At 45.0% G+C, this 115,343-nt stretch carries 113 protein-coding genes and 1 other annotated feature (1 of these 114 only partly in view); of the genes, 7 read left to right on the forward strand and 106 right to left on the reverse strand.

Translation table 11 applies throughout. The features are described 5' to 3' along the window. Positions 1-15: 15 nt before the first annotated feature. The 32 genes from V6669_RS18970 to mtrB form a co-directional block, all read right to left on the reverse strand. On the reverse strand, positions 16-1,761 hold the full coding sequence (locus V6669_RS18970) for a cellulase family glycosylhydrolase (protein WP_338587574.1): 1,746 nt from the start codon (positions 1,759-1,761) through the stop codon (positions 16-18). A 247-nt stretch (positions 1,762-2,008) separates the two neighbouring features. Continuing rightward, positions 2,009-2,635, reverse strand: coding sequence for a DUF1405 domain-containing protein (locus V6669_RS18975; RefSeq protein ID WP_338587575.1), 627 nt, complete (start codon positions 2,633-2,635; stop codon positions 2,009-2,011). 111 nt (positions 2,636-2,746) lie between these two features. After that, positions 2,747-3,631, reverse strand: a complete 885-nt coding sequence (locus tag V6669_RS18980) for a menaquinol-cytochrome c reductase cytochrome b/c subunit (RefSeq protein ID WP_036607643.1) — start codon at positions 3,629-3,631, stop codon at positions 2,747-2,749. Positions 3,632-3,652: 21 nt separating this feature from the next. Next, on the reverse strand, positions 3,653-4,324 hold the full coding sequence (locus V6669_RS18985) for a cytochrome b6 (protein WP_017687726.1): 672 nt from the start codon (positions 4,322-4,324) through the stop codon (positions 3,653-3,655). A gap of 15 nt (positions 4,325-4,339) precedes the next feature. After that, the gene (locus tag V6669_RS18990) at positions 4,340-4,882 is read right to left on the reverse strand and encodes a ubiquinol-cytochrome c reductase iron-sulfur subunit (protein ID WP_017687725.1); all 543 of its coding nucleotides are present in this window, start codon (positions 4,880-4,882) and stop codon (positions 4,340-4,342) included. Between the two features lie 192 nt (positions 4,883-5,074). Next, positions 5,075-5,497: a DUF2487 family protein gene (locus V6669_RS18995; protein ID WP_338587577.1), complete on the reverse strand. Its 423-nt coding sequence runs from the start codon at positions 5,495-5,497 to the stop codon at positions 5,075-5,077. A 153-nt stretch (positions 5,498-5,650) separates the two neighbouring features. Further along, entirely contained in the window at positions 5,651-5,830 is a 180-nt protein-coding gene (locus V6669_RS19000) for an IDEAL domain-containing protein (protein ID WP_017687723.1), read from the reverse strand. Between the two features lie 23 nt (positions 5,831-5,853). Next, positions 5,854-6,360, reverse strand: coding sequence for a gamma carbonic anhydrase family protein (locus V6669_RS19005; protein WP_338587578.1), 507 nt, complete (start codon positions 6,358-6,360; stop codon positions 5,854-5,856). A 44-nt stretch (positions 6,361-6,404) separates the two neighbouring features. After that, positions 6,405-7,523, reverse strand: coding sequence for a hypothetical protein (locus V6669_RS19010; RefSeq protein ID WP_338587579.1), 1,119 nt, complete (start codon positions 7,521-7,523; stop codon positions 6,405-6,407). Between the two features lie 233 nt (positions 7,524-7,756). Further along, positions 7,757-8,356 (reverse strand): histidine phosphatase family protein, encoded by a 600-nt coding sequence (locus V6669_RS19015; RefSeq protein ID WP_338587581.1) that lies wholly within the window; start codon positions 8,354-8,356, stop codon positions 7,757-7,759. Between the two features lie 43 nt (positions 8,357-8,399). Further along, entirely contained in the window at positions 8,400-9,035 is a 636-nt protein-coding gene (locus V6669_RS19020; protein ID WP_338587582.1) for a hypothetical protein, read from the reverse strand. Continuing rightward, positions 9,032-9,625, reverse strand: a complete 594-nt coding sequence (locus V6669_RS19025) for a sigma-70 family RNA polymerase sigma factor (protein ID WP_062835180.1) — start codon at positions 9,623-9,625, stop codon at positions 9,032-9,034. Before V6669_RS19025 ends, V6669_RS19020 begins: the two co-directional genes overlap by 4 nt. A 738-nt stretch (positions 9,626-10,363) precedes the next feature. Then, entirely contained in the window at positions 10,364-11,458 is a 1,095-nt protein-coding gene (locus V6669_RS19030) for a prephenate dehydrogenase (RefSeq protein ID WP_074095636.1), read from the reverse strand. A 26-nt stretch (positions 11,459-11,484) separates the two neighbouring features. Beyond that, positions 11,485-12,585 (reverse strand): histidinol-phosphate transaminase, encoded by a 1,101-nt coding sequence (gene hisC, locus V6669_RS19035; protein WP_307534835.1) that lies wholly within the window; start codon positions 12,583-12,585, stop codon positions 11,485-11,487. Positions 12,586-12,671: 86 nt separating this feature from the next. Beyond that, a complete protein-coding gene (gene trpA / locus V6669_RS19040) occupies positions 12,672-13,478 on the reverse strand; it encodes a tryptophan synthase subunit alpha (protein WP_338587584.1) in 807 nt (268 codons plus the stop codon). Further along, on the reverse strand, positions 13,475-14,674 hold the full coding sequence (gene trpB / locus V6669_RS19045; RefSeq protein WP_338587585.1) for a tryptophan synthase subunit beta: 1,200 nt from the start codon (positions 14,672-14,674) through the stop codon (positions 13,475-13,477). Before trpB ends, trpA begins: the two co-directional genes overlap by 4 nt. Next, on the reverse strand, positions 14,671-15,372 hold the full coding sequence (locus tag V6669_RS19050) for a phosphoribosylanthranilate isomerase (protein ID WP_338587586.1): 702 nt from the start codon (positions 15,370-15,372) through the stop codon (positions 14,671-14,673). Before V6669_RS19050 ends, trpB begins: the two co-directional genes overlap by 4 nt. Positions 15,373-15,404: 32 nt before the next feature. Continuing rightward, positions 15,405-16,196 carry an indole-3-glycerol phosphate synthase TrpC gene (gene trpC / locus V6669_RS19055; protein ID WP_338587588.1) on the reverse strand — a complete coding sequence of 264 codons (792 nt, stop codon included), beginning with the start codon at positions 16,194-16,196 and terminating at the stop codon, positions 15,405-15,407. Next, positions 16,186-17,226, reverse strand: coding sequence for an anthranilate phosphoribosyltransferase (trpD, locus tag V6669_RS19060; protein WP_253442664.1), 1,041 nt, complete (start codon positions 17,224-17,226; stop codon positions 16,186-16,188). Before trpD ends, trpC begins: the two co-directional genes overlap by 11 nt. A 68-nt stretch (positions 17,227-17,294) precedes the next feature. Continuing rightward, on the reverse strand, positions 17,295-18,863 hold the full coding sequence (gene trpE / locus V6669_RS19065) for an anthranilate synthase component I (RefSeq protein ID WP_338587590.1): 1,569 nt from the start codon (positions 18,861-18,863) through the stop codon (positions 17,295-17,297). A gap of 727 nt (positions 18,864-19,590) precedes the next feature. Continuing rightward, on the reverse strand, positions 19,591-19,968 hold the full coding sequence (gene aroH, locus V6669_RS19070; RefSeq protein ID WP_338587591.1) for a chorismate mutase: 378 nt from the start codon (positions 19,966-19,968) through the stop codon (positions 19,591-19,593). 5 nt (positions 19,969-19,973) lie between these two features. Then, positions 19,974-21,068: a 3-dehydroquinate synthase gene (gene aroB, locus V6669_RS19075; protein WP_338587592.1), complete on the reverse strand. Its 1,095-nt coding sequence runs from the start codon at positions 21,066-21,068 to the stop codon at positions 19,974-19,976. Position 21,069: 1 nt separating this feature from the next. Beyond that, complete coding sequence (aroC, locus tag V6669_RS19080) at positions 21,070-22,239, reverse strand: chorismate synthase (protein ID WP_017687707.1); 1,170 nt, start codon at positions 22,237-22,239, stop codon at positions 21,070-21,072. Between the two features lie 178 nt (positions 22,240-22,417). After that, a complete protein-coding gene (locus V6669_RS19085) occupies positions 22,418-23,212 on the reverse strand; it encodes a protein-glutamate O-methyltransferase CheR (protein WP_047843560.1) in 795 nt (264 codons plus the stop codon). Positions 23,213-23,237: 25 nt separating this feature from the next. Then, positions 23,238-23,681, reverse strand: coding sequence for a nucleoside-diphosphate kinase (gene ndk, locus V6669_RS19090; protein WP_017687704.1), 444 nt, complete (start codon positions 23,679-23,681; stop codon positions 23,238-23,240). Between the two features lie 154 nt (positions 23,682-23,835). Continuing rightward, positions 23,836-24,810, reverse strand: a complete 975-nt coding sequence (locus V6669_RS19095) for a polyprenyl synthetase family protein (RefSeq protein WP_017687703.1) — start codon at positions 24,808-24,810, stop codon at positions 23,836-23,838. Between the two features lie 343 nt (positions 24,811-25,153). Further along, positions 25,154-25,774 carry a flavin prenyltransferase UbiX gene (locus V6669_RS19100; protein WP_338587594.1) on the reverse strand — a complete coding sequence of 207 codons (621 nt, stop codon included), beginning with the start codon at positions 25,772-25,774 and terminating at the stop codon, positions 25,154-25,156. Continuing rightward, entirely contained in the window at positions 25,775-26,641 is an 867-nt protein-coding gene (locus tag V6669_RS19105; RefSeq protein ID WP_338587595.1) for a UbiA-like polyprenyltransferase, read from the reverse strand. Continuing rightward, the gene (locus V6669_RS19110; protein ID WP_036607690.1) at positions 26,634-27,362 is read right to left on the reverse strand and encodes a demethylmenaquinone methyltransferase; all 729 of its coding nucleotides are present in this window, start codon (positions 27,360-27,362) and stop codon (positions 26,634-26,636) included. The genes V6669_RS19105 and V6669_RS19110 overlap by 8 nt, the downstream gene beginning before the upstream one ends. A 15-nt stretch (positions 27,363-27,377) precedes the next feature. Next, the gene (locus V6669_RS19115) at positions 27,378-28,241 is read right to left on the reverse strand and encodes a heptaprenyl diphosphate synthase component 1 (RefSeq protein WP_338587597.1); all 864 of its coding nucleotides are present in this window, start codon (positions 28,239-28,241) and stop codon (positions 27,378-27,380) included. A gap of 101 nt (positions 28,242-28,342) precedes the next feature. Continuing rightward, positions 28,343-28,894 (reverse strand): hypothetical protein, encoded by a 552-nt coding sequence (locus V6669_RS19120; RefSeq protein WP_074095645.1) that lies wholly within the window; start codon positions 28,892-28,894, stop codon positions 28,343-28,345. Positions 28,895-29,015: 121 nt separating this feature from the next. Then, positions 29,016-29,237, reverse strand: a complete 222-nt coding sequence (mtrB, locus tag V6669_RS19125; protein WP_017687697.1) for a trp RNA-binding attenuation protein MtrB — start codon at positions 29,235-29,237, stop codon at positions 29,016-29,018. Positions 29,238-29,384: 147 nt separating this feature from the next. On the opposite strand from mtrB, the gene V6669_RS19130 reads away from it, so the two are divergent. Then, on the forward strand, positions 29,385-29,546 hold the full coding sequence (locus V6669_RS19130) for a hypothetical protein (RefSeq protein ID WP_338587599.1): 162 nt from the start codon (positions 29,385-29,387) through the stop codon (positions 29,544-29,546). Positions 29,547-29,612: 66 nt separating this feature from the next. Here the strand turns inward: V6669_RS19130 and V6669_RS19135 are convergent, their stop codons facing one another. The 23 genes from V6669_RS19135 to V6669_RS19245 all read right to left on the reverse strand — a co-directional run bounded on the left by V6669_RS19135 (position 29,613) and on the right by V6669_RS19245 (position 49,255). Then, complete coding sequence (locus V6669_RS19135) at positions 29,613-29,885, reverse strand: HU family DNA-binding protein (RefSeq protein ID WP_024630670.1); 273 nt, start codon at positions 29,883-29,885, stop codon at positions 29,613-29,615. Between the two features lie 217 nt (positions 29,886-30,102). Beyond that, positions 30,103-31,089 (reverse strand): ABC transporter permease, encoded by a 987-nt coding sequence (locus V6669_RS19140; protein WP_017687695.1) that lies wholly within the window; start codon positions 31,087-31,089, stop codon positions 30,103-30,105. Then, the gene (locus V6669_RS19145) at positions 31,086-32,603 is read right to left on the reverse strand and encodes a sugar ABC transporter ATP-binding protein (protein ID WP_338587600.1); all 1,518 of its coding nucleotides are present in this window, start codon (positions 32,601-32,603) and stop codon (positions 31,086-31,088) included. Before V6669_RS19145 ends, V6669_RS19140 begins: the two co-directional genes overlap by 4 nt. A gap of 113 nt (positions 32,604-32,716) precedes the next feature. Beyond that, positions 32,717-33,814 (reverse strand): sugar ABC transporter substrate-binding protein, encoded by a 1,098-nt coding sequence (locus V6669_RS19150; protein ID WP_133385344.1) that lies wholly within the window; start codon positions 33,812-33,814, stop codon positions 32,717-32,719. A gap of 217 nt (positions 33,815-34,031) precedes the next feature. After that, the gene (gene spoIVA, locus V6669_RS19155; protein WP_036607700.1) at positions 34,032-35,510 is read right to left on the reverse strand and encodes a stage IV sporulation protein A; all 1,479 of its coding nucleotides are present in this window, start codon (positions 35,508-35,510) and stop codon (positions 34,032-34,034) included. A 455-nt stretch (positions 35,511-35,965) separates the two neighbouring features. After that, positions 35,966-36,745, reverse strand: coding sequence for a hypothetical protein (locus tag V6669_RS19160; RefSeq protein ID WP_338587604.1), 780 nt, complete (start codon positions 36,743-36,745; stop codon positions 35,966-35,968). Between the two features lie 46 nt (positions 36,746-36,791). Next, positions 36,792-37,142 carry a 2Fe-2S iron-sulfur cluster-binding protein gene (locus V6669_RS19165; RefSeq protein WP_091028919.1) on the reverse strand — a complete coding sequence of 117 codons (351 nt, stop codon included), beginning with the start codon at positions 37,140-37,142 and terminating at the stop codon, positions 36,792-36,794. A 17-nt stretch (positions 37,143-37,159) separates the two neighbouring features. Then, the gene (locus V6669_RS19170; protein WP_338587605.1) at positions 37,160-37,777 is read right to left on the reverse strand and encodes a hypothetical protein; all 618 of its coding nucleotides are present in this window, start codon (positions 37,775-37,777) and stop codon (positions 37,160-37,162) included. Positions 37,778-37,860: 83 nt separating this feature from the next. Next, positions 37,861-38,040 (reverse strand): DUF2768 family protein, encoded by a 180-nt coding sequence (locus V6669_RS19175; protein ID WP_017687688.1) that lies wholly within the window; start codon positions 38,038-38,040, stop codon positions 37,861-37,863. A gap of 173 nt (positions 38,041-38,213) precedes the next feature. Beyond that, on the reverse strand, positions 38,214-38,489 hold the full coding sequence (locus V6669_RS19180) for a stage VI sporulation protein F (protein ID WP_017687687.1): 276 nt from the start codon (positions 38,487-38,489) through the stop codon (positions 38,214-38,216). Positions 38,490-38,592: 103 nt separating this feature from the next. Beyond that, the gene (locus V6669_RS19185; RefSeq protein ID WP_338587607.1) at positions 38,593-39,633 is read right to left on the reverse strand and encodes an NAD(P)H-dependent glycerol-3-phosphate dehydrogenase; all 1,041 of its coding nucleotides are present in this window, start codon (positions 39,631-39,633) and stop codon (positions 38,593-38,595) included. Next, positions 39,626-40,249 carry a glycerol-3-phosphate 1-O-acyltransferase PlsY gene (plsY, locus tag V6669_RS19190; protein WP_253501402.1) on the reverse strand — a complete coding sequence of 208 codons (624 nt, stop codon included), beginning with the start codon at positions 40,247-40,249 and terminating at the stop codon, positions 39,626-39,628. Before plsY ends, V6669_RS19185 begins: the two co-directional genes overlap by 8 nt. Positions 40,250-40,260: 11 nt before the next feature. Further along, positions 40,261-41,583: a ribosome biogenesis GTPase Der gene (gene der / locus V6669_RS19195; RefSeq protein WP_076209907.1), complete on the reverse strand. Its 1,323-nt coding sequence runs from the start codon at positions 41,581-41,583 to the stop codon at positions 40,261-40,263. A 185-nt stretch (positions 41,584-41,768) separates the two neighbouring features. Beyond that, complete coding sequence (rpsA, locus tag V6669_RS19200) at positions 41,769-42,983, reverse strand: 30S ribosomal protein S1 (RefSeq protein ID WP_062835205.1); 1,215 nt, start codon at positions 42,981-42,983, stop codon at positions 41,769-41,771. Between the two features lie 142 nt (positions 42,984-43,125). Further along, positions 43,126-43,713: a lysophospholipid acyltransferase family protein gene (locus V6669_RS19205; protein ID WP_091018056.1), complete on the reverse strand. Its 588-nt coding sequence runs from the start codon at positions 43,711-43,713 to the stop codon at positions 43,126-43,128. Further along, the gene (gene cmk, locus V6669_RS19210) at positions 43,710-44,414 is read right to left on the reverse strand and encodes a (d)CMP kinase (protein ID WP_315936052.1); all 705 of its coding nucleotides are present in this window, start codon (positions 44,412-44,414) and stop codon (positions 43,710-43,712) included. The genes V6669_RS19205 and cmk overlap by 4 nt, the downstream gene beginning before the upstream one ends. Positions 44,415-44,517: 103 nt before the next feature. Next, positions 44,518-44,742 (reverse strand): hypothetical protein, encoded by a 225-nt coding sequence (locus tag V6669_RS19215; RefSeq protein WP_338587609.1) that lies wholly within the window; start codon positions 44,740-44,742, stop codon positions 44,518-44,520. A gap of 63 nt (positions 44,743-44,805) precedes the next feature. Beyond that, on the reverse strand, positions 44,806-45,459 hold the full coding sequence (locus tag V6669_RS19220) for a flagellar brake domain-containing protein (protein WP_338587610.1): 654 nt from the start codon (positions 45,457-45,459) through the stop codon (positions 44,806-44,808). A gap of 148 nt (positions 45,460-45,607) precedes the next feature. After that, on the reverse strand, positions 45,608-46,954 hold the full coding sequence (ypeB, locus tag V6669_RS19225; RefSeq protein ID WP_338587611.1) for a germination protein YpeB: 1,347 nt from the start codon (positions 46,952-46,954) through the stop codon (positions 45,608-45,610). A gap of 121 nt (positions 46,955-47,075) precedes the next feature. Further along, entirely contained in the window at positions 47,076-47,246 is a 171-nt protein-coding gene (locus tag V6669_RS19230; RefSeq protein ID WP_167350887.1) for a hypothetical protein, read from the reverse strand. A 114-nt stretch (positions 47,247-47,360) separates the two neighbouring features. Beyond that, complete coding sequence (gene prsW / locus V6669_RS19235) at positions 47,361-48,056, reverse strand: glutamic-type intramembrane protease PrsW (RefSeq protein ID WP_062835211.1); 696 nt, start codon at positions 48,054-48,056, stop codon at positions 47,361-47,363. Between the two features lie 43 nt (positions 48,057-48,099). After that, positions 48,100-48,714 carry a genetic competence negative regulator gene (locus V6669_RS19240; protein WP_338587613.1) on the reverse strand — a complete coding sequence of 205 codons (615 nt, stop codon included), beginning with the start codon at positions 48,712-48,714 and terminating at the stop codon, positions 48,100-48,102. Positions 48,715-48,901: 187 nt separating this feature from the next. Then, on the reverse strand, positions 48,902-49,255 hold the full coding sequence (locus V6669_RS19245) for a hypothetical protein (protein WP_338587614.1): 354 nt from the start codon (positions 49,253-49,255) through the stop codon (positions 48,902-48,904). A gap of 94 nt (positions 49,256-49,349) precedes the next feature. Between V6669_RS19245 and V6669_RS19250 the strand changes: the two genes are divergently transcribed. Further along, positions 49,350-50,246 carry a polysaccharide deacetylase family protein gene (locus V6669_RS19250; RefSeq protein WP_338587616.1) on the forward strand — a complete coding sequence of 299 codons (897 nt, stop codon included), beginning with the start codon at positions 49,350-49,352 and terminating at the stop codon, positions 50,244-50,246. A 45-nt stretch (positions 50,247-50,291) separates the two neighbouring features. On the opposite strand, the gene V6669_RS19255 is transcribed toward V6669_RS19250, so the two are convergent. The 3 genes from V6669_RS19255 to V6669_RS19265 are packed head-to-tail and all read right to left on the reverse strand — an operon-like array spanning position 50,292 to position 52,161. Further along, positions 50,292-51,092 (reverse strand): metallophosphoesterase, encoded by an 801-nt coding sequence (locus V6669_RS19255; RefSeq protein WP_338587618.1) that lies wholly within the window; start codon positions 51,090-51,092, stop codon positions 50,292-50,294. Between the two features lie 26 nt (positions 51,093-51,118). Continuing rightward, the gene (locus tag V6669_RS19260; RefSeq protein ID WP_338587619.1) at positions 51,119-51,571 is read right to left on the reverse strand and encodes a hypothetical protein; all 453 of its coding nucleotides are present in this window, start codon (positions 51,569-51,571) and stop codon (positions 51,119-51,121) included. Then, a complete protein-coding gene (locus V6669_RS19265) occupies positions 51,568-52,161 on the reverse strand; it encodes a type II CAAX endopeptidase family protein (RefSeq protein WP_338587620.1) in 594 nt (197 codons plus the stop codon). The genes V6669_RS19260 and V6669_RS19265 overlap by 4 nt, the downstream gene beginning before the upstream one ends. Before the next feature lie 335 nt (positions 52,162-52,496). Then, positions 52,497-52,727, forward strand: a binding site (T-box leader). A 199-nt stretch (positions 52,728-52,926) separates the two neighbouring features. Here V6669_RS19265 and serA point away from each other — a divergent pair. Further along, positions 52,927-54,522 (forward strand): phosphoglycerate dehydrogenase, encoded by a 1,596-nt coding sequence (gene serA / locus V6669_RS19270; RefSeq protein ID WP_076209897.1) that lies wholly within the window; start codon positions 52,927-52,929, stop codon positions 54,520-54,522. A gap of 193 nt (positions 54,523-54,715) precedes the next feature. On the opposite strand, the gene V6669_RS19275 is transcribed toward serA, so the two are convergent. The 45 genes from V6669_RS19275 to V6669_RS19495 all read right to left on the reverse strand — a co-directional run bounded on the left by V6669_RS19275 (position 54,716) and on the right by V6669_RS19495 (position 111,741). Further along, positions 54,716-59,782, reverse strand: coding sequence for a collagen-like repeat preface domain-containing protein (locus V6669_RS19275; RefSeq protein ID WP_338587621.1), 5,067 nt, complete (start codon positions 59,780-59,782; stop codon positions 54,716-54,718). A 194-nt stretch (positions 59,783-59,976) separates the two neighbouring features. Next, positions 59,977-61,374, reverse strand: a complete 1,398-nt coding sequence (locus V6669_RS19280; protein WP_253501426.1) for an ATP-binding protein — start codon at positions 61,372-61,374, stop codon at positions 59,977-59,979. A 55-nt stretch (positions 61,375-61,429) separates the two neighbouring features. Further along, the gene (locus V6669_RS19285; RefSeq protein WP_036607918.1) at positions 61,430-62,146 is read right to left on the reverse strand and encodes a response regulator transcription factor; all 717 of its coding nucleotides are present in this window, start codon (positions 62,144-62,146) and stop codon (positions 61,430-61,432) included. 139 nt (positions 62,147-62,285) lie between these two features. After that, complete coding sequence (gene ccsA / locus V6669_RS19290) at positions 62,286-63,548, reverse strand: cytochrome c biogenesis protein CcsA (RefSeq protein WP_338587622.1); 1,263 nt, start codon at positions 63,546-63,548, stop codon at positions 62,286-62,288. Continuing rightward, entirely contained in the window at positions 63,545-65,218 is a 1,674-nt protein-coding gene (locus tag V6669_RS19295; protein ID WP_338587625.1) for a cytochrome c biogenesis protein ResB, read from the reverse strand. The genes ccsA and V6669_RS19295 overlap by 4 nt, the downstream gene beginning before the upstream one ends. Before the next feature lie 14 nt (positions 65,219-65,232). Further along, a complete protein-coding gene (locus tag V6669_RS19300; protein ID WP_017687661.1) occupies positions 65,233-65,760 on the reverse strand; it encodes a redoxin family protein in 528 nt (175 codons plus the stop codon). A gap of 134 nt (positions 65,761-65,894) precedes the next feature. Then, complete coding sequence (locus V6669_RS19305; protein ID WP_062835222.1) at positions 65,895-66,644, reverse strand: pseudouridine synthase; 750 nt, start codon at positions 66,642-66,644, stop codon at positions 65,895-65,897. Between the two features lie 196 nt (positions 66,645-66,840). Next, entirely contained in the window at positions 66,841-67,659 is an 819-nt protein-coding gene (locus V6669_RS19310; RefSeq protein WP_338587628.1) for a serine protease, read from the reverse strand. 63 nt (positions 67,660-67,722) lie between these two features. Further along, positions 67,723-68,256 (reverse strand): spore maturation protein, encoded by a 534-nt coding sequence (locus V6669_RS19315; protein WP_017687658.1) that lies wholly within the window; start codon positions 68,254-68,256, stop codon positions 67,723-67,725. A gap of 6 nt (positions 68,257-68,262) precedes the next feature. Continuing rightward, the gene (locus V6669_RS19320; protein WP_017687657.1) at positions 68,263-68,889 is read right to left on the reverse strand and encodes a nucleoside recognition domain-containing protein; all 627 of its coding nucleotides are present in this window, start codon (positions 68,887-68,889) and stop codon (positions 68,263-68,265) included. A gap of 31 nt (positions 68,890-68,920) precedes the next feature. After that, positions 68,921-70,114 carry a D-alanyl-D-alanine carboxypeptidase family protein gene (locus V6669_RS19325; RefSeq protein ID WP_133385356.1) on the reverse strand — a complete coding sequence of 398 codons (1,194 nt, stop codon included), beginning with the start codon at positions 70,112-70,114 and terminating at the stop codon, positions 68,921-68,923. A 162-nt stretch (positions 70,115-70,276) separates the two neighbouring features. Next, positions 70,277-71,080, reverse strand: a complete 804-nt coding sequence (locus V6669_RS19330) for a sigma-70 family RNA polymerase sigma factor (RefSeq protein ID WP_253501438.1) — start codon at positions 71,078-71,080, stop codon at positions 70,277-70,279. 66 nt (positions 71,081-71,146) lie between these two features. Next, positions 71,147-71,869, reverse strand: coding sequence for a transglycosylase SLT domain-containing protein (locus tag V6669_RS19335; protein ID WP_338587630.1), 723 nt, complete (start codon positions 71,867-71,869; stop codon positions 71,147-71,149). Positions 71,870-71,932: 63 nt separating this feature from the next. Then, a complete protein-coding gene (locus tag V6669_RS19340; protein ID WP_338587631.1) occupies positions 71,933-72,148 on the reverse strand; it encodes a hypothetical protein in 216 nt (71 codons plus the stop codon). Continuing rightward, positions 72,145-72,519 (reverse strand): hypothetical protein, encoded by a 375-nt coding sequence (locus V6669_RS19345; protein WP_338587633.1) that lies wholly within the window; start codon positions 72,517-72,519, stop codon positions 72,145-72,147. The genes V6669_RS19340 and V6669_RS19345 overlap by 4 nt, the downstream gene beginning before the upstream one ends. 79 nt (positions 72,520-72,598) lie before the next feature. Next, on the reverse strand, positions 72,599-72,985 hold the full coding sequence (locus tag V6669_RS19350; protein WP_338587635.1) for a hypothetical protein: 387 nt from the start codon (positions 72,983-72,985) through the stop codon (positions 72,599-72,601). Positions 72,986-73,120: 135 nt separating this feature from the next. After that, positions 73,121-73,687, reverse strand: coding sequence for a sigma-70 family RNA polymerase sigma factor (locus V6669_RS19355; RefSeq protein WP_083679489.1), 567 nt, complete (start codon positions 73,685-73,687; stop codon positions 73,121-73,123). 595 nt (positions 73,688-74,282) lie between these two features. After that, on the reverse strand, positions 74,283-74,699 hold the full coding sequence (locus V6669_RS19360; RefSeq protein WP_338587638.1) for a Na-translocating system protein MpsC family protein: 417 nt from the start codon (positions 74,697-74,699) through the stop codon (positions 74,283-74,285). Between the two features lie 234 nt (positions 74,700-74,933). After that, the gene (locus V6669_RS19365) at positions 74,934-75,131 is read right to left on the reverse strand and encodes a hypothetical protein (RefSeq protein WP_338587640.1); all 198 of its coding nucleotides are present in this window, start codon (positions 75,129-75,131) and stop codon (positions 74,934-74,936) included. Further along, the gene (locus tag V6669_RS19370) at positions 75,100-75,423 is read right to left on the reverse strand and encodes a hypothetical protein (RefSeq protein WP_338587642.1); all 324 of its coding nucleotides are present in this window, start codon (positions 75,421-75,423) and stop codon (positions 75,100-75,102) included. The genes V6669_RS19365 and V6669_RS19370 overlap by 32 nt, the downstream gene beginning before the upstream one ends. A 156-nt stretch (positions 75,424-75,579) precedes the next feature. Next, positions 75,580-76,485 carry a hypothetical protein gene (locus V6669_RS19375; protein ID WP_338587643.1) on the reverse strand — a complete coding sequence of 302 codons (906 nt, stop codon included), beginning with the start codon at positions 76,483-76,485 and terminating at the stop codon, positions 75,580-75,582. Between the two features lie 12 nt (positions 76,486-76,497). Further along, entirely contained in the window at positions 76,498-76,899 is a 402-nt protein-coding gene (locus V6669_RS19380) for a hypothetical protein (protein ID WP_338587644.1), read from the reverse strand. Then, positions 76,896-77,732 carry a hypothetical protein gene (locus tag V6669_RS19385; RefSeq protein WP_338587645.1) on the reverse strand — a complete coding sequence of 279 codons (837 nt, stop codon included), beginning with the start codon at positions 77,730-77,732 and terminating at the stop codon, positions 76,896-76,898. Before V6669_RS19385 ends, V6669_RS19380 begins: the two co-directional genes overlap by 4 nt. A 12-nt stretch (positions 77,733-77,744) precedes the next feature. Next, the gene (locus tag V6669_RS19390) at positions 77,745-78,536 is read right to left on the reverse strand and encodes a hypothetical protein (protein ID WP_338587646.1); all 792 of its coding nucleotides are present in this window, start codon (positions 78,534-78,536) and stop codon (positions 77,745-77,747) included. A 15-nt stretch (positions 78,537-78,551) separates the two neighbouring features. Beyond that, complete coding sequence (locus V6669_RS19395; protein ID WP_338587647.1) at positions 78,552-79,493, reverse strand: hypothetical protein; 942 nt, start codon at positions 79,491-79,493, stop codon at positions 78,552-78,554. Beyond that, the gene (locus V6669_RS19400) at positions 79,493-80,548 is read right to left on the reverse strand and encodes a hypothetical protein (protein WP_338587648.1); all 1,056 of its coding nucleotides are present in this window, start codon (positions 80,546-80,548) and stop codon (positions 79,493-79,495) included. Before V6669_RS19400 ends, V6669_RS19395 begins: the two co-directional genes overlap by 1 nt. A 12-nt stretch (positions 80,549-80,560) precedes the next feature. Next, entirely contained in the window at positions 80,561-80,890 is a 330-nt protein-coding gene (locus V6669_RS19405; RefSeq protein WP_338587649.1) for a hypothetical protein, read from the reverse strand. A gap of 22 nt (positions 80,891-80,912) precedes the next feature. Further along, entirely contained in the window at positions 80,913-82,685 is a 1,773-nt protein-coding gene (locus tag V6669_RS19410) for a hypothetical protein (RefSeq protein WP_338587650.1), read from the reverse strand. A 62-nt stretch (positions 82,686-82,747) separates the two neighbouring features. After that, complete coding sequence (locus V6669_RS19415) at positions 82,748-83,884, reverse strand: hypothetical protein (RefSeq protein ID WP_338587651.1); 1,137 nt, start codon at positions 83,882-83,884, stop codon at positions 82,748-82,750. Positions 83,885-83,909: 25 nt separating this feature from the next. Continuing rightward, a complete protein-coding gene (locus V6669_RS19420) occupies positions 83,910-88,559 on the reverse strand; it encodes a hypothetical protein (protein WP_338587652.1) in 4,650 nt (1,549 codons plus the stop codon). Between the two features lie 44 nt (positions 88,560-88,603). Next, positions 88,604-94,189 carry a hypothetical protein gene (locus V6669_RS19425; protein WP_338587654.1) on the reverse strand — a complete coding sequence of 1,862 codons (5,586 nt, stop codon included), beginning with the start codon at positions 94,187-94,189 and terminating at the stop codon, positions 88,604-88,606. Between the two features lie 78 nt (positions 94,190-94,267). Further along, the gene (locus V6669_RS19430) at positions 94,268-95,413 is read right to left on the reverse strand and encodes a hypothetical protein (RefSeq protein ID WP_169482058.1); all 1,146 of its coding nucleotides are present in this window, start codon (positions 95,411-95,413) and stop codon (positions 94,268-94,270) included. 16 nt (positions 95,414-95,429) lie between these two features. Continuing rightward, on the reverse strand, positions 95,430-97,325 hold the full coding sequence (locus V6669_RS19435) for a hypothetical protein (RefSeq protein WP_338587655.1): 1,896 nt from the start codon (positions 97,323-97,325) through the stop codon (positions 95,430-95,432). Positions 97,326-97,336: 11 nt separating this feature from the next. Continuing rightward, positions 97,337-97,747: a hypothetical protein gene (locus V6669_RS19440; protein WP_133385376.1), complete on the reverse strand. Its 411-nt coding sequence runs from the start codon at positions 97,745-97,747 to the stop codon at positions 97,337-97,339. A gap of 18 nt (positions 97,748-97,765) precedes the next feature. Beyond that, positions 97,766-98,182 (reverse strand): hypothetical protein, encoded by a 417-nt coding sequence (locus V6669_RS19445; RefSeq protein WP_338587657.1) that lies wholly within the window; start codon positions 98,180-98,182, stop codon positions 97,766-97,768. Continuing rightward, positions 98,182-101,322, reverse strand: coding sequence for a M23 family metallopeptidase (locus tag V6669_RS19450; protein ID WP_338587658.1), 3,141 nt, complete (start codon positions 101,320-101,322; stop codon positions 98,182-98,184). The genes V6669_RS19445 and V6669_RS19450 overlap by 1 nt, the downstream gene beginning before the upstream one ends. Positions 101,323-101,337: 15 nt before the next feature. Beyond that, on the reverse strand, positions 101,338-102,675 hold the full coding sequence (locus tag V6669_RS19455; RefSeq protein WP_338587659.1) for a hypothetical protein: 1,338 nt from the start codon (positions 102,673-102,675) through the stop codon (positions 101,338-101,340). A gap of 115 nt (positions 102,676-102,790) precedes the next feature. Beyond that, positions 102,791-103,441 carry an S-layer homology domain-containing protein gene (locus V6669_RS19460; protein WP_338587660.1) on the reverse strand — a complete coding sequence of 217 codons (651 nt, stop codon included), beginning with the start codon at positions 103,439-103,441 and terminating at the stop codon, positions 102,791-102,793. A 23-nt stretch (positions 103,442-103,464) separates the two neighbouring features. After that, positions 103,465-107,286 (reverse strand): hypothetical protein, encoded by a 3,822-nt coding sequence (locus tag V6669_RS19465; RefSeq protein WP_338587662.1) that lies wholly within the window; start codon positions 107,284-107,286, stop codon positions 103,465-103,467. A gap of 67 nt (positions 107,287-107,353) precedes the next feature. Then, on the reverse strand, positions 107,354-107,686 hold the full coding sequence (locus V6669_RS19470) for a hypothetical protein (protein ID WP_223199730.1): 333 nt from the start codon (positions 107,684-107,686) through the stop codon (positions 107,354-107,356). Positions 107,687-107,706: 20 nt separating this feature from the next. Then, the gene (locus V6669_RS19475) at positions 107,707-108,186 is read right to left on the reverse strand and encodes a hypothetical protein (protein WP_278294327.1); all 480 of its coding nucleotides are present in this window, start codon (positions 108,184-108,186) and stop codon (positions 107,707-107,709) included. A 129-nt stretch (positions 108,187-108,315) separates the two neighbouring features. Next, positions 108,316-109,137 carry a hypothetical protein gene (locus V6669_RS19480; RefSeq protein WP_338587665.1) on the reverse strand — a complete coding sequence of 274 codons (822 nt, stop codon included), beginning with the start codon at positions 109,135-109,137 and terminating at the stop codon, positions 108,316-108,318. A gap of 253 nt (positions 109,138-109,390) precedes the next feature. Next, positions 109,391-110,029 carry a hypothetical protein gene (locus tag V6669_RS19485; RefSeq protein WP_338587666.1) on the reverse strand — a complete coding sequence of 213 codons (639 nt, stop codon included), beginning with the start codon at positions 110,027-110,029 and terminating at the stop codon, positions 109,391-109,393. Then, positions 110,013-111,104 carry a glycosyltransferase gene (locus V6669_RS19490; protein ID WP_338587669.1) on the reverse strand — a complete coding sequence of 364 codons (1,092 nt, stop codon included), beginning with the start codon at positions 111,102-111,104 and terminating at the stop codon, positions 110,013-110,015. The genes V6669_RS19485 and V6669_RS19490 overlap by 17 nt, the downstream gene beginning before the upstream one ends. Next, the gene (locus tag V6669_RS19495) at positions 111,082-111,741 is read right to left on the reverse strand and encodes a hypothetical protein (RefSeq protein ID WP_338587671.1); all 660 of its coding nucleotides are present in this window, start codon (positions 111,739-111,741) and stop codon (positions 111,082-111,084) included. Before V6669_RS19495 ends, V6669_RS19490 begins: the two co-directional genes overlap by 23 nt. 190 nt (positions 111,742-111,931) lie before the next feature. Here V6669_RS19495 and V6669_RS19500 point away from each other — a divergent pair, with 190 nt between their 5' ends. The 4 genes from V6669_RS19500 to V6669_RS19515 all read left to right on the forward strand — a co-directional run bounded on the left by V6669_RS19500 (position 111,932) and on the right by V6669_RS19515 (position 113,904). Continuing rightward, complete coding sequence (locus V6669_RS19500) at positions 111,932-112,672, forward strand: GT-D fold domain-containing glycosyltransferase (protein ID WP_338587675.1); 741 nt, start codon at positions 111,932-111,934, stop codon at positions 112,670-112,672. A gap of 183 nt (positions 112,673-112,855) precedes the next feature. After that, positions 112,856-113,125 (forward strand): hypothetical protein, encoded by a 270-nt coding sequence (locus V6669_RS19505; RefSeq protein ID WP_133385387.1) that lies wholly within the window; start codon positions 112,856-112,858, stop codon positions 113,123-113,125. A gap of 175 nt (positions 113,126-113,300) precedes the next feature. Continuing rightward, complete coding sequence (locus tag V6669_RS19510; RefSeq protein ID WP_338587677.1) at positions 113,301-113,528, forward strand: hypothetical protein; 228 nt, start codon at positions 113,301-113,303, stop codon at positions 113,526-113,528. Between the two features lie 187 nt (positions 113,529-113,715). Then, positions 113,716-113,904, forward strand: a complete 189-nt coding sequence (locus V6669_RS19515; RefSeq protein ID WP_338587679.1) for a hypothetical protein — start codon at positions 113,716-113,718, stop codon at positions 113,902-113,904. A gap of 24 nt (positions 113,905-113,928) precedes the next feature. Here the strand turns inward: V6669_RS19515 and V6669_RS19520 are convergent, their stop codons facing one another. The 3 genes from V6669_RS19520 to ytfJ all read right to left on the reverse strand — a co-directional run. After that, entirely contained in the window at positions 113,929-114,696 is a 768-nt protein-coding gene (locus V6669_RS19520; protein WP_338587681.1) for an N-acetylmuramoyl-L-alanine amidase, read from the reverse strand. Beyond that, positions 114,696-115,118 carry a phage holin family protein gene (locus V6669_RS19525; RefSeq protein ID WP_338587683.1) on the reverse strand — a complete coding sequence of 141 codons (423 nt, stop codon included), beginning with the start codon at positions 115,116-115,118 and terminating at the stop codon, positions 114,696-114,698. The genes V6669_RS19520 and V6669_RS19525 overlap by 1 nt, the downstream gene beginning before the upstream one ends. Positions 115,119-115,280: 162 nt before the next feature. Then, a protein-coding gene (ytfJ, locus tag V6669_RS19530; RefSeq protein WP_338587685.1) for a GerW family sporulation protein crosses the window boundary here: on the reverse strand, positions 115,281-115,343 show its 3' portion. Its footprint extends 420 nt past the window's final position; the window shows 63 of its 483 coding nt (coding positions 421-483); the start codon falls outside the window, past its right edge; the stop codon is at positions 115,281-115,283.

Below are 115,343 nucleotides of genomic sequence, written 5' to 3' on the forward strand. Positions count from 1 at the left end.
CTTATGACACTTCATTTAGAAAACGATACCTAAACCTGTTACATTATTTCCGCTTTTCTGAATGGAATAGTTCATAATCTGGCCATCGTAAAATTCGATCCTGACCTTCAGTTTTCCATCCGGAACCGAGCTGTCAAACGCATCTTTCAAAAGGGTGAATGTTCCATCCGTATAGTCAGCTGTAAAATCACTGCCAAACTTCATATATTGAAACCAGGAATTGCCGCCTATTCGGTTACCAGATTCATCGAGAAGTGAGGCCCGTCTTACGTTGGTCCCGTTATATTGGACCGGAATGACGATTCCTTCGGTTATTGTGCCTGCGGTCATTTCAAACACAGGCATTGAATGTTTGATAATAAGCTGATGCCATTCTGCGCCTTTCGAGAATTCAAAAACCAAATCAGCAATAATGCCGTTAGAAGCCTGATTGAATTTCTCGTTTATAAATTCTCTAGAGATCGTAAGTGTTGAGGTAGCTTCATCCAATGAGTAATAATTTTTATGGACTCCCTTAATGTGCTTAAAGCTGTTTCCATTCAGAGTAAGCGGAATTTGGATATCGTTTGCAGCTTGCTGATTAACATAGATTTCATTTAGACCTGTGGAATAGGAAGAACGCTGTTTCATATTAGCTGCTTGAATGGTAGTTCCATATTCATCATGCCAGTCAAAAGGTGGAACCCTCCAAAACGCACCTGGCCATATCATAGAGCTAACTCCATATTGCGATGCCTTGTAGTTCAGATATTCAAGATATTTCCGTTTTTCACCTGACTGCATTTTCGCCGCGCCATCATCAGGGGATAACCAGCCATATTCACCAATAACAACTCCAATCCCCTTGGAAATTAAGGCATGATTTAATGTGTTAAACATCTGGTCTATATTACTTCTTGGCGTATCTTGAACTCCATCGTAAAGCTTTTCATCAAAGCCCGTTCTACCCAAGTTGCCGCTGAAGACCCAGTCACTATAAAAATGCACAGTGGCGATCAAGTTTGGATCGTTCAGCCCCGCAATAAAATGATAGGCTGCGTTGGCTTTATCCATATCTGCGCTTGTAGAATACGTTGGAATAACAATCATTCTTGTGGCATTATTTCCACCAGAGCTGCGGATAACATCATATGCAGCCTGATTGATCATATCCAATTTATCCTGTTTGGTGATGGTTCCTGTATCATTTTCAAAATAAGGTTCATTCATTGTCTCAAACATGACCTGCTCAGGTTCATTCTTAAAATGATTAGCAAGCTGCCTCCAGAGATCTACATACCTTTTATACTCCTCTGACGCCTTATTTCCATCCCAATTGGAAAGCCATGTCCAGGAATCGTGATGAAGGTTGATCATCACATACAGGTCTGCATCAACGGCCCAATCAACCACTTGCTTATATTTGGCCAACCATTCGGAATGGATCACATAGTGTCCATCTGCACCTAGTGTATACCTTGTATAGGCAGTCATTGGAATCCGAATACTATCAAAGCCTTTTGCTTTGGCTGATAATATTAATTCTTGGGTTACTTGTGGCTGCCCCCAGGAGGTTTCGTCAGACAGGGCGAGATCGTCGGTTCTAAAACTGTCATAGGTGTTGAATACGTTCCAGCCTTTGCCCATTTTCTGTACATATGCCTGAGATGGAGTTTGTGGATCGGCATTGGCTTGAGAATTCCCATCATCAACTTGATATGAAATGGATAGCGCTATCAAAAATACAATTAATAGTTTTACTATTCTTGTTCTCTTCATCATACATGTCACCTTCCCTCTCCGGATTAACTTACAAAGCTGATCACAACTCGTCACCTCTTTCAATATTAAGTAATTATGGAAAATAATTTCAAAATCCAGTTTCAATTTTATTATAAGGTGCGGAACGGAGATAGCCTTGATTTTCAAGCCATGAAATAGCACAATATGGACACATTTTGGACACAAAAAAAGCCGCTAAAATAGCGACTCTTCATGAGACGTGTTATTATCTCTCCAAAGTATGAGATCAGGTACGTCTTGCCTGTCTTAAGGCCAGCCACGCGCACAGAATGCTCACCAGTGTCAGTCCGAATGTAAAATTACGCACACCATCTACATGATCATAGAGGGAAGCGGGTAACCAAGGGTAAATATCATATGTATAATCCATCGTATCGTTCAACAGCGTCCAGAGACCTGCAACAACAAGGGCAGCCCAGCGGAAGCCGAAAAAGCTTACATATATAAGAGCTTCAATGGCCATCGCACTATGCGAAGCAATCAACATCCAGTCTTGCCAGTGCTGTGTACCGCCTTGCATCCAGCCAGCGAAAATAATGGATACGGCCCACACGCCATATTTCACAGATGTGACCACGGCAAGCGCCTGAATCACATGTCCGATCCGTTTGATAATGATGGACCGTGGTGGGTACAAGATCCATAACAACGCTAAAGTAAAAAACAAACTCGCTGTTGGACTATCCGGCACAAATACGATCTGCCACACCGGCTGCTCAGCCAGCGTCAATTTCATTTGCTCTCCGTACCAGATGTATCCGTATACCGTTCCTACCGCATTACACCAAAATAATAGCCACAGGAAATAACGATTGGTCAGAAATTCCCTACTCCAGAAATACGATAAAGCCACATTCCCTGCCCCTTCCTTCATCATATATTGTGCACGATACAGTGCTGTCCAAAAAACACTTCAAAAAAACCTGACCGCATAAACGATCAGGTTTCATTGGTTATTTTGATTTTACTGTTCTGCTTTCTGTTTCGCAAGCCATTCGGTCAGATGAGTAATCTCTTCATCCGTGACGCCTTGAGCAATAGCATTATTGTACTGAGGCTGCATTGCATTGTAGCCTTCTTTGATAATGGTCAGAATCTCTTCCTGGCTGTGCTTGTCACCTATGCCTCGAAGCGAAGGTCCAGTTGCGCCCTTCATATCAGCCGCATGACAACCAATACATCCAGCCTTTTTGTACGTTTCCATTGCAGGATCATCCTGTTCCACGATCGCAACTTCTTCTTGCTGTCCAGGTGCATTGGAAACGGGTGGAAGCCCCTGCTCACGCCTCTCCAGCGCTTCTTCTTCACGTTGAATATGTTCAGGCTTCTGTCCACTTGCTTCCAACTCATGCTCGTAGTGCGTCCACGCTACATTTGTCAGGTAAAATACAGAAATGACCGACAAAATCATCAGTGATGAAGCAATTGGGCGTTTATAGAAACGCCGCTCCTTGCCTGTATCCAGGAATGGTGCCAGCAGCAACGCTCCAAAAGCGACTCCGCTGACCCCCAGTACCCCGAGCAAAACGTAATCGCCCGATGCATATGGATACTTCAAGTACTGATACAGAAAGAGGAAGTACCAGTCCGGCATAGGAATTACGGATGCGCTCGGATTGGCCGGATAGCCTAAAGGTGCAGGTTCTGAGATCGTGAGAACCAGAATCCCCACCAATACAACGACACCAACCATCCATTCTTTCAGCAGGAAGTTGGGAATAAAGGCTTCTGATTTGCCGGGATACGCCGTGTAATCAGGAGGGGTAATAAATCCCGCCCCTTTACGGACCCGTGAATCACCGACAAAGATAACCTTTTCCTCATCATCCTTCTTATGTCCGTGAGCCATTGCGATTCCTCCCTTCTCAGTTTATAGTGGTCCCGAAATGCCCTGTCTGCGGATCATGATAAAGTGTCCGACCAGAAGCACCAGAAGCACAGCGGGGAGGAAGAATACATGCAGGGCAAAGAATCGGGTTAGTGTCTGTGCACCGACAATCGTACCGCCTTGCAGGAATTCTTTAATAATCGGTCCCAACCAAGGAACCGTATTGGCAATCTCCAGTGTTACTTTTGTTGCAAAATAGGCTTTGTTATCCCATGGCAACAAGTACCCTGTCAGCCCCAGGCCCAACATGACGAAAAAGATCAGCATGCCGACAACCCAGTTCATTTCACGCGGTGCCTTGTAAGAGCCTGTAAAGAACACACGCATCGTATGTAAGAACATCATTACGATAACCAGACTGGCTCCCCAGTGGTGCATGCCGCGAACAATTTGGCCGAAAGCTACTTTGGTCTGCAGGTACTCCACACTTGCGTAGGCATTGATAATATCAGGTACGTAATACATGGTCAGGAACATGCCTGACAGAATCTGAATAACAGTAATAAAGAACGTCAATCCACCAAAGCAGTACACGAATGCGGAAAAGTGATGAGCCGGATTTACATGCTCTGGAACTTCATGATCCGCAACGTCCCGCCAGATTGGCGTGATGTCAAGACGCTCGTCAATCCAGTCATAGACATTTTTAAACATCTGCGTTCACGCCTCCTAATTCACTCGGGTGTTCGGAACAATGTCGCCCAGATATACCCAACCCTGCTCTTCCTTGACTACGTACTCATCCAGCGGTTTGGGGGCTACGGCAAGATTCTTCCCTTCCTTGTCATAGTGCGCGCCATGGCAGGGGCAATGATACTCGTCAGGGTATTGCTTGTCACTATTCCAGCCTACTGTACATCCCAGATGTTTACAGATAGGTGAGAGTGCATAAATTTTGCCCTGCTCGTCTTTGCGAATCCACGCCACTAACGATGCATTACTCAGATACCAACCATCCTGTTGTTTAAGTTCAAAGGTGAATTCTTGAGGCTCATTCGTAATTTTGCTGATTTCAGCTACTTTGACAGAGGTGCCTTCTCCCTTATGTTGCAAAATCGGGTCCACCGCAAAACGGACCATAGGAAGGATTGCACCGGCGGCCATGTAGGCTGTAGCTCCACCAAGCGTGTACGTCAAAAACTGCCTGCGTGACATCTCCATGCGGCTTGGCAATTTCAATGAAGCTTCGTGGTGGTCATGCTCACTGCTCATACTGTCTCCAACCCCCTTTTTCAGCCAACTCTCTCAAACGTTTTCATTTTCATAAATTCCACGACTTACTAGAACATACATAATCATATAGTAGCCCTAGAACACCGTCAAGAATTTGTCACACATTTTTAAGGTTCAATTGTAAGCGTTATTAAAAAATTGTTGGTAAATTGTCACATTTGTCGTTAAAAACTATTTTTTCCACAACTCTCGTATCTTTTCCCCTATAAATCTCGCAATCCCCTCTTCTCCGACCTCATGAGTTAAGACGGACCGACTCAAAACCAGATCAGCAGCTGGAATGTCCACGCCATCCAAATGACCATCTGATGACATAATAACCACATATTTGAATCCTGAGGATTTAAGCTGTGCAGACAAGGAATTTAATGTCATTGACAATTCCGAATTAGCATAATGAAAGGCTGGATAAGTCATGATTCTCCCTTTGAAAGGAATTTCGACCAGATCCAGAAAATCTCTCAGCCGCTCCAACGCCTCGGTAGCTTCAACTGGCGACTGCTCACCGCTAAGAGCTGTGTATGGAATAAGGCATGTATCCAGATAGAGTTGCAGTTCAGCCCAGCTGTCTTGAGTCATCTCACTGAATTTCAATTCCCTATATCCCCTTTCTATCCATTTTATTCCCATATTATATATGACTATATCTTATAAATCCAGACATTCATTTCGGAATTACACATATCAAAAAAAGGAAACACGCATCTGCGCATTCCCTTTTATCTCAGAAAGGAACTATTTTGCTAATCAGTTTATGGTCCTCAGTTCATCCGTCAGACTCCGGAAAGCTACTTCGTCTCCGGTAGCTAACGCTTTATCGATTTCCAAATAGAGCTTCTCGCTGCGCTGTTTGCGAAGCGCTTCGTCCCACACCATCTCAGCTGCCAGCCCCAACATGACTTCATACGTAACTTTCATTTTATCCAATAGGATGCACCTCCAAAACGGATTTAAGAGCTCCTATATTCTTTTCCTTTGGTAACATAACCCAGTGAAGTTCTGGACATCCGCTCCAGATCGGCATCAGTCAGCTCACGTATCACTTTGGCAGGTGTCCCCAAAGCAAGAGTATAGGGCGGAATTTTACTATTCTCAGTAACAACAGAACCGGCTCCAATCAGCGTATATTCGCCAATATCGGCTCCATTCAGCAGAATGGCTCCCATGCCGATTAATGATCCTGTTCCAATACGACAACCATGAATGATCGCTGTATGTCCTACTGAGACATCATCTTCCACAATCAAAGGTTGATCAGTATTGACATGCCCAACAACGTTATCTTGAATATTACAGCGCTTTCCAATGATAATAGGAGCCAAATCAGCCCGCAGGACTGCATTGAACCAGACGGAAGACTCTTCTCCCATTCTCAAATCACCGATCAGTTTTGCACCTTCAGCCATATATACCGAAGGGTGTAACTGAGGTTGTAGACCTTTGTATGGAATTATCATTATTATCACTCCTTAATTTGGGAGTGATTTTAACAACTTGTCCTTCACTTGTCAAACATAATAGGCGTAATGTCTCCTGAGATGGAGCGACAGGATGCAGCAAGACGTGTGCCCCAGGCTGTCATTTGTATCGTCCGGCCTTCCTCATGTTCCCCAATACGGACCATGCCAAGATGCAACATCATTTTAACAATTCTGTTATCATAGATGGCCTCAACCGTATCATAATAGAACGGCTGAATGAATGGACCGATCTGACGAAACAGCGACTCGGCGGTTGACCATTCTTGGGCACATTCGCCTGTCCAGTACACAATAGAGGACAGATTGGGAATAGCACCTTTATACAATCTTAACCAAAACCTAAATAGCTGTATCATTTCGGCTGTTTTCTCTGCCCCCAGCTTGTCTTCTCCAGCTGGTGACAACTTCAGCGTGCCTTGCTCCTCACGAACCAGCCGATGGTGAAATGCATAGTCGTAGAGAAGTGCAAAACGATCCGGGTAATCCTTGAAGGAACGGCCATATCCGAATCTCCATCCACCTTTGCCCACCAATTCCTCACTAATGTGCAGATGCTCCATAATCTGCTGTTGAGAGCGACGGTACATCATGCCTTCAGCGTTAAGGGTAATTTCGTGCTGCTGGACAAACTGCAGGAACAACTTGAGATCATCCGCTAAGAGATGATATTCATCCCGATACATGGGTGGTTCCGTTGTTTTGGTAATGCCTGCTCGCAGATGTGTGGATAACACATCCCTGAATCTTAATTTCAGATCCTGGGGTACCTGATACAAATACCTGGTCTGCTGCGTTGTCCCATTGAACAACCATCCACTCTTATTAAAGCGAACGATGAGATCACGTGGACTCGCGCCAGCCTCACTCTCCTTTTTGTCCATAGATTGACGGGCTATGGCAATGAGTTCTTCCATACCATAATACTGGCGAGGATCAAACAACAAGTTGTTCAAAAAGCGCTGATCTGCTTGATTCAGTTGACGTACCTGCTGCTCAAAAAAGGGTCTGCTGCCCAATGTAGTGAGAATACTCTGGATGAGTTCATGTTTGGAATTGGGCTTGCATTCACATTGGTAATAGTCTGCTATTCGATTAAGCTGGCCAATATCGGCAAAAGTAAGCATATCCGCTAGATTCATGGGTCCATCGCCTCGCCCGTTAACTACTTCGACTGCTGATTAGGAGCCTGAAATAGTTTGGTTTTGTAAACATCGTTGACGGAATTCCCATAATCTAAACCTCTTTTTGGAAATCTTTTATGTTTTAAACCATACTATGCCCCAAGTTGGTCAATCAGAAGAAAAATGAGAGGTTTGAAATCATATAAAGTCTTTATTTCCCCATAAAACGCAAAAAAACAACCCAAGTTAGATTACTCAGGTTGTTTCGCTGTGTCCAAAGACAGATGTCGTGTGCAATTATATAACAGCGGACTCCAGTCATCACGTTCCTTTTCCAGGATCGTCAATGACAGGTTTCCAATCCGTTCTGTGTACCGATCTTTAAACAAGGCTGTTAACAGGTTGGCCAGAAAAGCTCCGTGAGTGACAATGAGCACGTTTTGGTCCGAATAGGCAGACCATAGATCTTCCAGAAACGCCAGTGCACGAATCTGGATATCCGCTATCTGCTCCTGTCCCAAGTCCAATGTCTCCCAGGATTTTCCCCAACGGGCAACCCGTTCTTCTGAAGTCAGACCTTCAATCTGACCAAAAGCCCTTTCTTTCAACCGTGCGTCCGGCTCAAGCAAAGGTACATTCAACAGTTTAGAGATAATCTCCCCTGTTTCCTGAGCACGCGATAATCCACTTGTGATGATATAGTCCCATTGGTATTCTTCCGTCAGCAGACGTCTTCCCAGGCGCTCTGCCTGTTCACGACCTTCTCCATTCAGAGGAATATCCGTCTGACCCTGTATACGGCCCGCCGCATTCCAGTCTGTAAGACCGTGACGAATAAGCCCGATTCGCACTTACATCCCTCATTTCTCCACACGGCGAACGAAAGGTTATTACCTATGCACTCGCACCTTGTTTGCGTTTATTCGTTGTTCGATGCATACGTCCAAGAGAAAATAACGCCATTCCTATTGCAAGTAAAGAAAGTGCCATCCAATACTGCGGATAAGCAGGTCCCATGCTCACAACAAAAGGTTCCATGATACTTCCTCTGTCCGCTCCAGTCATGTTGTACTGATACATTCCAGAGGACGATGGTCCGCTTCCGGCAACCCCTGTCTCCAGGATACCTGTAGCAACAACCTTGGTTTGCTCAGCTTCTGATACGTCTGGCTTAAACATTGCCATATACAGAAAGCTGCATAAAAAAATAGCCAGGAACGCGGCGATCCACAAAGACATATGCTTACGGATCACAGCAGAGAAACGATTAACCTTTGCCTCTTCCGGCAATAACCATGGAGACTCCGCATAGATCCGGTCCATAACGTTACGGTTCACTCTCTCTGCCTGTTGTTCTGTCACTGGAACCGGGATGCTGTGCAGCAAGATCTGGGCTTCTTCCCAGACCTCAAACTGCTCGGAGCACTCTTCACAACCAGCGAGATGAGCATGAAATGCAATCCGCTGAGGATGATTTTCCGGCAAGTCCCAGACCAGTGCAAACAGTTCCTGGGCTTCATTGCAATTCATCGGTTCTTCATCCCTTCATATGGCTCGTACACCGGTTCGAAGAAATAAGGTTCCAATTGAGTTTTTACGCTTGATCTTGCTCTGAATAATAGCGATTTCACAGAACTGACGCTCTGCCCAAGAATATTCGCAATCTCTTGGTAGTCTAGTTGATCATACTCGCGGAGTATAATCGCAGAACGCTGCTTCTCCGGCAAATTGTTAATCGCATCCCTAACCAGCATCACCCGCTCGCTGCGTAGTACAGCATACTCCGGTGCATTCTCCGAAGGAGCAACGGGGACAATCCCGCTCTCTTCAAGTGGGACATTTCCGCTGCGCTGTTTGCGAAGCTCACTCAGTACCGTATTTCTCGCAATGGTATATAACCAGGTTGAGAATGAGGCATCCACCTCACGGAAAGAGTGCAGACTGCGGAACGCCTTATAGAAAGTCTCAGAACAGAGATCTTCCGCAAGCAGCTCCATATTGGAACTTTTCAACATATGATATACGAAAGCCAGTATTTTACGCTGATAACGACTCATCAGCTCGGAATATAACTCCAGGTTACCTTCCTTGATCTCTCGAATCAACTGGGAATCCGTCATTTGAGTGCGACCCCTCCTCGCCCATCCATGTGCTTCTCCCCGTTCGACTCTATCCATGTATTACCGAACAGGCACAAAAAAGTTGCGGTTCTCACCGCATATAAACAGCGTTCAGCGCCATAACTGGCCTTCCCGCCAAATTCCCCTATGTAATGGCAATTTCCCCAACGTTTCTACATTAACAGTATTTATTGTACAACGGTCTGCATCATCCTGGCAAATCCATTGGTATCCACAGAACCCGACCTGTCATTCATATGCGGTCATTTTCACGTTCATGACTTCATTTTGAGCCTTTTTGGTAACCCTTGCTTATATAGACGGACGACATACCAAAAAGGTTACAAAAATGTGATATTTATTTGATCTTAGGTATCCTAACAGATTAAGGAGGGAGATGTAAATAGAGGATGTAAGTTTAAGGTTAAGTGTAACTATAAACATATCGTGCCTTTCTCATAACTTTTTAAGACAAAAAAAAAAAAAAAAGACCGCTTACATAAGCGGCCATTGCTCACGTGGAGCAATACAGTTATTGGATAGGAGTGGAGAGAAACCATACTGTACCCTTATTATATGTATACGTTTTCATTTTGTCAACACTTTCAATAAAATTGTTTGAATTAATTATATCTTTCGGTAAATCAGGATAATACATCCTTTTTTTCGTGACTGAAAATCAAATAACAAATTCAATATAACCTCACAAAAAAGAGGGCTTTCGCCCTCTTTCTCGTCTTATATCCACACTTGATAGCCCAAGGAATCCAATAACGTCTTGGCTCGTTCCATATCTTCTTCCTGACGGAAAGACAGACGCATAATGCCCGGCACATCCACCCGGTTCTCGATAATCTCCAAGTTGCTCAAGTTGATGTCATTCGCCCCAAGCTCAGTTGCGATCTTACCGATCATGCCTGGTGCATCCTGGACATCAGTATACAGATCAAATAACGGCGAAATCATGCCTTTGCGTCGTTCTGGTAATATACTGCGGAACTCGCGGGCCTGACGGAATGCCTCCTCTATGCCTTCACCGTTCTTATGCTCCAGCATATCCGTAAAGGCCGTCATCTGGCTATTCCAGTCCTTAAGCAAGCCCAGCAGTACATCACGGTTGCTAAGCAAGATATCTCTCCACACAATCGCATCACTGGACGCAATCCGGGTAATATCCCGGAAACCACCTGCAGCCAGCATTTTATACAGTGGATTCGACTCATTATATTCACGCACCTGATTCACCAGCGCAACAGCAATAACATGTGGCAGATGACTAATCGCCCCCACGATGTCATCGTGCAGCAGAGGCTCCACACGCACGATCTGTGCCCGCGTATACGCAAGCAGCTCAGACAGCCTGCTGTAGGCTTCCTCAGGTACATGTTCTGAAGGGGTTAAGACATAGTATGCATTCTCAAACAACACGGCTGAGGCCGCATCTACGCCTGCACGCTCCGACCCTGCCATAGGATGACCACCAATGAAGTAAGCGTCAGTCAACCGCACATGCTCGGCACAAGCGGCAATGGAAGCTTTAGTGCTTCCTACGTCCGTGATGATACATCCTTTTTTCAATGGCAGCTTGGAGAGCTTTTCGAAATAGGATTCTAGCAAACCTACGGGAACGCACAAAAAAATAAAGTCGGCATCCTCTACCGCTTCTTCCAGAGAGAGCGTAGCATCATCCACTACACCGCTCGCTATGTACTTGTCCTTCAGTTCATCCAAGTGGGCGTAGCCCATCACGGTTACACCTGGCTTGCCTTTGAAGCAGAGCGCAAGTGAACCGCCGATGAGTCCTACACCAATCATTGCAATTTTTAGTTTCATGGGTCCTCACTCTTTCATCGCCAGTATTAAGGGCGTGCTACCGCCTTCTCAGCCAGCGTGTTCTCCAGTGCCGTGACAAATGCACGGTTCTGTTCTGATGTTCCGACGGACACACGAATGTAAGTTGGGTATACGTGGAATCCTGGGCGAACGATAATGCCTTGTTTGAGCAAGGATTGGAACGCAATTGCTGAAGGCATATCCAGATCAACCATAATGAAATTACCCTGTGAAGGGAAATACGACAATCCGAGCCGTGTAAATTCATTTTGCAGGTAATCCCGATCCGTTGCATTCCGCTTCGAGCACTCTTGAACAAAATCCTGATCCAGAAGTGCAGCAGTTGCCGCAACCTGTCCAAAACGGGAGGTGTTAAACGGTTCACGTACACGGTTAATCAAATCAATTATTTCGGGACGTGCAATGCCGTAACCGATCCGGAGCGAAGCCAAACCGTAGATTTTGGAGAATGTCCGCAGTATGACCAAGTTCGGATACCGTTCGATCAATGGTACGCTTTGCGGGTATGCTTCATCGGTTACGAATTCATAATAAGCTTCGTCCAGTATGACCATCACATGAGCAGGCACACGGTCCATAAAGGCTGTAAGTTCCTGCTCGGAGATAATCGTACCTGTTGGATTATTGGGATTACACACCCATACTGCTTTGGTTTTGTCGTTAATTTGTGCGAGCATCGCGCTCAGATCATGCGTGCCATCTTTCAGAGGCACTTCGATGGTCACGGCACCCTCAATATCTGCATTGCTTTTATATACGGAGAATGTCTGATCTGCCATGATGGTCTCGTCGCCCGGCAAGAAGAAAGCTCTTGTGATCAAAGCAATAATCTCATCGGAACCACAACCAAATATTAAGTTGTTCCGTTCAACGCCAAGATGCTTGGCAAGAACTCCCGTCAGCTCAACCGAGCTACCGTCTGGGTATATGCTTATATTCGTCATTTCTCTCGTAATGGCTTCCAGGGCGGCAGGAGAACTGCCGTACGGGTTTTCGTTGGAGGCCAGCTTGATGACTTGTTCAAGGCCCAGTTCACGTTTCACTTCTTCAATCGGTTTGCCCGGCTGGTACACAGGCAGATTGACAATCTGGGATTTCGGTTTCAACCCGACCGCCTCCTGTTATTGAAATAATGTTAGACACGAATCAGCGTGCACCTTACGTGTCCAAAAGATGTCCTTTCAGGACATCCCTATCCCTTTAATTGTGCCACAAAGTTGCGAATTTGCAACAGTCCCGCTGCACGCGTATCCGGATTTTCAAGCAGAGGAATTGCATCTTCCACCTGACGAACAATGGCACTACCTACAACAACGCCATCGCAGATGCGGGAGAAATGTGCCACCTGCTCATGACTGGAGATACCAAAACCTACCGCTACAGGAAGGTCTGTCAGACTTTTCACCGTCTCAATGAAGCTCTCTACGCCATCAAAGAAAGAAGCTCTCTCTCCGGTTACCCCAAGGGAAGATACACAATAGATAAAGCCGCTGGCTCCCTTCACAATCCGCTCAATCCGTGCATTAGACGTGGGTGCAACAAGCGGCACCAGATGTACACCCGCACGATTCGCGCGTTCACGCATCTCTTCCGCTTCCTCAAGCGGCAGGTCCGGAATGATCATGCCACTAATATCGTGTTTGACCAATTCATCAAAGAATACATCCAATCCTGTCTGCAATACCGGATTATAATAGGTGAACAGTACAAACGGCAGTTTCACACCTGCCTTACGAGCTTTTTCAGCAGTTTCCATAACAGTACGAATGGTAATCTGGCTTTTCAGCGCACGTTCGGAAGCACGCTGAATGACTGGGCCATCTGCAAGCGGATCGGAATAGGGAACACCCAGTTCCAAAATGTCCGCTCCGGCCTGTTCAAGCTCCTTGATGATATCGATCGTTGTATCCACATCCGGGTCTCCCACGGTTAAAAATGGAATAAGTGCCGTGCGATTCTGTTGCTTCAATTGCTGGAAGGTCTGGTCCATCAGATTCATCCCAAGTCACCTCCCGTGTATTTCATGATCGATTCAACATCCTTGTCTCCACGTCCCGACAGACAAATGACTACAATATCATCTGCTGTAAGTTCAGGCGCCAGTTTGACAACTTGGGCTACCGCATGTGCAGACTCCAGAGCAGGAATGATTCCTTCCGTCCGACATAGGAGTTGCAGGGCATCCAGTGCTTCCTGATCCGTGATCGGTACATATTTTGCCCGTTCAATATCCTTGAGATAGGAATGCTCCGGACCAACACCCGGATAATCAAGTCCGGCCGAGATGGAATGTGCTGGCTGAACCTGTCCATACTCATCCTGCAACAGGTAACTCATAGATCCCTGGAATACACCATGCGTACCTTTGGTCATCGTCGCAGCATGATACTCGGTATCTACCCCTCTGCCTGCGGCTTCAACGCCAATAAGCTTCACATCCTGATCACCGATAAATGGATAGAACATACCGATCGCATTACTTCCTCCACCCACGGCTGCTACAATCACATCTGGCAAACGCCCTTCGATTTCCTGAATCTGACGACGGGTCTCATCACCAATCACACGTTGGAAATTCCGCACCATCATTGGATATGGATGAGGCCCAACCACTGATCCAAGCACATAGAACGTATCCTCTACATTGCTAACCCAGTAGCGAAGTGATTCATTACCAGCATCCTTCAGTGTCCGTGTTCCAGACGTAACTGGAATCACTTCTGCTCCAAGCAGCTTCATCCGAAATACGTTTAACTGCTGACGCTCTGTATCTTCTTCGCCCATAAATACTTTGCATTCCAGTCCAAGTAATGCGGCTACGGTTGCCGTTGCAACGCCATGTTGACCTGCACCCGTTTCGGCAATCACTTTCTTTTTGCCCATCCGTTTGGCAAGCAAACCTTGTCCAATGGCGTTATTGATTTTGTGAGCGCCTGTATGATTGAGATCTTCACGTTTCAGATAAATTTTCGGTCCGCCCAATCGGCGTGACAATTGCTCTGCATGATATAATGGCGTTTCACGTCCAGAATACTCGCTTAGCAGATAATTCAGTTCCTTGTTGAATTCCTCATCTTCAGAGAAGTGGCTATATGCCTCCTCCAACTCAATAAGTGCGTTCATTAGTGTCTCAGGTACAAATTGGCCTCCGAAGTGACCGAAACGCCCGTTTTGATCCGGCAATTGATGTGTCATGCCTGCTTCACCCTTTCTACGAATGCTGTAATTTTTGCCATATCCTTCACACCTTCAGTCTCAACGCCGCTGGATACATCAACGCCGAAAGGTGCATATGTCTGTATTAGTTCTTGTACATTGTCCGGCTGCAAACCTCCTGCAACGAACAGAGAAATTCCACGCCTTTTCGCCCATTCAGCATAGGCAGGGATTCGCTCCCAGGCAAACGTTTTCCCGGAGCCCCCTCCATATAGAGGATCATGGGTATCAAGCAATATCGCATCCACGAATTTATCGTAACTATCAAGAGCCCTTATGGCTGCATCATCAGCTTCCGGTCCCATTTCATCTTTGGGAAAAGAAAAAACTTTGAACACTTTGGCATTCCACCGCTGCTTCACCTGCTGGCAAAATTCCGCAGACTCCTGTCCATGCAGCTGAATAACATCCAAGTGAGCAATCTCCATAATGTGTTCCAGCTCTTCGATCGTAGGATTCACAAATACACCCGCAAGCTTCGGCCGATCATAGGTAGACCATTCGAACAACACCATTCTTAATGCAGCAGCCTGCTCGGGTTCGATTCGGCGGCGTGATTTGGCAAAAACAACACCAATGTAATCCACAGGCAAGTTTATCATCGATTTTAGCACTTCAACGTCCTGAAGTCCACATATTTTTACGGCCGCTGGCAGCGGGTTTCTCAGTTCTGACATACTGTCGCCTGTGCCATCGTGTATGGAAGTATTCACCATTTGGGTCCCATCAGATCATATACAGCCGCCTCGACATCATCCTTGCGCATGAGATGCTCACCTACGAGAATACCATGAACACCGGCCTGGATCAGAGGTACGGTTGATTCTGGTCCGTCAATACCACTTTCGCTAATCAAGGTAACGCCACTCGGAATCAATTCCATCAAATCCAGTGTCGTGTTCAGACTGGTTTCGAATGTTTTCAAATTACGATTGTTGATGCCCACAAGTGTTGCCTGCGGAATGTCCAATACCTGCTCCAGTTCTGTTCGATCGTGAACTTCAATCAAGGCATCCAGCCCCAAACTTTTGGCAAATTCCAGATATTGACGAATCTGTTCAGGTGTCAGAATACTGGCAATCAGCAATATCGCATCCGCACCCAGCAATCTTGCCTCGGCAATCTGTCGTTCATCTATAATAAAATCCTTGCGTAACAGCGGAATGTTCACCGCCTGATGAATCGCCTGCAAGTACTCGTTGCTGCCTTGAAAATACGACACATCCGTTAATACGGAGATGCAGTCTGCACCCGCTCGCTCATAAGCAGCAGCAATCTCTACCGGATGAAAATCCGGACGAATTAACCCTTTGGATGGCGAAGCTTTCTTCACTTCAGCAATAAGGCCGAGTTTGCGATTGCGTCCGCTCGATAGTGCTTGTTCAAACCCCCGGGTTGCGGGTAGTTGTTCGATTTTTTGGATAGCTTCATCCATTCGAAATGTCTGTGCCAGAACTTCAACTTCTTTATGTTTGGTTGCAACGATTCGATCAAGATACATGACTGTACGCCTCCGTTGTATGAATTAACTGTTCAAGCTTCCCGGCAGCTTTGCCCGAATCTACTGCTTCTGCGGCAAGTGTTACCCCTTCCGCAATGCTATCTGCAAGACCGGATACATAGATGCACGCTCCGGCGTTCAACAGAACGACATCACGGTAGGCACTCTGCTCACCCTGGAAGATCCTCTTAATAATTTCGGCATTCTGTGCCGCATCTCCTCCAAGTACCGCTTCGAGCGGATGCAGAGACAACCCCATATCACGTGGATCGATATCGTAGGTGTGCACTTCCCCATTGCGTAGTTCAGATACCTGAGTTGGCGCCGAGATGCTGATTTCATCCAGACCATCATGGCTGGCCACAACCAACGCTCTTTTGAGACCAAGACGATTCAGTACTTCAGCAATCATCGGCGTCCGGGAACGATCATACAGACCAAGCAATTGGCGATCTGCTCCCGCCGGATTGGTTAATGGTCCGAGCATATTAAAAATGGTCCGAACACCCAGCTCTTTTCTTGGTCCTGCCGCATGTCGCATGGATGGGTGATATACCTGGGCAAAACAGAAGCAGATTCCGATATCATCCAGACATTGTCTGGCCTGCTCTCCGTTCAGATGGATATTTACACCGAGTGCTTCTAATACATCTGCACTTCCCGCTTTGCCTGAAGCTGAACGGTTGCCATGTTTGGCGACCCGAACCGAGACGGCAGAAGCAATGATTGCGGATGCTGTGGAAATGTTGAATTTGTGAATACCCGATCCACCTGTTCCACACGTGTCCAGCAAGCCGCTGCCATCCGTTAGAATTCGTCCTCCCTGACCACGCATGGCTTCAGCAAAACCAGTGATCTCATCCACCGTTTCCCCCTTCATCCGCAGCGCCATCAGCAAACCTCCGATTTGAGCCGGTGTTGCCTCACCTCTCATAATGGAGTACATCAAATCTCGTGCTTCGGCTTGCTCCAGATGGCTGCCCTCCAAAATCTTCGCCAAACCATTCTTCATGCCATCCTCGCGTGTAATCTCAGCAATCGGAGTTACAGGGTTCTCATTCATTATCGGGTTTATGTTCATCTCCGGTCTCTCCTCTCTCAGTTCTTAGCGGCCGCTGGTGTGACAAAGTAGTCTGCATTCGCCAGTCTCAACGTACTGTCCTTTTCTTTGGCAGGAAACATGGCTTCTGCTGTTCGAATCGCCTTGAGCAATGCTTTAGCTTTGTTAACCGTTTCCTCATATTCCTTCTCAGGTACAGAATCCCATACGATTCCCGCTCCGGCCTGTACATATGCTTTTCCTTTTTTGAAAATAATCGTACGAATTGTAATACAGGAGTCCATGTTACCCGAGAAACCAAGGTATCCGATTGCTCCTGCATAAGCACCCCGTGCCTCTTTCTCCAGTTCTGCGATAATCTCCATTGCTCGCAGTTTCGGTGCACCGGATACGGTACCTGCTGGCAAGCATGAGAGGAACGCATCGAAGAAATCCTTGTCTTCTCTAAGTTCGCCCGTAACGTTGGAGACCATGTGCATAACGTGAGAATACCGTTCAATCTCCATGAACATGTCACACTTCACACTACCGAAGCTGGATACCCGGCCCAGATCGTTACGACCCAGATCAACCAGCATCAGATGCTCCGCGCGTTCTTTCTCATCCTGGAGTAGATCAGCAGCAAGTGCACGATCTTCCGCCTCTGTTGCTCCCCTTGGACGTGTGCCAGCAATCGGACGTGTCTCCACACGATTCCCGTCCACCTTGACCAGCGCTTCAGGGGAAGTACCCACGATAATCTCATCATCCATTTTGAGATAGTACATATAAGGTGAAGGATTCAGGGTCCGAAGCACACGATACACGTGAAGCGGAGAAACTTCCGTATCAATGTGGAAACGCTGGGACAATACCACTTGAAAAATATCACCTGCGCGAATGTAATCTTTGGCTTGCTCCACATTACCGATAAATTGCTCCTTCGTGAGGTTGGAGCGAATATCCCCCAGTTCCACGTCTCCCGGAATGGAACGCGGATTCAAGTTCTCCCCTGGTCCTTGCTGCTGCAAACGTTCTGCGGCCTGCTCCAGCTTCTCCGAAGTCACTGCATACGCTTGACGTATCTCGTCATCCGTTGCACCGTCCTTGACGTGTACATTACCAACGAGCAGCATCTGCTGCTTCACATGGTCAAACACGATAATCTGGTCACAGAACATAAAACGAATGTCATCCATATTCAGGTCATCCAGCGCGTGAGCTGGAAGTTTCTCATAATAGGAGAGCAGATCATATCCGAAGAAACCAATTGCCCCTCCTGTGAATGGTGGCAGTTCATCATCTTTTGGACTGCGATACTTACGCAGCAGTGCTTTCAGTTCTTCGATCGGTTTGCCTGGCAATTCACGTGTTTTCCCTGCTTCTTCTACAACGATCCGACCCTTCTTGGCCGAAATCATCAGGAACGGATCTGTGCCGATGAACGAGTATCTCGCCCATTGGATCCCCCCCTCTACACTTTCCAACAGGAATGCCCGGTCGTTGTCAGCATAACGGCGGAATATTCGAATCGGAGTCTCCATATCTGCCAGAATCCGTTTGACTACCGGAATCAGATTATACTCATTCGACATTTTCAGTACTTGATTAACGTTTGGCGTTATCATCAGATCACGTCCTTTCAGATTTAGGTAAGTTCAACTAAAGATTGTTTACACTGAGCACTTCGATGACAGAACAACCTTCCGATCACTGTTATCCCCAGATTTTTTCGATCCCTTTCTAAAGGGGAAATCCGGTGATAGCGTATGCTTCCGATGTAGCTTTCTTTCAGAAAGCTTTTAGGCGAACGCTTCGCTTCTTCACGTTATTTCTGTCCTCTGCGTTTTTGTGTAAAAGTTTAGTTGAACTTATAGGGGTAGACGAAAAGGTTATATGTACAAAAAAACCTCTACCATCAGGTAGAGGTTTGGTTATAAGCTGTATTTAACAGGGTGATGCTTCATAAATAACAAGTCCCTATACTTCGCTGTCGGATTATTCACAGGTCGCTGAATTGATGCATCTCACATCATCCAAATCGGGAAAATATATCAGTTATAACACTTCAACTCTCATTCCAATATTTCGTAAAATATAGGAGAGTCATTGATTGTGTTTATACCAAAATATATCAAAACAAAATGTCCTATGACACGTTTGTTTTTCCCTATTCCTGTTACCTATTCCGTAGCACGACGTACCGTGAATCAGTTGACCGGTTTCTGTTGCCCCGGTTACCACCCACTGGACTCTGCTATATACTCCACTAGCTCAGCTGCTCTCAGCTCAATCTCAACTCTACTCAACTGGTTCTCACTATACATCATTATGATCGGTTTGACAACCCACTACTTAAGAGCCAGAAGGTGCTGCCAAATCCGGACGTAATGCCTGTGCACCGTTCAGATACACATGGTTGATTTCATTCTGCGATTTATTCGTATTCACATGAACCATGAAACGAATGCATTGCGCCAAGGCACCTTGAACCGGAACCTCCAGTGCACACATTAGTGGTACGAGTTCCCAGCCATCCAGTTGGCGAATAGCTTTTGCCGGGAAAGCAGCATCCAGATCCCCAGTTAACGTAATCCACACACTGCAGATATCTTCCGGTTGAATCTCATTGCGATCCACGATTTCCTGCAACAATACAGCCGTTTCCTTCAAAATCTGTTCTTCGTTGTTCTGCGTGACTGTTGTAGCCCCGCGAATTCCCCGTGTGACCATTGCTGTTATTCTCCCTTCCTGAGCATTTCAATGACGTCCCGAACTGCCGACACCGGTACGTCCTTCACAATTCTTGCAGCCCCAATCCGATCAGGAATGATGAACACCATATGACCTTCACGGAACTTTTTGTCATGCATCATCGCTTCCATTAATGCATCCGTGTCCAGATGAGCAGGCATCGTTGTTGGAAGGCGAAGCGAACGCAGCATGCGGACCGTATCTTCATAGAGCCCTGCTGGCGCACCGAGCTTCTCACCCAGCAATGCTGAACCAGCCATACCGATGGAAATCGCTTCTCCGTGCAGGAATTCTCCGTAACCGGCAATCGCTTCAATGGCATGACCAATCGTATGTCCCAGGTTCAACAACGCACGTTCTCCATTTTCACGTTCGTCTCTGGATACAATCTCTGCCTTAATGCCACATCCACGCTCCAAGCCGTATCCAAGTGCTTCCGGATTAAGCGCAAGCAGTTCTTCCGCATGTTCCTCACACCAATGTGCAAAAGCCTCATCACGGATCAGCCCGTGCTTCAGCATCTCTGACAACCCTGCCGATACATCTCGTGGTGGCAAGGATTGAAGTGTGTCCACATCATAGAGCACTAGCTCGGGCTGGTGGAATGCACCGATCATATTTTTGGCCAGCGGATGATTGACAGCTACCTTACCGCCTACACTGCTGTCATGCGCCAAAATTGTTGTAGGCACTTGAACAAACTTCACTCCACGCATATATGTAGCGGCAACAAAGCCAGCCAGATCACCTACGACACCACCACCCAGGGCCAGAATCGCAGAACTCCGATCCAGTTTGCCTTCGATCGCAACGGTCATCATATCCTGGTACACCGAAAGGGATTTCGATGTTTCACCAGAGGGCACAACCGCCGATACGACTGTATAACCAGCCGTACGCAGCGCTTGCTCCAAACCTGACAAGTATTTGGGAGCCACATTTTCATCTGTAATGATGAGTAACGGACTTTTTTTGGTTAAGCCATATTGCTCAAAATATTGAGGGGCTTGTGCCAATAGGCCGCTACCAATCAGAATCGGATATGAGCGTTCCTCCAACTGTACCGTCAGCTGACGCATATTAGTAATTCTCCAGTTGAGCGTTATAGCTAGCAACATTGGCACGGATCTCTTCCATGGAATCCCCACCGAATTTCTCCAGGAATGCTTTGGCAATTTCCCACGCTACAACATGCTCCATAACGACACTCGCTGCTGGTACAGCACAAGCGTCCGAGCGCTCAACCTGAGCCGTAAATGCTTCTTTTGTATCAATATCGACACTTTGCAGTGGCTTATACAACGTTGGGATCGGCTTCATTACACCACGTACAACGACTGGCATGCCGTTCGTCATACCACCTTCGAATCCACCCAGACGGTTGGTTGCCCGGTGGTAGCCGCGCTCATCCGTATGCATGATTTCATCATGCACCTGTGATCCCCGAATGACTCCGGCTTCGAATCCGATACCAATCTCTACACCTTTGAATGCATTAATGGACATTACGCCTTGAGCGATTCGTGCATCCAGCTTGCGATCGTATTGAACATAACTACCAAGACCAATAGGTACACCTTCAACGATACATTCCACGATTCCTCCGATGGAATCGCCTTCTTGTTTAATCTGGTCGATGTAGGCTTCCATCTTCTTCTCTGTCTCAGCATCCGTAACACGTACAGAGGAAGCTTCTGTCACTGCGATCAATTCATCAATTGGAAGATCCTGATACGGAGCTTCGATCTCTCCAATACGAAGTACACGTCCAGCTACCTTGATTCCGAATTCAGCCAGGAATTGACGTGCAATGGCGCCACATGCCACACGTACCGTTGTCTCACGCGCACTGGAGCGCTCCAGTACGTTACGCAAGTCTTTGAGATTATACTTGAGTCCACCGTTCAAGTCAGCGTGTCCAGGACGAGGACGATGAACGCGACGTTTCTCTTCGTCACTGCCTTCAATCGGCTCAATATTCATAATATTCTGCCAATGTTTCCAGTCATTATTTTGAACAACCAGCGCTACCGGAGCACCTGTTGTATATCCGTGACGGATACCACCAACGAAATTCGCCTGATCTTTCTCGATCTGCATCCGGCGTCCACGGCCATATCCCTTTTGACGGCGGTGAAGCTGGAAATTCAGTTCTTCAAAATCAATCGTCAAATTACTTGGCAATCCTTCAATAATAGCGGTCAATTGGGGTCCGTGCGTCTCCCCTGCGGTTAAATAGCGTAAACTCATAATACGTTCCCCCTTTAAACTGTTAAACTTCACATTGCTAAAATCCCATAATTTCTTTGCTTATTATAGTATAGCTGACCGGCTTTGACAAGAAAGTCGGCTCTTTCTTGTACTTGGTATACAAATAACCGCCTGAACACATGTACATGTGCTTCAGACGGCTCAACAACCATTATCATTATTTTTTCCGATAGAAGAATGTCTCTGCTGTCTCCAGACCATATTGTCCCGGGGAGAAGATCTGCTCCGTACTGCCCACAAACAAAATACCGCCTGGACGCAAACTTGCTGCAAATTTGTGATACAACAGGTTTTTGGCTTCCTCGGTAAAATAGATCATGACATTCCGGCACACAATCAGATCGTACCCATCGTCAAAACGGTCTACGAGCAAATTTTGTTTCATGAACTTGATTGAATTTTTGAGTTGCTCATCAATACGGTATACCAAGCCATCCTGCTTGAAGTAACGGTTTGCCGTTTCCTTTGGCACATCCTTAAGCGAGCGTTCCATATAACGCCCTTCCTTGGCTTTGGCCAATGCACCTTCATCCAGATCACTTGCCGTAATAGAGCTGTCCTTCAAAATGCCCATCGTATCCAGAATCATGGCGAGTGTATAAGGTTCTTCACCTGTCGAACAGGCTGCACTCCAAACTTTAGCACGACGCTTGGACCCCAGCAGTTCAGGCAGAATCTCGTCTCGCAGCACTTCCCAACGATTGGGATTACGCCAGAATTCCGACACGTTAATCGTCATACGATCAAGGAACTCGTAAAACAATGATTTATCTTTCTGCATTGCTTCAAAAAAGTTAGAAAATGTATGAAACCCGTTTTTGTTGCGAAGTGTGGTCAGCCTTCTTTTCATCTGGCCTTCCTTGTATTGAGCAAGATCAATGCCTGTGCTCTCTTTGATTTTACGAATGAATCCGGTGTAATCCGGGTCTAGTAGTTGTTCTTGCTCCAGCATCGTGTATCACCCTTTTGGCTAATAATTACAACCAGGCTGCGATGCTCTTGTCGTATACCACCAGTTCATCTGAAGCAAAGAAATTTGCTGCTTCACGGGAAGCACTTTCCGGTGAATCTGCCCCATGAATCAGATTATGTGGTGTGTGGCTGGCGAAGTCTCCGCGAATGGTACCCGGAGCTGCTTCCTTCACATTGGTTTTTCCGATGACGATGCGCGCAAGCGCCACAATATCGTCCCCTTCCCACACCATGGCAAATACAGGCCCAGATGTGATAAAACGAACCAGATCATCGAAAAAAGGTTTGCCCTCATGTTCAGCATAATGGCGTTTTGCCTGATCCTCAGACATCTGCACCAATTTGCCTGCCACCAACTTAAATCCTTTGTCTTCCAGACGGCTAATAATTCGACCGATCAATCCACGTTGCACACCATCCGGCTTCACCATCAAAAATGTACGATCCATCAGCTCACTCCTCACTCACGGTTCAAAGTTAATCACTATGTAAACGCAATCCCTCTGATTGTAACATACATGTCCAAATCCTCCCAATGAGGAATCTCACAGTTCTGTTCATCTTTGGGTATGAGCAATCCGAGAGGCGAAGGTCATACAAAGTTTAATGCGTACGTTTTACCACAAAATGAGCGATATCACGCAGGTTTTTGGTCGTCTTGATGTTAGGTAGCTGATCGAGAGCATCGAGCGCTTTCTTCATATATCGGTCAGCAAGGGCTTCTGCTTTAGCAATTCCTTGACTTTGGCGAATCATTCCAATTGCATCCGATGCACTTGCCCGTCCTTCTTCATGCTGGACACGGGAAATTTCCTTAAGCAAAGGTTCCCGCAGATCGGATTCTTCCAGAGCATAAAGTACAGGAAGAGTGATATTCCCTTGCTTCATGTCACTGCCAGGTGGCTTGCCAAGTTGTTTCTCGGTACCTACCAGATCAAGTACATCATCTTGAATCTGGAAAGCCATCCCCACATTGTATCCGTACGTATACAGCAGGGAAGATACATGCTCAGGCGCACGTGTGGCCAATGCCCCTAACTGACAGCTAACCGCAATCAGAAGTGCTGTTTTACGGCGAATCCGCAGCAGATAGTTACGAACACTTTGCCCCGTATTGAAAAAGTCGCGAATTTGCTCCATCTCACCAATGGACATCTGTACCATGGCTTTGGCAAGGATACGATGAATAGCTGGATCGGATAATCCGGCAGTCATCTCAAGTGCCTTACCGTAGATATAGTCTCCAGTGTACATGGCAATCCGATTATCCCATTTTGACTTCACCGTGGGTTTGCCTCGGCGTGTCTCCGCATTATCAATAACATCATCGTGAACGAGGGATGCTGAATGAATGAGTTCCAGCGGAACCGCAACCAGCTTCAGACGTTCAATGTCGTATGTACCAAATTTCCCACCAAGTAACACAAAAACGGGCCGCAACCGTTTTCCTCCTGCTTTGAGCAAATGAAGTGACGTTTCACTCAGCAGCTTCTGTTCTCCTCGAACACTGCGATACAACTCTTTCTCAATGTAATCCATGTCCTTTTTTAACAACCCGAAAATATCCAATAGTTTCATTCGTTCACCCGTATCAGCGTATTGTCAGTCCATAAATTCATGCTTACCTTCCCCTCCAGCAAGTCGGGCCTGCAGGCATTACGAAAAACCCGGCTTACCGTTCTTGCTTGTGTTTTTCTATAAGGTAATCTAACGTATTTTTCTTCTCCGAATGTCATAGCCGACACCCGAAAATTAAACTCTGCGACTTGTTCTGAAACAATATACAGAAGTTGCCGGAGCATGGGTCAAGACTGTGGTTCATGAAGACTCACCATCAGTACTCACCAATACCCCGGGATTCGGGGGACAAATAAACCGAGCAACACTTTGGCAAAAAACAGCCTTGTATCGAACTCAGTCGTTATCCCCGTTCATCCGGTTCTCCCCATCTTGTAAACAGTTGATGTGGGATGCGCAAGCTATCCAGCACTTTCCCCACCAAAAACAGAATCAACTCATCCATCGTCTGAGGTTTGTAATAAAAAGCAGGCATAGCCGGTATCATTCGTACACCAAGACGAGAAAGCTTCAGCATGTTCTCCAGATGGATTGCATGAAGAGGCGTCTCACGTGGTACGAGGATCAATGTTCTTCCCTCTTTCATCATAACATCAGCTGCGCGAGACATCAGATTATCCGACGATCCCTGCGCGATGGAGGAAAGAGTTCCCATCGAACATGGCATGATAATCATGCCGTCGGCCAGATAAGAACCACTGGCAATGGAGGCCCCTATATCACTCACAGGATGATAGATCAGAGAACCGGCACGGTTGCCGAATTTTTCTTCCAGCACCGCGTCCCGATTCGTCACATCCCAGTCCAATTCTTCTTTCAGTACACGCCACCCTGCATTGGATATGACCAGATGAACGTTATATTCCAAATCAAGCAGCGTTTCAATTAATCGAACGCCATATATGCTGCCACTCGCTCCGGTAATTCCGACAACCAGTCGTTTATTGTCCGACTGCTGCACCATTTATTTCACCGCCAGATCAATCAGAGTGAACGTAAATACGATTATACTAAGCAAACTGTTCATGGTAAAAAACGCCGTTTGAACACGGCTCATATCATTAGGCGATACGATATAGTGTTGGTAGAACAGAATTCCATACGTCACCAACATACCTGCGCCATACCACCAGCTCAGATCTGTCATCAACAATAACGCAAGAAAACCGATTGCAGTAATCACATGGAAGAACTTAGCGATCTGCAAGGATTTGACCAGGCCAAAACGGGAAGGTATGGAGTGAAGACCCTCTCCCTGATCGAATTCCAGATCCTGACATGCATAGATAATATCAAAGCCCGCTGTCCAGAACACAATCGTAACGTACAGCACAATCGCTGTCCAATCCATCGTTCCTGTTACAGCTACCCAGCCACCAAGTGGTGCCAAACCAATCGTCATTCCAAGAACGACGTGGCATAACCATGTGAATCGTTTGGTGTACGAATACAGTACCAACATAAACACAGCAATAGGCAAAAGCTGCATAGATAATACATTAAGATTGGATGAGGCCCAGAATAACAATATAAATGAGATAATGACAGATATAACAACTTCCCCGTTTTTCAACAGTCCTGCCGGGATGGCTCTCATCGCGGTACGCGGGTTTTTGCCATCAATCGCTTGGTCAATAATTCGGTTCAAACCAAAAGCCGCACTACGTGCGCCGACCATCGCAAGCAATACCCACATGATCTGCATCCAGCTTGGGAAGGTATCATTCACTACCATGGAGCCCAGGATAGCCCCCATAAATGCAAAAGGTAAAGCAAAAAGCGTGTGTTCAATCTTGATCATTTCTAAAAAGATGCGAATTTTCCTAAACATGCTGATTCTCCTTGGTTCCAATATGCAGTGCCGCTATACCTCCGGTCAGAGGGTAGGCCTGCACTTGTTGTAATCCAGTTTCTGCAAAAATGTCTGCCAGTTCCTGCCTTCCCGGAAAAATGGCCAGTGAGTCCGGTAGCCATTTGTACTGCTCGAAACTTTTAGCAAACACTTTGGCAAGATTCGGTAAAACCTTCTCAAAATAAAAATAATAAATGCCTTTGAACGGCTGCCATGTTGGCTTGGACAATTCCAGGCACACCACCATACCGCCAGGTTTGACCACACGTTTCATTTCAGACAGCACTTGTCTGAGATCAGGTACATTACGCAGCCCGAACCCGATCGTCACATAATCAAATGAATTGTCTTCAAAAGGAAGTGACATGGCATTTCCCTGTGTCAGGGTAATCTGCTTTTGACGTTGCACCGCATTGATCTTTGTCTGACCGACTTCCAGCATGTTGCTGCTGAAATCAAGTCCGTGCATGTGCCCCGTTTCACTTGCCTCTGCCATAGCAAGCGTCCAGTCACATGTGCCGCAGCACAAATCAAGACCGGTATCGCCTTTGGACATATTCATCTTTTTCATGGTGAATTTACGCCAAGCCTTATGCCTGCGGAAACTTAGAATATCATTCATGACATCATATTTTCCGGCTATACTCTGAAAAACCGAATGGACATATTCTTCTTTCGGTTTGGTCTCTCCGCTCCCCATTCGTCTGTCTCCCCCTCAATCTTCCCTTACTGCCGCATGTGAAGGCTGCAAATATGCCAAGTAAGGCTCTAGAATTGCATGTATCTCATGCAAGCCCATCCGCCCTTCCTCGTCTTGCAACAACAGTTGAATGCGGTGTGTACACTCGCGAAGCTTGTCCAGCAAAACCTCGCCAACCCTATGCCTCAGCACCATAGCGTTCCATGCACGTGCATCCGGTTCAGACTGACGTAGCACACTGCGCTCATCGTCATTACCATGCTCGTATATGTGCCAGTATGCATAGCTGTGAAGATATTGTTTTGCGTCATTCATCCGCTTCAGTTCTTCCACGATCGTTTCGCAGGAGCTGAATTCGGTCAACAGGCTGTTCCATAATGTCTCTTCGTTATGTTGAATCATGCCTGTAAATGAAAGAAACAGCTGCATCCTCAGCTGTACCGTTTCACGCAAGTATTCGTCAGCCGAAACGAGAAGCTTCTTCATCCGTTCATACAGCGTCATCTTGCGTGCGTTCACTCCGGATACAGCACCACTGAGTTTGCCAATCATTTCAATTCTGCCCGCTTGGGCAAGCAATTGATAAAAACGGCTACTTAAATAATCCCCGGCGAGTACATTCAACTGGCGTGAACGCATCTCCTGCTCTCTCCGCTCACCGGAAATGGTATCGATTCGATCATGCGTATCCATGGCCAACTGAACGAGCGAAGTTGCAAGAGCATATAACTCTTGATGCACCTTTTCGTCTGTGCGGCCCACAAATACCTGCAACAGACGTGCCCGGCTATCCGGAAATGATGGGATTTCCGTATGTTGTCGAATCATGTCGTAATCCGTATATTTCTTTGCTAGTTGGGGTACGCGATATGAATTCATTCTCAGCCTCCGAGCCTTAACATTGTTAAACCATTTCTGCACTACAATCTTATATATTATAGCATATGTTGAACGGGCACGCACTGAATCCTGCTATTCTATTACCCCTGACTTGTCATTTCGAATTGCTTCTTCCAGAGTTCGGTCTCCATCAAATGAAACCAGTCCTTCAATTCATCTGAAAAGGCCGCACTTTTCCAGTTCCGTAATGTTTCAATCGCATACAGAGGCCACTCTCCACGCCGAATATCAGCAGCAAGTAACAGATGTCGTTTATGCATCCATTCATCTTCTGCCATCACACGTAGCAGCACCTGATCCACGTTATCCAGACTCCGAAAGCCCAGATCCGCCACAGCTGCCATGTTCTCATAGATTTCAGTGTAACTTGTACCCGTTCCTTTAACTTTGAGGTCCAGTGTCAAAATGGACTGTTTCCATTCCACTCTTGCAATGGGGGTAGATAGTTGCATGGAGCTTAGAACATCAACCAGATTATCATTCGTTAGCTGACCTGGATGATGTGATGCAGAGACAGGTTGTACGTTTTCCCCGCCCAATGTACGCATATGTAAGGTTTGTATCGCAACAAGCAGAAAGACCGCCGCAACCGTTGCCAGGATTGAAGCAGTAACAATCATCCGCGGTTTCATATACGCCTCCCTGCCTTTACCTGTTAGTGTAGTCTGTCCGGTAAAGGCTCATACCTCATTGTACAATGAAAAAAAGCAGGCTATGCCTGCAATCTTCATTTGATTGTATTCAATCTGTCCATTACTCCGATTCAATCTGTCCATGCTTGGTAATCAGCGTGGCTTTGCCCCGGATTTTAATAGCTGAAGTATGGGTAGTAAATTGGGCAAACATTACTTCACCTTTGTCCAATTTCTCGGTGTGGTGAAAACGTGTATCCTGACCTCGGGTTAATCCGATCACCTGGACACCATTTTCCTCTGCCTTAATTACAATATAATCATTGCCGGTTGGATGATCCATCACGCATGTCCCCTTCTTTAGTTCGATAGCGTTAATGATGATTAAGATTGATTCATTTGTCAACCTGCACCTTATACGAATGAACCGCAAGAATCGGCTACCCTCGGGTCATACTAAAGTTGTACAGCCACAGAAAGGAGAATCTGCATGAAGTACACCCCTGCCGCACTTACAGACGAGCATATTCATCAGTTAAAAGAAATCGAACAGCATCTGTCTGCAGCTGCTGGCGAAGAACTGATTCTGGTTGCTTATACCGGGCAACCGGATGATCCTGAGCACCCGCATAACCGCAAGAATCATCGTTAAAGGGCAAAAGAAAAGGCCGTGAACAAGTCACGGTCTTTTTGTCGACATATGGAATATGTAGAAATCTTATTTAATTCCGTCTTTGAGCGCTTTACCTGGTTTGAATGCAGGAATTTTGCTCGCAGGAATTTCGATTTCTTCACCTGTTTGCGGGTTGCGTCCTTTACGTGCAGAGCGCTCGCGAACTTCGAAGTTCCCAAAACCAACCAATTGTACTTTATCTCCGCTTTGAAGAGCCTCAGAGATTGCTTCGAATACGGCATCAACCGCTTTCGTTACATCTTTCTTGGACAATTCAGTCGCTTCGGATACGTGTGTAATCAAGTCTGATTTGTTCATTTGTTTTTCACCTCCTGTATCAATGTCCTGAATGTTATACTGTGTTTCCGTTTTATAGCGAAATATACGTTCATACGCAAAAAATCTACGTACATCTTGAGCGCTGAACACAAATCTCCGCCTGCGGTCAACAGTCATTTTCGGCAGAATGTCGTCTGAAACCACGGGCATTTCAGACGCCGAACAAATTTCATACTAATACAGACAGCCCACAATTTCAAGTCCGGTTGCGGTTTAAGACGTAAAATGTAACCGCCAGGGCAAGCACCAGAACCCCACCTTTTACAATATCATGTGTGAAATACTGTACGTTCATCATCGTTAAACCGTTCACAAGTACACCAATCAGAACCGAACCAATGAAGGTTCCGATGACATTGGGTTTACCCGCACCAAACACAGAGAAGCCAACAAACACTGCAGCTACGGATTCCATTAACAACGGCGATCCCGCATCAATTTGACCAGATCCTACTTTGGAAGCATAGATGATACCCCCGATTGCTGCAAACACTCCAGCGGCTACATAGGCGAGTGTACGCACCTTTTTCACCTTGATTCCGGACAAACGTGCAGCTTCCTCATTACCGCCTGTAATATACATCTGGCGACCATATTTCGTATACGTCAAAAAGATATGCACACCTATTACGGCAATAAGTAGCATGATAACCGATATAGGCATACCAAGCCATTTTCCCTGCCCTATAAGCAGGAATGTCGGGTCCATCTCTCCCGCAGCTTTGCTCCCATCAGGGAACTGCATGTGATTGTAAATGGTATATCCCTGTGCATACGTTTTGTGAATACCTCCGATGATGTACATCGTGGCAAGGGTTGCGAGCAAATCCGGAATACGCAATTTTACAATGAGCAACGCGTTCAGTAAACCAATAACAGCGCCAATGATTAGTGGCACAATAATGACAATTGCCAGTGGTTGTTGATACCAGATCATTAACGAAGCAGTAACGACGGTGGTCAATGAGACAGTCGCCCCTACCGAGAGATCAAATCCATCAACAATGAGAGATAACGTAACACCGATCGCTACAAACGTAACGATAGAGATCGAGCCCAAAATATCGGTTAAGTTACTGTACGTAAAGAAATAAGGCAATTTAATGCCAAAAAATGCGATAACACCTATGATGACTATAATCGCCCCGTAACGGAACGCAAAATCCAGTGATTTATCCTTCATGATTGCACCTCTTGTCCACCGCTTGCATAGTATAGCAGCTGTTCTTGGTTAGTCTCGCCTCGTTTGAACTCTTTTACAATAACACCCTCGCACATGACAGCGATTCGGTCACCAATTCCCATGCCTTCATCCAGTTCACAGGTGAAATAGATTACACCCTTGCCCGCCAAAGCCAGTTCATTGATGATGCGGAAAATGTCACTTTTCGCCCCAATATCTACGCCTTTGGTTGGTTCATCAAATATAAATACATCTGCATCCGCATTAAGCCATTTACCTATGGCTACCTTCTGCTGGTTACCACCGCTTAAATATTTTACTTCCTGCTTCACGGACGAAGTCTTGATTCCGAGCTGTTTCACCAATGACTCCGCATTCTGACGCTCCCGCTTGCGGCTTACGAAACCTAATGTACTGAGACGGCTTAGCAAAGGCAGGCTTAAATTTCGTTCCACGTTCTCCTGGATCAGGATTCCTTGTTTACGTCGCTCCTCCGGTACAGAAACAATCCCCAGCGCCGCCGCATCCGCAGGCTGAGACAGACGGAGATTACGGTTGTTAAGCCGGATCTCGCCTCCCTCCAGCCGATCTGCACCAATCAGCAAACGAGAGCTTTCCGTTTTACCCGCGCCTACCAGACCCACCACAGCGAGGACTTCACCTCGGCGTACAGAGAGGTTAACACCTTTGACCTTCACTCCACGACGAAGCCCACGTGCCTCCAACAGCAGTTCCCCCACGGGTGCTTCCGTCTTTGGAAATTCTTCTTCGAATGGTTTACCTAACATCTGTGTAACCAAATCGTTGATCGTAAGTCCCTTTGCTTCACCAGTAAATACGTGTTGCCCATCTCTCATAACCGTAACGCGATCACAGTGACCCGTCACTTCAGCAAGACGATGGGTAATGAAAATACAGGCTACGCCCCGATCCTTCAGGAGATGAACAATCCTGAAAAATGCATCCGTTTCTTCCTGACTCAGCGGTGCAGTCGGTTCATCAAAAATGATGACTTTGGCATCCTGAATCAAAATCCGTGCCAGCAGTATCATCTGTTTTTCTGCAAGTGTCAGATCGGCCACTTTTTGGTGAACGGATATGTCCGCCCCTAATTGCTTCAACGCTTCAATCGAGTGCTGTTGCAGTTTTCGTGGACTCTTCCACCAACCTCCAGCAGATGAAGCCAACTGATCCAACATAATGTTCTCCGCAGCCGTCAGCTGTGGCACCAGTGCAGCATCCACTTCCTGATAGACACAGTGAATCCCACTTGCCTTCGCGTCTCCCGGAGAACTTAAGTGAAGCGCTTGTCCACTCAACTGAATCGTACCCTGATCCAATGGATAGGCACCGGACAGAATTTTCATTAACGTGCTTTTACCGGCACCATTGGCACCCAGCAGCGCGTGAATTTCCCCGCCTTTTACAGAGAAATCCACATCCTTCAGTGCAGGAATACCTGAAAACTGCTTGTGGATATGTTCCATTTGAAGCAGAATCGGTGCAGTGCTCATGATGTTAACCTCCAATCGTTCCCTTCCGGGAGCATCCCTTTATTCATCCAGACCACACATATCTTCATTATGGTTGAAAAAGCGCGCCTTGCGGCGCGCTTCCCATACGCTGCTTATTTAGCAGTAATTCCGTATTCGCTCATCCAGTCCTTGATTCCTTGTGTGCTGCCACCCCAGCCTTCAACGAACTCTGACAGCTCTGAAGTGGAGATTTGTTTATCTGGCAGAGCTTCACGTTGAACATAGACCGGGTTAAGAACAACTGCATCTTCTGTCTCGTCCCCGTTCAGTTTCTGATAAGCATAACGTACTTGGACGCGACCAATATCCGTTGGATCAACAGCCGCGGAAGCAACCCAAGGATTTTTCGGGTCCTGAATCATTTGCAGATCCTCGTCACTCATATCAATACCATACACTTTGATCTCATCACGACCAGCTTGTTGAATCGCACGCGCTGCACCTTTGGCGAACTCATCCCATGCAGTCCATACAGCTGTAATCTCACCTTTTGGATATTGCTTGAGAATAGCTTCCATTTTGGCTTGAGTATCCAGCGCCGGGTTCTGTGCAGAACCGAATGTAGCTATTTCCTTGATGTCCGGATTTGCTTTCATGAATTCACCGTATGCAATCTGACGGCGTTCCATCGGTGCAAAACCAGCTACCCATACTTTTACAATATTACCTTGTCCATTGATATCTTTTTTCATTTGCTCCAGCGTCAGTTCAGCCATCTTCTGGTCATCCTGCGACAGGACTGTGGCTCCTGGAACACTGATAGCTGCGTCAAACACGACCACTGGAATATTCAGTTCTACTGCCTTCTTCACACCTGGCTCTAATAGGGAATCACCGTGATCCGTGAGAATGGCATCAAATTTCTGGTTAATAGCGCTATCAAGCAAGGATACCATCTTTGCTTTGTCATTATCGGCAACAAACGTTGTCAGTTCTCCACCGAATTTTTCGATTTCTTCTTTTACACCCTGTACATATTGCTGCGAGAAAGTACCTGTATTAAACTCCATAATAAGTGCAATCCGCTTGCCGCTTAGAGGGCCTGTAACTGCTTCCGTTTTTGGTGTATCATCTGATGCACCCGAAGCCGGAGTTGCTGCCGGTTCTTTTTTAATTCCGCAAGCGGACAGCGCCAATGTAAATACTAATAACACACTCAACCATACCCATTTTGTCTCTTTTCTTTTCATCTCTGTCTCCCCCTGTCCACTCTCTGTGATCTCGATCACAATAGTTGAATATTAATATAACGGCTAATCCCTAGTATGTAAATGGGTTTTAGCAATTTAAAGCTAAAACTCGCTAAGTTTTTTCGAAAGTACTATTCTTCCTATCCATTTCATCCAAAATAAAGAAATCATATAAAAAAGACCGCGAGGGGATGCCCCCTTACGGTCTTTTGATGTCTTACAGAATGATGGCGATCAAGCCACCTGAACCTTCGTTAATGATTCTTCCCAGCGTTTCTTGCAATTTGTATCTTGCATTATCCGGCATCATGGCAATCTTGCCCTGAATACCTTCCCGCACAATGGAGTGCAGCGAACGACCAAACATGTCTGAATCCCATACCTTGATTGGATCGTTCTCGAAGTCCTGCATCAGGTATCTCACAAGTTCCTCACTTTGTTTCTCCGTACCGATGATTGGAGCGAACTCCGATTCCACATCAACCCGGATCATATGAATGGACGGTGCCGTTGCTTTTAGGCGTACGCCAAATTTGGTGCCCTGACGAATGAGCTCAGGTTCATCCAGAGCCATCTCGGCGAGAGATGGCGCAGCAATGCCGTATCCGGTCGTTTTGACCATCTCCAGCGCTTCTGCGAAGCGGTCGTATTCTCTCTTCGCATGCGAGAATTCCTGCATCAACTGCAGCAGATGATCCTTACCGCGAATCTCGATGCCAACCACTTCCACGAGAATCTGATCATACAGTTCATCCGGCGCGTACAGGTCAATTTCGGCTACACCCTGCCCCATATTCATGCCACTCAGGCCTGCGCGATCAATGAATTCATATTCCATGAACTGAGCGACAACCCGATCCACGTCGCGAAGTCTGCGAATATCCTTGACGGTATCCCGTACGGAATTTTCGTAGTTGCTACGCAGCCAGTGAGTCTCGTTGAGCACCATAACCCAACTCGGCAAGTTTACATTCACTTCATGCACAGGGAACTCATAGAGCACTTCACGAAGTACACCCGTCACATCATCTTCCGTCATCGTGGCTGCACTGAGTGTCATCACCGGAATGTCGTATTTGGCAGCAAGCTCACTACGCAATTGCAGGGCTTCTTCACTGCGAGGACGAGTGGAGTTGATGACCAGGACAAACGGTTTACCCACTTCTTTTAATTCCGCAATGACCCGTTCTTCGGATTCCACATAGGAGCTGCGGGCAATTTCGGCGATTGTGCCGTCTGTTGTTACCACAACACCCAGTGTAGAATGCTCCTGAATGACTTTGCGAGTACCAATCTCGGCGGCTTCCTGGAATGGAATAGGCTCCTCGAACCAAGGCGTGGAGATCATGCGTGGACCATTCTCATCCTCGTATCCCTTGGCTCCTTCCACCGCGTAACCTACACAATCCACAAGGCGCACATTGACATCGAGCCCTTCTGCCACCTTGATCTGGACTGCGTTATTAGGTACGAATTTCGGTTCGGTAGTCATGATGGTTTTACCCGCTGCGCTCTGTGGAAGTTCATCCACCGCTCGACCACGATCTGCCTCGTTTGTGATGTTTGGCAATACAATGGTTTCCATGAATCGTTTGATAAATGTTGATTTTCCCGTCCGGACTGCGCCGACAACCCCGAGATAAATATCCCCTCCGGTCCGCTCAGCTATGTCCTTAAAAATGTCCACTTTCTCCAATGAAATCCCCTCCCTAAATTACTCCGAAGGAAAAATGCTAAAGAGCATCCGCTTCGTTTTTTCAATCAGAAGACTGAAATCCCTGCAACGGTAGAGCCGCCTTTGTGAGTGCCCGGAAGTCGTCCGCCGCCGAACGTTGCATTCTGATGAAACCGGCGAGAGCGGCGTTAACTCGTACATGCAATTGGACTAGTATCATCTTATGTATCCGTATGCGGCAATATGACGCGTATTTTTGTTTTTTTTATCTTATGGTGATGACATTAGGAAAATCCCCCGATCTCGGACTGCGCGTCTTTATTTCAATCTACTTTATGTGATCCGTGAAGCTTTTATGACGGTTATTGCTGATACTAACAAAAGAAAAAAGAGATATCCCTTATTTGGAATATCTCTTTTTGAACCATTAGAGCCATGGTAGTCATACAGCTAGATCAGTTGAATTGCAACCATGCTTATTTTATTGGCTGTGCAACCGGTGCATTGTTCTGCCAAGCGTAGGAAACAGATTTTACAGGTACGAAGTAGGAGTGTTCCACCAGAAAATCCCGGACATCTTCAGTCTCTGCTGGAGACACGTCAGACTTTTCCACTGCCTGCATGATGTCAAAAGCATAATCTACATAGACTTTGCCTTCGTCATCCATCATAAAAGGTAACGCCTGACCTGAATATACACTATTCAGCGTAATGGAAGGTGTGCCCGCCTGTGCAGCCTGCTCCATATCCACAGCATATAACCCCGGATACAGTTCTTCCCCGCTTGGCAGCTTATTGTTATGTACGGACTTATATTGATTAACCATTCGTTGCACCTCGTTTACTTTCTGTACAGTCAGAAGATCCATAACTTTAACGGTCGGATTCACTTCTTCGTCCTGAATAAGGAAGTAAGCGCTCCCACCACTTTCAAAAGCGGTTCCTGGTATTTCATCCAGATACCCCAGTTGTTTCAACTTGGGCAGATCCACTCTGAACTTTTCATATTTGGGCGTTTCCATATCTGCATTGATGATTGGCAAAATCCCCTCATCTTGCTGGAATGCCTCGACCGCACTCTGGATACGGCTCACGCTTTCCCGATAGGCTATCTTAGGGTCCGAATTGCTCTGGGATGGATACATACAACCACTTGCTGTAAAAGCAAACAACAGGAATAACAGCAGACCACCCGTCTGATGTTTCAGACGCTGCCGTCCGCTTCTTTCCACACATTTTGGCTTGTTCCTAATCATTCGTGTCCTCCTTGAATAACTCATTAGAGAATCAATGTTATAACGCTCAGAACCAGTCGTCTTCCTGTTGTTGACGTTCCAGTTGTTTCCGAATAGCTGCCTTCAGCGGGTCCTCTGGAACATGAACCGATAGAGATCCACACACCTTGGCCTGACAGGACAGTCGTGTACCTGCTTCCAACAGTGAACCCAGCTTGCGCTTTTCTGCATCTGTTGGTGGATACAGTTCCGCCCGATGTTCTTCATCCACGTTGACTTTGCACATCAGGCAAGCCGCTTTACCATCACATCGGGTCGTAATCTTGACTCCAGCACGTCGTGCTGCATGCAGAAGTGTTGCCCCTGGTTTGAGCGCTATCGATTTGTTCATAGGTAAAAAAGTTATCTTATAATCCATCATTTTCCTCCCTCAACCTACTGGGGCCATGCAAAGCCAACAAGCTCTTCCACTTCGGCTCTGAAGCGGGCTGTCCATACATTCTGTTGACTTAACAGCATCATTATAGGTTGATGTGCATGTGGTTGCTGACGTATCTGTGTCGCAATGGGTACATAACGATCTTCACGACCTCGCAGCAGATTAAACAACAGCTCATGCGCAAGCGGCATCAGTCGCAGGGTGTATGAACCTACTTGTGCTACTGGTGCATGTGGAGCAAGTACATGTTCAATCTCGATACGGTACCAACTTTTGCGAGCCCATATTTCGAAACCACCAACCAATTCCAGCGCACATTCACCCACTTGATAGTGGCTCAGCAGAGAAGCATACGGTCCTGTCTTGTCCACTGTAGGCTCGTCAAGCATTTCCCCCGGAGCGCTACGGTGAAGTTCTTTAGCAGCAGCAACATCCGCATAGATATCAATATCTCTTGGAGCTTGTTGCAACTCCACCCCTTGAAGCAGCAACCCACAACTTCCTCCAAGTAACCATGTCTGTGGCTGTGTGTTCCAGGCTTTGGCCGTTTCCAGCAAAGCCGCGTGTAATTCCGGATAACGCTCTGTCCGACCCTCCGTATCATGCGGCCCCATAGGCTCACACTCCCCTCATCCGTGTTCATTGTGTCAGTTCTTATGATGTGCTTATGCGGATGTTATCTTTCAGGCATGGGAAATCAGGTCAGAGAAGCGATTCCACCGAAAAAGCCAATCAGCATAATCAAAAATGCAATCAAAGAAAGAATCCCCCGTACAATCCCTTTTGTTTTGGCACGAGCAAACGTAATCAGGAATACAGATAGTCCCATAATGAGGATGGCCACCAATGACAGCCACATCTTGTCCATTGCGCTCATAATCCAGCAGTCTCCCCTTCAGTCCGATATTCATCACTGACACTGTGACAATTGCAACCATTATAACACGAAATTCAGCTCAACTTTCCAAAAAAAAGACAAAAAAGCAAGCCGGCAGAAGCCGACTCGTCTTTTTGTCTTACTGGATCACCTGCGCATGCAGGTGTGATCTATTATTTTTTCATCATCATTTTCATTAACGATTCCATACTGCTCGGATTCAATCCGCTTTTCTTGACCGCACTCACAATATCCTTAACCGTATCCTCAGATACCGGAACTTTCGCCATGGCGGATACTTGTTTGATCAATTGGCGCAACTGAGCTTCATTCTGAATCGTCGTTGGTTTCACCGTGCTTGCCAATTTCTTAACGGCACCTTCCGTTATCGTTTTACCCGTTTTCTTGTTGATTGCATTCAGTGCATCTTTGGAAATGTTGTTACCCATTCGTCTCCCCTCCTCCGGCAATACTCATGTGTATAGTATGAGTCTGCTACAGAAAAGGTGAATAAGCTTCTTATTTCACAAGGTACGTTTAGGCTGATTACAATCAGGAATGCCATTGCTCCCAGGTTTCAAGTTTCATGACTTCCATTTCAGTCTTCGGGTCACGTCCCATCAAGGCTTCAACCGCATCACGCGGCTGTCTCTCTTGGAATAAAACGTGATACAACTGATCCGCAATCGGCATTTGCACACCGTATTTTTGCGAGATGAAATAGGCAGCTTGCGTAGTTCGAATGCCTTCTACCACCATGCCCATGGACTTCAGAACATCATCCAGCTTCTGTCCCTGGCCCAACATGGAACCTGCTCTCCAGTTTCGACTGTGCTGACTTGTAGCCGTTACAACCAGATCCCCGATTCCAGCAAGTCCCGAAAACGTTAGCGGATTCGCTCCCATCTCAACACCAATACGTGTGATCTCTGCCAAACCGCGTGTTAACAACGCGGCTTTGGCATTATCACCAAATTGAAGACCATCCGACATACCTGCACCAAGAGCAATGATATTTTTGAATGCACCCGCCAGCTCAACACCGATCATATCCCGATTCGTGTAAACCCGGAAATAAGCATTCATAAACAAAGCTTGGGCAGACTCGGCAGATGCCTTATCCAGTGAAGCTACAACCACTGTCGTTGGACAACGTTTTACCACTTCTTCCGCATGGCTTGGGCCAGAAAGAACAACCACACGTCCTTCTTCACATTCAAGCTCTTCTGAAATGACTGCGGACATCCGTTTCAGGCTTTCTGTCTCGAAACCTTTGGTTGCATGAATGACTAACATCTCAGGCTTGTAATAAGCCTTAAGCTGGTTCGTAACTGCACGCATGGCTGATGAAGGCGCAACAATTAACACAGCTATAGCGCCTTCCACCGCAGCTTTCATATCAGTTGTTGCTTGAATCCGTGTTGAAAGCTCCGCATCCGGAAGATAGCGAGTATTGGTGTGCTTGTTATTAATTTCGTTAGCTTGGTCTTCACCACGTGTCCACATCATCACATTCAACTGATTGGCGGCGAGTACACTGGCCAGAGCTGTTCCCCAGCTCCCAGCGACCAGAACAGCAACTTTTTTAGACAACTCGTTTACCCCCTCCAGGGTTTTTCGATCCCAATTTATTTTCCTGTCCTTTGGCGAGCTTCGCAATATTGGTACGATGTCTCCAGAACGCAAACAGACAAATAATCAGACTCCCCCAGAAGATATTCATTGAATATCCGGGTAATACCATGATAAAGATGGGTGTAAATGCTACAAAAATCAGAGACCCCAATGAAACATAGCGTGTCAATACAATAGACAGAATGGCGATCACCCCAGCACATAACGCAGGTAGGAAAGCAAGACTCACCAGAACACCAATGGCTGTCGCAATGCCTTTTCCTCCACGAAAATGGAAGTAAAGCGGCCAGTTATGTCCTGCAATGGCTGCTATACCACTGAGTGCAGGAATCCAGGCAGAACCGTCACTCAGCCAGATTCCAATCCATACAGCTGCAACACCCTTAAGTACATCAAGTAACAGAACAGCAATTGCCGGTCCTTTACCCAAAATACGCAATGTATTGGTAGCTCCCGCGTTTCCGCTTCCGTGCTGACGAATATCGATCCCCCGTATCGCTTTGGCAAGGAGGACACTAAAGCTGATCGAACCGAGCAGATAACTCAGTACAATCGCTGCGATTTGTAAAATCACACACTTCTCCCCTAACTTTCGTCGGACTTCTTCCGAGTAAATATGCGAATTGGTGTTCCTTCGAAATCAAACGCCGCACGGATTTTATTCTCCAGATAGCGCTCGTAAGAGAAGTGCATCAACTCAGGGTCGTTCACAAAAATAACCATGGTCGGCGGTTTAACTGCAACCTGAGTCACATAGTTAATTCTCATTCTCCGACCTTTATCCGTTGGCGGAGGATTAATCGCAACCGCATCAGATACCACATCGTTAAGCAGATGTGTCTGCACACGTAACGAGTGTTGCTCTGCTACACGTTGCACAACCGGCAACAGTTTTTGTAAGCGTTGTTTTGTGAGGGCTGACAAGAATACAACCGGAGCATAAGTCATAAACAGGAAGTGATCCCGAATTTTTCTCTCAAACTCTTTCATCGTTTTGTCATGCTTCTCTACCACGTCCCATTTGTTCACAACAAACAATGACGCTTTACCAGCTTCAAATGCATATCCTGCAATATGCTTGTCCTGTTCAATAATGCCTTCTTCACCATTAATGACAATCAGAACAACATCTGCACGCTCAATCGCACGCATGGCACGCATTACACTGTATTTCTCAGTTGTTTCATATACTTTACCACGCTTACGCATACCTGCTGTATCAATCAGCACGTAACGTTGGCCGTCTTTTTCAAAAGGTGTATCAATTGCATCCCGAGTCGTTCCAGCCACATCACTTACAATGACACGCTCTTCTCCCAGAATAGCGTTCACCAGTGAAGATTTACCCACATTAGGACGTCCGATCAGAGCTACACGAATAACATCTTCATCGTAAGTCTCTTCCTCAAGTTCTGGCAACTTCTCCACAATTGCATCAAGCAAATCACCTACACCTGTACCGTGACTTCCGGATACGCCGATGGGATCACCGAAACCAAATCCATAAAACTCATAAATGAGCTCACTTCGTCCGATATTATCCACTTTGTTAACGGCTACAACAATAGGCTTGCCTGAGCGGTAGAGCATCTCTGCTACCTCTTCATCCGATTGTGTAATACCTGCTTTTGCATCACACATGAATACAATAACATCCGCTTCTTCAATAGCGAGCTCTGCTTGCATCCGAATCGATTTTAAAATTACATCTTCACCATCAATTTCGATACCACCTGTATCAATAATACTAAATGGTTTACCGTTCCATTCACCGATTCCATATATGCGGTCACGGGTAATGCCCGGCTTGTCTTCCACAATGGCCAGTCTGTCGCCGATGATCCGATTGAAAATGGTGGATTTACCCACGTTCGGTCGTCCGACAATTGCCACAACGGGTCTTGCCATACATTCCACTCCTCCTGTCCATACTTACGATACTCATCATAGCAAAAAAGATATGTCTTGGCTAACGTTTCATGCCAAATTAATCGCAATAAAAACAATCGGCGAACCCGCCTGGGGCTCGCCGATCTTGCTTTTGTTATTCAGCAAAATATGCAGTATATAACTTAGAACCATGCATTGTTAACTTATTTGAATTTGCTGAGTTTGTCACCAAACAGTTCGCCGAGCGTAGTGCTCATACCTTGATTGTTCAAGGAAACGTTTGGATTGTTGATTTCTTCACGCGGAGCGTTGTTTCTTGCAGGTCTTTCTGATTTTTGTGGTTGAGCTGGAGCTTCTTCTGTTTCTTTGATGCTCAAGCTTACACGTTGCTCAGAAGGGTTCATGTCCAAGATTTTAACTTGAACTTCCTGTCCTTCTTTCAGCACTTCATGAGGAGTGCCGATGTGTTTGTGGGAGATTTGCGAAATATGCACAAGTCCCTCAACACCAGGAGCGATTTCAACAAATGCACCGAAGTCAACCAGACGTTTTACAACACCTGTTACGATATCGCTGGAATTGAACTTTTCGCTTGCTGTTTCCCAAGGACCTGGTTGAACAGCTTTCATGCTCAGGCTGATTTTGCCTTTTTCAGGGTCAACTTTCAGCACTTTCACACTAACTTTGTCACCTTCAGACAGAACGTCGGATGGTTTTTCAACGTGTGTCCAAGCCAGCTCGGATACGTGAACCAAACCGTCAACTCCGCCCACATCAACGAATGCACCGAATTGAGTCAAACGTTGTACTGTACCTTCGATCACTTGACCTTCTTGCAAACCAGCCATTACTGTAGCTTTGTTTGCTTCGAATTCTTGCTCCAGTACGTCTTTTTGGGAAAGGATCACTTTGTTGTTCTCACGGTCGATCTCTTTCACTTTAACACGCAGTGTGCGTCCTTTGTAGTCGCTGAAGTCTTCAACGAAATGGCGTTCAACCATGGAAGCCGGGATAAATCCACGTACGCCCACGTCTGCTACCAGACCGCCTTTAACAACATCACCTACAACAACTTCGAATACGTCTTGGTCTTCAAAATGCTTTTGCAATTGATCCCATGCGTTTTCGCTGTCGATTGCACGTTTGGACAGAACGAGTTTTTCTTTCTCGTCGTCGATGCTAAGAACTTTAGCTTCAACTTCTTGTCCAACTTCTACTGCGTCAGACGCGCTGTCAACATGTAATGAAGACAGTTCACGAATTGGAATGACACCGTCATATTTATATCCAATGCTCACATAGGCTTGGTTATCTTCCAATTTGACGATGGTTCCTTTTACGGTATCTCCTTTTTTCAAGGAAACGAATTGATCCAACTCATCTTGGGTTGCTTCTTGATTTTTCATTTCTTCCGACATGTCAAATACCCTCCTCAATTCAAAAACCCCATTATATTCAAACCTGCCTGTAGCAGAGTTCAAAACACTTTCATCACTGAGTGCTCAAGCTTTAGTCTCCCTCAAAAATATGGAAACATGCACTCAGCTACCGACGAAGCCACTACTTGCTTGGCACGCCCGTTTGCACCATTTCGTTAATCTTGGACATAATCTTTTCAGTCGCCTTCTCCAGAGCTTCTCCAGATGGGTCTTCCTTGAACTCGTCCAAACTTACTGGTGCTCCATATACAACTTTCATCTTACGAAAAACTTTGTAGTTACCGATAATAGCAGTAGGAATAACTGTAGCGCCACTGCGGAGAGCAAAACTCGCTGCCCCTTTTTTGCCGATACCTCCATCATTGTGACGGCTTCCCGAGGGGAAGATTCCAAGCACTTGACCATCACGCAAAATATTGAGTGAGGTTTTGATGGATTCCTTGCTGACACCTCCACGTTTAACGGGGAAAGCGCCCACGGCTTTAATAATTCGGCCGAGTACCGGAATTTCAAACAATTCGCTTTTGGCCATGAAACGCACCTGACGGCGAATTTTGATACCAACGGTTGGAGGATCGAAGTTACTAATATGATTGGAACATAAAAGTACGCCGCCTTCTTTCGGAATATTCTCCCGTCCAACGGCCTCCAAGCGGAAAAGAATGGTATAAATGATCCGCAGTAATGTGCTGCAAAATGTGTAAATCATAGACCGATCTCTCCTCTGACCATTGTGCAATAAGATACGATTTTGTCAACCACTTCATGGATGTTCATCTCCGTTGTATCAAGGACGATAGCATCCTCAGCACAACGCAATGGGGAAATTTCCCGATTCTCATCCAATCTGTCACGGGTGGCAATGTCTCGCTCCAGCTGTTGCAACGTCAGTCCTTCAGAGGGGTCCAGTTCTTTGAAGCGGCGAAGTGCACGCTCTTCGACACTGGCAGTCATGAAGATTTTCACTTCCGCATCGGGCAATACTGTCGTTCCGATATCGCGTCCATCCATGACGACGCCCTTGCGCAAAGCCATTTGCCGCTGAGTATCCACTAATTGCGTACGCAGCCCCTCGATTTGCGCATATCGGGACACGATTCCCGTCACTTCACGGGAGCGGATTTCCGAGGTTACTTCTTCCCCATTACAGAACACTTTCTGTCCGTCGGGATCCGGTTGTAAATCAATGACCAGCTTTTGGGCTTCCTGAAGTACCTGTGTCACTTCTTCCGGCGCAATATCATTCCGAAGCATGTGCAAGGTTACCGCACGGTACATTGCGCCTGTGTCGACGTATACATACGCGAGCGCCTCTGCAACCAATCGGGCCACCGTGCTTTTCCCGGCACCGGCAGGTCCGTCAATTGCAACGTTCATTTTCCCGTTCTCTGATGTGTTCTGGCTTGCCAACGGGGCATTCCTCCTCAAACGATAAACCTCAATAAAAAAACAGGCATTGCCTGCATCGTGAAAATTATACCACACTCTACACTTGGATGCAAAAACAGACAAATCAACGACGTTTGTAATCATTCATCGTTTGCACTTCAATTGGAGTTCCTTCCAAGCGGCCAATGGTGGTCAAATTCTTTTTGAAGTCGGGCACCAACAGCAGCAATTGATATACCACAAGCAGGATTAGAAGGGCTGTAATCAGAATCGTAACCTTTCGTTCCATTCGCCTGGAGAAAACATAATAAAGTCGTTCATATCTGCGGGTTGCATGACGATGATTCAAGGCAATACCTCCGTTTTTTTCATTACGGTACCCGCAGTTCCCTCTCTTTATGCCACAACATTCCTATTTCGTGCGATAGTCAAGTTGCCGTTCGAAACAAAACTTGATAATTTTTTGGCGCTCCGAATCTGAAATCTGCACAAATTTCAGCATGCACAGCTGTCTGCCGGTTTCCAGGGTTTTGATCCGCACAACTTCAGCTTCAAAATTCACATGTTCAATGGTTGAATTCCGGTAGGGAACCAGCAACCAGCATTTCAGTTTTTGACCTTCAGCTATTGAAAAACCTGTTTCGCCGTAGATGGACAATCCACCGCCACCAATATCTTCAGTCAATCCGACGGCACGGGTCAGATCTTCACTCTGGATGGCCAATTCGAGGTTTGCATGAACACGAAGAAAGCTGCGCCGTTGTATTTTGGATATATCGCTAGGTAGCGGTTTGCGGATACGGACAAGACGGACCACATCTTCCTCAAATCCCGTGACATAGGTATTAAAATAATGCCGGACCCCATCCTCCGTAATATATGAAATGGACAATTCCTCTCCGAAAAAGAGCCTTTTCAGACGGCTGGTTCCTTGTTGCATCGGGACCTCAATCAGAAAACCGCTGTCATCCATATCTGCAATGCGTGATTTGTACTCTTTGTGTTCCTCTTTTTCATCTGCAGAAGCAATCTGGATGTATAAAATTTCATTTATTTTAGGAAACAAGCTGTTCACCGCCACTTTATGTATTTATCTTCGTATGTACAAGGACTATTATACCATGACCTTTCTCACATTGAACAAGAAAAAAACAGACCACATTGTGGTCTGCCGCAGTTAATCGCTCAACTTCAAACTGAGATTATCCATCTTTTTATGAGGTTGCATTGACCGGTTTGATCTCTTCAACCGCTTCTTCTAATCCTGTATTCGCATTAATGTATATCCGGTAACGGGAACCGTTAATTTTCCCTCCGAATTCATAACACAATACTTCTTTGCTGTAATCATTCTCAATCAGGGATCTGCGAACATAATTTTCTTCGAACTCCGAATTAAGCTTTTTCCGCGCCTGTTGCTCTGTAAGAGTTGCTTTCGGAATTTTGCGCTTGTCATTATGTTCGTAGACAAAGTCACTCGCCTGGAAGCCGGTAACTTCGCCTGTATCCAAACCTACACGAACTGACATTTTCTCGGGATAGATCAACGTGTCCCCTTGCTTACGCACATAAGTAAGGTTACCCAGGTTACCATATTCATCGTAGTTTACAGCCTTCATATCCTTATAACCTTTGTTCATTAGAAATTGATCTGCTTTAGCCATGGCATTCTGACGAGATACTTTTTTGGTTCCGATTGGACGCGTATCACTGTAAGAGATCAGCATTCCGCCATTACGCGTGAAATCCATCATCAGTTTGCCATTCTTGGCATGATCAATCGTGGCAGTATACGACTCCCAGTCTGTCCCTTTACCGTTCTCCTGCACTTGGATTTTGCTACTATCCGCATCAGAGAATTTTGCAGCCTTGCTCTGAATCTGTTCTTTGGTCACCGGCAAGCCGTCCAGTTTCTTGACTGATCGTTTGGCATAGATATTGGATACGGAAGGACCCCAATCAAGCTCCGGGTATTCCTGTACCTTTTTGTTCACCGTACGAAATCCATCAACGATCGTATTGTCCATGGTTTGCTCTTGCGTTGCCATGGCAGTCTCCGCATCCATCCAGCGCAATCGGTCCGTCAGGACTTTCTGCTGCACATCCTGCAGATTCTTGGTAATCTCGGATGAATTCTGATACAGCTTTTTCAGGTTGCCCATTTCCTTCTCACTTAGCGGTTCGTTCGTCAAGTCACGCATCGACGCCCGGTAGGCAAAGTTGGAAATACGTGAGAGAAACTCCTCTGTCTCGTTAAATGGCAGCATCGTGAGTGGCAGTTGGTTAATCTCATTCTGCGCTTCACTGGTGAGTCGCCATACATTCATCAAACCTTTGCGATGCATCCCCTGTGAAGTAGAGTGAACCGCCAAGGTGTTACCAATCTCCGAATGCAATTTGTCCATATGAAAAGATAAATCGTGAAAGGCACGCTGATATTGGTTCTCTGCCTTGATCAGAATTGCATTCTTCTCCTGATTCTCCTGATAGCCCCACACGAGCGCACCGACCAGCAGAACCGCAAATATCGGAAACATAACTGAGCTTAAACGTTTATACATCGGTAGAGTCTCCTTTCTTCTAAACCACTACCTCTATTGTGGATCGAAGAAAGATCTCTTATGCATGCGATTTCCAGTCCTTACACAAGCAGGCTGCTAAAGTATCGTTTGGGTTCTCCTTTTAATTGAGCTGGACCCCAGTTGCCATGCCCTCTTCTTCAATTTCGAACTGATCTCTGTTATCACAAAGGCACTGCTTGAATCCCGTCTCAATCCGGCCCCGCTCTTTCTTGCCTCGTAATGTAAATCGTTCACCGCATTGTTTGCATCTGATTTTAATTTTAATTCTCATCACAACGATCTCCGTTTCTGTTGGTCATTCCCCGGGAGTTTATCCGTAAAAATAAAAACACACCGGAGCCATAGGCGCAATATGCGCTTTATGTCCACCAGTGTGTCCGTATTTTTATAATTTAACCTCTTCCTCCCGCTTCACAAAACGAAAAGGAGAACGGTTATTAGCTCGTGTGATTTTACCCATTGCCCCATACCACAGGCCCGCCATTAGCGGCGCTATAAACCACAACCAATGATTCACCATGGTGTTCATGATGACATCGTACAATGCATGCCAGAAAAAAGGTAACACCAGAGAAAGAACCAGGTACCACCGCTTTTTCTTACCACCGATAAACTTAGCTTTCCCCATGTAATAACCCATGATTACCGCGAACATAGCGTGCCCTGAAACAGGGAGCAGTGCCCGAAGGAACATGGCTGAGACGGATGCATTCCCCGCAAAGGCATACAACACATTCTCAACAGTGGCAAATCCAAGTGAAACAGCAACTGCATATAAGATCCCATCATACGGTTCATCAAATTCGGTGTGATTATAGATGATATGATAAAGTACGAACCATTTGACGAATTCTTCCACACCACCTGAGATCAGAATGGCCTCAAGATAAGGATTATCCCCGAGCCACATCATCATGCCACGCTGAATGATCATCACAGGCAGTACCATCAGAATCCCCATGAGGAAAACCCGCAATACCATATGAAGTGGCTCGTAATCATAACGGTCTTTCAGGTAAAAGTATGTTAACAAGGCGAGACCCGGAGCAACTGCTGCCGCTAAGACCGAAAACAAAAGCACCGAAATTCCCTCCTCTGACTAAAGACGCGATTACAACTAGAGATTAATCCTGGCGTTTGAAGTGGGTGCAGATAACATCAATCGCTTGTGCAGGAATAACAACCTTACCATACTCTTCCATAACTGCCGGAGTCATTGAGGAGCCTTCACCAAATTCAGCAAGCAAAGCAATCAATGCCGCATGTTTGGTGGAATCTACCTCATCTGGCTCAAAATGCAAGAACCACTTGTCTTTATAAGAATAAAGTCTCCCAGCATCCGTAACATGCTGACGCAACATATGTGCAGCTTCAATGAGCACTTCAAAGTCCTTGAATGCATAAACGATGGAATCGCTTTGCTCGAGTGTAACTTCCATTTCATATACTTCTTCAGGAAGATCATCTTCATGACCTGAACCATATTGTTGCGGATCATATTTTCCACGTGTGACAATGACAACCATCCCTTGAGCGGGAAGTGCGAATACTTCGACAGCAAGTGGACCTGTGGCATCAAATCCAAGTTCGGAATAGGCCTGGTCCATCATTTCAGTGAACAGTTCATGAACCTTAGGTATTTCCTGCCACATATCTTCTTTTTGTATTCCGCGCTCGCTCAGATCGTCAAAGGTCAGGAAAATCCGTATCTTATCGTGACTTAGTCGTTCTATTTTCATACAGGATCTCCCCTTTATAAGCAAGTCTTATAACAGATTATGAAGCACAAAACAATATGTGCTGAAAATAAATCTATGTAGTTATGTTATCATTTTATACCTCTAAATGCACGAAGTAAAATCGACAAAAAAAGAATCATTCCACAGCCAATCCAGACTGTGGATGATTCTAATTGGAGGTTTTGGTTTATAAACCCGGTACTGTTGTGTTTGTTTGACTTAAAATTTGCTCAACTTCATGCTTCACATCGGGATTGGTGCGAATAAAATCTTTGAGCATGCTCATATTCGCTTCTTTTTCCTGCGGTGTAATTGCTCTTGCGGTCTTTGCTGCCGGATTTTTGTGAGATTCACCATGTTGATTTTGCTTGCTTGTGAACCCGTCCATACCCGGGAAAGTCATTTCCATCATCTTATGTTTTGCCTGATCCATCATATTTCTTGATGAACCCGATGACATCATGGGCAATTTGCCTTTGGACAGCCATGAACTGGCTGCAACACCAATGACAAGACCCCAAAAAAAGGATGACGTCTTCATTACACCAACCTCCTTCAAGTGTTAAAATCATGTTTAGTGTTTGCGGGAGTGAGCGATCTCATTCCGTATAAATACAGGAAAGCGAGTTGAAATCATGTTCAGACATACCGCCGCATTGATCATTGCTGCAAGTTTGCTGCTGTCAGCTTGTGGGACAGCGGAAGAAAAAACATCTGATAATTCCGCACAAGCGGGCGAATCGACTACCACGGTTCAAGAAGAGCAAGGTAACTCTAACCCAACTGAAACAGAAGAACCCGGAACTGGTGTGCCCGAGCCTTCAACGGAAGATTCAACTGCGACAGAAGAAGAACCTGAAACTTCGGAGAAGGTTTCTACAGAAGAGAACGTGGAAAAGACGTATCATATGAATGAAAATTATTATATTAAACCAAACGATGAAGCGAGCCCAAACAAAGTGGTCTTGTTAACTTTTGATGATGGACCCAAAGAAGAAAAAATGATTACTTCACTGATCGACACTTTAGATAAACATAACGCTAAAGCGATATTTTTCGTCAATGGATATCGGGTAAAAAGCCATCCGGAATTGCTCAAACTCATACATGAACGGGGTCAGATTGTAGGCAATCATGCCTGGGATCACGAGGATCTCCAAAAAATGTCCAACGCTGAGGCGGCAAAACAGGTTACAGATGTCCAAAAAATAGTGAAGTATACCATTGGTGAGGAACCGCAATTCTTCCGTCCACCTTTTGGTTCGGGAAATGATGCACTGAAGGCTGCTGTGAAGAAAAATGGCATGTTGTATATGACTTGGTCTAATGGTTCGCTCGATTGGGATAAGAGCACCAAAGACAAACCGGAAAAAGTCATTCAAAATGTATTAGACCAGTTAAATCCCGGAAGCAATATTTTGATGCACGAGTTGCCATGGACGGTTGAAGCATTGGATGAGTTGCTGACCAAGCTCGAAAAGAAAGGTTATTCCTTTGTTGATCCCCGTGCAATTGAATTGGAAGCTCGTTAAATTGTAATTTTGCACATTAAAATAAAACAGCCTTGATCCAATGGATCAAGGCTGTTTCTCTGTGAGTGCTTTTTCCGCGGGCACTCTTAACGTGATGATATGCATCTCCGCAGGACAACCTAGTCGGAGAGGAAGATGATTTGTACCGTATCCTCTGCTAACAAGCATTTTGCCTTCTTGGTGAACGTCCTCCGGACTTCGCTTCAGGGAGTACCACCCGTTCGATACGGGACGATACGCTTTGCTCAGGAACAAAGGTCCGAAAAATGGTAAAACCAATTGTCCGCCATGTGTATGACCGCTTAAAATAAGATCTGCATTTTCTTGCAAGCGAAGGGCCTGCAAAGGATCATGAACGATAGCAATTTTGCAAAAACGGTTACCGATCTGCTGTAGTAATACATCGCCCTGTTTGGAACGATAGTCTATGCCGATCAGGCTCAATCTGTCGTTGCCCCTTTGTAGATATTCCACATCATCCTGAAGGAGCTTAACGTCCGATTCCCGAAGGATTCGCGCAAGTTGAGCGGTACCTGCCCTCTTGTCATGGTTGCCATACACCGTAAATGAAGGAGCAATGTTCGATAAAATTTTCATGTTATGTCTAACCAAAGACCATGAGATTCCTTTTTCCGCAACATCCCCGCCGATCAGAACCCAGTCCACCTTGTTTTTAACGTATTCCAGATCCTTCTGCTTCAGTTTGCGCTTGTGCGTGTCGGATACATACAAAATCATAGCCCCGTCAAAGGATGTTGGCAGATGAGGTACTTCAACCTCTTCTTCAATCATTTGATGAATATGGGCTTCACTCCACATATGAAAAAGTAGTAAAACTCCTATCAAAATGATTAAACCTGCGATTAACAGTACTACCACGGCAAGGGAAGGAACGTATTCAGAGGTGGTGCCCCTTCAACCCCCCACCAAACCAGACTAATCGTTAACATGACAAAAATAAAAATGAGTGAATTGACAAACCTTTTGCTCAATTTTAGCCGACGTGAAGGATGTAATTCTGTCCGTGTAGGAAGCGAACCCGCTTCGGGGATCGATTCTTCCGTTGAATTTGGCGTTTTTTTGGAGCGTGATGGTGCCCTTTGAGGAAGTACTGGACTTTCCAGTTTTTCTGTATAAGGCTTGCGCTGTGATCTAGGTAAAGAAACGGAAGTAATTGGTGTGATTCCGCCAACCTCAGCAGCTGCTGCCGTTTCAGCAACGATGCTTACTTGAGAAGCCACCTGACGCTCGGATTTCTCTTTTTTATCCGATTGACGATGGCGCTGACTGCCATATGTCTTCATTCTACTTAATGGCTGATTCATGATCCCCTCCGAAAACGTATCGCTAATCCGGACACCAAATCAATAATAAAGTGACATAGTATAGGCGCCCATAATGTGCCGGACTGCAAGTAAATCCAACCCAATCCATAACTTGAGACAAACACCCAGCCTGTTGGAATCCAGTGGCGCAAATAACGAATATGGATAACTGCAAATAAAATACTTGTCCAGTAAGGACCGATGGCATGTTGGATGGCTCCACGGAATAATAATTCCTCACACACAGCAACAATGGCTGCTATACATACAATGTGCCAGATCGGACGCCCACGGAACAACATCTCGTTAATTCCACCGTCATCCATGCTTTCCTGAGGTATAACATACGACAGTACCAAGTCCATAACAAGCATAACGCCTGCAAGACCAAGACCCCACCATATAAATTGGTAATTGTCAGGCCATGCGAGTACATCTAACAAGTTTCGTTTCTGCAATAAGATCCACACAACTCCGATAATCAGTGTCAGACCTTGTGTAAAGTATAGATTGATTAAAAGCAAACGCTCGGTAAGCTGCTGTGGCTCAGCCTTCTGAATCTTGAACTTGGGAAACTTGAATTTTTTCATCGGATGCGTCTGTCCTCTTGAGTTAAATTTGATGGATAACAATTACGTTGTCCAATCGGATAGTATACTAAATGATAGCCAAAAAACCAAATAGGTTCAAGGCCTGCCCCAAGTCCTGGTTTTGTGTCCGTGTCATTACTTCATTAAAGCAGTAAAATCCGATTCATCAAACAGCACATATTTCATCTTCTTGTAGTATGTTCAGTAACTATTGTATTGCTTATAATGGCTTTGTTTATGTATGAACCGCAAAACATCTGCAAAACAATTTAAAACATTTAAGCCTATTGACATGCTCATGTCAGCCATGATACATTATGAAAAAATTAGTCACGTTAAACACGATGATGGAAAAAAGACGTTGCTTCGTCTTACAGAGAGCCGATGGTAGGTGTGAATCGGTGGCAGGCAAATGGTCTTGAGCGCTCCTGAGTTATTGCATTGAAATTGGAGTAGGTGCAATCGGTTTAGACCCGTTATCCTCTTCGGTCTTCATTGACCGCTAAGACTGTCGTTGCGAAACGGCGGTGAATTAGGGTGGTACCACGACAACTCTCGTCCCTTATTGCGCAAGCAGTATGTGGATTGAGAGTTTTTTGATTTATTTTAAAGGTTATCTGTGGGATCACTCTATTTGTTTCACCTTCCCCCTCTGTTGCGACACCGCGTTGTTGGGCGGAAGAATCAATCTGGTTTTAAGGAATACCTCTTCGCTGAGGTCAGACCTTGACGATATAGATACACATACCTAAGGAGGAAGAAACCATGTACAAAGTGTTAGTGTCGGACCCAATCAGTGATCTGGGTATCCAGCAACTGGTGGATGCAAATGATGTTGTTGTTGAGAAGAAAACCGGTCTTAGTGAAGATGAACTTGTTGCCATTATTGGTGATTATGATGCCCTCTTGGTTCGCAGCCAGACTCGTGTTACAGATCGTATTATGACGGCTGGTACCAACCTTAAGGTGATCGGACGTGCAGGTGTTGGTGTAGATAACATTGATCTGGAAGCTGCTACACAGCGCGGTATCATCGTTATTAATGCACCTGATGGCAATACCATCACAACCTGTGAGCATACGTTTGCCATGATGATGGCATTGGCACGACACATTCCTCAGGCATATGCCAAGACTATTCAGGGTACGTGGGATCGTAAAACCTTCCTGGGTGTGGAATTAAGAAATAAAACGCTCGGTGTACTGGGTATGGGACGGATCGGTAGTGAAGTTGCCAAGCGCGCCAAAGCATTCGGAATGGACATTCTTGCTTACGACCCGTTCCTCACGGAGGAGCGTGCCGAGAAGCTGCAAGTGAAGTTGGCTAGTGTAGATGATATCATTCGCAATGCGGACTTCATGACCGTACACACGCCATTAACACCGGAAACACGGCATATGATTTCACGTCCACAATTCGAAGTGATGAAAAAAGGCATGCGTATCATCAACTGTGCTCGTGGTGGAGTTGTAGATGAGATGGCACTTGTCGAAGCCATCGATCAAGGTATTGTTGCTGGTGCAGCATTTGACGTATTCGAAAGCGAGCCGCCAGCCGCTGATCACCCGTTCCTGAATCACCCTAGCATTATCGTTACGCCTCACCTTGGTGCGTCCACAGTAGAAGCACAAGAGAACGTGGCTATCGATGTGTCGGAACAGGTGCTTCACATTTTGCGTAACGAACCGTTTAAAAACGCAGTTAACATGCCGGCTGTTGCACCAACCGTGATGAACAAATTGCAGCCGTATTTCAAACTGGGTGAAACGTTGGGTAGTTTTGCAGCACAGATTACACAAAATGCAGTGCAGGAGATTCGTATCGACTATGCTGGTGAACTTTCTGAAGTAGATACTTCTCCTCTCACACGTTACATTGTGAAAGGGATTCTCGCCAGACATTTGGGTGGCGAAGCCAACATCGTTAACTCCATGCATCTGGCCAAAATCCGTGATCTGAATGTGGTTGTAAGCCAAACCTCAGCAACCAAAGGATTCACTAACCTGATTACCGTAACATTGGTTACAACTCAGGATGCTGAGGAACGTCGTGTAGCAGGTACATTACTTGCAGGTTATGGAGAGCGTATTGTTCGTCTGGACAAATTCCCGGTAGATATCGCACCGGAAAGTCATCAAATTTTGATCTCTCACAACGATAAACCAGGTATTATCGGACGTGTAGGAACCCTGCTTGGACAAAACGATGTCAACATCGCATCCATGCAGGTTGGACGTAAAATTATTGGTGGTGCAGCAATCATGATTCTGACCGTAGATAAGGCTGTTCCAAAAGATGTGCTTGTGCAGCTTGCTGCGCTGCCTGAAATCAATACTGCTGTTGAAATTGTTCTGGAATAATCAAATATATTCCTATATGTAAAAGGAAAGACGGGCCCCTCGTGGTCCCGTCTTTTTTCGTGTACCCGCTGAAATATCGGTGATGAAGCTTGCAAACAAAATATTAGTGGAATTGGAAAGGGGTGCCCATCAACCCCATATGAACTCCGCATCTTTTGGTCAATGGAAATAGTCTTAATACGTAATCGAACTATTAACTTAACTGAATAATGTTTAGTGTAGCCCCCGGAGGAGAAAGAACGGCTGCGCCAACAAGCCCGAATAATTGTAACTGTATTGTTGAACCAGCGGTAACGGTAACCATAAAGTCAGACTGCAGCTGACTGAGAGAAAGTACTGGAGATACCACACTCGCTGGAATTGCTGTACCGTTAAGTAAAACCCGAGATTGGATAGCAAGCGCAGCTGTCAGATTTATCTTGTATGAGATATAGTAACGACCTGCATTGGTCAGTGTAAAGGTGTCATTTGCCCCATTGACGGTTATACCTGTGCCAATATTTTGGTTATTCGGTAATGGAACGAGTGTACCACCCAATATTACAACAATCGTACCATTAGTGTTCTCAGCAAAAGCCGAGTTAGATGTTACAGATGTTCCGGTTGCACCAGTTGCTCCCGTTATACCTGTGGCTCCTGTTCCACCAGTCGCACCAGTTGCTCCGGTACTTCCCGTTATGCCGACTCCTGTCGCTCCGGTTTCACCCGTGGCACCAGTTACTCCAGTACTTCCCGTTACGCCGACTCCCGTTGCTCCGGTTACACCTGTGGCTCCTGTTCCCCCAGTTGCACCAGTTGCTCCGGTACTTCCCGTTACGCCGACTCCCGTGGCTCCAGTTATACCTGTTGCTCCGGTTTCCCCCGTGACACCAGTTGCTCCGGTACTTCCCGTTACGCCGACTCCCGTGGCTCCAGTTATACCTGTTGCTCCGGTTTCCCCCGTGACACCAGTAACTCCAGTACTTCCCGTTACGCCGACTCCTGTGGCTCCGGTTCCCCCAGTCGCACCAGTAACTCCGGTACTTCCCGTTACGCCCACTCCCGTTGCTCCAGTTATACCTGTGGCTCCGGTTTCCCCCGTCGCACCAGTAACTCCCGTACTTCCCGTTACGCCGACTCCCGTGCCTCCGGTTACACCTGTGGCTCCTGTTCCCCCAGTTGCACCTGTTGCTCCCGTACTTCCTGTTATGCCGACTCCTGTGGTTCCAGTTATACCTGTGACTCCGGTTTCCCCCGTCGCACCAGTTGCCCCGGTACTTCCCGTTACGCCGACTCCCGTGGCTCCAGTTATACCTGTCGCTCCGGTTTCACCAGTCGCACCAGTTACTCCAGTACTTCCCGTTACGCCGACTCCCGTTGCCCCCGTTATACCTGTGACTCCTGTTCCTCCAGTTGCACCAGTTACTCCAGTACTTCCCGTTACTCCAACTCCCGTGGCTCCTGTTATACCTGTCGCTCCGGTTTCACCCGTGACACCAGTTACTCCAGTACTTCCCGTTACGCCGACTCCCGTTGCTCCTGTTATACCTGTGGCTCCGGTTTCACCCGTGACACCAGTTACTCCAGTACTTCCTGTTATGCCGACTCCCGTTGCTCCGGTTACGCTTATTCCCGTTGCTCCAGTCAATCCCGTTACGCCTGTTGCTCCTGTTTCGCCTGTAGCACCAGTACTGCCTGTTACACTTACTCCTGTGGCTCCTGTGATCCCCGTCGCCCCAGTCAACCCTACAAGACCAGTCGCTCCTGTTTCACCAGTTGCCCCGGTTGATCCCGTTACGCTTAGTCCCGTGGCTCCTGTAATTCCAGTCGCCCCGGTTAACCCTGTAAGACCAGTCGCTCCTGTTTCACCGGAACTTCCTGTCACTCCAACTCCAGTTGCACCCGTCACACCCGTTGCGCCTGCTCCAGCGATCAACGTGTAATCTGGTGAAGTCCCCGGCGTTCCCGTTGGTGATGCTACATTCGCAATATACGTACTGCCGTTGAACGTTACAACCTGGCCAGCTGGATACGTCGGGGCTACGGCTGGATCAAATGGTACGATACCACTTAAACCTACGCCTGTCGCTCCCGTTACCCCTGATGCTCCTGTGACTCCGGTACTTCCGGTTACTCCAACTCCAGTTGCACCGGTCACACCTGTCGCTCCTGCTCCAGCGATCAACGTGTAATCTGGCGATGTGCCCGGCGTTCCGGTTGGCGATGCCACATTTGCAATATACGTACTACCGTTAAACGTTACGACTTGACCCGCTGGATACGTTGGGGCTACGGCTGGATCGAATGGTACGATACCACTCAAACCTACGCCGGTCGCTCCTGTTACGCCCGATGCTCCTGTAGCTCCGGTACTTCCCGTTCCACCACTGCCGGTTGCTCCTGTAACTCCCGTTGCTCCTGCGCCCGCTAGCAATGTGTAATCCGGCGATGTGCCCGGCGTTCCGGTTGGCGATGCCACATTCGCAATATACGTACTACCGTTAAACGTTACGACTTGACCCGCTGGATACGTTGGGGCTACAGCTGGATCGAATGGTACAATGCCACTCAAACCTACGCCTGTCGCTCCTGTTACGCCGGATGCTCCGGTACTTCCTGTCACTCCAACGCCAGTTGCACCCGTTGCTCCCGCGCCAGCAAGCAACGTGTAATCTGGCGATGTGCCCGGCGTTCCGGTTGGTGATGCCACATTTGCAATATACGTACTGCCGTTGAACGTTACAACCTGGCCGGCTGGATACGTCGGGGCTACGGCTGGATCAAATGGTACGATACCACTTAAACCTACGCCTGTCGCTCCCGTTACTCCTGATGCCCCTGTGACTCCGGTACTTCCGGTTACTCCAACACCAGTTGCACCTGTCACACCTGTCGCTCCTGCTCCAGCGATCAACGTGTAATCTGGTGAACTCCCCGGCGTTCCCGTTGGCGATGCCACATTTGCAATATACGTACTGCCGTTGAACGTTACAACCTGGCCAGCTGGATACGTTGGGGCTACGGCTGGATCGAATGGTACGATACCACTCAAACCTACGCCTGTCGCTCCCGTTACCCCTGATGCTCCTGTGACTCCGGTACTTCCCGTTCCACCAATGCCGGTTGCTCCTGTAACTCCCGTTGCGCCTGCGCCCGCAAGCAACGTGTAATCCGGCGAAGTCCCCGGCGTTCCGGTTGGTGATGCCACATTTGCAATATACGTACTGCCGTTGAACGTTACAACCTGGCCGGCTGGATACGTCGGGGCTACGGCTGGATCAAATGGTACGATACCACTTAAACCTACGCCTGTCGCTCCCGTTACTCCTGATGCCCCTGTGACTCCGGTACTTCCGGTTACTCCAACACCAGTTGCACCTGTCACACCTGTCGCTCCTGCTCCAGCGATCAACGTGTAATCTGGTGAACTCCCCGGCGTTCCCGTTGGCGATGCCACATTTGCAATATACGTACTGCCGTTGAACGTTACAACCTGGCCAGCTGGATACGTTGGGGCTACGGCTGGATCGAATGGTACGATACCACTCAAACCTACGCCTGTCGCTCCCGTTACCCCTGATGCTCCTGTGACTCCGGTACTTCCCGTTCCACCAATGCCGGTTGCTCCTGTAACTCCCGTTGCGCCTGCGCCCGCAAGCAACGTGTAATCCGGCGAAGTCCCCGGCGTTCCGGTTGGTGACGCCACATTCGCGATATACGTACTGCCGTTGAACGTTACAACCTGGCCGGCTGGATATGTTGGGGCTACAGCTGGATCAAATGGTACAATGCCACTTAAACCTACACCTGTCGCCCCTGTTACCCCTGATGCTCCTGTGACTCCGGTACTTCCCGTTACTCCAACACCAGTTGCACCCGTCACACCCGTTGCTCCCGCGCCCGCAAGCAATGTGTAATCCGGTGAACTCCCCGGCGTTCCCGTTGGTGATGCCACATTTGCTATATACGTACTACCATTAAACGTTACAACTTGACCCGCTGGATATGTTGGGGCTACGGCTGGATCGAATGGTACTAGGCCTGTCAATCCCGCCCCGGTTGCTCCCGTTACACCTGATGCACCTGTGGCTCCTGTAGGTCCTGCACCTGCAAGCAATGTATAGTCTGGCGAAGTACCTGGCGTACCCGTTGGCGAAGCGACATTTGTAATGTAAGTACTGCCACCAAACGTGACGATCTGTCCAGCTGGATATGTTGGGGCTAATGCGGGATTGAATGGCACGATGCCACTTAATCCTGCACCTGTGGCTCCAGTAAGACCAGTCGCCCCCGCAGCAGCGATTAATGTGTAATCCGATGAAGATCCTGGTGTTCCTAGAGGACCAGCTACACTCGTAATGTAAGTACTACCGTTATACGTAATTACTTGACCTGCTGGATAACCCGGCGCGAGCGCTGCATTAAATGCCACGGCTCCTGTCAAACCAGCTCCGGTTGCTCCCGTTGCTCCATTGGTTCCACCCGACAGTAAAAGAGTATAGTCTGGAGAACTTCCTGGTGTACCCAAGGGACCGTTTACATTAGCAACATAAAGACTACCCTCGTAGCTTACTACTTGACCTTGAGCATAAGTTGGTCCCAGTGCAGGATCATATGCAGTAATATTGTTCAAGCCAACACCAGGTGCTCCTGCAGGACCCTGTGCTCCCTGTGGACCAACTGGGCCAACCGGTCCTACTGGTCCAATTCCTCCGGGTGTTCCAGTGGCCCCTGGCACCCCAGGGACTCCCGGGACACCTGGTACCCCAGGGACTCCTGGCACTCCCTGTGGACCGGCTGGTCCGGTAATCCCTCCAGTTCCAAGAGTTGTCGTGGCCCGGCTTAGTGATATGGAGATCGATCGAATTAATCCCACAAGTTTATCTTTTTCTGCAGGAGGTACTTCCAGAAGCAGCGTCACACTTAACAAGTCATCCAGTAAGTTTTGCAAGTTACCTGCGAGATTAATAAGAGGAACAGGGACAACCTCTGAACCTGCAATCGTTAATTCCAATACGGCTTGTAATTCTGCCTTTACTCCGGCACGAAATCCGGATTGATTTACAAAACTAAGTAACTGGCGTAATGCGTTCTGCAAAGACAGTATATTGGCTGAAGTCGGCTGACTGATTACAGCAGGAATAGCCACAGCCAATGAACGCAGTATGGATTCAAACTGCTCTAGTTCGCTTGTGGTTATTGGAATAAACGGAGAGCCCGCTCTAAAAGATCTGCCTTCCAGAAAAGCTTTAATATTGACCCTTTTTCGATCATCGGACATGCTTAACTCAATCCTCCTCTATCTTGCTTGCTTTTCAAGCTTATGTCACATAGGAAGGAAAATTATCTTGGACACTCTTTTTAGTCAAAAAAAGACCATTCATGTTCCACGTTGAACAAGATTAAACGGTAGTCTTCAACAAAAAAACACCCTCCATAAGGGGGTGTTTCCGCACTTTTTGTATGAAATTCAGGCTATTTCGATGAATCCAAAGGAAATTGCAAAATAAACTCTGTTCCTTCGCCAAGCACACTATTGACGGTAATCATGCCTTGATGCGCATCAACAATATTCTTCACAATCGCTAAACCAAGCCCCGTACCTACACTTTCTCCCCGAACACGAGCCTTGTCTGCTTTGTAGAATCGTTCGAAAATAAATGGCAAGTCGGATGAAGGGATACCTACACCCTGATCCTTCACAGAAACTCTGACAAATGGAGCACGAAGATAAGTGACCCGCTCGGCTGAGATCATTACATTTTTGCCAGTAGGCGTATGTCTGAAAGCATTATCCAGCAAATTCGTAAATACTTGCTCGAGTCGATCCTCATCTGCCTGTTGAAGTTCAATGGTTGGTTGTTCAAACTTAAATTGTAGTTGAATTCCCTGTTCTTTTGAACGCACCGAGAACTTCCGATATACACGTTCAAGCAGTTCTCCGAGGTCAACTTCCTTCATCACCATGTCCGTGTGTCCAGCTTCCATCCGCGCAAGGTCAAGCAAGTCTTTAACCAGTCTGCCCATCCGTAGAGACTCATCATGAATGACCTGGATCAGTTCTTCGCTCTCTTCCGGTGAGGTTGCCATACCGTCCAAAAGAGCTTCACTGTAACCTTGCATCATGGATAGCGGAGTTCGTATCTCATGAGATACGTTAGCCACGAAATCACGCCGCATTTTTTCCAGACGCACTTCTTCTGTTACATCTCTTAAGACAGCCACAGCCCCTCTAACAACACTGTCAGCATACAACGGTGCCATCTGAACAGACCAAACACCTTGCTGTACATGAACATTGGAGTTCTGGTCCCCACCTTGCTCCATCACCATTCTGAACAAAGGAAGAAGGGGCTCAGGTACATCACGTGAAGTCTTGTCAGACTGCTCGGACTCTTGTCCTTCGTCCATTTTTGCCCAATCGAGATCATACCATGCCTGCATGATCTTCTCTCCTGGCGGATTCGTCAGAATAACTTTGCCTTCACCATCAAATGTAACTACCGCATCGGTCATACTGCGAAGCACACTCGCCAAATGTTCCTTCTCATGGTTAAGGTTTCGAATATTATCTTCTAGTTGGGCAGCCATATGATTAAATGTGTTGGCAAGTTCACCAATCTCATCACTCGTTACCAGGGAGAGACGTGTTCCGTAGTTCCCTTTGCGAATCGCATTGGCTGCCTGAATCAATTGCTGCATGGGCTGCGTTATTTTGGTGAATAGAAACAATGCAAAAAACGTGGTTAAACTGAATCCGATAATACAGATATAGGTAAACAACCGCTTAATATCTCTGGATTCGGATTCTGCAAAGTTCGTATCAATGTAGGGCAGCAAAAAAAGACCCAGCGCTATAAGGACACAACCCACAAGGCAGATAATAGTGATCCATAACTTCCCGACCAGTGATCTCCAGAAACTAAAACTACTTCGGTACTTCCAGTTTATAACCCACACCCCACACCGTCGTAATCATGGCCGCCGATTCAGGCGATACCTTGTTTAGTTTCTCGCGAAGACGCTTCACGTGCGTATCCACGGTACGAAGATCGCCAAAGAATTCGTAATTCCATACATCTTTGAGCAATTCTTCTCTGGAGAAAACTTTGTCGGGAGATGTTGCCAGGTAGTGCAGCAATTCATATTCTTTTGGTGTAAGACTAATCTCTTCGCCACCAGCGGTTACCCGGTGGGCATCATGCTCAATAACCAGATGCGGGAACACGATGTTGTTACTCGAATTGCTCTCCTTGGAGAGATAAGCTGTCGCGGAAGCTCGACGCAAAATCGCTTTGACGCGATAAATTACTTCACGCGGGCTGAATGGTTTTACAACATAATCATCAGCGCCAACTTCGAAGCCTTGAACCCGGTTAATCTCTTCACCTTTTGCAGTGAGCATCAAAACAGGTGTTGATTTCACCTGACGAAGACGGGTACACACTTCAACTCCATCCATACCCGGCAACATCACATCAAGCAAAATCAGCCCGTAGTCCCCTGCTGTTGCTTTACGCAGTGCAGTTTCCCCATCCTCAGCTTCATCGATCTCATAACCTTCTTTTTCAAGATACATTTTCAAAAGCCTGCGGATTCTCTCTTCGTCATCCACGACCAGTATTCGATTCTCATGTTCAGCCATGCCTCTCCAGCCCCTTTGCAATAACTCCTCATCACTTCTATTATGTTCGATCTGGCGAACAATATTTGAATACCCTTCAATAAAAAGGTACGTTTGTGTTTCCCGCTTCTAAACTCAACCTTTGCAATACGAGTCTGTCCTAGTCCGCTCCAGCATAAGAATGTAATCCAGCAATGATTAGATTCACCCCAACCAGCGTAAACATGACGACCAGGAAGCCAAGAACTGCAAGCCACGCAGACTTCTGACCTTGCCAACCTCTGGATAAACGCAAATGCAGATACACACTATAATATAGCCATGTAATCAATGCCCACACCTCTTTAGGGTCCCAACCCCAAAAGCGACTCCAGGCAATCTGAGCCCAGATCATGGCAAAAATTAATGCTCCCAGCGTAAATATCGGAAAACCAATGGCAATCGCACGATAACTTATCTCATCCAGATCATCGGCATCAATTCCATCCATCATTGGCTGTAACGCTTGTCCAAGTGGTCTGCGCACAAGAAGTCGTACAATTCCATACAGGATCAGACCTACAATAAGTGACCAAACCACCGTATTCAGCTTACGCCCGGCATTTACCCCGTTCATCCAGGAAGGCGTCTCAAGTAAAGGTTTTTTTATGCCAAGAAACGGTGTCATGCTCTCCACTTCGCTATTATATGGTGCAAAAATCGGAGGCATGCGATAAATCACTTTCTCTATTGTACTATTTTCCTGTACCTCTGTGTCAATGCTGACCGTTTTCTGTACAAAAACCGCCTCGTAACCAGCTGTACGAAAGGCAAATACCGTTCCGATGAATCCGATGACTACAACGATCGTAACCAGGGTGAATTCAACCCATCCTCGTTGACGTCTTGAAGACTTGTCTTTACCACTGAAATCAACAGTACGGAGCAAATACATGAACCCTGCGGCAAAACCCACGGCGAAGAATGCTTCACCAAGCGCGGCCAACGTCACGTGAATTTTCAGCCAGATGGACTGAAGTGCCGGGATTAATGGTTGTACCTCTTGAGGAAATACAGCGGCGTACGCCATAATAATAATGGTAAGTGGTAAAGCAAACAAACCCAGTAATGACTTGCGGTATATGGCATATACAACAATAAATGCAACCATAATCATCATGGACAGAAAAGACATGAACTCATACATGTTACTAACCGGGATATGACCTGCCCCAGCCCATCGGGTTACAAAAAATACGATATGTGCCGCCAAGGCGACAGTCGAAGCGATAAAAGCTCTTTTACCCCAGCGATTCATATGGTCCAGAGGATCACGATTACTCCATTTTTTGCCCATGACTGCGACAGCATATAACAAGAATGCAGCACAATAGAGAAAGAAAGATACGATAAATGCGTCGCTGCTGAAATCCAATAAATTCATGCCCGGTTCCCCCCGTTATCCAACGACTTCTCTTCCACTTCCAGATTCATCTGTTTCAAGACGGCCGCAACTTCACGCCTGAAGCCAAACCAGTTTTTGTTGGTATGTCCACCCAAGGTGAGCTGTTTATCATCAAAACGAATCCAGATACGGCGATGATGCCAATAAAAACCCATGACCAGCCCCAACATAACAATACCGGCTCCTACCCACACAAAAGGCATTGCCTTATCCACTCTTATATTGAGATAACTTACGGACTGAATAATATCAACCTTGTCCATACTGTCTACTTCCAGCTGTAGAGGAATCTCAGCTCCAATCAACTGTTGGTTAATCGCATCTTGTTGAAACCGTTGTTTGTCAATCTGCTTCGCAAAGTACAGATATTGTATCCCCTCTTCGGGCAGATCCGGTCCCTTGATGAGAAAGAGAAAAGCAGGTGCATTAGGTGAAGGCGATTTTGATTTGGGCTGACCATTCTCATCCAATCCAAAGTCCATAAACTTTTCTTTTACCGTGAGCTTATAAGGACCAGCTTCAAATGTTCTTTGGGTATCTACCATATCAATCTTAATTGGCCCATATACTTCACCCGTCTTTGTGTTGACCAGATCAGGCGTTACGGACCGAATGGTGGGTGTTAGATCATAATCAAACTGATATGCTTTCAGACCGTTATAATTCAATGGATGATTCACGCGTACATCATGTCTGGCCACCTCAGCTAACTGAGGTTTCTTCGAAAGATCCGAACAGTCTGCTGTACATTCATACAAAACAACTTTTGTTTCGAACAGTTTCGGAACGGTTTTATTGAGGTTACGGAATTGCTCAGGTACTTCTTCCTCACTGTAGAATTCAACATTGAACTGTTCATTTTGCAGATACATCGATGTATTCGGGATCTTTTTGATCTCACCTTCAGGAAAAGCGACGTGCTCGTCCAGATTCAGACCTGGAAGCCCTCGTGCGAGTACCGCCAGCAAAAATATAATGAGTCCAATATGGATGACATATGGGCCCCATCGACTGAATCGCTGTTTCTCTGCGAGTAAGGCATCCCCCTGGGTGTGCACACGGTATCCTTTCTTTTTCAACGGCGTAACCGCTTTCTTAATCCAGTCTTCTGGTGCCTCTTCGATGGTACCTTGGTACACCAGACGCTGTCTTGTCAGAAATTGCGTATGTTTACGTATTCTCTGTTTATTCAGTGCTTTGTAGAGCGGTAGGACGCGATCCAGACTGCATATCACCAATGATGCCCCAATCAGCACCAGCAGTAGAATAAACCACCAGGATTCGTATGTATGGGATAAACCCAACAGATAATAGATATGACCCAACTGACCGTATGTTTCTTTGTAATACACGGAAGGATCAATATTCAAGAATGTACTTTCTTGCGGATAGATTGTACCAAGCATAGAACCTACCAGCGTAAAAACAATCATATAGACGGCAATTTTGACGGATGAAAAAAAGTTCCATATGCGGTCAATGATGTTGGGATTACTACGCTGTGAACGGCGCGCCATGCCATCATAACGCATTTCCAACACTTCATCCGATTTAGCTTCAGACTCCAGCAGCGGTTTCCCACATGCTTCACATAGTACAGTGCCTACCGGATTCTGGTGTCCGCACTCACATTTGGTATTTTGGAACACGAATAGACCTCCTGTCAGGGCTGCTTCGCCAGTTGCGAAATTTGAGCGTCAAGTGTGTCCAAATCAAGTTGCCCGATATGAATGGTAGAGATTTTGCCCGTGTCGGATACAAAGAATGTTGTTGGCATCGGAGAGATCCCGAAATCACGAACCGAGTTTTTCTCCCTGTCAAGCATGATTGGAAACGTAACCCCAACCTGCCGTACAAAATTATCCACGGTCATCTGGTCTTCTCCAACATTAATTCCGACAAATTGTACTCCCTGGTCCTTCCATTTGTCAGCTTGTGCCTGAAGTGCAGGCATTTCTTTAACACAAGGTTCACACCATGTGCCCCAGAAATTGATCACCATCGCTTTTCCTTTGTACTCATCAGACGTATGAACTTGACCATCCAGGCCCAGCAGTTCAAAAGAAGGAGACTTGTCCCCTTCCTTTGGCTTGCCATTCGAGCCGGATACCGATGTGGTAATCGCATATCCGCCCAACACCAGGATCAATAACAAAATGACGATTTGCACCGTTCTTCTTGATTTCCCCATGTGCTGCTCCCCTTTTATGTGACTGTAGCATTCGCATCTTATTGGTCTAAGACAACTGTGAACATCCTATGAACAATTATAGCGAATTTCGTCACAAAACTGCGGCGGTTTTATGAAAATTGTGTGTCCTCACATTACCTTTTTTTCATTTTTTTGGCTGGTTCTGATTGTGCGAGGGTAATCAGGTTGTTGACTTCTTCTTTGGTCAGATTGCGTGTCAGACCACGTTTCAGGTTTTGTAGCAAAATACCACCAAACGAAATCCGTTTCAGACGGGTTACCGGATGGTTTATTGCCTCGAACATACGTCTAACCTGACGGTTACGTCCTTCATAGATCGTAATGGAAATGACCGACTCATTAGCGGCTGTATCCACATCTTTGTACTCTACCTCTGCAGGAGCAGTCATGCCGTCATCCAGCATAATGCCTGTCTTTAATTTCTCCAGAGCTGTACCATGCGGCACACCTTTAACCGTTGCATGATACGTTTTGGGTACGTGATGCTTCGGATGCGTCAGCAAATGTGCAAACTCTCCATCATTGGTAAGGATCAATAAGCCCTCTGTGTCATAATCCAGACGACCCACAGGATATACGCGTTCCTTGACACCTTTCAGGTAGTCGGATACAATTTTCCGACCTTCCGGGTCAGATGCACTTGTGATTACACCTTTTGGCTTGTTCAACATCAAGTACACTTTTTTCTCACTGCGGATTGGTTTTCCATTAACCGTAATCATATCCTCTTCGGGGTTCGCTTTTGTACCCAGTTCGGTTACGACCTCCCCGTTAACTTCTACTTTGCCGGACAGGATTAGTTCCTCGCTCTTGCGGCGGGATGCAATGCCTGCCTGTGCGATAATTTTTTGTAATCTTTCCATGTTTGTCATGTCACCTCACACTAATGATACCCATCACGCAGGGAAATCACAAGGATAATCCAAGGATTTTGCAAACTGGCGACACGAATATGCATTTTAGGCGACCTTCCCCTTTGAGATTGACGCAAAAAAAGCCTACCTTTACACGACCTGTTGAACACAGATGGTGTAAAGATAAGCCTTTTCCTCAAATCATTTAATTGGAAACTTTTCCTGCAACTGCAACCTGTTTTTTGGCAGGTTTAGTACTCTCTTTAATGAAAGTCTGCAATGTCTTGGAAGTAATATAATAGGTACGTCCACCGTACACAAATGTCATCATACCAATGACCCGGTTGTTCTGATCCAGAACAGGGCCACCTGAATTACCTTGTGCCATGGATTTCACAATACTGCCGATTCCCTTTTTACCTGGAACGTCCGAAGCTTGGGAACTGAACACTCTGCTTTTGGCTATCGTATTGTAGGTTGAAGGAAAATCTTCATCCAGGATGACAAGATCACCAGCAGGATTTTTGGGGAATCCAATGGTATAGACAACCTGGTTATCCCTTGCGTTTGCAAACGTGACCGGTTGGGCGTCTATTTCCTTGTCCAGCTTCAGCAGCGCCATGTCTGTCACCGGGTCTGTCTTAATAATCTTTGCCTTTACAGGCTTACCCAAGGAACCCGGACTCGCAACAGTCAGTGTACCTTCATCACCATCAGACAGTTCAGCATAACTCTGAACGACATGATAATTCGTGAGCACTTCATCCTTCGAAATCAATATTGAGGTACCAACATCATAATATACCATATCGGGTTCATCCTGCTTGACCAAACGTACATTCACGACTGGAAAAGAATCCGCTGTGACTGCCATTTGTGCACGCAGCTGTTTGTCGAAGTAACCTGTAAAATGTATCGTCTGAACGGCTTGAGCTGCCGCCAGCCCCGTTGACCCTGCGAGCATTGCAATAGCAAGCACGCCTGACATTCCGATACGGAGCATTCGTTTCCAACTCTTCTGCATGTCTCACTCTCCTCCGCTATTATTCTAGCATATCTAATATATCGGAAGGAAAGGAGATATCTTTTAACCAAAAACGAGCAAACAAATGGCAAGGGCAGCAATAAAACCAACGACATCGGAAAACAACCCTACTTTGAGTGCATACCGACCGTTCCTTATGCCTACAGCCCCAAAATAAACAGTCAGCACATATAACGTGGTGTCTGTACTCCCCTGAATCGTAGATGCCATGCGTCCTATCATGGAGTCAGGGCCATGAGTTTTGATCAGATCGGTTGTAAACGCAAGGGAGCCTGTCCCCGTCAACGGACGCAGTATTCCGAGTGGCAACACTTCGCCTGGAACACCCATCCAGGACACCAGCGGAGCGAACAGGCTAATCACAAAATCCAGTGCACCCGAGGCACGAAATACGCTGATTGCGACCATCATGCCCACGAGATGCGGAATAATACTGATTGCAGTAGAGAAACCATCCTTGGCCCCATCAACAAAGGATTCGTAAACCGGGACCTTTTTGGTAAACGCATATAATGGAACAAACGCGATAATAACCGGGATGGCCCAGACGGAGATCCAATTGATGAAGGTTAACAAAGGTGCTCATCCTTTCATGCCGGGATTGCCACTTTTCGGAATGCGCGGCGGTTTGTGTAAAGCCCTGTTCCGATACCAGCGATCGGCGATTATAGCAGCAAGTGTAGCGATAATGGTAGCCATCAATGTTGTTCCCACAATCTCTGTTGCATTGGCGGAATGATAGTTTAAGCGGATGGCGATCAGCGTTGTCGGAATAATGGTAATACTAGCCGTATTCAGAGCCAGTAAGGTGCACATGGCAGGAGAAGCTGTTTGTTTGTCCGGATTAAGCTCCTGCAGTTGTTGCATGGCTTTGATTCCCATCGGAGTAGCCGCATTTCCTAGCCCCAGCAGATTCGCACTCATATTGGAGAGAATATAACCCATCGCCGGATGATTTTTGGGCACATCGGGGAACAGGAAGCCCACAACCGGACCGAGCAGCTTGGCAATCCGGGCCAAGAGGCCAGCATCCTCAGCCATTTTCATCATGCCCATCCAGAACACAAGCACACTAATCAGTCCAAAACAGACCGTGACTCCCGTTGCCGCCCCATCAAAAGCGGCTTGCGTGACCACTTCGATATTGCCGTTGACGGCTGCAAAAGCAAATCCGATTAAAATCATGAGCAGCCAAATTAGATTAATCATGGATTATATCCTCCCTTCAATGACGATTTAGCTAAGGAGACAACAGGTGGCTTAACACGGCACGCCATGCAGCTGCCCAGGAAGAGACATCACCGATTCCACCCAGCGTTGCATCTTCTGTCTTCGGTTCAGGAGGAATATAACTGCCTTTGCGATACACCGGAATTGAGCCAACAAGTTTGCCGTCAAGCTGCATATCAATGCGACCTGCCAATCCGAACGAAGGATCTGTCGATTGTTCCTTGCCTTCGACTTTCGTTTCCGACTGGGCGCGATTCTCGTGCAGAATCAACTTTTTGGTCAATGAACTTTTCTCACTCTCGGCCAGAGGATACCAGAATCCCCGGCCCGTAACGACATCTGTATTTTGCACAGGCTGTTCTTGCTTCGCGATCTCTACCAAGGGGAAGTATTCAAACCCGAAATCAAGCATCCGAGCATGATCGTTCCAATCGTTTCCGTCGTTCAGCGTTACCGCGGCGAGCTGCTGTCCATTGCGTGTAGCCGAGCTGACCAAACATCTGAAAGCTTTCTTGGTGTAACCGGTTTTCACTCCATCTGCACCTTCGTACATCCGCAGCATTTTATTTTTGTTGTGCCAAGAGTATTCCCAGCTTTCATTGGGGTTCGGTGCAGATTTGTCCTCCGTGGCTACGATTCGTTTGAACACCGGATTGTGCAACGCATATGCCGTTAATCGGGCCAAGTCATTGGCTGTGGAATAATGACCTTCTGCATCCAGTCCATGAGGGTTCATAAAATGAGAATGCGTCAGACCGATTTGCTCCGCCTTTTTGTTCATTAACAGGACAAAGCCTTCTTCCGATCCACCGACATGTTCTGCGATCGCAGAGGCCGCGTCATTGCCTGAACGGAGCATTAGCCCGTACAACATGTTTTCAAGCGTCATCTCTTCACCTAACTTCAGATAGAGAGAAGATCCTTCTTTGGCAAAAGCTGAGGGAGACACTTTCACTTTTTCATCCAGCTTGCTGTGTTCGATCGCTACGATCGCTGTCATGATTTTGGTCAAACTGGCAATTCGCAGTTCCTTATCCCCATCTTTGCTGTATAAGATCCGGCCTGATGTGACATCAATGAGAGCAGCGCTTTGCGCATGTGTAGACGGACCTTGAATCGTTGCCTGGGCTTGAGTAACCCCTAATGAAGACAGCAAGAAGACAGGGATAAGCATGCATGCAAGAACTTTCGTTATTTTTCGCATCAATTCATTCCTCCGGGTCACTTGGAATCTTGTACTATCTTATGTTCGGACAACTTGGAGTATGTCCCATAGGGCAAAAACAGCAAAAATCCCTCACGCTTGGATGCGGGAGGGACGTTATGTATGAGACATTATATAAGATATGAAGTGCTGAGACGACAATCAAGCCTGATCCTTTTTATCCAGCATTTTAGCTACTTTTCGCATAATTCTAGAGACCCTCATCTGGCTAATGTCTTCCATATCAGCGGTCTGAGTTTGATTAAATCCTTCTACACGATGCTTCAGTACAGTCACTTCTTTCTCACTAAGCTTGCGCTTGACCGAATCAATAACCGCATCAACGTATAACTTGTCCAGAATATCTTCTTCAATATTCTCCCCGCTATAGATGGTATCCATCAACGTCACGGATTGAGTTTGTTGATCATCAGCACCTACAGGCTCATCCAGGTATTTCACACCTTTACCCACTTGAAGTGCTTTATTGATCTTTTCTTCTTCCTCATCCAGCAACAATGCGATTTCATGTGCTGGTGGGAGGTAGCCCATATCGTGCTCAAGTCGATTGATTCGGTTAATTAATTCCGTAGCTGTGCGAGTTGGACGAATAATGCTTGCACTATCTCTCAGAAAACATCTGATTTCTCTGACAATGGCAGTAACACTAAACGAACTGAATTTTACGCCACGCCCCGTATCAAATGCTTTGACCGCTTTGATGAATCCCAGACGGCCCAGTTGAAGAATATCATCCTTCTCCACACAATGATTCTTAATAATCATTTCAGGTTTTCCAATATACTTATGAACGGAATGCCATATCAGGTTCTCATTGACCAGAATACAATCCCCGAGGAAATGCTCATCGAGCTTACAACGTTCAATATTTTCTACGTCATCCATTGTGTAATACTTCTTGTCTGCCTGCAAATTCGTGCTAATATGTTCTGGAAATTTTCCCATTTGGATCTCCCTATGTAAAATTGATAAACGATCTTATATTATTCAAATTCTATTGTTAAATGATGTTTATTGACCTTTTTTGATTATTCCAAGCATCTTGTTATGATGTTCCTTCACTTGATCGTAGTACCAGGAGCGAGCCTTTCCCTTAGCTACATTGCCTTCTCCCTGATTGTACGCAATGGTTGCTGTACGAAGATTTCCATCGTACTTATCTATAAGATATTCCAAGTATAGAATGCTTGTCCTGATATTCGTTTCAGGCTTATGTAGCTCCTGTTTACTCACTCCAAACGATTTCGCTGTGCTAGGAAGAATCTGAAGTAAACCAATCGCTCCATGAGATGATACACTTTCCTCTAACATCCGGCTCTCTTGCCACATCATAGCCAGAATCCAGACGGAATCGATATCCGTATCCTTCGTATATTGGGCTACCCACTTCACATACTTCAGCAGCTTAGCTCGACTCACTTTTTTCTCATGGTGGATCTCTATGTACTGCTCAAGCATATCCGTTATTGATATGTGCTCAGGAGCAACCGATGCTTCTTTAACTTGTTTTTCTTGCTTTTCTTGTTTTCCCTGCTTTTCTTGTTTTCCCTGCTTTTCTTGCTTCATTGGTTCTACTAGCTTTACCTGCTCTGCTTCCGTTGCAAGTTTCACTCTCTTGGAGTCAACTATTTTTTCGTCGGCGCGTTTGTAATTTCCTAATGCTGATAGACTCCCGTATTGTGAAGCTAATACCACCGCAATAACAATACCTATTACTCTTTCTAAAATGAGCAACAGATTCGCCCACCTCCTTACTGAAAACCTCTATATTATAGAAGGAATAATCTCATACACAAGTTAGGATTGGTCTTGTTCACTTGGCTGATATACGATGATTGCTGCAAATTCCATCGTGCTGCTGGATGGATCAACGGTGGAGGTAAACTCCAGTCCGGTAACGAATGTGTGTGGTTTGGATAACATCCATGCGTTGATCAATTCTTCCACACCTGCCGCGCTAGCGGACACAAACGTTTTTACAGCTAAATCCGAAGCGTAGTTTAACACCTTCATTGCTCTTCACCAGATGTTTCTTGTTCCTCTTCCTTTTTCTCTTCAATAAGATGATTAAACTCCTCTTCGGTCAGTTCATGAATCTCCAATTCGTAAGCACTTGTCAGAATGTAACCCATACCATCTGTTAAATGAACGTTATAAAATGTTTGTGGTTCTTCATGAAAGATACCCTCTTCGTAGTTGAATCCAATAACGGCTTTTTCGTAACCAGCTACACGACCAGCAAACCATACGTTAGCTTGGGTTGTTGCTCCGGTTGGCGTCTGGACCTCATGCATATTGGTTGGTGCGTGAATATACTTTCCAATCATACTTGCTACGATTTCTTCCGTTAATTTATCTTCTTTTGCTTTGATCATATGTGTCATCGAATAATTCCTCCATTGAGTTAAAATTTAGCGAATATTCTTGCCCTTACATTCTCTATACGTCATATCGGAGCGACAGTTAAATTGGAGGCGCAGATGAAGTAGTTGTTCCGCTGCTTAGAACCATATAATTCGTCCGCATATGGTGTACAGCCATGTCCAGATCAGCCACTCGTTTGGAAACAAATTCTTCAATCACAGGCTCCAACTGCGTGAAGCCTACGCCCAAGATCGGTTTTTTATGTATATAAGCATGATGCATAATTACAATATCAGTAGAGGTCAATTGATCCATATCCAGGTTAACCAAGACGGCATCCGCTTGTACGACTACTTTCTCAATGATCAAGGCATACTCCCTGTTGCTTAAATCAGAAGCTGTCGAAGAATCATGACTTGCCCAAACGATATCCGAAAACCCCTCCAGAGGTTCCATCGTAAATCCTAAAACCACCACACTAAGCATTTTGTTCCGCCTTTCTTTCTGTACTAATCTCTCTATACGACATAAAAAAGCACCCAGTTAAGGGTGCTCTCTCTATTCTATGTAGGTTACTGAATCTATCTTCATCAAACTTAGGCTATTAATTGCCACTTATGACTACAATGCTTCGTATTTCTCACGAATCGCTTTCCATAACTGGGATATACGTGCCTTGGATACACCTAGCATTCCTGCAATCTCTACAAATTCATACCCCGAAGTCCGAAGTTTAAAGATTTGCTTCTCACGTTCGTTCAGTTTCATATTCTCCATAATATCTGTTACAAACTCAAAATTCTCATAAGCAAACCCAGCATGACCAAGCGCTAATGCGATATCTGAGCCTTCCGATTCATCGCCACCACCCTGATCCGTGCACATGATCTGTACAGCGTTAACTACACTGAGATTTTTCTCAGACATGCACTTGCGGTACATATCCTTGATCTTATTTTCAATAAGATGATCAACAAACGTCGACATTTTGGCTTTTTCTGCATCATACTTGTCCAGGGAGTTAACTAATTTGATCATAATCTCCTGGGTCACATCTTCTTTCTCCATCCCGGCAAATGTTTTCCCTCTAAGCTTGTGACGACACTTCTCCTGAGCTTTATTCAGGAACATGTCTATATCCCCAATCTCAAATAAATCATCAAAACCCATAGCAGTTGTAGCAGACATTATACATTTCCCCCATTAACTATTTAATTATTAGTTGTTCGTATTCTTTCTTCACAATCTATTTGTTATCCAGCATGATCTTACTCTACATTCTCGCTATTGCTCCCAAATCTCATATCACATATGTAGTTTTGTTACACAGAATTGAAGCTAATAAGCCTATCACGTACAAACGATTAAGCAATCTCCCTTTGATCCGCCTCCCCATTCCCATCCTATTACATTCAGAATAACAAATACGAACTAGTGTTCTCAACATTTATTTATTTCGTTCCCTTATATGCCTTTTACTGACTATATACGAAGTATACGATGAAAGGTAAAGCAGCATTTTATACAAACAAAAAGACCAACACAGAGCGCACCACTGGAAAATACCAAAATGGTGGAATGTGTCGGTCTTGGTCTGACATCTATTTCGTCCCAATTACCGAAGATATGGCCTTCAAGTTCTTTAACAAGGTTATAGGCTTCGTCAAGATTATTAATCTATTCAATCGCCATAAGGGTAGTATAAGGAAATATGTAGGATATTGTCAACAACAAAATTAGTTCCTAAGAACCTGTCCAGTATTCAAACGTCAGTTAATAGGCCTTAAGGCATGTTTATCTCATCATTTTTCAGCAGCACTTCAACATCCTTGTTCATCTTGAAGACTGTAATCTGCTCTGCAAAATCATGGCCAAAAAATGTTGTTTCGATGTCTTCGATCTTCAGACCCATGTTGATATAGGAGAAAACGGGGCTGAAATCTTCTCTCATCATATGGGCAAGCTTCATCTTGTATTCGGCGAAAATTTGACTTGAGTGTGATTGCATATGTTCTAGCATGAATGCTTCAGGTTTGGTGAATTTTGCTGTAAACTTTAAGATGATAAAATGATTCATGATAGAGACTCTGGTATCTACCGGCCCGCGTTCAGTAAAATCTTTTCTTATTCTGGATGCCAGCTTTGCGAGCTCTCTTTCCAAGTCTTTTATCTCAATGTCCCATCCCTCCTTGCCAATCATCCTGACCCCTTCTACTGCCCTCGAACATATGAATTCAACCTAGTTTAATCAAAACTGCTTGCACAAGACAAGTTTCAATGGATGCATTAAATCAAGTCACTCTAATCTTTTCATGAAAAAGGAATAGACCCCAGAACTAGGCTTGGGGTATATCACTTTATTAACTATAGTTTACAATTATTCAATTAAATTAACACTTGGTGCTAAAAAGCTAACATTAGTTAGCTTGAACGCTTAATTTATCATTTCATTGGTAATCTCTATTTTAAGCAAGCTAAACGCAACCAGGTTCAGAACGACATTGGCACCATAGTCTCTTTCAATCAAATCGAATGCTTCTTCCGTTGCTCCAACCAGATCCTCCTTATCCGAGGTCATCTCGGTAGTGACAATTTCCTCATTATTCAATGCAAAGGTCAGCCTGTACAGCATCTGTATTCCCCTCCTTAGAGGTCAATTCAATATTTCGCACATCGGTAAGATCAATGATATGAATTACATCTTCTGTATCTTCCAACGTGATCGATTTCCCCTCGTTCTTGTGTTTAGTGAACAGTCGGCGATATTCTTGCTTAACCTCATCCGCAGTTAACGGGATTTCGCGTACGACCTTATCCGAATCTTTCTCTTTCTGTTGTAACCTTGGATTATCTTCCGTCCAGTTCACCGTTTTCTTTTTCCCACTTCCCTTGAAAAAGAAATGAGCAGTAAGTTCAATATTCATCGTACACTACCTCCCGGAATAATTACGTTCTCATACTACTTTCTCTATACGTCTTGATCAGTTAAATGTTAATGCTAGTTTTCATATTTAAATGTGGGTTTCACAAACTATTTCGTGTTAAAAGAAAAAAAGGACAGCATATGCTATCCTTCCGTATTAGTATTTCTTAACCGCTATGCGATTGCCGTATGAGTCATATATATATTGGAAGTTGGTTTGAACAGGTGTTGTTCCCACCTTGGTTATGGACTTGGCGACCAGTCTTCCCTCATCATACTGATAGATGACATCAACCAAAGTAGGAAGCTGCACGAAGTCCAGACCATCATATCGATATATCTCACCAATCGAAATGACCAAGAAGGAATCATCCTGTGCGTAACCTTCTGGAGAAGCTGGTAGGGTCAGTACAGGTTCTCTAACCAGCTGTTCGGTGTAGTTGTCTGTAACGACTTGTCGAATAACTCTTCCCTGCATGTCAAAAGCAAAGTATGTAACCACATCCGTATAATCTACCAAGTCGCTGATTGATTCCCACGGATCAATGACATTCAGGCGTTTTCGTTCCCCCCAAGTCATGCTCACATGGGTTTCTCCATCACTGATCATATCGGCACTATGTGTATCAGGATGTGTGTAATGGTTGGCCTCAACTTCAATATGCTCTAATTTGATTCGTTCTTCAGCAGTAAACACTTTCTTCTCAATGCCATCTGCTAAGATGTCTGCACTATGGAACTCTGGATGTTCATATACCTTGACCTCCACCCCGTTAACTGTTAGGATTCCATTGGATTTATAGCTAACATCAGATCCCGTAAGACGTGTATATTCTTCGCCATACATATATAATGTTGGCAAATTTTGATTACTTTCATCCGTAAGCACGGCATAAATTGCTTCCGGTATCCCTTGTGGGGGAAGGTCTTTTTTTACATTTACTGTTGTAATCGTACCTAATGCAATCTTGTCCAATCGAGCATCTAGAGTCCCGTTATCTTCCCTGGCTTCCTTGATCTCGTTTGAAAGCTTGACCACTTTACCATAAGTAATGATATCCATGATCGTTGTCTCCTATCTAACCGTCAAACCCGTTACTTCAATGGTAAAACCTGAAGACACGGAACCTGGATTAATGATTTCAAAATGGAAATGGGATGTACCATCCTTATCGTCATAAGGTAAATCCACATTGTCGTATATCCCGTCTATGAAGTTTCCTGTACTAAATTCTGCTGTATTAAAGTATAAAATTTGGGCTTTCATTTTGTCTGCACTATCAAGTATATGAAGCTCCACATTCGTTTCTTCGGTTGGGATAATACGTACCGTCTTAATCAGAAAACGCGGGCTTTCCATGGGGAGCGAAACGATTAATGCTTCTCCCCCACCGTTTAGTGCTTCAACTACATGAGACAATTCTACCTGCTTGTACACATCTTTCAGCTCCTGCATAATTCGCCATGTTTTGTTCATTTCTCACTCCTCCTACGATTTGGAATATAGGTAGCAGGGTACCTTCGTGGCAATATCATGGTTGGTACAGTAGGATCTACGTTGCCTCCTTGACCAGAAAGATAGCCTTGAAACTCATTCATTTCGTCTTTGTAAATGTGCTTTACAATATATCGAATTTTTGCACCCTCTGATGAGGCCGGGGTTCTCTGACCTACAATAATTGATCGAATAACACCCTTGAATGAATCCTTTGAAGGCAAAACAATCTTGGTAACATGTACCCAACGACCATTTGCTTGCTTCGTTAAAGAGCCCTGATAACCTGCCATACCAAGATTACCTGTGAATCGAGCTTCTGGCGTGTTATGCACTGGAAGATAACCCACGCTATCGTAAATGCTTATCTCTTTAGTATGGCTTATTATTACACCATGGGTGTCAGTCAACATAAAACGGCCTGTATAATACTGAGGGAGCTCCTCCTGATCATACCCCCAAATGGAATAAACATTTTCCTCCGATGGGTTGTGTGAAGAAAGATGATGAAGCTCTCCAATTTGGAATTGGTACTGGACTCCCTCTAGTTTTAACTGACCCGTTTTCCCAGAGCTTTTGCTCGTATACAGTGATAAAGCTTGCGTCTCACTGGAACGATATGGACCCTGAGCGTACGTGTAAAGTACGCCTGAATTATGTTGTTGGCCTGCCCTCTCAGGATCATAGTAAGAGCTCGCCTTGGTTCTATTGGAATAATAAATACTGCTTAGATATGTATAAAGCACACCCGTGTTTCGTTTTATTACTGATTGTTGAGGCGTGTAAATGGATTTTTCCGTTCCTGCTACAGACATAGTTCTCCTCCCCTACTGCATCAATACAGCTACAGTGTTACCCGGTAGGAAGCTTGAACCTCCTGTGGTCAGAGAATATACCTTGTATGTCTTATTGGCCACTGTAATCTCATCTCCGTGGCTTACACCTGCTGCAGGTGCAAAATAAATATCATGCAGTTCGCCTCGCGGACCTTCTGCGTTATTTGCCATAATACATGGCGAGAGGTGGTAAAGAGCGCCCCAACCCGGATTGGTCGGTACCATCGCGGAGTAGGATTTGTACACGTTATTGGTCTGGATATTATCCAGATCCTTAACTGTACGAATACCATTGAATCCCTGGTAGCTCACTCCGATCCCTTGAGCACCCGAGTGATTTTCTTGGGAATAGCGATACATCAGACCGAAATACCCCAAATTGGATATCCCTGTTATCGAATTCACATCCCCTGCCAACCACATAATTACACGATCTGCTGTAATCGATACTTGGTAATCTGTTAAAAGGTTGGAATCTACGACAGATGTATGGCAGTAAAAATTCCTTGTACTAAACATCTTTCCTTCAGGAATGCTACCGTCTGCCAGAGTTATATCCTCTGCCACAGTGACTGTAATGTAGTTACCGTTTAATTCCTTGGTATTTCCTTTCTCAAACTTAATAAATAACTTATCTTTTCCTGTGGAGCCCACTGATTTAATGACGAGAATGTCCGATGTTTCAAAATAGATCGACCAAGGCGAGGATGCAATTCCCTTGAAACCATTAATTAATGCTTGAAATAACAAATTCATTTTGACTTTACCACTGAAGAATGACATGTATAGGAACCCTCCTTATATTTTAAATAGAATGACTCGTTGCCCACCCATGACGTTGTTGCTACCGAAAAAGCAAGGAACGCAGTACCGAACGTTATTACTAGATGTATACCAGCGAGTGTAGTTACTGTTGTATGGCATTTGTTGGTCTACAACATGAAACACGTAGTATTTGTTTTCTCCCAGATCAAGAATGGACCCATCTGGATGTTGTGAAGCATCCTTTAAACAAGCCGTATATATATCTGCAAACTGCCCACGTACTCCTTCTGATGGATTAAATACCATAAATGGGTTGATATAGTACCTGCCCCCTACACCTGGTGAAGTAAGTTGAGCATCAGTAGTAAAGTTATAATATTCGTACTTCGTACCGTTTCGAGATTTTCTAACTACTCCCCGTCCAACATTGTAATCACCATATGTAGAATTGCTATTGTTACTAACATTTGAAGGCATATGTGTAAAAATGCCAACAAAATCGTTTGAAATAGCAGGATCTTCTGGTTCTAGTGGATTCATTCTTCCCATGTATATCCTCACTGGATAGGCATAATTGATATAATTTTGATACTCTCCGTGAATAAAAATACCCTTATTGGTAGTGAATGCAGTCCATTTGTAGGTTATGTTGTAGTTACCTGTGTCACAAGAAAAAGGTGTATCTGTCATTTGTTTATCAGGAGAATCTAAGTACATATCTACCCTAGGTGTCTCATTATTCATTAACCCCCACCGGATCGAAGGTGTAGTACTGTTTTGAAATGCCATTGTAAAACATAAACTCTTGTCACTTTGGTTAGTGAATACAGTATTCCCCCAGTTCCCTCCACCAGTTACGGCAGATGCAGCATACTTTTTAACTTCCCACCATGAGTCCCCTGCCATCTGTAACTCAGCATTGTTTGAAAACTCCGATATTGTGCTCAACCAAGAGTAGCGTTTAGGTACTGCCATTATTTGGACACCTCCATTGGTAATTCGAATAAAATTGCTCTCTGTCCATCCCCGAGTAACGTGTTGCTGTCAAAAAAGTATGGTTGTATGAATCTACTTTTACCTACGATATCAATCCAATATTTAGAATGTATCGGTTGTTGTTGATCAGTAATGTGAAAAACATGATACCTCTTACCTTCAAGATCAATCATCGTTCCATCTGGATGTTGGTTTGAGTCTTTAAACACAACAGATCTCATCTGTTGAAACTCTCCCCGAACCCCTTCTTTCGGCTGAAATATATACCAGGGGGAAATAAAATAACGATTCCCTGAACCTGGCGAAGTCGCTTGAGCACTTGTGCAGAAATTATACAATTCATACTTTTTATTATTCCTAGAGGTTCTGACCACGCCTCTACCAACATTATATAAATTGTTATTTGCCCATTCATTGTTACTATCAATAGGCGCGTGGGAAAAGATACCCACAAATCCTCCTTCAACAGCGGGATCTTCCTTCTCATAAGAAGACAATTGCCCTAAGTAAAGTCTGAAAGGATATGCATATCCTATATTATTTAGAGCTTCTCCAAAAATAAAGATTGCTTCTTTTAAAGGAAATACTGACCACTTGTAGTTAATGTTTAATGTCACATTCCCCGTCGTGGTGTGAAACGGGATATTAGCTTCCTCGCCCAAATTTAACGATATATCTGGAAAAGGTCCTGTATCTTCAGAAAATCGATTCATACCGCATCTTAGTTGATAGCCGTAGCTTGTCCAAGTGCCATTATTGGAACTTCGATGAACAGAAAGATTTAAACATAGAGAAAATAGCAGAGAGCGTACATTTAAATTTTCCAGTGTTAATGAACCCAAAGTACTTCCATATACTTGATTAGTTGTATATGCTTTGGGCTGCGAATACTCATCGTTAGGATAATAAGTCACCTTCCAGTTGACATCCTCATGTGGATAAGTGTTCATTTCTCTTGCCAAAGTGCTTAAGAAATTGGTCACGGTGCTCGTAAATTCATATCTCCTAAATCCCTGCACTACTGTAGCTGTCATGCGCTCACCTCCTTAAATGCCAAATCGAACTTTCAATTCCTGAAGCATCGAATCTTTCATTGCTGTGAGAAACACGGTGCGGATCTGCATCTGTCTATCTTGCTCTTGACGTTGTGTATCCTGATCCACTAGCTCCTGGTTAATTTCGTCCGTTAACTCAAGAGAAACCACCTGTTCCAAAGCTTCCAGCATCGGAAGGTAATGCTGCCCTGTCCCATCGAAGATAATATCGCTCCGCAACATAAACATCAGGAGTTCCACCTCTTCCTCTGTAATTGGCGTAAGGTTCGTACCTACCATTTTGTCGAACAACGGACGAAAACCGGTTTTAACTTTTGTCATGGAAAAGTGTGAATCCATCTTATCAACCTACCTTTCTTTTTTGAACGCCAAGGATATTTCCATCCGAATCGTAATTATATTTTTTTATTATTTTCGAACCATTAAAGTCGACCATCTCGGTATCCACACTACCATCAGCATTATAATTATATTCAATAATCTTTATAATCAATGGTTTTATATCGTTGTTATATGTAATCTCTTTGGTAATCAGGCCACTTTGAGGATCATACTCAAAATAGACATCCTGTTCTTCCATATCTTCAAGCACAGACACACGTTGTTTAATAGGGCGATCATCATAGGCCGAACTGCCTTGTAAGTAAAAATACATTGCCCCATTGTTCAACTTGCGGCTAATTCTTCCTTCTTCCCGTTCGTAGGTTATCGTCTTAACTTGCCCGTCACTCTCCGTAATGAGTTCCGCTATAAGATTCCCCTCAAGATCGTACTCATAATCAATAACGCGGTTAATACCTCCAGTAATAATCTCACGCTTCATTCTGCCTTTGGAGTCATACTCATACTCTGAAGTTGAAGACGTATTGATGATCGACCCTCGGCTAAGAAGTGTCACACGCGAATCTACCGGAATATCATAGAGAAAACGAATTTCCGTATCCGTATATTCGATATAATCTTCCCCAGGAGTTACCCTAATGCCATCCAGAAGTACTTCTACACTGTCAGAACCAATGCTATACTTTGGACAATAAAAGCTCTTTTGTTCTGAAATCCTTATATCAGGTGGGTACTCAATACGAAAAATCGATTGATTTTCCATCGTCCCCCTGGATGCAGCAAGCTCCAGCTTGGATTGCATGTGGTTTAAACGATCCGGCAGCTTATCAAATTCAAAGCCATCTTTGTCTGTTCTAGCGTCTGAAACTTCAGCCTTAGTCTCACCAAAACCTTCAACTTGTTTGGACAAGTCTTCGGTATGATCAATCCACCTAACCACTTCTCCGTCCAATTCATTGATCTGAGATTGAGCGTCTGTGATTCTTGCTTGGAGATCTTGAAAATCTCCTGTAGACACCGTTTTGGTTAGATAATAGCGTTGGTCTTTAAGATATACCGCATCAGAGGTGGCACCTGTTGTGACAGATCCCAGAATCATGCCGTTATCGGGTTCATCGGAAACCAACTGATGTACAAAGGTTCCATCATTTTTTAGAAATATATAATATCTGGTATCTTGCTCGGCTATAAATGAATAGAAAGACTCCTCTTTTTGAACGAGTGTACTGTTAATGCTTGCATAACCACCATTGATCTGAACCTTAAGCAGACCATTAAAATCAATAGCTGCCGCGCTTATTGCCAAATCAGATAATGGGATCGTTTTTAGTTCATCAATGGAATGCTCTATATCTGATATAACATCTGCAAGTGATTCACGATTCCCCCGAGTATCTCCTAATTCATTTTCCAAACTTTCCAAACGTTCATTTTGTTCATGAACATCCGTGCTTATATTCGTTACGATTTTCTCAACTTCACCCAACTTGGACTTCTGGTCTTCCAACAATATTCCCTGATTCAATACCCGAGGTTCCAGGTCAGCAATACGCAATTCATGACCAGTTATCCCTGTTTCATTCTGTTTGCCTACAAGTTCCATCTGATCCAAACGCTCAGGGAGGCCGACATAAACGCTTCTGGCTTCCTCCATCTCTGAAAGATGCTCATCAATTTCTTGGTGGGATCGAGTCCCTTTGTTTAGCAAACTATTGTGGTCAAGCAACTTGCCATTGTTCGTTCCTGAACTTGTCCCGCTAAAGCGGACAGACATATTCTCACCTCCAACTCAACCCTTATTAAATCTATACGTGGTCGAGCACTTAAAGTTTAGAGCTATATATACGTTGAAGAAACTTTGATCCCAAACGTGACCTGGGCTTCATAATTGGTGCTGGTATCCAGCCTCTCTACTCTCACCCAGAATTGATAAGGCCTTTCTGGAGTTATCTCGGTTGCGTTCACTTGCATACTCCAGGCTCCTGGTTCTCCCTCAACATCGGGCGCTAACCGAACTACGTTTTGGTACTGATCTCCCCGATAAGAGGCAAGCTCGAAGTTAACATTTTGAAAAATACCTTGGTTCAATGAATTTTTGGCAATAAACAATACATTCTCCGTTACGGATTGACCAGAGGACATATAACCAAGGAAACGTTCCTGGTTGTCTTGTAACCGCATGTCAAGGAATTCTCCATTGTCGCTATACTCACGATAGTAAAGATCCACTCTAGGTTCAAAGTAATATGTATCTCCACCGTATATACTTAATATTTCCGACGCTTCAAATCTATTGCCATCAGGCAAAGTCACAGCAAAGCTGCCTGTAAACGGATAACCATATCGTTGAAGGTCTAATATGATGGAGGTATTCTCATATTTACATATTTTCTTTTCAAGAGTTTTTCCTGCCTGATCCCGGAGTTCAACCTGATAACCTTGTTTAAGATTATCTACCTTTACCCTGCCACTTCTTTGAATTCGTATATGATTAATGAGTAGTGGTTCACCTTGTGTTCCTGATTCTAAGAAAAGCCCGATCTTAGGTACAGAGGAGATGACTTCCTGATTACCAATAAAGCGCCATATCTTCCCGTCCTCTGACCAGTATGCGGAATATACATTAAAACTTCGTACCAGACGGATCCAAGGATAACTTCTCGCTATCCCTTTTTCCGCATCAAAATACTCTTCCAATTTCACCATATTCTCATCGTCTGCATATACAATAAGTCCCCCGGAGTCTCCCTCAACAGTTGGATTATACTCATTCTTGACATCCATCACGAACTCTTCAATTCCGGTTAATTCCCTGAAAAACATATATATTGGAGACTCTCCATGTCTTAGTTCCAGTACCCCATGATCAGCATTGTACCTTCCAGGATCGTCAGTCAATACTTCCCACCCTGAGTCAAGTTCGGATTCATTGAATTCATCAAAATAGATTAGTCCTTTTTCCTGACGTTTCACAATTCCCATCCAGATCCTCCTTTCTTTACGTAAACAGCCATATCCGTTTACCGATTACACACATTTTCGGCCTTGCTTTCCAAACTTCCAGCAGGCATTTAATCAGTGCTTCAACACACTTGTCTCCCCCACCACCTTCGCAGTAAGGAATGACATAGACGTCATCACAGATCCAGTTGGTCAGTTCCATCCAGTCCAGATTAGCGTATTCGTAGCTACGCGTACCCACTTCCTGAAGGGAGGTGAACACCCATTTGAATTCATGTTTGCCTTTGGGCACCGGGTGTGAAAAAGTATAGTATCCACCCTCTTGGGTGAATGTTTTGATCAGCTCATCGTCAATGAAGAAATCCAATTGACAATCAAACGGCTCAGGTACCCACACCCATCTTTCGTAGGCTTTGAAGTCATGCAGCCGGAAGGTTGTCAGATATCGTTTTCCTGTCCATTCGCTGATCTGCTCCTTCTGATCTGTTGTAATCTCCACTTTATACTTGCTATATGGCTTGGGAGCCAGATCATTCAGTTCGAAGCCACGATACCCGTCCCCGTAATACTTTTCATCCCATAACACTTTTCCGTCCTCGCGGGTAATTTTCACGCGCATATTGCTGTTATCGCAGCCACCCATCCAGATCGGTTTGTTATTCCAAACTTCAAAGTGGGTCACTTCTGCCCAGGATGGTTCAACTTTAATAATATCATCAATATTCAGTTTTCCTCCCCAGATCATTGCCCCGTCTCCAGGGCATCCCTGCTCGAATCGAACGCGAACTTCATATTTCTTTTTCTTATCCGAGGTATTCTCGACTTCAATGGAGATGATCTGATCATTTTCACTTGTCACTTCTTTTATTGGAAGTAGTAATTGGCCGTCCTCAAAAGTTTCAATGACAATCTTTGTGCCAGAACACGCTCTGTGGTTATTCTTGTATAGACGAATCACATCTAGCCAAGCATGACTCCCACCATCTGGTGTTGTGGTGTCTGGTGGATTCGATGGCTCTTGGCCTGGGTGAGGAGAATTGCCCTCAAGGAACATGTTTCCACTTGCATCAATACAGTAATTAGGCCATCTCTCGGAAAAACTACCTTCACTTAATGTAAATCCACCTGCATCAAGCCCTGTCGCGTTGGTTGAGGTTTTATCTTTAATAAGTGTGTAAACCACTTTATATTTGTGCCCGGGTATTAATGAGGAGGGGCTATTAATGTAATCGCTAACTTTTTGACCATTTTCAACAGATATTTGAATCGGATTAAATTTGTTTTTTTCGTCTGTTAAATCAAACCACTGCACATTCACATAAGTTGTTCGATCCACTAAGACTGGATTTAGTAGTTTATTTTGATTCACACCATCAGGATCGTCAGTACGAACCACAAGGTCTTTGATGGCTGCGTAATAGTAATTACCTTCTTTTCCTCTTTCACGCCCATTATAAGTATCAGTAAGACCTATAATTAATGTATATTTTCCAGGTTTTTCAACTGAAATTGGAATAGAAAACTTTGCTGCTTTTTTCCATTTTGTTTCATCAATATTTTTGCTATTATATCCTTTTTGATCTCCATAATTATCGTTACAATCAAGAATTGTTACCGCTTGACTTGCTTTATCTTTAGGATAATAAGCAACCCTAAGTCGCCCCGCTTGAATTGAATCTTGCAACAGGTAACACAAATATTTAAATTTAATATCAAATGATTCAACACAATAGAATTCAAAAGTTATCTTCTTGGTATCTGGACCAAATAAACTATATTCAGGACTTTGAGGATTGTTTCCAGAAACATCCAATGAGTAATAGTCCACTGTACCATTTGATTTGTTAATAGTCTCAGCACGATCATATTGAGCACTCTTATTATTTAGTGCTCTTTTCACAAAGACTCTTCTCTTTGTTACTGGATAGACTGTCAACAATTCAGAGTAATTGAAACTTCCAATCTTAGGTGCAGTAAACGTACGAACAATTGTCGAATTTTGCTTAGTAACACCCAATGCGTACGCTTGACCAGAGGATGAGTAAACTTCTCCTCTATTAATTGCATCAAACTTAGCAGCACGTGGCGAATGCCCTCCATATGATTTTTGTGCGTATTGGATGTTATTCGTTTTTGAATCTCCTGTATAACACTTCACTCCATAGGGATCTTTCTTTGCTCCACCATGCTGGTCAGTTCCCGTACCTGTTCCAGTGGAAGTTTCCGAACCGTTTTCAGAACTACCTTCTCCGTTACCTGGTGTGTATTTTTTACCGTCACGGTATCTCCATCGGAATTGATGATTCCCCGAAGGTAGAGGATACATACAATTGGTCCCTTCTCTGTCATTCGACTGACTTCCTGTCCATACAGAGATACCATCAATTTGTAATTCCAATTTTTCTCCTGGATCAAATTGCCCTCCATATTGCCAACAGATGTAACCCGAATTGTCTAAATGCGCTTCAAAATCACATATGAAATCCTGATCATGGCCCTGTGCCCACATGACTCCATCGCCGTTAACAATTTTTTTCCACACCCAATTTCCAGAGAATCTCAACGATTCATGATACTTGCCTTCCTCATTAAACAATTCTTCAAAAACGTTAAAATCTCTTGTTACCCCCTTGTCTGGATCGTATGACGAGTCCATCGCTGGATAGATACGCATATGCTCTTGAATGCTAAACTTAGCTCCAGGATTTAACTCTGCATTATATCTAATCGTGTCGCCATTTTTTTCAGTTCTAGCACCTGCATCTGTTACGTCCCACCCACGTGTCACATCAACGTACGAACCTAAATCAGTTACAGTTCGATATGTATTGCCAGTATTATTCCCGTACGTGAATAATTTTTCTATGTTATCCATGAAAGGCTGCTCAGTGTAATAATCTCGAATATAGAATTGGATAATATTTAAACCTTCCTCTAGCGGAATTCGTATCTGCTCCCCCTGGCTATGCATCGTTGAATAGTATTCAAGCATGCCATTTACAGTCACCTCGAACGATTCCGTAGCTCGTAATTGATGAGAAAAACTAAACAAAAACCAACCCTCATCTTGCAAGTTCACTTCAGTTTGAGCAATCATATCCCCTTCTGTAGGTTCATCCAGTCTCAATACATTCCCTGATCTTATCCATGGGGGGCCGCCCGACATTTGCCACTGATAATTCCCAATCCCCTGACTATGAATCGACGCCTCCCAATGATCAATCTCATAGGTTGGACATATAACTTCAACTACACCTCTTAAATCTACAGTCGTCTCAGGACCTGCTATAATTTCGTATTCAATCTTGGCTTGATTAGATGTTGTTTCGGAATATTCCTCATTAAGATTCCACTCTACACCGTGTAAAGATTGAGCATGGCTACCATGCCTGCTTTCTCCATGCTGAATTCTGGATTCAAAAATGTCATCAAAAAACAATTCATAATCTTTAGTTGGATATGATTCTTTATCTACTCCCATGAAGTAAGCAAAAGAAACTGTACCGTCACATTCATTATCCAAATTCATTTTCATCGTCTTACTTCGCTCTTCATCTGTAATGAACTGAGCTTGAAAATGGGCTTGTGCAATGCTTTTTGAAGACTTTACATACCAATCACTATCACTTCCCTCACCATCCAGATCAATATCCAAAGGCGCAGGCGGCTTACGTGTATCCACAATTTCAACAACTTCTACATCCTTGATATAGATTCCATTGTTCTGCCATACTTCAGGTCGCATTTTGCGAATTAACCAGTCGAACTTGTACATCTGTCCTGGCTGCAACGTAAATGCAGCTTCCTGCCATCCACTGTTCTCGCTCCATTCGCCCCCAACTTGCTGCCCATTAATATAGAACAGCATGCCATTACCGCGCTTGGCACTAGCCAGGTACTTGAACCTGATCTGTCCATAACGCTTCACACGCCAGTTAAATGTTATTTTGGATGAGTTGCCAATCTCCAGAAGCCCTAAATCCAGTTTTAAGATCATCTCTGATCCAGATTGTTCATTTCGGCCTACAGAGTGGACAGCTACCCATTCCTGATCCTCCGTTGATGATACATATCTGAAGAAATCAGGGAATTTATTCGAGAACGGGACGTCCTTTTTCATTGAAAAGAGCGGAATCTCATATACGGTTGCATCAAAATGATTAAAGTAATTCCCACTAAAATGATGGTAGTAGGGTGCCGGACAGACGGGCAATGACACACCATGATGACTACCGCCAGGCTTCTGAGCATTTTCAAGAATCTTGTGAATACAATCTTTAATCATCTGCAGTACCCTCTGATATTGTGTTTTATCTGGAGGGTGCTGCTGTTCTACCCACCATTCAATCCTGCGGTACATATTCCACAGTGCTTCACGGCATCGTACACTCGCATACCACGACTTATCTTTCAGATATTGCTCAATGATTTGATCAATACTGTTTTCCAGTGCATCCAATTGAACCGTCTGCCATCGTCCTATCTGACCGTAACCTGGATCACCCAGAATAGGATTATTTTCTTCGCCATGCCGATCCGTTTCACTTCTCGGTGCATTGGGACTCTCCGGCAGATGCTCTGGATGGTTAGGATTGGCATAATCGTCTTTATCAGCTATCTTAGCTCTCATATTGGCGAACAACACGCCTTTTTGAGACATTGTAAATAATCCAAATGTATGACCCATAAAATCACCTCGTACTCGCTCTATACGAAAAAAAGAACACTGAGTTAATCAGTGCCCGTTAAATCGTATTGTAGTTTGGAATCGGTATAGATTTGCAGTTTACCTTTCATGATGGATACTGAGATTGTGTACCATCGATCCCTCTCCCATTTAAAAGGTTGCATCGGAGAACCTACAGACTCTTTTCTACCCGCGACGACATGATACAGCTGCATCGGTGTCCTCATATCTAGAGCATTTGTAGAATCACCACCATTGACCATGAACATCCAATAATTATTGGTATCTTGCATTTTAAAAATAATACCAACGCCATCGTCACCCTTCTCGTTCTCATCTACCTTGAAATCAACGGAGAATTTATACTGATCGCCCAGAAAATTATTCCGGTACCATCCGTTGATTTGAGAAGTTTCATTTTTACTATAAAACTTGCCGAGGAGCTCATCCCGTTTCCAATCGCCGCCTCCGAATTGAACCCAATCATCCGCCTGAACAAGTTCAAGTGCATCCATCTCTTTGGAGTATGGGAAATAAACGTTGAACGGGTCATGAGGATCATACTCTTCGGGCACGCCAAAACCACCCTCCCAGTCTTCGGGATTCATTCCGTGGTCCAACAGATTATCGGTATAATCGAAAACAAGTCCCTGCGCGGTAGTATCCATAAGAGGCAGATATCCCTCAGTGATCCGATCCCGATAAGCCAACACCGAATCGACTTCAACATCAGAAGCCCGTCCTTCCACTTTGGCTTCGTGATAGATCTTCATAAGATGCGCTGTTCGTTCAGGCAAAAATGCAAAAAGCTGTTCCAAATACTCTGCCCGCATCTCAGGTCGTTCAGCGAAAATAAAGCCCGTGATCACCTGCGTACATCGTTCCTCAAAGGTTGCGAATGTATCCTCCGGATTCTGCAATTCAGACAAACGAGCATTCGCAAATGTTGCCTCTCGTGTCTGGTTTTCCAGATGAGATATTCGTTCATCCTCTCGTTCTACAGTGATGACATCCTGTTGAACAAGCGCCACTCTGCCCTCAAAACCTGCATATGAAAAATCATCCACTTCTTGTCCAAATCCACTTAACTTGATTGACATGTTAGTATCTTCTGTATTTAATTCACCATTAAGAATATTCTTAAATGCAGTCGTTATTTCGTATTGCCCCGTAGAATCAAGTGGTCCGGTTTCACCGGATAATTCTGCCCCAACATTAGCGTGGTGCGCTGAGTTCGTGCCTGTCCATGTATAATCGATTAATTCACCATCCACATGTCCTTTCTTTCCTTCTGAACCATCTAGAAGAGAAGCACCTTGTTCCAACTTGCTAGCATTCAATTGCTCTCCCATATGTCCATGCTGTTGAATTTTTAATGCTTCAGATATAGTAACAATTGAAGAATAATTGCTCGCCTTGTCACTCACTAAAGATTGCTCCCAATCAGCTTGGGAATTACCTTTTGTGCTTAACAAACCGGATTCAAATGTAGCCCGAAGAGGATTTAGAATTCCCGCTATATCTTCCTCAAGACTTGTCCTTCGCTCGCTCTTTGATCCGTTCCGTTGTTCCTCAACATACGAATCTCTTGCACGTTTATCTCCGTTGTTGGTAAAGTGATATTCGGAACTTTTACCACCCTTAGTCGCGAGAAGATTTTCTTCCAAATTGCCATATTGAGGCTTGGTAGAAAACAGCATTTCTTCAATTTGTCCATACTGAGGTTTAATTCCGAGTAGCTGCTCTTCCAAGTTCCCATACCGGTATTTAGTTGCCTGCAACTCCTCTTCAATCTGCCCATATTTAAGCGGCAAACCTCCAATGGATTCTACTGGCACGTCTGCGTACTTAGGTTTATCCCCGCTGTCAAGATACTGATCCATCAAACCATACTGATATTTGGTAGCAACCCACTGGCTCTCCAGATTTCCCTGTTGCGGCTTATCAGCTATCCATTGCTGTTCCAGGTTACCAAGTTTGTATACCTGACCCAGAAAATCTTCATTCACCCATGAATCTTTCAATTGAGTAGCATGTTCAACACGACCTGATTGCTCTGACAATCGTTCTGAGTTCATGGCCAATTGCATTCCGTCATTCATGTTTGCCTGTTTTAATTCCATATAACTGTAAAATGATCCTTCTGCTGTTACACCCAGTCGATGATTCGTTTCCCCCATATAACCATCATCCCATTGCATTTCACGCAAATCCTGATATCCAAGGCCATAGCCTTCACTAGATAGACCTTGGCGTAAAAGTGGATCTCCTAATTCATAGCCCTCACTTGTATTTGCTTGACGAATCCCAGAAGTACTGGAGGTATACAACTGAATGACCTGTGCTTTTCTCATTTGTGAAGAAGCTCCTGAGACTATCTCTCCAGTCTGTTGAAGCTCACGACTAACAGGACTGCCTAAGTTATATTCCTCACTCACATGCGCTTGTTGACTGAAACGGGCACCAATGGAGTACTCTTCGCTAATATGCAGTTCTCGCAGATCTGTCGAACCCGCAACGTATGTATTAGAGTGCTCGCCTGACCGAAGGATAGATTCTCCTGTAGCATAATCTTGCTCGTTAAATAATCCATCTCGATCGTGATTAGAGCCATCGACTGTTTCATTCACCATGCCGAACTTTTCCTGTGAGTGAGCAGCGTTCATTTCTGATAGATCCTCATCGAAAACTCCTGGAGATGAATCAACAAATCCAAGTGGAGTATCAAAATTAAAAGTAATCGGTTTGGCATCCCAATCCGCATAAGTCACCTCGATGGTTTCTCCGCGCCGATCAAACTTTGAACCCGTATTTTGCTCATTCAGCAACCCTACTTGATTATACTCACTGTCCTTTTCCTTGAAGGACTCGGACATTTTATCATCTATATTCCCCTGACGGGGTAGATGATCTGCATCTAGATATGGTGTGTCTGTCCATGCATCATCGGGCTCTTGATATGCTTCTGGCATGTCCATGTCGATGATAACTTGTTTCAATTCTCTAATACCCTCTGAACTGAATGTAACGAGTCCATTATCACTTTGTTTATTTGAACACAAGATACCCACTTCAATTAATGCATCGATTCTCTCTCGAATTCCAGTAAGAAGGTTTTCATCCATAAAGGCGACATCATCGGTCTGATACACCGCATCAATCATCATCTCCAATACAAGCGCAGGGCGTTCTAATAATTCAGCTGCCAGCAATGAATCTTCCAGATGACCCGGATATAATTTATTTCCAATCGTTCCACCATCACTGATGAACTTTTTTAGTAAGTCATCCAAGTAAACCATATACTTCTGCGTCATATTTTTTAGGGATTGCCACAATTTCTCTATATTGAGCTCTTTGCTGCCTTTAAGTGCTACATACATCTCATCGTCAAGAAAAAGGTTTTTACTATCCCTACTCTTCAGCGCCTCGTAGACCGTATCTTCAATCATCAATGTCTTATCTTCACGTTCTCCACGTAAAGCTTGGGGTAACCAGATTCCTTGCTCAGTAATGCGGTTACCCGCACTTGAGGATTTTAATTCTATCTCATATGTATCCGTTCGCTCTGCATGTACTTCTGTTTTGGGAATATACATGGCTCGCGGACCAACATGACCCGTATCGAATTGGGAAGATACAAATGATTCAAATTTGTCGACCCTGCGTCCTTCTGAATATTCTCGAAGGAGATGTGCAACTTCTTTACCTACGCGAGTGCCCTCGGGTTTATCCCTCTCAACATTAGCGAACTCTACTGTATCTCGATGTGCTTCGGGTTTATTTCGCAAGACATATCCGAACTCCGTAGCATCCCTTGATGCAAGAATTTGCTTATTAGTGTCCTCAACCGCTCCAAGTACAACAATAAGTCGGTGAGCCTTGATTTGCGTATTCACATTTTCAATATAAGCAGGATTATGATCTATGATTCTTTTGCCCCATGGAAACTCCTGATCTATTGTTGCAGGATTATGACCTATAATACGTTGTGCTTTTGGAAAAGCATTTTGGATCACCCAGGGCCCACTACGAATATCTCTTAACGCAAATGCAGGATGATACCTATTGGCTGAAGATCTGTCCATATAGGTTTGCACGCCTTTAGCCATACTTCCCCATAGACCTTCCTTATTAATCAAGGTAGATGCTGTCAGTCGGCTCCGATCCAAATTTATGATCTCGTTTAAATAAATAATATCATGCTCTGCGCTTCGTCTATATAACTGTGTTTCCGCTAAAAGCAGTTCTTTATTCGTATCTCTTTCCATTCGGAGAGACTGATGTACCACACTTGGGAATTGGCGTGTTTTCAGTTTAGCCAGAACAGGTGGACGCATGACTAATCCGTTTTCGAAATCTTTGCGTTGCCCCCATTGTTGTACATACTTCATCTGCGTTTCAAAATCAATATTCCGCAAGGCTTGATTGAACTGAGCCAGTTGTCCTTTGACCTGAAGATTTCTTTCACCCTGATCTGGCTTATGAACACTGATTTCTCTCGTATGATCTATTGAAGACAGAATTTGCTCATGTACAATTTTCATATATTCTTCTTGTAGGAATCGTGAAGAATTCCCTATTTGTATGTCATGATCTATGCTTGAATCCCGTTTATAGAAACGCTGGGAGTCACTCATAAGCTCCTTGGAGGTGTTACGATGATGAGCTGTTGTAGCTTTTAGCATGTTTCCATATGAAACATCGAGTTCACGCCGAGTCATCGATGAAGCCAAGTCCAGCTTGGATATCGCAGTATCTTTCAATCTCTCTTTAACGCTGTCAATTACTCTAACTATGATGCTGCGTCGCTCAGTTTCTTTTAGAGCACCATCCATCACCATTTGCTCCGTGAGCATCGAAACTGTCCGATTGGCTATCGCTAAAACCTCAAGCCGGGTATGCTTCTGATGATCTCTGGCTGACGCCATGATTCGTTCAACAACGGTTTCAACTGCGTCATCTCGCTCGTAATCTCCAAGATAATCCAGAATGACATCCTGATCCGAGAAACGAACACCCCATTGGGATGGATGAATTTTGTCCAGATTTTTCAGCAAGTTGCGTGTCACTGTAACATTCTTGAATATTCTCAATTCTTTGTTATCATCAACACGCCATGCTGCATCTTCCGTATGCAACTGTCCCTGATGCAGCCACTGCACTCGATCAGCAGCCTTTTGCTCAGAGTTATCCATAAGATTGCTATCTCGAAGAGATGTTCGAATTCCTTCAATCGCTTCTAAGGACTCATCGGCACCTAATCGATTACGCATAGCCTTAATGCCTTCTTCAATCTCGCTTTGTACCGTATTTCGTTTGTCTCCAATAGGTATCTCGTTTATCGATACAGAATTCCTTGTTCTTCCATCAGACAGAACGATAAATTGTTCTTCTCCTTCCAAGTCTCTTTTGATGGAGTCAATCAATTCGTCTTTTATCGTATCATCAGCAGCGTTCCTTGCCATGTAGAAATCCAGCATCAATATGCTGGCATAACGACTATAAGGAATATATACAAACATATAGTCCAAAGGCCTGCTTCCTGTACTGCCTATCCTGAGCAAATATCCCTGTGATGTCTGAACAATATCCCGGATGCTGAAATAGTATTCGTTTGTTGTGAGCACTGCATCACCCCCTCCAAATAAAAAGGGAACTCCTGAGCGGAGTCAGGGTTCCCTCTACTGAATCTATACGATTCAGGTCTATGCTTGTTTACTTGAGTAACGTACCTCTTTCAGAATCGCTACGCCCATACGTTGATTAGCTGATAAGTTCATGAAGTTCTGCTGTGTATCTGTATCGAAATAACGATAAACCTCTTGATGCCAAGGCTTTCCTTCCACGTCAATAATCAACTCATCCAGGTGAAGGATATTATGTTTCGTTACCGCAATGCAGTTGTCAAACTGACCACGATATCCCTCATAGGGGTGGACAACATAAATTGGAGACAAGTGATATTTGGACGTCCATTTGGATGCCTGGAAACCCTGTGGCTCAAGTTCAAGTCCCGTATCCCCAAGTTCAGGATCAATAAAGGCTTTGCCTACTGGTGGTGCTTGTGTAATGAAAGAAGGATAATGGCTTTGGAATTCAATACCTGATTTAGTCTTGAGCATCTGCAACGTGTTGTTACCTGCAGAAGTATACTGTCCATAGTAGTATGTACCGTCTTTGGCAATTGTTGCGATATCCGGTTCATCAATAACTGCACCTGCCGTCAGCATAACGTTTCCGTCTACATCATTGAGGTTGTATTTAAATGGCTTCAGCGCACCTACATAGAGGAATGATTTTTTGTAATCCAGGAAATTTACAGCCGGATCTGCAACCAGAACCATAGCCAGACGATTATTCATCACATTGATATACATGTAAACCGGCTTTTCTTTGTTTCGATCCGTTGGCGTATGACTCTCCAGTGCCCACTGGTACAGTACAGGGTGACCCGTTAATTTGAATGTTGGCAGTGTCTTCACTGGCAAAGCAGCAGGCTCTTCTCCTTCCAGTCCTTCAAGCAATTGGACCGTCAATGTACTATGCTCTACATATTTAGGTGTTGGTGTGATCACTCGTGGAACGATGGCGTGATTCGTGAACTGTACATAATATTTTTTGGTGATTGGTTTTTCTGTTGTTCCGATAGTCATGGTGCCTTGAAGAATCAACAGACTGATACGATTTTCAGCATCCTTTTCCTCATAAAACACCTTCCACGAGTTATTCTCAGCTGTTTCACCCGCTGTTGATTCGAAGGGAAATTTCTCGAAAGCCGTAATCTCCTCCTTCAACTTGTTCAGAAGATCCTGGGATGTCGTAATAGTTTCTACATATTTGAAATTTGCCATGTAATGTTAATCCTCCTTATTTAATTTCCTTAAGTATTGCAATCGTTACCAGGTCAGGAGCGGGCGACTGCTTGAAAAAATTCATCGGTGATTTGATACTGAAGAATTTGTACACTTCAGTCCAATTACCAGCTGCAGGGTTATCATTATCTTTGGGAATCTCCGTATCTACAATCAGTTCATCCAGATTAACGAGATTCTGATCATATATCGCGACAACCCCATCCATGTAACCCCGATAACCTTCCGCTTGGTGCACCAGATAGACTGGACTTGCATGGTATTTCCCAGTCCATAGTGACTTTTGGAAACCGTCCTTGTCTAACACTAGTTTAGACAGTTCTTTTGGGATACTCCCAACATCGGGATAATTCGGCAGCTGGGTAATAAATGCTGGATAATGAGCTTGATACAATACGTTACCTCGAGTTCGAAGAAGAGATACCGAGTCCATCCCGTTCGAAGTATACTCTCCGTATTGCGCGTACTTGTCCGGATTCAAATCCGTTCGGATTTCATTTTTTGTGTATCCTGTTAGATCCTGTTTCAAGTCTCCCATACCTACGGTTAAACCAAAGTTTCCAATGTGATCATGATCATTAAAAGGTACGATTTTCCCAAAATAACCGAAACTACGGTAATAACCATGAATATTTGGAGAAGGATCTCCTTCAATGACAACCGCAGCCCGGTCGTTATTGACTGAAATATGATAGGCTACCAGATAATCCGGTCTCCGTTTTTTGTTTGGCAACCATTTTACTGTAGAGTTACGTCCGTAAAAGAAATGAGAAGCTGGACTGATCAGTTCAGTAAGACCATCAAAATCCTTGTCCCATGTGATAGTTGGCGGTGTGTATAATTTAGTTGCTTCAGGATCATTCCACTGCTCGTACATTGCTTCTGCTGCTGTCTGATCCAACACCACGGGTGTTGACCCAGGTGATACGGTTGAAGGACTGCAGATTCCTTTGTATGTAGCTGACGGATCACCCTTGCTTAATTCCCCTACAAATCCTACACCATGCTGGCAGTCAAAGTAATTATAATCTCCACCCGTAAAATTCTGAGGCTGAGTTAACATGATGAAGTAATCCCGAGAGGAAATCCCCTCTGGTACATCTGGTGTAGCTTTCAACACAACCTTTGGTGTAGTGTAGTTGGTTGGTTCAGCGATATAGTATCGTTCAGTGAAAGTGTATTTCTCCGCTAAAACAGGCTGTTGATCAACAGTGGTGTAATAACTGCTTGATGTCCCAGTAACTAAATATCTATTGCGTTCAACTCTGAACTTATATCCCGGCTGTGTTAGTGCATAATCCCAGTCTTTCGGTAGTTCCGAAAGTATTTCAAATTCATTCCAGTCAAGTTTATCAACCTTCATGCCGTTCTTCTTCACATGAACTTGCTTTACAAGATAAACCTTTGATCCCCACTGAGAATTTACATCAGGAAGTACTACTGCAAGACTTCCTGGAACCATTACAGACTGAGTTATTCCTACACTATCAATGTATTCAAATGAAACAACTTGAATCTTCTTTCCTGTTGGATTGTTTCCATAAGATGAACTTACCTCAGAAAGGAATCCTTCTTCATCCACTAAAGAAGTGCCGTCTTGTGTCTTAGTCAGACTCGGTAAGTTAGAAGCAATCTTCAATACATCATAGAGCTTCCCATCGGTATGCTTATATTTTCCTTGCACGCCCGAACGGGTCATCTCTTTGTAAGTCACCCATACATCCGACATGGACTCGTAGGCCTTTTTCCATTTGTTTTCCACATTTAAACCATTAGCGGATGGAATCTTCGCACTTACAATGGCATCGGCCAGATTGAAAATAATATCCTCTGCTTTACTTTCCCCTGACACGAATCCACTGAACTTGGTTAATGGTATTGTCTGTGCCATCGTCACCCTCCTTATCTCAAAAATTTGATGTTGTACCAGACCGACTTGGCTTCAGCCACCGCGTTGTAGAAGTCAAACGTGATGGGCGTTCCCGCCGGAATCGGGTAGACAATTCCGAAACTGTTACCCATAGAAACTGATTCGGGAAGTTCCTTCGTATAGATGGTATGACATACCTTCTCCGTCCCGATCATCAGCTCCCAGTAATCGCCGACACAGTAGTGGCTCGCAGCAAACGCAATGCTCAGGAACTCTGTGTCATACGCCAAGGTGAACGTATCAGACTTGGTGGTCTTCGCTGCCGGAATGTCCAACATCTGTCCCCGAATGAACGGGATCGTCTTTTTACTGAAGTGTGGGTACGGCAGCTCGCGCACTTTGTCGATGACGCCACCCGCGATGTAAGATACATTAAATGCCATGGAACCACCTCCTACATGTTATATACGACTTACGCTCGTTCCAGTTAAGCGTCCTTCGTCATCATAATTTAGACCAATATTGTAAGTGAACATCGGCTCTCCACTCGGATCATATGTACGGGCCGTCACCTGCGTTAACCTGAAATACTTGTAATAACCATAATCCGGGTGGGAATAGCCCACCCCGGAAGGAAAGTCTTCCTCATCCTCTGAGCCAAACTTCATCCAGATCGAAACCTTCCATGCCGATTCATACAAGAGGTCTGCCCCTGTCACTCTGTCCGGGTCCTGCATGTGCTCCCGATATAATGTAACGGAAGGCTCACCTTCAAGAGGAGAAACATTTGAATTGGAGATACTGCTATATTTGCGAAGCTCCCGGTGGATTAGATCCAGCACGGGAAATACAATATTTTCATTCACAATGCCGGCCATTACACCATCACTCCCTTTCTTGCCCACATCATATCAATGACCTGTAACATGCCACGGTCGACCGAATAACTGGTTTTAATACTTTTAATCGTATATACAGCCCGTGTGGTGGTCGTTTTATCCGTCACAATGACGTTGTCGAGCAGATCAAGCGCAGGATTCGCAGGAATGGATACCTGTAGCGTACGGCACATACGTTTCATATCAAAAAAAGCTCGCTCTGCTACTTGCCTTTTGGCTTCAACCGTTTTCGCCCAAGGAACGGCCAGCACCATGGTTCGGATTTCTCCTTTGAGTTCGAGCAAAATCTCCTTGTCTACGAAACTGCTCTGACTATCATTCGAGTCGATAACAACGATGTGACTTCTTCCTCTGGACCAGTCTGTAGATTTGGTTATGGAGATCAGATTGTCATTCTCGGAAAACTCTGCCACGACCGGTTTGTCATAATTCAAGCGCTCCAATCGGTATGTACCATAACGGTCACAGTAGCTTCGATACGGAATCTCCGAGATCACCTCCTGAACAGCTTCCGTAACTTTGGCAGACCATTGCTCAAACGTCTTGCCATACTCCTCAATAAATGGATTAAGCCATCCGTTCGGTGTCAGCACTGTGCTTGCATCCTTAACTTCAAACTCACCTTCCTGACCCGGTACGGGGACAATGACCCTGCCCGTCTTTTGATTCACTTCAATCAGATAGGTCTCGTCAATCACGTAGTCAGGATAAGAGCGATCCTCACTGGTTGCCCTCCAACCCACCATACCCGCATGTTTAACCAGATCTAGTACAACCGTTGATTTGACCCAAGCAGGCTTTTCAAATTCTACAGGCTGAGCTGGTGTTGGTGTAACTGCCGGGGTGGAGGTTGCTGTAATGGTCCAGCTTGCCGGATCTGCGAGCATCTCCTGATAATAGGTCCATACCTTGTCCACCCAATTCTCCCGATCTTGACTCCAGGTCATGGGAGCAATGTCTCCACCATTATGGAAATAAAGTACATCCGCCTTGGAACTCACTTTTTTCCCTCTGGAAGCCAGCGCCTTGGACATCCGTTCTGCTCCGCGCTTCATTTGCTCCTGAATACCTGCGTATTTATCAGTACACGGTCCCTCACTAGGACAGCCATATCCAAGAATAAAGCTGCCGTTCTCATCTTTACCCTTCCCCTGTGTTCCAAGAACGGTCTCGTGCCTGCATATCGCAAGCAAAAACTTATGATCAGGCACACCATACGCTGCAGCTTGGGCCTGTGCAGCCTGAATGATGGCTGATGTCCGGTCCGTGCCAACTGCTGCAGGCGGCACCGGATCTGGCACATTATCAATCTCTTCTACCTCTGGATAGGCTTTTTTCTCGGAAATGACTTTCTCGATAATGCGCTTGTACATATCTCGGGCCGTAATCTCCAGCGTGGAGCCTTCCCCATTGATATCCACTTTGTCAATCAGTCCGGTAAATACCCGCATCATGTGCTGACCATATCCCATATATATGCGTATCGGTGTATTTTCACTCAGAACTCCGATATGGAATCCGTTTGCGAAATAAGACCATGGAGACGGCACGCCCCCAAGCTCAGGAAAATGAGCAGGATTATAATCCGGGGAGAAGAATCCTCTCGGATTGGAGATGGTCAGCCGTGCCTCCCGGGCTTCAGAATCAAACTGATCATCGATTTCGGCACTAATGATATTGGGAAGAACCTGCGTGTCCATATAAACAAAAGACCCGACCTGAATAACATCCGTCTCTGTCCTTCTATTATTGATAAAATCTGTGTAACTGTTCGTTTGATAATATCCTTTAGATGGATCGAGCCCTTCTTCACTCTTTTGATTCTTCAACGGAGCAGGCGACAACTCTTGTATGCGAATATAATCAATGGCGAACTTTTTATACTTCTTACTCGAAGCAGAAACAGACCCGGTTGGGACAGCGGGGTTTTGTTTCCCCCCATAGGTCACCTTAATCTTGATACTCTTGGCTTTTGCAGGGATCACAATATTATTCAATTCCGTCAGTTTGGTCAGATCATATGCCCCGTTAAACTTATTCACATAGGCATACGTTTTACCATCAATCACCACCGCGAAAGAATCCCCTTCTGCTTCACTAAAATTAGTCCCCATTCCAATACTAAGCAGCCCTTGCGTCGGCATACTCAATTTCGTAACGTTAATATCAAATTCAGCTACGGCGGCTTTGCCTTCAAAGGTGTATAGCAACTTGCCTCCTGAATCAAACATAGTCCAGCCCGATTCAATCTTGGCATAATCCGAAAATTTCAATCCGGTTGTATAAACGTTTTTCTCATGCCAGTTTCGCTTGTCGAACTTCTCATTCAGTTTGATCTCTCCTGGATATCCTTCGACCTGAACCGGCTTTACATCAGTAAATGTTGTTTTCGCATTTCCGTGCAACTTGCGCTGTCCCTTGAAATACAATTCAGGATTAACTGCCTTACCACCTTCTCCAGTTCTCGTTGTTGAATTGACTCCTTCCCAAATTTCAAAATGTAGATGTCTTCCCTTGCCCGCCGCACGTTCAGCCGCGGACACCTTATGCCCACCGGTATATACGTCACCCGTATTGCCTAGCGTTCCAATGACAGCCCCCTGAGCTACTTCATCATCCACCGAACAGAGTATCTCTTTCAAATGAAAATACTTGGTGATTACACCGTTTGCATGTCTTATATTTACGGCATTACCAGCACCCTTTGTTTTACTATAGGAAATTTGAACAACCTTTCCGGCCCATGCAGCCAAAATCGGCGTTCCAATCTCATCCCACAAATCAATGCCTCGATGACTTCGAGAACCGCCATCTCTGGCTGCACCAAATTTATCTGTAACTTTAATCGTTAAAAACGTTTTACCCTTGACAGGGAAAAAAATCTCCTGGGTATTCGCTTGAGTCGAACCGTTATATATACCATTACTCGACTCATCTACCCAAACGGATTCTGTACTGATGATGGGTACTTGCTCGGTTACGATATGCCTGAACTCTTCTGTCCGTCCCGGGATAAAGGCCAGCCGATCTACTTCGACACGGATATTGGGAAGTGCTCCTTCCCCCAGCTTCAGACGTTGGGACAGCACATTTATAACCTCATCCGAAATTGGAATCATATTGTAATCTCCCCCTTACTTGAATCGCTCGATGGTCCATTTCATGAATCGGTCCAGGAAAGCAGCAGCTTCAGCCCGTGTCATAGCGGAATTGCCAAGGAACCATATCTCTTCCTCGTCTGTGCCATTTACAGGTCTCCCCATATCCGTGACTACTGCTGCACCATCCATCTTTTTCTTGATAGGAATTCCATTAATTAGTGGATCATTGTTCGCAAATGTTTCGTCTTCCATTTCCGAGACGGCTATTTTCCAGAAAGCATCCTTGGACTGTTCTACCCGCTCACCTTTGGTTTGATAATAAATGGCAGAATCTTTGCCAACGTCTGCGAACCTTTCGCTCACATCTTTGAGATAATAGAATGTCACTTCGTCGCCTTCTGAAAAAGGTTGATTAAATACAACCGTGTGGTTGTCAATTTCCGAATAAGCCGGTGTTTCTGGGACGTTATCTTTTTTTTCGTCTTTAAATTTCACTGTAATTTTAAGTTTCTTTTTACCTGCCGGATAATTGCCATTAAGTCTAAACACCCGTTGACCCTGAAATGCCGTAATAGGCTGATTAATCTCCGTCGTTGGTGCTTCCATGTCCGTAAATCTGGCATAGAACACTTTGCGCAACTTGTTAATCAGATGAAATGCTTCTCCCCGCTGTATAATGGCATTAGGAAAAAAACAATTGTTGTATGCTGGTTTGAGTGTTGTCGCTTTGATATCTTCACTCTTGAATTTGTTATTCTTCGTCCAATAATTGAACTTGCAAGTGACACCGTTCAGATTAAAAGGAAGAAACACCGATCCCCCCGGGCTGACACAATATACATCCGTTCGGTAACCAATAGCCTTTGTTGCAATTTTGGTTACCGCCGCGGCATCCCCCTTGGTATCACCCCATACCTCGGAAGGAATACTGAGTCTGCGAAGCGGTTGGCCTGCTGCATACAAATATTCCTGATGATTACGACTGAATGGATCGTAGAAATAGGTCGTCGCTGCACTAAGTTCAGCTCTGGGCAGATCTCCAGTCCAGGACACGGGTGGCCTTTTCCAAGCACTGTCCAGCAACGGTTCACCGTAACTACAGAAGGACACCACCTGTCCTGCATTTACACCGGTGTACAACTCCACATCAGTTAATCCCTTACTATTGGTTTCAGCCGTTTGGTAGATCGTTTGAACACCGTCAATAAACACATACAGTGGATTGTCATCTGTTGGTTTAATCAGCACAGGCAGACTAAATGAGGTTTGCCCCGCTTTCCCTTTGATTTCTTCATATACAAAAGGCTTGCCTTCCTCAAACTTGTTATAGTTGATTCCGGCCACAAAGACTTCACCATCTTCCAAAACCATATTCGTGGCTTCCATAACATCGTTATAGAACCAGTCCCCTTCGTTTACATCAACCCATTTTCGTATGATAAACACCTCCTATCTTTAGAATAGACAGAAAAGAGAGTAGGTCACCCTACTCTCGAATTGTTCGTTCCAGCAAACGCTTGGTACGCATCAGGAAAGTAACAAACTCTGCTCTGGTTATGAAGTTTTCCGGTCTGAAATATAGAATGGGTGTGCCATCCAATTGTGTTACAACCGTCAGTCCCAAATCAGCCAAGCGTTCAATTGATTTTCTAGCCCAGTGGTCCTTGCCTTCTACCGTCTGTAAATCCTGGAACTGTATTGCACTCTTACGGTCATATCCATCTTTTTTGATCAGGGTCATGGTCAATTCGACCTTGTACCCCTTCTGATCCTTATCCATCGTATCCTGATGGTAGAAAATAGGGTCGACTTTGATGGACTCTACAACACCAACATAGATATTGCCCTTCTCATCATAAAATTTGTGTGTCCAGCCTACGTACATGGCATAGTCGTGATAGGATTTCTTATCCTTAAACAAGATGTTAATGATGGCCTTGTACGAAGACACGCCCATCTGATGAAAATGTGAGGGAGCATTAATCATTTTAATTTCCCTCACTTGCGGATTGGGCGAAGGTGAAGAGTACGGATCAATAATTCTTCCGTTCACTGGCTCGAACTTCATGCCTGTATCTACATACAGCTTTCTTTTATACCGGTCATTAACTAAGCCAAACGGGTCTTGCTGAGTCATATCAGATGCCCTCCTCACCTATTTTATCTGGGGATATGATTGCTTCCCATTCTTGCACCTACATTACTAGCCATCCGGTTAACCAGACCCGGGCTGTTCTGCCGCAGTGTTTTATCCAACGTAGATGTCAGCCTCTCCACATCTTTTGTGCTGCCTGTCATATTATCAATGTTCACATGAACCGTAACATCACCCGAACCAACCATCACACTTTTATGTGTATTGTTTGTCGTCATGTAATCAAAGTAATCCATGACCTTAAGACCTGCTGGAATGTTGAATGAAGATATCGGTTTATCCATTTTTTTGCTAATTTCATACAAATTTTTGGACTGTTCTACACCCAATGCCTGGATTTGTTTAAAAATCTGCATATATTCATCCGAGCCCGGTTTAAACACACCACTATTCAACAGATTCTTCCAATCTTGCTTGATCGAACTTATTTGTGAGTTCATTTCAGATGCACGCGATTTGTTCAATGCAATTAATTCTGGTGCATCTTCCTTACCTCCATTAGCCGCCAGGAGATCATACATTCGTTTATCATAATCCAACTGCGTCAACTCAAACTGATCATTCATCTTGCGTCTAAGCTCATCAATTTGGCTGTTTTTGACACCATTCAGTTCAAGCTCTGATTGTGCCTTCTGCTGTTTCTTCTCATTGATCTCCAGACCCAGTTCATCTTTATCCTTACCTTCAGCCATCTTGTCGTACGTCTTCTGTAAACTTGCAATAGCCTTATCGAAGAACTTGATATTCTCTTGCAAATATTTCTCCATTAGCGCGCGCATCTGACCAGAATCTTCGCGAACACCACTAATCAATAGACGGGATCGAGTGACTTGGTAATTGGTTTCGTTATCACTTGTGGATTTGTTAAGCTGCCGATTAATCTTGGCGATCATTTCATCAATACCATTGCTCTGTGGCTGAGGCGTATAGCCGTTAGCAATAGTTCCTATTCCGCTCGCAGCAGGAATATACTGCATTTGAGGTTGAATGTATTGTATCTGCGGTTGTTGTTGTTTGTTGTCCCCAGGCGGTTTTCCAGACTCTTTATCCATTTGAATCTGGGCTTCTTTTTTCTCCTGCTTGTAGTTGTATTCCTTGCCCAGTTTCTTCTCAACTGCATCTCCGCCGTCTTCGCTCCATACTGCCTTAAATCCCTTCCAGTAGTCCCCGAACTTGTTATTCGTTGCATTGTTACCGAATATTGAACTCATTGTGCCGGATACAGCGGCATCCATCCCCAGGTTTAACCCTTTCCACACTTTCCCTACAAAAGATGACTGCTCCATATCCTTGAAATCTTTGGCCAACTCTTCCTTATTGGTAGCGCGAATACTCTGCTTCTCCGCTTCTGACTTACCCATATTGTTCAATGGATCGACAAGACCAGAGACGACATCCATAGCGGTCATCGCTAACCCAAGTGCTGGTACAGCTTTTAAAGGCCTCAATAATCTCCCGCCGGATTTGACTAATTTCGAAAATTTTCCGGGTGTTTTAATCCCACGGGCAGCTTGCTCCGCATTGATGTCACGCTGAGTAATCGAATTACCTTGTCTATCTCGAAGAATATTTCCATCTTTATTACGAATTGGGGCATTTCTGTCAAAAAATGCTTTGCGATTGCCTGTGTCTTTCATATCCTTAAACCTGGAAAGAAGGCCCCTTTTGGGTGTATTTTTATTCCCTTTCTTCGAGTCGCCCCCCGGATTGAATTCATCCATTATCGCGTCTTTCATGACATCTTTGATCAGGTCTTCATGACGAGCTACAAAGGTTTTGTTTTTGGATTCTTTCTTGTCATCCTTAACAGGAGATTCCACGCCTCCTGCTCCTGGAACAACTAGAAATCCTCCTGGACCACTCATCATACTCGCGAGCTGAACCTGTTCGAGTTCCTTCAGTTTGGATATGTATGCTGTAGCATCGATCATGCCCTTTCTAAAAGAGGCGTTTAACTCATTGACTTCGTTTCTCAATGTGGAGAGAACGTCATTCAATAGAGCTGACTGCTTACGTAGCTTCTGGATCTCCGATTCGTACCGTTGAATATCGGTTGAACCGTATTGAAACTCAGCGTTTAGAAAATATAACTTATTTCGTAGTTCAACCGCATCGAGGTCCATGTCATCCATCGCCATCATCAACACTCTAGCTCGGTGTTCAAGTTGCATAATTGCTCTACTCGTGTCATCTAGTTCTTGGCCTAGAAACTCAAGACTTCGCTTCGTCTTCGCGATCTGAATATCGAGAGAATGCATTTCTTCTCGCAACAAAAGAAGTTCTCGACTATACGTTTTGACTCGCTTCTCAGCTTCGTCACGTTCTTCCGCATGAATGGAAGACGCCATTGTATTCCCATCTTGTATAGCCTGATTGTACATTTCATGTTGTTGATCTCGGGTAGTCCGAGCCTGAATTACATCATCTTGCTTGGCTACGGCCCTACTTTGAATTTCTGTTCTTCGATGATCCAGAGTCTGTAGACGACTCTGCTGTCTGCCCATTTCCTGCGCTACACCAGCACGCTGCACATCCGTGACTTGTAGTCGCTCGGGAACGTCGCTCCCCGCATTTCCAACTTTCCCTGGATCTGCATTCGTAGCACCATATCGTTTCTGATCGCCTTCATTCATCACTTCACCGAACTTATCCCAGGCAACCTGCACTCCGACTTCATCCATAATTCGGTTAAGCAGTTCCATATGATCAACAATGCCATCCGTATGATCTCCAATTAACCGCATGGCTGCGATAAGATAATCGCCCAGCTCGGTAAATTCCTCTTTCAACCCTTGCATCGCCTCATGTGTTGCAATCTGAAATGCGATTTCGATCTCTCGTTGTCGGAATTGAAGGTTGTCTCTACTGCCAGTGCGCTGATGGATCGACGCGTTTACATCCGTAGCCTTCAATTGTTCAGCAAGAAGATCGAATCTAACTCGATTCGATGCAAATCCCTGCTGAGGATGATCTTCTTTTGACTGAACCAACAATCCAGCCTTACTAATCCAGTTGGCTAATACATCCTCTTGTGCAAGAGTTCCATCAGGGTTCCCTACCATTGGAAGGGTCTGACGCATCATATCCATCAAGTCCTGAATGCCAACATCCAACAGCGTTGAAGCTCTGATCATCATGTCTGTGACTTGGGACAGATCAAAGCTACTGCTTCCCCATGTCGGAGTAACAGATTCCAGACCTGTTGCCGTCTGTTCTACATCCATATTGCCCACTGAATGCAGCTTGGCTACTTCTTCAGCAAACGCCACAGCTTCAGATGAATGATCATAATTACGAGAACCAATGCGATAGGCAAGACCTACATCTTCCTGATCCATACCATGTTGCAGTGCAATTCGTTGCAGATTTTTGACCGTTCCGGTTTGTGTATATTGCCCACTGTCATTCGTTGTCCCAGACGATCTAAGCTCCAAATTTTGGTCGGCCCGACTCATCTGATGATCCATCTGCTGCGACGAGTCAAGGGATTTCTTGAGTAATGTTGATGAATACCCCTTGGTTTCACCTGCTGAAATATATTTCATCGTATTCATCACGGAGTCTAACAACCCCTGTGAGCCAGCTGCAGACACATCCTTCATTTCACTGAACGCTCCACGATAAAAGTGCTCCAAATCGGTCGTCAGTGTTTCTATCATTTGCGACTGCATATCACTTCTGATTGTCTCTACACGTCTAACCAATGTGTTAACACCCGAAAGGTAATTTCCTTTCAGCGTTGTACTTTGTCCAGTTAATTGTTCCTTATCTGTTAATATTTCTTGTGTTAAGGAATGTTTATCTCCTTGTCCTTCTGTTTCAGTCAAAAGAATCACCGCCTTTATGCATAAATCCCGTTCTACCTTCATTTAGGCAAAACGGGATGTCTCTCTCTTATCCTCCGAGCGCTTGTGCAAGCATACCGATATCATCTTCTGATATCTCTGTGTAATCCTCGTCATTGAAGGTTCTTTTACGTCTGACGGTCCCATCTTCTTCAACTTCCTCGCCCCCACCGCCACCGAACATGCGAAGAGGTGCTGTCATAAGCTCAACCTCAAATTGAATATATTTCTCGGCTGACTTGCACAGCTCCGCAACCTGAGGGAGTGTGTACTCCCAAATCTCCCACTTGTTCAGCCCACAGTGTTTATGGAGGGTGAAGAAGATTTCTCCCCAGTGAACGGGTTCCTGTGTTTCCGTATCACGGATTTCGGTTCCCTCCAAAGACTCCCCCTCGGTGCGTTCTACTTTTTTAAACCATTGAGTCCAATGAGCATATCAATGACTTTGCGAGCTGTGTTCAGATCAAGGTACTCATCCAGATATTCTCGATTGATGATATACTCACCATGCTCATCTTTGGTCACGATATGTGGATAGTTTTTGAATGCCATTGCCAATACATCAAATAAATCCTGCTGCCGCTTTTCGTCAAGTTCATCATTCTCAGTCGGAATGAAATTAAGAATAATGGCATCAATATTCACCGTTTTCAGCAACTTCATCAGACGGCGGGCATCCTTCAGGTTACACGGCGGAATGCGATATTTCCGTCGATCCCGCAGGGTAATAATCTCATCATCTTCAAAAAATGCACGCTCAGCCGCTTCCACTTCCTCCGGCGACACTCGTTTGTTCTCCGGATCATCCTTGATTCGTTGCGCCGCTTCCTCATTCAGCTTTTCCGCAAGCTCACGCTCGGCTTTTTCTCGTTCTGTTTCCATGAATTTAAAGACCTCCCCTGGACATTCTCCCCCATATAATAAAAACCCTGGCAAGGCAAGGCGCTGTGAAGGGGAGGGACACAGATGCCGTTTGATACCTTGCCAGGAGCAATCAACCTTATTTAGATATTAGATCTTGCTTGGTGCGCTGAAGCGTTTGATACTGCCGATTTTTCCGTCAGCACGTTCAGGATCCAGAATCTGCAATGAGATTGCGGATGCAGAAGCGGCAGCACGCTGGGCATTGATGCTGAATGTACCTTTTGCACGGCACATGTACAGCTCGGTTTCAACACCTGCATACGAACCATCTTTTTGCTGGAACGTACCGTGATGAATGACGGAGATCGGGAATGGTACTTCGTCAACCAACAGATCAACCATGTCTACAATTTCTTCACGTTTGTAATTCAGTACAACCTCTTTACCGATATGGACCGCATTCAGGATGACTACACCATTCGCTTCGTCGTAGAAAAACTCATTCGGTTCCACGGCCGTTCCCTTTAAAGTGAGTTGTTTCAGCAACGTGTTGGAATCTTTGAGACGAACCGTGATTCCACCGTTCTTTTCATAGATTTTACTTGCATGCTTCGGTTTGGCTTCAGCAAATCCAGAATTGGATACGCCTGCAGCCACTGTAGACTGCTCATTCAGCACCCATACATAAGACTTCACTTGCTCTTGTACCGTTGAACCCATCATCAGCTGGATCGCATCCAGATCGAATTTGGCATCTGTTGCCGATACTTCAATCGATTTGGACTTCACCAGTACATCAATGGCGAACAGACCGTCACCACCAAAGATGTCCTCAAGCTCCACGTTAAGGTCAATTTTCAAATCTTGCAGGGTACCCAGGGTAACTACCTCAATTTCGCCCATCGGATCTTTTGGAAGGCGTTTAGCCATGAACGTACCTACACCTTTGATAATCATTTTTTTAGCCATTGAACAGTCCACTCCTTAGGATAATATGTAATTTTAGCTACGGAGACTTGCTTAAGCCGGAATCAGGTTAAATGTCTTGATGATCGGGAGATCCTTCGTTTAACCCGTCTGGCTGTTCGCCGTCTCTGCTTTTTATAGTGTAGAACGCTATCTTCATTCCCTAACGATAATGTAAACGAAATATATTGAAGCACGATTAGCCCCGTCATCTTTGCAAAAGAAATAGTCCTGCATATGATCAAAGAAAAGACCCCTACATCAGAGGGGCCGTTCTGTTTGGCAAAGCATCTATAATTTGTGCTACCTGTTCTGCACGTTCTTTGATCTCAAATTCATCGGCAGTAACCAGATGAACATGCGAGCAGTATTTGCCATGCTCATAGATTCTCTCGGGAGTAATGAAGACAACGTCAGCAACAGCTTCCATCTTGTGTTTGTGCTTCTCATATTGATCCGGATCGGTCAACGAATCAAATACGACCAGATCAGGATATGCTGTCTCGATCGAACCTGCCAGCCGGCTATCGTTCACCCAGTAGATTACGCGATCACCCTGAAACAGCGTACGTACATTCTGACCAACACGGGCTACGACAAAGTTTGGAAGCTCCGGATAAGGATACTCCAAGGCATCAACCTGATAGAACTCATCACTCGAGTTGATATATATTACATTGTAGCCCACTTCAGCGAGTGCTTTTAACAAACGCTGTGGTCGACGCCCGAATCGTTCACTATGGAAATCGATCGCAGGCAGATATACAATCGTTGTATCCGTGTTTGGGGTGTATGTCGTAACATTGAACTCCGTCGCATCAATCTCTATTTCTTCAAGCTCAATTGTCGGTGTGATCAACTGTCTACCAAACATTCGTTTAAATATCTTTTTCATTATTTCTGCCTCCCATGACCTGATTAATCATCTTCACAGCATCCATTGCCCGGCCTTCCCAGCTATTAGACTTAGCCACCTTTAATCGTGCAGCAATTTTGAAAGCACTATTCTCACGAATCGCTTTCTCCAACATCACTCCGCAATTATGCTGATTCATAAAGTAAGTTACATCGCTGTACTTATGAACAATTTCCTCCATACGCGTGGTCAACACAGGCTTGCCCGCAGACAAATATTCGTAATACTTGATCGGATCGCAGCCACGGATCATCTCTGTCAGCTTGAATGGCACGATACAGACATCGAATTGAGCAATGTAGGCGGGAAGCACTTTATAATCTTTGTGCGGAAGACAAGTCACATTGGGATGAACAATATTTTTTTGATACAGGGCATTGTTCCCAATCAAAACGACACGATAACCTTTATCCGCAATAGCGGTAATCAGCGAATAATCCACCCATGATGCCATTGCCCCGTGGAAACCCACAATCTTTTGCCCATCATGAACATCGGGGAAATCCGCCGGTTTGGGCAGAATTGCCCTCGCTTTCTCAAAATGTTGGTAATCTGCCCCGTTAGGGCACATAAAGATCGGTTTGCCGTCATATTTATGTGCCTCGTACATCACCTTGGCAGTCGTGGCAATAAGATCTGCACGGTCAAAGCATTTCGGTATGTAGGATTTCCACACTGCAAACTCATCAGCCGAATTATCCAGGTAATCAAATACGGTAAAATCAAACTTCCGACCATCCGAATAATTGTACTGTCCTGGATTCGAGAACCAGAGTACCTTCTTTCCTTTGACCAGGTGATCGTAGTTCACACCTTTCTGCACAAGGAACAGATCATCATTTAACTTTTCAATCGGGCGGCTCTGCTTTCTGTACGTTTCTTCATTGATAAAGATAGCCCGTATACCTGGAATATTGGAGAAGGCGGTCATCAATTGCTGAGGACGTTGGAACAAGAGGTTCCAGTCAAGTGCGGGCGGGTAGACAATGGTCATTTCTATACTTTCAAAAACCGGATTTTCTCGTTGCTTTCTACGAAGCAGCCAATTGAGCAATCAACTCCACTCCTTCCGCATAAGCATGAATGGGTCGCAACCGAGTATCTACAAACAGTTCAAACCCCAGTCTTCGTGCTTGCTCACAGAATGGTGCATCTTCCCCTGTTGGGTGCGAACCATATCGCACGCCTGCTTCGATCACTTCACGCTTAATCAAATATACGGCACCTGTCAGATCTACCGGAACCAAACCCGCTTTGAATTCAGGTATATGTTTTCCGGCGATCATGGCATTATGAGCCTTCAACTTTGGATGATTCCGTATAAGCATGGAACATACATCCTTGTCATTATCCATTAACTGCCGTAGGCTACCCTCAGGAATGATGATATCCGTATCAATTGAGAACAGATAATCACAGTCCGATTTCAGAAACTCATCCAGAAGCTTATTTCTCAACAACGCCAGGTTATGATAGGAATATTGTCCACGCATATGACCATATGTTCTCCCCAGATTATGAGTCAGATAAGGAATCTGATGATGATCAAGGATATGCTCCGTCTGATCTTCACTATCATTCAGGATGTACATATAATGCTTCTGCACTGCTTGTTGCTCAAGTGATTGCAAGTGCCGTTCCATAATCCAAGCCCGATTTCGTACAGGACTACCTATAAATACGTTTTTCACAGTCCATCCCCTCTCCCTTTTTATCTAGTCTAGACTGTTACTCAATAACCTTCGCACGTGGAATAAAAAAGGAGTGTTTCCTCAAAAGAAGAGAGAGAACGAGGCATTTTTCCTATTCTAATACAGAAGGAGTTGATGAATATGTATACTGAAGAAACCATAATTCACACATGGGAAGAAGGCGACATGCATGCTGGGGAGTGTAGATTTAATCCGCAACTGGTTCCAACTGGCCTCTGATGGAGAAGCCCATGCTTCTGTTCGATTTGGGGATGCTTCCAACACCATTCTGGCTCACGACACCGTTCTGACTATGGATTTCATCAAGTCTCATTACGGCTGGTTGAACGATCCTACCTATTGCGGCATAACCTTACCCAATGCGAGTGCGAGAGAAATTATCGTACACTGCCTGCGAAAAGCGGATTACGTCGGACATCTGATCCAGACAGATCACTGGTATTTCAAACCGTTATTCGATATGTGCCTTGCATATTACAAGGTTGAACCCCGGGAGACCTTCTATGCTTTTGAGAATAATTACATCGCCCGATTCAAGTTATTCTATGAAACGTTCAAGACCATGCCTATTCTGCTCTGCGGAGCCAAGGCCGAGCAATATCGAGAAGTTCTGGAGCGGAGATACGGGTGGACAAGCATCGTAGGAACGGTGGACTGCCCCTCGTGGTCTCATGTGAGCACAGCATCCAAACAAATGGAACATATCTACCAACAGACACCTTGGAAGCTTGCTTTGGTATGTGCAGGTGCACCTGGCAAGGTACTGGTTATTAAGGCCAAAGAACTGCAAACCGTAGGTGTTGACTTTGGTTCCGGAGCAGATGTTGCCATTCAAGCCGACAGCGAAAATCTGAACGCCTGGGATTACAACGGATTTCCTGATTATTGGGAAGGCAGACCAAAAAAATGACCCTCTCCGGGTCTTTTTTACTGGATAAAACGGTGATTCCAATCCGATTTTATTGACTTAGTGGCTGTTGATAAATTAAACTATCTGCCTTATTATTGTTAAGATAACTCCTAATCTAACTTGGTTTAAACTTGCATGAAGAGGAGCTCTGCTAAGATATTCAAACCGTTGGAGGGAAATGTAATGGCGTACTCGCAGTCAAAGACCGAAATAGTAGCAACTCATCTAAGAACAAGATTTATGGAAGGTAACGTGGAGGGACATGAGATCGTAGTTGCCTTGATCAGTATGGTCAAAGCTGAGAAGATTAATCTAGATGAGGTTGCCCCTATTCTCTCTACAGTCTTTTTTGAACAACCGCAAGGTATTCTGTTGGCACTCGAAAAAGCTAGCACGCTGATTGATGATGAATTAATTGATTCCATTATCCACGAAGTAAACGAAAAAGCTTAATCTTACATACAAGGGGAGAGCTTATCATCAGATTTTAATGTACATCAACCAATTATTCTCTCCACACTTTTAGATTGAATAGATTCATCACTGAGAAATTGGACTTTCTCGTTATTTTCCGTCCTCCTCCGCTTATTCTAGTAGTATTACGAAGGAGGGGACACCGATCGAGACAGTGAATAAAGCCATTTTATTTTTAGTAGTTATTGAAACCATGCTTGAAGCGCTCCACCATGCGGAAGTAGATCAGACAGAACTTGTGGATTCGCTTGTTATGTTGGGTTTTGATCCCATTGAGATGTTGTACGAGACAAATACGATTAGATCTTTCCAAAAGATATGCAGGGCTTTCGCAGAACTCCATCTTACAGATGAGGCCCTGGACACGTTCTCAAAAGAGTAGTTACATAAGCAGAACCCCACATCACATTCGAAGTGGGGTTCTGCTTTTTTATATTTATGAATTTTGAACCCGTTTTGAACCGGATCAGCTTAACCTTCCCCATCCTGCCTCGTATAGGTCATCTAGGGACCATGGATATCTCCATCGCCCCTGTTGACACTGACTTAATAAACGAAAGGATGGTTGTATGAGCTCACCCACACCAATACATGTGATCGAAACAAATCAACTCGCTGTTATTGGAGTCATTGATGAATCCTCGATTCAGACCCAATATGAACTTGAGTATCCTGACCATATCGTGATTATACAAGATTTTTATTTTTTGAAAGATCCAGCACACTTTAACTCCTGGTTAACCAGCAGACAGGCATAGCCTCTATCTGAGATGTACTTTGGGTCAGGACTTTTTACGTCTGCGCTCATCAATTAAAACCTTCAGTAACAGCAACTCTCCATAGGTTAACTTCTTCTTGCGTACCTTCTCTACCCATGCCCAATCTTCAATCACCTTGTCGTTGTAGGCATCTCCAATGTACTGATCAAGTTCATTCCAGGCCCATTGTGCATAATCCAGAACCGTATTCATATCATCATCCTCCGTGATTGCTATTTGTTGCAGCGGGTTTAATTTTGTATGTACTGCTTGTTTAAATCTTTCATATTCACCTGGTTGTTTAATCCATGGCAGCGGGCATTCCTTCCATCCAACCACTTCTTTATGTGTGAAGAAGACGGGTGGAAAGTCCCGTTCCCTGATTAGGTATACTGCGAGGTCTACAACGTTATTGAATGTATCTTCATGAATACTGCCATCCTTTTCAATGCACATCTCAATGCCCACTGTACTATTGTTCGGATATGTCCCAAGTTTGGCCAGAGCTTCCTTCGTGTATGTTGCACTCCCGCAGTGATAGGCTAGTTCATCATCCGGGAGACTGTTATATATCGACGTTCGATCTACCGAGTAATGTGCACTTGCATAACGACCTTTCACTGCTTTATTGGAATCTTGCTGTGCCAAACTTGCAAAGTATTTGCTAATGTTCTTCGCGGGCGCTCCGGGAGAAGCCGTATAATGCATCACAATTCCACGTTTCGCTTTTAATTTCAGTCCGGCCCGACTGTATTTATTCACAGGTATGTAATCCTTGATGATCTGTATCATTACATCTTCTCCTTGTCCTCAACTTGATCTTCATTCCCTCGAAGCTTAAAGAGGGCTGAAGTGATAAACTTAGGTACAGGCAGGCCCAGTTTCCCCAGGTTCTCCAATATACTGATTCCTTCGGTACCAATGATGAACATTAACATTGCATCTCGCATAAAATCATTGGAATTGCCTGCAACCATATCCAGTTGATGTGCAATAATGACAAAAACAAATGTCAATGACTTACGAGCAAGCCCCCACCATCCAACCCTGCTGGATAACTCCTTCCTATACCATGCAGATAGCACCCCTGTGATGTAATCCAACCCCACAAAGATGGTCACTGCAATAAACAGGTGATCAATTCCTCCTACCAAATACACGACTGCAGATAGTAGCCAGCCAAGCAAAACCATAAAAACGGTGTCTCTGTGCATTAACGTTCCCCCTTCAATAACCTATTTCATGTCTAGGTTAGGCGGATCACAGACATAAGTCTCATGGAATACAAAAACCTCCGAAAAAACATTCACCATCCGCTATACAAACAGCAAAAATCCCTCACCGCTAGGATGCGGGAGGGATCATGACGAAATGATTCAGCTGTAGGTTGATGGATCAGGTGTAACCGGTACACCTGTAGTATTCGTTGGTGTTGTATT

The sequence above is a fragment of the Paenibacillus sp. Y5S-9 genome (genome assembly GCF_036894235.1).
GTDB lineage: Bacteria > Bacillota > Bacilli > Paenibacillales > Paenibacillaceae > Paenibacillus.

What these genes read in the sequence shown, in the direction of transcription:
- V6669_RS18970 (WP_338587574.1), bottom strand. Translation starts at nt 1,761, where the DNA reads ATGATGAAGAGAACAAGAATAGTAAAACTATTAATTGTATTTTTGATA.
- V6669_RS18980 (WP_036607643.1), bottom strand. Translation starts at nt 3,631, where the DNA reads ATGGCTCACGGACATAAGAAGGATGATGAGGAAAAGGTTATCTTTGTC.
- V6669_RS18985 (WP_017687726.1), bottom strand. Translation starts at nt 4,324, where the DNA reads ATGTTTAAAAATGTCTATGACTGGATTGACGAGCGTCTTGACATCACG.
- V6669_RS18990 (WP_017687725.1), bottom strand. Translation starts at nt 4,882, where the DNA reads ATGAGCAGTGAGCATGACCACCACGAAGCTTCATTGAAATTGCCAAGC.
- V6669_RS19005 (WP_338587578.1), bottom strand. Translation starts at nt 6,360, where the DNA reads ATGATAATTCCATACAAAGGTCTACAACCTCAGTTACACCCTTCGGTA.
- V6669_RS19010 (WP_338587579.1), bottom strand. Translation starts at nt 7,523, where the DNA reads ATGAATCTAGCGGATATGCTTACTTTTGCCGATATTGGCCAGCTTAAT.
- V6669_RS19020 (WP_338587582.1), bottom strand. Translation starts at nt 9,035, where the DNA reads ATGAATTGCAATGAAGCCCAGGAACTGTTTGCACTGGTCTGGGACTTG.
- V6669_RS19025 (WP_062835180.1), bottom strand. Translation starts at nt 9,625, where the DNA reads ATGACGGATTCCCAGTTGATTCGAGAGATCAAGGAAGGTAACCTGGAG.
- V6669_RS19030 (WP_074095636.1), bottom strand. Translation starts at nt 11,458, where the DNA reads ATGAAACTAAAAATTGCAATGATTGGTGTAGGACTCATCGGCGGTTCA.
- trpA (WP_338587584.1), bottom strand. Translation starts at nt 13,478, where the DNA reads ATGAATCTGATGGACCAGACCTTCCAGCAATTGAAGCAACAGAATCGC.
- trpB (WP_338587585.1), bottom strand. Translation starts at nt 14,674, where the DNA reads ATGACACATCAATTGCCGGATCAAAACGGGCGTTTCGGTCACTTCGGA.
- V6669_RS19050 (WP_338587586.1), bottom strand. Translation starts at nt 15,372, where the DNA reads ATGTCAGAACTGAGAAACCCGCTGCCAGCGGCCGTAAAAATATGTGGA.
- trpC (WP_338587588.1), bottom strand. Translation starts at nt 16,196, where the DNA reads ATGTATCTTGATCGAATCGTTGCAACCAAACATAAAGAAGTTGAAGTT.
- trpE (WP_338587590.1), bottom strand. Translation starts at nt 18,863, where the DNA reads ATGATAACGCCAAACGTTAATCAAGTACTGAAAATGTCGAATGAGTAT.
- aroH (WP_338587591.1), bottom strand. Translation starts at nt 19,968, where the DNA reads ATGGTCACACGGGGAATTCGCGGGGCTACAACAGTCACGCAGAACAAC.
- aroB (WP_338587592.1), bottom strand. Translation starts at nt 21,068, where the DNA reads ATGCGTCAGCTGACGGTACAGTTGGAGGAACGCTCATATCCGATTCTG.
- aroC (WP_017687707.1), bottom strand. Translation starts at nt 22,239, where the DNA reads ATGAGTTTACGCTATTTAACCGCAGGGGAGACGCACGGACCCCAATTG.
- V6669_RS19085 (WP_047843560.1), bottom strand. Translation starts at nt 23,212, where the DNA reads ATGCTGGAGCAAGAACAACTACTAGACCCGGATTACACCGGATTCATT.
- ndk (WP_017687704.1), bottom strand. Translation starts at nt 23,681, where the DNA reads ATGGATCGTACATTTTTGATGGTGAAGCCGGATGGTGTGCAACGTGGA.
- V6669_RS19095 (WP_017687703.1), bottom strand. Translation starts at nt 24,810, where the DNA reads ATGAAACTATTGGATATTTTCGGGTTGTTAAAAAAGGACATGGATTAC.
- V6669_RS19100 (WP_338587594.1), bottom strand. Translation starts at nt 25,774, where the DNA reads ATGGTGCAGCAGTCGGACAATAAACGACTGGTTGTCGGAATTACCGGA.
- V6669_RS19105 (WP_338587595.1), bottom strand. Translation starts at nt 26,641, where the DNA reads ATGTTTAGGAAAATTCGCATCTTTTTAGAAATGATCAAGATTGAACAC.
- V6669_RS19110 (WP_036607690.1), bottom strand. Translation starts at nt 27,362, where the DNA reads ATGGGGAGCGGAGAGACCAAACCGAAAGAAGAATATGTCCATTCGGTT.
- V6669_RS19115 (WP_338587597.1), bottom strand. Translation starts at nt 28,241, where the DNA reads ATGAATTCATATCGCGTACCCCAACTAGCAAAGAAATATACGGATTAC.
- V6669_RS19120 (WP_074095645.1), bottom strand. Translation starts at nt 28,894, where the DNA reads ATGAAACCGCGGATGATTGTTACTGCTTCAATCCTGGCAACGGTTGCG.
- mtrB (WP_017687697.1), bottom strand. Translation starts at nt 29,237, where the DNA reads ATGGATCATCCAACCGGCAATGATTATATTGTAATTAAGGCAGAGGAA.
- V6669_RS19130 (WP_338587599.1), top strand. Translation starts at nt 29,385, where the DNA reads ATGAAGTACACCCCTGCCGCACTTACAGACGAGCATATTCATCAGTTA.
- V6669_RS19135 (WP_024630670.1), bottom strand. Translation starts at nt 29,885, where the DNA reads ATGAACAAATCAGACTTGATTACACACGTATCCGAAGCGACTGAATTG.
- V6669_RS19140 (WP_017687695.1), bottom strand. Translation starts at nt 31,089, where the DNA reads ATGAAGGATAAATCACTGGATTTTGCGTTCCGTTACGGGGCGATTATA.
- V6669_RS19145 (WP_338587600.1), bottom strand. Translation starts at nt 32,603, where the DNA reads ATGAGCACTGCACCGATTCTGCTTCAAATGGAACATATCCACAAGCAG.
- V6669_RS19150 (WP_133385344.1), bottom strand. Translation starts at nt 33,814, where the DNA reads ATGAAAAGAAAAGAGACAAAATGGGTATGGTTGAGTGTGTTATTAGTA.
- V6669_RS19160 (WP_338587604.1), bottom strand. Translation starts at nt 36,745, where the DNA reads ATGATTAGGAACAAGCCAAAATGTGTGGAAAGAAGCGGACGGCAGCGT.
- V6669_RS19165 (WP_091028919.1), bottom strand. Translation starts at nt 37,142, where the DNA reads ATGGATTATAAGATAACTTTTTTACCTATGAACAAATCGATAGCGCTC.
- V6669_RS19170 (WP_338587605.1), bottom strand. Translation starts at nt 37,777, where the DNA reads ATGGGGCCGCATGATACGGAGGGTCGGACAGAGCGTTATCCGGAATTA.
- V6669_RS19175 (WP_017687688.1), bottom strand. Translation starts at nt 38,040, where the DNA reads ATGAGCGCAATGGACAAGATGTGGCTGTCATTGGTGGCCATCCTCATT.
- V6669_RS19180 (WP_017687687.1), bottom strand. Translation starts at nt 38,489, where the DNA reads ATGGGTAACAACATTTCCAAAGATGCACTGAATGCAATCAACAAGAAA.
- der (WP_076209907.1), bottom strand. Translation starts at nt 41,583, where the DNA reads ATGGCAAGACCCGTTGTGGCAATTGTCGGACGACCGAACGTGGGTAAA.
- rpsA (WP_062835205.1), bottom strand. Translation starts at nt 42,983, where the DNA reads ATGTCGGAAGAAATGAAAAATCAAGAAGCAACCCAAGATGAGTTGGAT.
- V6669_RS19205 (WP_091018056.1), bottom strand. Translation starts at nt 43,713, where the DNA reads ATGATTTACACATTTTGCAGCACATTACTGCGGATCATTTATACCATT.
- ypeB (WP_338587611.1), bottom strand. Translation starts at nt 46,954, where the DNA reads ATGTATAAACGTTTAAGCTCAGTTATGTTTCCGATATTTGCGGTTCTG.
- V6669_RS19230 (WP_167350887.1), bottom strand. Translation starts at nt 47,246, where the DNA reads ATGAGAATTAAAATTAAAATCAGATGCAAACAATGCGGTGAACGATTT.
- V6669_RS19240 (WP_338587613.1), bottom strand. Translation starts at nt 48,714, where the DNA reads ATGAAAATAGAACGACTAAGTCACGATAAGATACGGATTTTCCTGACC.
- V6669_RS19245 (WP_338587614.1), bottom strand. Translation starts at nt 49,255, where the DNA reads ATGAAGACGTCATCCTTTTTTTGGGGTCTTGTCATTGGTGTTGCAGCC.
- V6669_RS19250 (WP_338587616.1), top strand. Translation starts at nt 49,350, where the DNA reads ATGTTCAGACATACCGCCGCATTGATCATTGCTGCAAGTTTGCTGCTG.
- V6669_RS19260 (WP_338587619.1), bottom strand. Translation starts at nt 51,571, where the DNA reads ATGAATCAGCCATTAAGTAGAATGAAGACATATGGCAGTCAGCGCCAT.
- V6669_RS19265 (WP_338587620.1), bottom strand. Translation starts at nt 52,161, where the DNA reads ATGAAAAAATTCAAGTTTCCCAAGTTCAAGATTCAGAAGGCTGAGCCA.
- serA (WP_076209897.1), top strand. Translation starts at nt 52,927, where the DNA reads ATGTACAAAGTGTTAGTGTCGGACCCAATCAGTGATCTGGGTATCCAG.
- V6669_RS19275 (WP_338587621.1), bottom strand. Translation starts at nt 59,782, where the DNA reads ATGTCCGATGATCGAAAAAGGGTCAATATTAAAGCTTTTCTGGAAGGC.
- V6669_RS19285 (WP_036607918.1), bottom strand. Translation starts at nt 62,146, where the DNA reads ATGGCTGAACATGAGAATCGAATACTGGTCGTGGATGACGAAGAGAGA.
- ccsA (WP_338587622.1), bottom strand. Translation starts at nt 63,548, where the DNA reads ATGAATTTATTGGATTTCAGCAGCGACGCATTTATCGTATCTTTCTTT.
- V6669_RS19300 (WP_017687661.1), bottom strand. Translation starts at nt 65,760, where the DNA reads ATGGGGAAATCAAGAAGAACGGTGCAAATCGTCATTTTGTTATTGATC.
- V6669_RS19305 (WP_062835222.1), bottom strand. Translation starts at nt 66,644, where the DNA reads ATGGAAAGATTACAAAAAATTATCGCACAGGCAGGCATTGCATCCCGC.
- V6669_RS19310 (WP_338587628.1), bottom strand. Translation starts at nt 67,659, where the DNA reads ATGCAGAAGAGTTGGAAACGAATGCTCCGTATCGGAATGTCAGGCGTG.
- V6669_RS19320 (WP_017687657.1), bottom strand. Translation starts at nt 68,889, where the DNA reads ATGATTAATCTAATTTGGCTGCTCATGATTTTAATCGGATTTGCTTTT.
- V6669_RS19325 (WP_133385356.1), bottom strand. Translation starts at nt 70,114, where the DNA reads ATGCGAAAAATAACGAAAGTTCTTGCATGCATGCTTATCCCTGTCTTC.
- V6669_RS19330 (WP_253501438.1), bottom strand. Translation starts at nt 71,080, where the DNA reads ATGGGAAAATTTCCAGAACATATTAGCACGAATTTGCAGGCAGACAAG.
- V6669_RS19340 (WP_338587631.1), bottom strand. Translation starts at nt 72,148, where the DNA reads ATGAAGGTGTTAAACTACGCTTCGGATTTAGCTGTAAAAACGTTTGTG.
- V6669_RS19345 (WP_338587633.1), bottom strand. Translation starts at nt 72,519, where the DNA reads ATGACACATATGATCAAAGCAAAAGAAGATAAATTAACGGAAGAAATC.
- V6669_RS19350 (WP_338587635.1), bottom strand. Translation starts at nt 72,985, where the DNA reads ATGCTTAGTGTGGTGGTTTTAGGATTTACGATGGAACCTCTGGAGGGG.
- V6669_RS19355 (WP_083679489.1), bottom strand. Translation starts at nt 73,687, where the DNA reads ATGTCTGCTACAACTGCTATGGGTTTTGATGATTTATTTGAGATTGGG.
- V6669_RS19360 (WP_338587638.1), bottom strand. Translation starts at nt 74,699, where the DNA reads ATGATTGGCAAGGAGGGATGGGACATTGAGATAAAAGACTTGGAAAGA.
- V6669_RS19365 (WP_338587640.1), bottom strand. Translation starts at nt 75,131, where the DNA reads ATGCTGTACAGGCTGACCTTTGCATTGAATAATGAGGAAATTGTCACT.
- V6669_RS19370 (WP_338587642.1), bottom strand. Translation starts at nt 75,423, where the DNA reads ATGAATATTGAACTTACTGCTCATTTCTTTTTCAAGGGAAGTGGGAAA.
- V6669_RS19375 (WP_338587643.1), bottom strand. Translation starts at nt 76,485, where the DNA reads ATGGATATCATTACTTATGGTAAAGTGGTCAAGCTTTCAAACGAGATC.
- V6669_RS19380 (WP_338587644.1), bottom strand. Translation starts at nt 76,899, where the DNA reads ATGAACAAAACATGGCGAATTATGCAGGAGCTGAAAGATGTGTACAAG.
- V6669_RS19385 (WP_338587645.1), bottom strand. Translation starts at nt 77,732, where the DNA reads ATGTCTGTAGCAGGAACGGAAAAATCCATTTACACGCCTCAACAATCA.
- V6669_RS19390 (WP_338587646.1), bottom strand. Translation starts at nt 78,536, where the DNA reads ATGTCATTCTTCAGTGGTAAAGTCAAAATGAATTTGTTATTTCAAGCA.
- V6669_RS19395 (WP_338587647.1), bottom strand. Translation starts at nt 79,493, where the DNA reads ATGGCAGTACCTAAACGCTACTCTTGGTTGAGCACAATATCGGAGTTT.
- V6669_RS19400 (WP_338587648.1), bottom strand. Translation starts at nt 80,548, where the DNA reads ATGACAGCTACAGTAGTGCAGGGATTTAGGAGATATGAATTTACGAGC.
- V6669_RS19405 (WP_338587649.1), bottom strand. Translation starts at nt 80,890, where the DNA reads ATGACAAAAGTTAAAACCGGTTTTCGTCCGTTGTTCGACAAAATGGTA.
- V6669_RS19410 (WP_338587650.1), bottom strand. Translation starts at nt 82,685, where the DNA reads ATGTCTGTCCGCTTTAGCGGGACAAGTTCAGGAACGAACAATGGCAAG.
- V6669_RS19420 (WP_338587652.1), bottom strand. Translation starts at nt 88,559, where the DNA reads ATGGGTCATACATTTGGATTATTTACAATGTCTCAAAAAGGCGTGTTG.
- V6669_RS19430 (WP_169482058.1), bottom strand. Translation starts at nt 95,413, where the DNA reads ATGGCAAATTTCAAATATGTAGAAACTATTACGACATCCCAGGATCTT.
- V6669_RS19435 (WP_338587655.1), bottom strand. Translation starts at nt 97,325, where the DNA reads ATGGCACAGACAATACCATTAACCAAGTTCAGTGGATTCGTGTCAGGG.
- V6669_RS19440 (WP_133385376.1), bottom strand. Translation starts at nt 97,747, where the DNA reads ATGGCATTTAATGTATCTTACATCGCGGGTGGCGTCATCGACAAAGTG.
- V6669_RS19445 (WP_338587657.1), bottom strand. Translation starts at nt 98,182, where the DNA reads ATGGCCGGCATTGTGAATGAAAATATTGTATTTCCCGTGCTGGATCTA.
- V6669_RS19450 (WP_338587658.1), bottom strand. Translation starts at nt 101,322, where the DNA reads ATGATTCCAATTTCGGATGAGGTTATAAATGTGCTGTCCCAACGTCTG.
- V6669_RS19455 (WP_338587659.1), bottom strand. Translation starts at nt 102,675, where the DNA reads ATGGTTTTGGAAGATGGTGAAGTCTTTGTGGCCGGAATCAACTATAAC.
- V6669_RS19460 (WP_338587660.1), bottom strand. Translation starts at nt 103,441, where the DNA reads ATGACTCAGCAAGACCCGTTTGGCTTAGTTAATGACCGGTATAAAAGA.
- V6669_RS19475 (WP_278294327.1), bottom strand. Translation starts at nt 108,186, where the DNA reads ATGGAAACAGAACGAGAAAAAGCCGAGCGTGAGCTTGCGGAAAAGCTG.
- V6669_RS19480 (WP_338587665.1), bottom strand. Translation starts at nt 109,137, where the DNA reads ATGGCTAAAAAAATGATTATCAAAGGTGTAGGTACGTTCATGGCTAAA.
- V6669_RS19485 (WP_338587666.1), bottom strand. Translation starts at nt 110,029, where the DNA reads ATGAAAAAGATATTTAAACGAATGTTTGGTAGACAGTTGATCACACCG.
- V6669_RS19500 (WP_338587675.1), top strand. Translation starts at nt 111,932, where the DNA reads ATGCTGGGGAGTGTAGATTTAATCCGCAACTGGTTCCAACTGGCCTCT.
- V6669_RS19505 (WP_133385387.1), top strand. Translation starts at nt 112,856, where the DNA reads ATGGCGTACTCGCAGTCAAAGACCGAAATAGTAGCAACTCATCTAAGA.
- V6669_RS19515 (WP_338587679.1), top strand. Translation starts at nt 113,716, where the DNA reads ATGAGCTCACCCACACCAATACATGTGATCGAAACAAATCAACTCGCT.
- V6669_RS19520 (WP_338587681.1), bottom strand. Translation starts at nt 114,696, where the DNA reads ATGATACAGATCATCAAGGATTACATACCTGTGAATAAATACAGTCGG.
- V6669_RS19525 (WP_338587683.1), bottom strand. Translation starts at nt 115,118, where the DNA reads ATGCACAGAGACACCGTTTTTATGGTTTTGCTTGGCTGGCTACTATCT.